At 35.2% G+C, this 115,343-nt stretch carries 114 protein-coding genes (2 of these 114 cut by a window edge); 80 read left to right on the top strand and 34 right to left on the bottom strand.

What is annotated here, in order from left to right; all coding sequences use genetic code 11:
* The 8 genes from hemE to CUN60_RS00805 form a co-directional block, all read left to right on the top strand.
* Positions 1-467 carry the final stretch of a uroporphyrinogen decarboxylase gene (gene hemE / locus CUN60_RS00840; protein WP_102950206.1) on the top strand. It extends 586 nt beyond the left edge of the window, so only the last 467 of its 1,053 coding nucleotides appear in the window; its start codon lies beyond the left edge, outside the window; the stop codon is at positions 465-467.
* Between the two features lie 18 nt (positions 468-485).
* Positions 486-1,085 (top strand): penicillin-binding protein activator LpoB, encoded by a 600-nt coding sequence (locus CUN60_RS00835; RefSeq protein WP_102950205.1) that lies wholly within the window; start codon positions 486-488, stop codon positions 1,083-1,085.
* A 15-nt stretch (positions 1,086-1,100) separates the two neighbouring features.
* Positions 1,101-1,772 carry a hypothetical protein gene (locus tag CUN60_RS00830; protein WP_102950204.1) on the top strand — a complete coding sequence of 224 codons (672 nt, stop codon included), beginning with the start codon at positions 1,101-1,103 and terminating at the stop codon, positions 1,770-1,772.
* The gene (gene ung, locus CUN60_RS00825) at positions 1,769-2,473 is read left to right on the top strand and encodes a uracil-DNA glycosylase (RefSeq protein WP_102950203.1); all 705 of its coding nucleotides are present in this window, start codon (positions 1,769-1,771) and stop codon (positions 2,471-2,473) included. The genes CUN60_RS00830 and ung overlap by 4 nt, the downstream gene beginning before the upstream one ends.
* A gap of 73 nt (positions 2,474-2,546) precedes the next feature.
* Positions 2,547-3,491: a ligand-gated ion channel gene (locus tag CUN60_RS00820; RefSeq protein ID WP_102950202.1), complete on the top strand. Its 945-nt coding sequence runs from the start codon at positions 2,547-2,549 to the stop codon at positions 3,489-3,491.
* 1 nt (position 3,492) lies between these two features.
* Complete coding sequence (locus CUN60_RS00815; protein WP_102950201.1) at positions 3,493-4,974, top strand: hypothetical protein; 1,482 nt, start codon at positions 3,493-3,495, stop codon at positions 4,972-4,974.
* Entirely contained in the window at positions 4,958-5,821 is an 864-nt protein-coding gene (locus CUN60_RS00810; RefSeq protein ID WP_102950200.1) for a hypothetical protein, read from the top strand. The genes CUN60_RS00815 and CUN60_RS00810 overlap by 17 nt, the downstream gene beginning before the upstream one ends.
* On the top strand, positions 5,821-6,711 hold the full coding sequence (locus CUN60_RS00805) for a hypothetical protein (protein ID WP_222593277.1): 891 nt from the start codon (positions 5,821-5,823) through the stop codon (positions 6,709-6,711). Before CUN60_RS00810 ends, CUN60_RS00805 begins: the two co-directional genes overlap by 1 nt.
* A gap of 40 nt (positions 6,712-6,751) precedes the next feature.
* On the opposite strand, the gene CUN60_RS00800 is transcribed toward CUN60_RS00805, so the two are convergent.
* The 6 genes from CUN60_RS00800 to waaC all read right to left on the bottom strand — a co-directional run bounded on the left by CUN60_RS00800 (position 6,752) and on the right by waaC (position 11,443).
* Positions 6,752-7,324 (bottom strand): hypothetical protein, encoded by a 573-nt coding sequence (locus tag CUN60_RS00800; RefSeq protein WP_158649225.1) that lies wholly within the window; start codon positions 7,322-7,324, stop codon positions 6,752-6,754.
* Between the two features lie 60 nt (positions 7,325-7,384).
* The gene (gene parA / locus CUN60_RS00795; protein WP_102950198.1) at positions 7,385-8,032 is read right to left on the bottom strand and encodes a ParA family partition ATPase; all 648 of its coding nucleotides are present in this window, start codon (positions 8,030-8,032) and stop codon (positions 7,385-7,387) included.
* Positions 8,033-8,076: 44 nt separating this feature from the next.
* The gene (locus CUN60_RS00790) at positions 8,077-8,757 is read right to left on the bottom strand and encodes an SDR family oxidoreductase (RefSeq protein ID WP_102950197.1); all 681 of its coding nucleotides are present in this window, start codon (positions 8,755-8,757) and stop codon (positions 8,077-8,079) included.
* 225 nt (positions 8,758-8,982) lie between these two features.
* Complete coding sequence (locus CUN60_RS00785; protein ID WP_102950196.1) at positions 8,983-10,221, bottom strand: 3-deoxy-D-manno-octulosonic acid transferase; 1,239 nt, start codon at positions 10,219-10,221, stop codon at positions 8,983-8,985.
* A complete protein-coding gene (locus CUN60_RS00780) occupies positions 10,218-10,445 on the bottom strand; it encodes a hypothetical protein (RefSeq protein ID WP_102950195.1) in 228 nt (75 codons plus the stop codon). The genes CUN60_RS00785 and CUN60_RS00780 overlap by 4 nt, the downstream gene beginning before the upstream one ends.
* 26 nt (positions 10,446-10,471) lie before the next feature.
* Complete coding sequence (gene waaC, locus CUN60_RS00775; RefSeq protein WP_102950194.1) at positions 10,472-11,443, bottom strand: lipopolysaccharide heptosyltransferase I; 972 nt, start codon at positions 11,441-11,443, stop codon at positions 10,472-10,474.
* Positions 11,444-11,763: 320 nt separating this feature from the next.
* Between waaC and CUN60_RS00770 the strand changes: the two genes are divergently transcribed.
* The 23 genes from CUN60_RS00770 to CUN60_RS00660 all read left to right on the top strand — a co-directional run bounded on the left by CUN60_RS00770 (position 11,764) and on the right by CUN60_RS00660 (position 32,744).
* Positions 11,764-12,540, top strand: coding sequence for a ferredoxin--NADP reductase (locus CUN60_RS00770; RefSeq protein WP_102950193.1), 777 nt, complete (start codon positions 11,764-11,766; stop codon positions 12,538-12,540).
* A 44-nt stretch (positions 12,541-12,584) separates the two neighbouring features.
* Complete coding sequence (locus CUN60_RS00765; protein WP_102950192.1) at positions 12,585-13,820, top strand: transcription antitermination factor NusB; 1,236 nt, start codon at positions 12,585-12,587, stop codon at positions 13,818-13,820.
* A gap of 11 nt (positions 13,821-13,831) precedes the next feature.
* Entirely contained in the window at positions 13,832-15,937 is a 2,106-nt protein-coding gene (locus CUN60_RS00760; protein WP_102950191.1) for a sensor histidine kinase, read from the top strand.
* 27 nt (positions 15,938-15,964) lie between these two features.
* A complete protein-coding gene (locus CUN60_RS13420) occupies positions 15,965-16,546 on the top strand; it encodes a response regulator (RefSeq protein ID WP_102950190.1) in 582 nt (193 codons plus the stop codon).
* A 56-nt stretch (positions 16,547-16,602) separates the two neighbouring features.
* Positions 16,603-17,964 (top strand): cysteine--tRNA ligase, encoded by a 1,362-nt coding sequence (gene cysS, locus CUN60_RS00750; protein ID WP_102950189.1) that lies wholly within the window; start codon positions 16,603-16,605, stop codon positions 17,962-17,964.
* Between the two features lie 40 nt (positions 17,965-18,004).
* Positions 18,005-18,397, top strand: a complete 393-nt coding sequence (locus tag CUN60_RS00745; protein ID WP_158649224.1) for an ATP synthase subunit I — start codon at positions 18,005-18,007, stop codon at positions 18,395-18,397.
* Between the two features lie 17 nt (positions 18,398-18,414).
* Positions 18,415-19,191, top strand: a complete 777-nt coding sequence (atpB, locus tag CUN60_RS00740; RefSeq protein ID WP_102950187.1) for a F0F1 ATP synthase subunit A — start codon at positions 18,415-18,417, stop codon at positions 19,189-19,191.
* A 52-nt stretch (positions 19,192-19,243) separates the two neighbouring features.
* Entirely contained in the window at positions 19,244-19,531 is a 288-nt protein-coding gene (gene atpE / locus CUN60_RS00735; protein ID WP_102950186.1) for a F0F1 ATP synthase subunit C, read from the top strand.
* 30 nt (positions 19,532-19,561) lie between these two features.
* Entirely contained in the window at positions 19,562-20,035 is a 474-nt protein-coding gene (locus CUN60_RS00730) for a F0F1 ATP synthase subunit B (RefSeq protein WP_102950185.1), read from the top strand.
* Position 20,036: 1 nt separating this feature from the next.
* Positions 20,037-20,570: a F0F1 ATP synthase subunit delta gene (locus CUN60_RS00725; protein WP_102950184.1), complete on the top strand. Its 534-nt coding sequence runs from the start codon at positions 20,037-20,039 to the stop codon at positions 20,568-20,570.
* Positions 20,571-20,582: 12 nt separating this feature from the next.
* Positions 20,583-22,121, top strand: a complete 1,539-nt coding sequence (gene atpA / locus CUN60_RS00720; protein ID WP_102950183.1) for a F0F1 ATP synthase subunit alpha — start codon at positions 20,583-20,585, stop codon at positions 22,119-22,121.
* Between the two features lie 18 nt (positions 22,122-22,139).
* The gene (gene atpG / locus CUN60_RS00715) at positions 22,140-23,012 is read left to right on the top strand and encodes a F0F1 ATP synthase subunit gamma (protein ID WP_102950182.1); all 873 of its coding nucleotides are present in this window, start codon (positions 22,140-22,142) and stop codon (positions 23,010-23,012) included.
* Positions 23,013-23,034: 22 nt separating this feature from the next.
* Positions 23,035-24,417, top strand: coding sequence for a F0F1 ATP synthase subunit beta (gene atpD, locus CUN60_RS00710; protein ID WP_102950181.1), 1,383 nt, complete (start codon positions 23,035-23,037; stop codon positions 24,415-24,417).
* A gap of 12 nt (positions 24,418-24,429) precedes the next feature.
* Positions 24,430-24,864, top strand: coding sequence for a F0F1 ATP synthase subunit epsilon (locus tag CUN60_RS00705; protein ID WP_102950180.1), 435 nt, complete (start codon positions 24,430-24,432; stop codon positions 24,862-24,864).
* Between the two features lie 116 nt (positions 24,865-24,980).
* Positions 24,981-25,211 carry a hypothetical protein gene (locus CUN60_RS00700; RefSeq protein ID WP_102950179.1) on the top strand — a complete coding sequence of 77 codons (231 nt, stop codon included), beginning with the start codon at positions 24,981-24,983 and terminating at the stop codon, positions 25,209-25,211.
* A gap of 65 nt (positions 25,212-25,276) precedes the next feature.
* Positions 25,277-26,365 (top strand): pilus assembly protein PilM, encoded by a 1,089-nt coding sequence (pilM, locus tag CUN60_RS00695; protein ID WP_158649223.1) that lies wholly within the window; start codon positions 25,277-25,279, stop codon positions 26,363-26,365.
* Complete coding sequence (locus CUN60_RS00690) at positions 26,352-26,930, top strand: PilN domain-containing protein (RefSeq protein ID WP_102950177.1); 579 nt, start codon at positions 26,352-26,354, stop codon at positions 26,928-26,930. The genes pilM and CUN60_RS00690 overlap by 14 nt, the downstream gene beginning before the upstream one ends.
* Positions 26,902-27,501, top strand: a complete 600-nt coding sequence (locus CUN60_RS00685) for a type IV pilus inner membrane component PilO (RefSeq protein ID WP_102950176.1) — start codon at positions 26,902-26,904, stop codon at positions 27,499-27,501. Before CUN60_RS00690 ends, CUN60_RS00685 begins: the two co-directional genes overlap by 29 nt.
* On the top strand, positions 27,498-27,986 hold the full coding sequence (locus CUN60_RS00680; protein WP_158649222.1) for a hypothetical protein: 489 nt from the start codon (positions 27,498-27,500) through the stop codon (positions 27,984-27,986). The genes CUN60_RS00685 and CUN60_RS00680 overlap by 4 nt, the downstream gene beginning before the upstream one ends.
* Positions 27,983-29,902, top strand: coding sequence for an AMIN domain-containing protein (locus CUN60_RS00675; RefSeq protein ID WP_102950174.1), 1,920 nt, complete (start codon positions 27,983-27,985; stop codon positions 29,900-29,902). Before CUN60_RS00680 ends, CUN60_RS00675 begins: the two co-directional genes overlap by 4 nt.
* Complete coding sequence (locus CUN60_RS00670) at positions 29,791-30,195, top strand: type IV pilus secretin PilQ (protein ID WP_102950173.1); 405 nt, start codon at positions 29,791-29,793, stop codon at positions 30,193-30,195. The genes CUN60_RS00675 and CUN60_RS00670 overlap by 112 nt, the downstream gene beginning before the upstream one ends.
* Positions 30,185-30,700: a shikimate kinase gene (locus CUN60_RS00665; protein ID WP_102950172.1), complete on the top strand. Its 516-nt coding sequence runs from the start codon at positions 30,185-30,187 to the stop codon at positions 30,698-30,700. The genes CUN60_RS00670 and CUN60_RS00665 overlap by 11 nt, the downstream gene beginning before the upstream one ends.
* 91 nt (positions 30,701-30,791) lie before the next feature.
* A complete protein-coding gene (locus CUN60_RS00660; protein WP_102950171.1) occupies positions 30,792-32,744 on the top strand; it encodes an acetoacetate--CoA ligase in 1,953 nt (650 codons plus the stop codon).
* 85 nt (positions 32,745-32,829) lie between these two features.
* On the opposite strand, the gene rsmA is transcribed toward CUN60_RS00660, so the two are convergent.
* A complete protein-coding gene (gene rsmA / locus CUN60_RS00655) occupies positions 32,830-33,585 on the bottom strand; it encodes a 16S rRNA (adenine(1518)-N(6)/adenine(1519)-N(6))-dimethyltransferase RsmA (RefSeq protein ID WP_102950170.1) in 756 nt (251 codons plus the stop codon).
* A gap of 143 nt (positions 33,586-33,728) precedes the next feature.
* Between rsmA and CUN60_RS00650 the strand changes: the two genes are divergently transcribed.
* A complete protein-coding gene (locus tag CUN60_RS00650) occupies positions 33,729-34,640 on the top strand; it encodes a LysR family transcriptional regulator (protein WP_102950169.1) in 912 nt (303 codons plus the stop codon).
* A gap of 58 nt (positions 34,641-34,698) precedes the next feature.
* Here CUN60_RS00650 and rpoH read toward each other — a convergent pair whose 3' ends face one another.
* Entirely contained in the window at positions 34,699-35,559 is an 861-nt protein-coding gene (rpoH, locus tag CUN60_RS00645) for an RNA polymerase sigma factor RpoH (protein ID WP_102950168.1), read from the bottom strand.
* Positions 35,560-35,785: 226 nt separating this feature from the next.
* Here rpoH and guaD point away from each other — a divergent pair, with 226 nt between their 5' ends.
* Together guaD and CUN60_RS00635 are read left to right on the top strand one after the other, a co-directional pair.
* Positions 35,786-37,120, top strand: a complete 1,335-nt coding sequence (gene guaD / locus CUN60_RS00640) for a guanine deaminase (protein ID WP_102950167.1) — start codon at positions 35,786-35,788, stop codon at positions 37,118-37,120.
* Between the two features lie 90 nt (positions 37,121-37,210).
* Positions 37,211-38,482, top strand: a complete 1,272-nt coding sequence (locus CUN60_RS00635; RefSeq protein WP_102950166.1) for an MFS transporter — start codon at positions 37,211-37,213, stop codon at positions 38,480-38,482.
* Here the strand turns inward: CUN60_RS00635 and CUN60_RS00630 are convergent.
* A complete protein-coding gene (locus CUN60_RS00630; RefSeq protein WP_158649221.1) occupies positions 38,479-39,633 on the bottom strand; it encodes an acetate and sugar kinases/Hsc70/actin family protein in 1,155 nt (384 codons plus the stop codon). The two genes, CUN60_RS00635 and CUN60_RS00630, sit on opposite strands and share 4 nt — an antisense overlap.
* 290 nt (positions 39,634-39,923) lie before the next feature.
* Here CUN60_RS00630 and CUN60_RS00625 point away from each other — a divergent pair, with 290 nt between their 5' ends.
* Complete coding sequence (locus tag CUN60_RS00625; protein ID WP_102950164.1) at positions 39,924-41,525, top strand: FMN-binding glutamate synthase family protein; 1,602 nt, start codon at positions 39,924-39,926, stop codon at positions 41,523-41,525.
* Between the two features lie 39 nt (positions 41,526-41,564).
* Here CUN60_RS00625 and CUN60_RS00620 read toward each other — a convergent pair whose 3' ends face one another.
* Together CUN60_RS00620 and CUN60_RS00615 are read right to left on the bottom strand one after the other, a co-directional pair.
* Positions 41,565-42,218 carry a Dph6-related ATP pyrophosphatase gene (locus tag CUN60_RS00620; RefSeq protein ID WP_102950163.1) on the bottom strand — a complete coding sequence of 218 codons (654 nt, stop codon included), beginning with the start codon at positions 42,216-42,218 and terminating at the stop codon, positions 41,565-41,567.
* A 16-nt stretch (positions 42,219-42,234) separates the two neighbouring features.
* Complete coding sequence (locus tag CUN60_RS00615) at positions 42,235-43,791, bottom strand: long-chain-fatty-acid--CoA ligase (protein WP_102950162.1); 1,557 nt, start codon at positions 43,789-43,791, stop codon at positions 42,235-42,237.
* Between the two features lie 272 nt (positions 43,792-44,063).
* On the opposite strand from CUN60_RS00615, the gene CUN60_RS00610 reads away from it, so the two are divergent.
* Entirely contained in the window at positions 44,064-44,330 is a 267-nt protein-coding gene (locus CUN60_RS00610) for a helix-turn-helix domain-containing protein (protein ID WP_102950161.1), read from the top strand.
* A 9-nt stretch (positions 44,331-44,339) separates the two neighbouring features.
* Complete coding sequence (locus CUN60_RS00605; protein ID WP_102950160.1) at positions 44,340-45,266, top strand: LysR family transcriptional regulator; 927 nt, start codon at positions 44,340-44,342, stop codon at positions 45,264-45,266.
* Positions 45,267-45,320: 54 nt separating this feature from the next.
* Here the strand turns inward: CUN60_RS00605 and CUN60_RS00600 are convergent, their stop codons facing one another.
* Entirely contained in the window at positions 45,321-45,749 is a 429-nt protein-coding gene (locus tag CUN60_RS00600) for a ferritin-like domain-containing protein (RefSeq protein WP_102950159.1), read from the bottom strand.
* Between the two features lie 210 nt (positions 45,750-45,959).
* Between CUN60_RS00600 and CUN60_RS00595 the strand changes: the two genes are divergently transcribed.
* Positions 45,960-46,559 carry a BON domain-containing protein gene (locus CUN60_RS00595; protein ID WP_102950158.1) on the top strand — a complete coding sequence of 200 codons (600 nt, stop codon included), beginning with the start codon at positions 45,960-45,962 and terminating at the stop codon, positions 46,557-46,559.
* Positions 46,560-46,760: 201 nt separating this feature from the next.
* On the top strand, positions 46,761-47,552 hold the full coding sequence (locus CUN60_RS00590; RefSeq protein WP_102950157.1) for an HAD family acid phosphatase: 792 nt from the start codon (positions 46,761-46,763) through the stop codon (positions 47,550-47,552).
* Here the strand turns inward: CUN60_RS00590 and CUN60_RS00585 are convergent.
* Complete coding sequence (locus tag CUN60_RS00585) at positions 47,549-48,211, bottom strand: YiiX/YebB-like N1pC/P60 family cysteine hydrolase (protein ID WP_102950156.1); 663 nt, start codon at positions 48,209-48,211, stop codon at positions 47,549-47,551. The genes CUN60_RS00590 and CUN60_RS00585 overlap by 4 nt on opposite strands.
* Positions 48,212-48,215: 4 nt before the next feature.
* Positions 48,216-49,097: a TIGR01777 family oxidoreductase gene (locus tag CUN60_RS00580; protein ID WP_102950155.1), complete on the bottom strand. Its 882-nt coding sequence runs from the start codon at positions 49,095-49,097 to the stop codon at positions 48,216-48,218.
* 636 nt (positions 49,098-49,733) lie between these two features.
* Here CUN60_RS00580 and trpR point away from each other — a divergent pair.
* The 3 genes from trpR (at position 49,734) to CUN60_RS00565 (ending at position 51,685) form a co-directional block, all read left to right on the top strand.
* Entirely contained in the window at positions 49,734-50,012 is a 279-nt protein-coding gene (gene trpR / locus CUN60_RS00575) for a trp operon repressor (RefSeq protein ID WP_102950154.1), read from the top strand.
* A complete protein-coding gene (gene dtd / locus CUN60_RS00570; RefSeq protein WP_102950153.1) occupies positions 50,009-50,446 on the top strand; it encodes a D-aminoacyl-tRNA deacylase in 438 nt (145 codons plus the stop codon). Before trpR ends, dtd begins: the two co-directional genes overlap by 4 nt.
* A 126-nt stretch (positions 50,447-50,572) precedes the next feature.
* Complete coding sequence (locus tag CUN60_RS00565) at positions 50,573-51,685, top strand: glycerophosphodiester phosphodiesterase family protein (RefSeq protein WP_102950152.1); 1,113 nt, start codon at positions 50,573-50,575, stop codon at positions 51,683-51,685.
* 38 nt (positions 51,686-51,723) lie between these two features.
* On the opposite strand, the gene CUN60_RS00560 is transcribed toward CUN60_RS00565, so the two are convergent.
* Positions 51,724-52,428, bottom strand: coding sequence for a helix-turn-helix transcriptional regulator (locus tag CUN60_RS00560; RefSeq protein ID WP_102950151.1), 705 nt, complete (start codon positions 52,426-52,428; stop codon positions 51,724-51,726).
* A 229-nt stretch (positions 52,429-52,657) separates the two neighbouring features.
* On the opposite strand from CUN60_RS00560, the gene CUN60_RS00555 reads away from it, so the two are divergent.
* Both CUN60_RS00555 and CUN60_RS00550 read left to right on the top strand, forming a co-directional pair.
* Positions 52,658-53,227, top strand: coding sequence for an outer membrane beta-barrel protein (locus tag CUN60_RS00555; protein WP_102950150.1), 570 nt, complete (start codon positions 52,658-52,660; stop codon positions 53,225-53,227).
* A 160-nt stretch (positions 53,228-53,387) separates the two neighbouring features.
* Complete coding sequence (locus tag CUN60_RS00550; RefSeq protein WP_102950149.1) at positions 53,388-55,967, top strand: hypothetical protein; 2,580 nt, start codon at positions 53,388-53,390, stop codon at positions 55,965-55,967.
* Between the two features lie 17 nt (positions 55,968-55,984).
* Here CUN60_RS00550 and CUN60_RS00545 read toward each other — a convergent pair whose 3' ends face one another.
* The 6 genes from CUN60_RS00545 to CUN60_RS00520 form a co-directional block, all read right to left on the bottom strand.
* The gene (locus tag CUN60_RS00545) at positions 55,985-56,425 is read right to left on the bottom strand and encodes a GNAT family N-acetyltransferase (RefSeq protein WP_102950148.1); all 441 of its coding nucleotides are present in this window, start codon (positions 56,423-56,425) and stop codon (positions 55,985-55,987) included.
* A gap of 42 nt (positions 56,426-56,467) precedes the next feature.
* A complete protein-coding gene (locus tag CUN60_RS00540; RefSeq protein ID WP_102950147.1) occupies positions 56,468-57,331 on the bottom strand; it encodes an amidohydrolase family protein in 864 nt (287 codons plus the stop codon).
* 12 nt (positions 57,332-57,343) lie between these two features.
* The gene (locus CUN60_RS00535; protein ID WP_102950146.1) at positions 57,344-58,129 is read right to left on the bottom strand and encodes a class II aldolase/adducin family protein; all 786 of its coding nucleotides are present in this window, start codon (positions 58,127-58,129) and stop codon (positions 57,344-57,346) included.
* The gene (locus CUN60_RS00530; protein WP_102950145.1) at positions 58,130-59,308 is read right to left on the bottom strand and encodes a mandelate racemase/muconate lactonizing enzyme family protein; all 1,179 of its coding nucleotides are present in this window, start codon (positions 59,306-59,308) and stop codon (positions 58,130-58,132) included. It abuts the gene before it with no gap.
* Positions 59,309-59,336: 28 nt separating this feature from the next.
* Entirely contained in the window at positions 59,337-60,077 is a 741-nt protein-coding gene (locus CUN60_RS00525) for an SDR family NAD(P)-dependent oxidoreductase (RefSeq protein WP_158649220.1), read from the bottom strand.
* Positions 60,078-60,229: 152 nt separating this feature from the next.
* The gene (locus CUN60_RS00520) at positions 60,230-60,955 is read right to left on the bottom strand and encodes a helix-turn-helix transcriptional regulator (RefSeq protein WP_102950143.1); all 726 of its coding nucleotides are present in this window, start codon (positions 60,953-60,955) and stop codon (positions 60,230-60,232) included.
* A 186-nt stretch (positions 60,956-61,141) separates the two neighbouring features.
* Here CUN60_RS00520 and CUN60_RS00515 point away from each other — a divergent pair, with 186 nt between their 5' ends.
* Complete coding sequence (locus CUN60_RS00515; protein ID WP_102950142.1) at positions 61,142-62,347, top strand: MFS transporter; 1,206 nt, start codon at positions 61,142-61,144, stop codon at positions 62,345-62,347.
* 50 nt (positions 62,348-62,397) lie between these two features.
* Here the strand turns inward: CUN60_RS00515 and CUN60_RS00510 are convergent, their stop codons facing one another.
* The 3 genes from CUN60_RS00510 to acnA all read right to left on the bottom strand — a co-directional run bounded on the left by CUN60_RS00510 (position 62,398) and on the right by acnA (position 66,387).
* A complete protein-coding gene (locus CUN60_RS00510) occupies positions 62,398-63,126 on the bottom strand; it encodes a helix-turn-helix transcriptional regulator (protein WP_102950141.1) in 729 nt (242 codons plus the stop codon).
* A 95-nt stretch (positions 63,127-63,221) separates the two neighbouring features.
* A complete protein-coding gene (locus CUN60_RS00505; RefSeq protein WP_102950140.1) occupies positions 63,222-63,512 on the bottom strand; it encodes a YciI family protein in 291 nt (96 codons plus the stop codon).
* 181 nt (positions 63,513-63,693) lie between these two features.
* On the bottom strand, positions 63,694-66,387 hold the full coding sequence (gene acnA, locus CUN60_RS00500; protein WP_102950139.1) for an aconitate hydratase AcnA: 2,694 nt from the start codon (positions 66,385-66,387) through the stop codon (positions 63,694-63,696).
* A gap of 166 nt (positions 66,388-66,553) precedes the next feature.
* On the opposite strand from acnA, the gene CUN60_RS00495 reads away from it, so the two are divergent.
* Entirely contained in the window at positions 66,554-67,936 is a 1,383-nt protein-coding gene (locus tag CUN60_RS00495; protein WP_158649219.1) for a hypothetical protein, read from the top strand.
* A gap of 20 nt (positions 67,937-67,956) precedes the next feature.
* Here the strand turns inward: CUN60_RS00495 and lepA are convergent, their stop codons facing one another.
* The gene (lepA, locus tag CUN60_RS00490; protein WP_102950137.1) at positions 67,957-69,744 is read right to left on the bottom strand and encodes a translation elongation factor 4; all 1,788 of its coding nucleotides are present in this window, start codon (positions 69,742-69,744) and stop codon (positions 67,957-67,959) included.
* Between the two features lie 469 nt (positions 69,745-70,213).
* Here lepA and CUN60_RS00485 point away from each other — a divergent pair, with 469 nt between their 5' ends.
* The 9 genes from CUN60_RS00485 to CUN60_RS00445 all read left to right on the top strand — a co-directional run bounded on the left by CUN60_RS00485 (position 70,214) and on the right by CUN60_RS00445 (position 78,075).
* The gene (locus tag CUN60_RS00485) at positions 70,214-70,918 is read left to right on the top strand and encodes an SIMPL domain-containing protein (RefSeq protein ID WP_102950136.1); all 705 of its coding nucleotides are present in this window, start codon (positions 70,214-70,216) and stop codon (positions 70,916-70,918) included.
* Between the two features lie 175 nt (positions 70,919-71,093).
* On the top strand, positions 71,094-71,645 hold the full coding sequence (locus CUN60_RS00480) for a VUT family protein (protein WP_102950135.1): 552 nt from the start codon (positions 71,094-71,096) through the stop codon (positions 71,643-71,645).
* A gap of 18 nt (positions 71,646-71,663) precedes the next feature.
* A complete protein-coding gene (folE, locus tag CUN60_RS00475) occupies positions 71,664-72,320 on the top strand; it encodes a GTP cyclohydrolase I FolE (protein ID WP_102950134.1) in 657 nt (218 codons plus the stop codon).
* Positions 72,317-73,138 carry an NADPH-dependent 7-cyano-7-deazaguanine reductase QueF gene (gene queF, locus CUN60_RS00470; RefSeq protein WP_102950133.1) on the top strand — a complete coding sequence of 274 codons (822 nt, stop codon included), beginning with the start codon at positions 72,317-72,319 and terminating at the stop codon, positions 73,136-73,138. Before folE ends, queF begins: the two co-directional genes overlap by 4 nt.
* Before the next feature lie 2 nt (positions 73,139-73,140).
* Positions 73,141-73,818: a 7-cyano-7-deazaguanine synthase QueC gene (gene queC / locus CUN60_RS00465; RefSeq protein ID WP_102950132.1), complete on the top strand. Its 678-nt coding sequence runs from the start codon at positions 73,141-73,143 to the stop codon at positions 73,816-73,818.
* Positions 73,815-74,246, top strand: a complete 432-nt coding sequence (locus CUN60_RS00460) for a 6-pyruvoyl trahydropterin synthase family protein (RefSeq protein WP_222593276.1) — start codon at positions 73,815-73,817, stop codon at positions 74,244-74,246. The genes queC and CUN60_RS00460 overlap by 4 nt, the downstream gene beginning before the upstream one ends.
* Positions 74,230-74,895 (top strand): 7-carboxy-7-deazaguanine synthase QueE, encoded by a 666-nt coding sequence (gene queE, locus CUN60_RS00455; RefSeq protein ID WP_102950130.1) that lies wholly within the window; start codon positions 74,230-74,232, stop codon positions 74,893-74,895. Before CUN60_RS00460 ends, queE begins: the two co-directional genes overlap by 17 nt.
* Positions 74,896-75,196: 301 nt before the next feature.
* Positions 75,197-77,428 carry an Lcl C-terminal domain-containing protein gene (locus CUN60_RS00450; protein ID WP_102950129.1) on the top strand — a complete coding sequence of 744 codons (2,232 nt, stop codon included), beginning with the start codon at positions 75,197-75,199 and terminating at the stop codon, positions 77,426-77,428.
* Between the two features lie 62 nt (positions 77,429-77,490).
* A complete protein-coding gene (locus tag CUN60_RS00445; RefSeq protein ID WP_102950128.1) occupies positions 77,491-78,075 on the top strand; it encodes an Lcl C-terminal domain-containing protein in 585 nt (194 codons plus the stop codon).
* A 16-nt stretch (positions 78,076-78,091) separates the two neighbouring features.
* On the opposite strand, the gene CUN60_RS00440 is transcribed toward CUN60_RS00445, so the two are convergent.
* Positions 78,092-78,884, bottom strand: a protein-coding gene (locus CUN60_RS00440; RefSeq protein ID WP_425266149.1) for an IS5 family transposase whose coding sequence is annotated in 2 segments (ribosomal slippage) — positions 78,092-78,590 and positions 78,589-78,884 — 795 coding nt in all. Because the reading frame shifts where the segments join, the coding sequence is not laid out codon by codon here.
* Positions 78,885-79,139: 255 nt separating this feature from the next.
* On the opposite strand from CUN60_RS00440, the gene CUN60_RS00435 reads away from it, so the two are divergent.
* Positions 79,140-80,321, top strand: a complete 1,182-nt coding sequence (locus tag CUN60_RS00435; RefSeq protein ID WP_102950126.1) for a hypothetical protein — start codon at positions 79,140-79,142, stop codon at positions 80,319-80,321.
* A 185-nt stretch (positions 80,322-80,506) separates the two neighbouring features.
* Positions 80,507-82,045, top strand: a complete 1,539-nt coding sequence (locus tag CUN60_RS00430; protein WP_102950125.1) for an ETX/MTX2 family pore-forming toxin — start codon at positions 80,507-80,509, stop codon at positions 82,043-82,045.
* A gap of 201 nt (positions 82,046-82,246) precedes the next feature.
* Here the strand turns inward: CUN60_RS00430 and katG are convergent, their stop codons facing one another.
* Positions 82,247-84,478, bottom strand: coding sequence for a catalase/peroxidase HPI (gene katG, locus CUN60_RS00425; protein WP_102950124.1), 2,232 nt, complete (start codon positions 84,476-84,478; stop codon positions 82,247-82,249).
* A 389-nt stretch (positions 84,479-84,867) separates the two neighbouring features.
* Between katG and CUN60_RS00420 the strand changes: the two genes are divergently transcribed.
* On the top strand, positions 84,868-86,262 hold the full coding sequence (locus CUN60_RS00420; protein ID WP_102950123.1) for an acetamidase/formamidase family protein: 1,395 nt from the start codon (positions 84,868-84,870) through the stop codon (positions 86,260-86,262).
* Positions 86,263-86,270: 8 nt separating this feature from the next.
* Here the strand turns inward: CUN60_RS00420 and CUN60_RS00415 are convergent, their stop codons facing one another.
* The gene (locus tag CUN60_RS00415) at positions 86,271-86,708 is read right to left on the bottom strand and encodes an EamA family transporter (protein ID WP_102950122.1); all 438 of its coding nucleotides are present in this window, start codon (positions 86,706-86,708) and stop codon (positions 86,271-86,273) included.
* A gap of 460 nt (positions 86,709-87,168) precedes the next feature.
* On the opposite strand from CUN60_RS00415, the gene CUN60_RS00410 reads away from it, so the two are divergent.
* From CUN60_RS00410 to CUN60_RS00395, 4 genes are all read left to right on the top strand, one after another.
* Positions 87,169-88,518: a hypothetical protein gene (locus tag CUN60_RS00410; RefSeq protein WP_102950121.1), complete on the top strand. Its 1,350-nt coding sequence runs from the start codon at positions 87,169-87,171 to the stop codon at positions 88,516-88,518.
* A gap of 222 nt (positions 88,519-88,740) precedes the next feature.
* Complete coding sequence (locus tag CUN60_RS00405) at positions 88,741-89,058, top strand: toxin-antitoxin system TumE family protein (protein WP_102950120.1); 318 nt, start codon at positions 88,741-88,743, stop codon at positions 89,056-89,058.
* The gene (locus CUN60_RS00400) at positions 89,042-89,425 is read left to right on the top strand and encodes an HVO_A0114 family putative DNA-binding protein (RefSeq protein ID WP_102950119.1); all 384 of its coding nucleotides are present in this window, start codon (positions 89,042-89,044) and stop codon (positions 89,423-89,425) included. Before CUN60_RS00405 ends, CUN60_RS00400 begins: the two co-directional genes overlap by 17 nt.
* Before the next feature lie 21 nt (positions 89,426-89,446).
* The gene (locus CUN60_RS00395) at positions 89,447-90,460 is read left to right on the top strand and encodes a DUF2806 domain-containing protein (RefSeq protein ID WP_102950118.1); all 1,014 of its coding nucleotides are present in this window, start codon (positions 89,447-89,449) and stop codon (positions 90,458-90,460) included.
* Positions 90,461-90,490: 30 nt separating this feature from the next.
* Here CUN60_RS00395 and CUN60_RS00390 read toward each other — a convergent pair whose 3' ends face one another.
* Positions 90,491-92,104: a lytic polysaccharide monooxygenase gene (locus CUN60_RS00390; RefSeq protein WP_102950117.1), complete on the bottom strand. Its 1,614-nt coding sequence runs from the start codon at positions 92,102-92,104 to the stop codon at positions 90,491-90,493.
* 206 nt (positions 92,105-92,310) lie between these two features.
* Here CUN60_RS00390 and CUN60_RS00385 point away from each other — a divergent pair, with 206 nt between their 5' ends.
* The 16 genes from CUN60_RS00385 (at position 92,311) to CUN60_RS00310 (ending at position 109,245) form a co-directional block, all read left to right on the top strand.
* Positions 92,311-93,972 carry an alpha-keto acid decarboxylase family protein gene (locus tag CUN60_RS00385; protein WP_102950116.1) on the top strand — a complete coding sequence of 554 codons (1,662 nt, stop codon included), beginning with the start codon at positions 92,311-92,313 and terminating at the stop codon, positions 93,970-93,972.
* Positions 93,969-94,358, top strand: coding sequence for a hypothetical protein (locus CUN60_RS00380; protein ID WP_102950115.1), 390 nt, complete (start codon positions 93,969-93,971; stop codon positions 94,356-94,358). Before CUN60_RS00385 ends, CUN60_RS00380 begins: the two co-directional genes overlap by 4 nt.
* 23 nt (positions 94,359-94,381) lie before the next feature.
* A complete protein-coding gene (pyrF, locus tag CUN60_RS00375; protein WP_102950114.1) occupies positions 94,382-95,068 on the top strand; it encodes an orotidine-5'-phosphate decarboxylase in 687 nt (228 codons plus the stop codon).
* Positions 95,069-95,328: 260 nt separating this feature from the next.
* Positions 95,329-96,189, top strand: a complete 861-nt coding sequence (locus tag CUN60_RS00370) for a phytochelatin synthase family protein (protein WP_102950113.1) — start codon at positions 95,329-95,331, stop codon at positions 96,187-96,189.
* Between the two features lie 289 nt (positions 96,190-96,478).
* Positions 96,479-97,195 carry a UMP kinase gene (pyrH, locus tag CUN60_RS00365; protein ID WP_102950112.1) on the top strand — a complete coding sequence of 239 codons (717 nt, stop codon included), beginning with the start codon at positions 96,479-96,481 and terminating at the stop codon, positions 97,193-97,195.
* 8 nt (positions 97,196-97,203) lie between these two features.
* A complete protein-coding gene (gene guaA, locus CUN60_RS00360) occupies positions 97,204-98,763 on the top strand; it encodes a glutamine-hydrolyzing GMP synthase (protein WP_102950111.1) in 1,560 nt (519 codons plus the stop codon).
* A gap of 97 nt (positions 98,764-98,860) precedes the next feature.
* The gene (locus tag CUN60_RS00355) at positions 98,861-101,290 is read left to right on the top strand and encodes a penicillin-binding protein 1A (RefSeq protein ID WP_102950110.1); all 2,430 of its coding nucleotides are present in this window, start codon (positions 98,861-98,863) and stop codon (positions 101,288-101,290) included.
* A gap of 32 nt (positions 101,291-101,322) precedes the next feature.
* Positions 101,323-101,967, top strand: a complete 645-nt coding sequence (locus tag CUN60_RS00350; protein ID WP_102950109.1) for a phosphatidylserine decarboxylase — start codon at positions 101,323-101,325, stop codon at positions 101,965-101,967.
* A 5-nt stretch (positions 101,968-101,972) separates the two neighbouring features.
* Positions 101,973-102,764 carry a CDP-diacylglycerol--serine O-phosphatidyltransferase gene (gene pssA / locus CUN60_RS00345; protein WP_102950108.1) on the top strand — a complete coding sequence of 264 codons (792 nt, stop codon included), beginning with the start codon at positions 101,973-101,975 and terminating at the stop codon, positions 102,762-102,764.
* Between the two features lie 8 nt (positions 102,765-102,772).
* Complete coding sequence (locus CUN60_RS00340) at positions 102,773-103,927, top strand: MlaE family ABC transporter permease (protein WP_102950107.1); 1,155 nt, start codon at positions 102,773-102,775, stop codon at positions 103,925-103,927.
* Between the two features lies 1 nt (position 103,928).
* Positions 103,929-104,735, top strand: coding sequence for an ABC transporter ATP-binding protein (locus tag CUN60_RS00335; protein WP_102950106.1), 807 nt, complete (start codon positions 103,929-103,931; stop codon positions 104,733-104,735).
* Positions 104,735-105,640, top strand: a complete 906-nt coding sequence (locus CUN60_RS00330) for an MlaD family protein (protein ID WP_102950105.1) — start codon at positions 104,735-104,737, stop codon at positions 105,638-105,640. The genes CUN60_RS00335 and CUN60_RS00330 overlap by 1 nt, the downstream gene beginning before the upstream one ends.
* A 2-nt stretch (positions 105,641-105,642) precedes the next feature.
* Positions 105,643-106,278 (top strand): ABC-type transport auxiliary lipoprotein family protein, encoded by a 636-nt coding sequence (locus CUN60_RS00325; protein WP_102950104.1) that lies wholly within the window; start codon positions 105,643-105,645, stop codon positions 106,276-106,278.
* Between the two features lie 65 nt (positions 106,279-106,343).
* Complete coding sequence (locus tag CUN60_RS00320; protein WP_102950103.1) at positions 106,344-107,345, top strand: lipid-binding SYLF domain-containing protein; 1,002 nt, start codon at positions 106,344-106,346, stop codon at positions 107,343-107,345.
* Between the two features lie 105 nt (positions 107,346-107,450).
* The gene (locus CUN60_RS00315) at positions 107,451-108,365 is read left to right on the top strand and encodes a diguanylate cyclase domain-containing protein (RefSeq protein WP_102950102.1); all 915 of its coding nucleotides are present in this window, start codon (positions 107,451-107,453) and stop codon (positions 108,363-108,365) included.
* A 286-nt stretch (positions 108,366-108,651) separates the two neighbouring features.
* Positions 108,652-109,245: an acyltransferase gene (locus tag CUN60_RS00310; protein ID WP_102950101.1), complete on the top strand. Its 594-nt coding sequence runs from the start codon at positions 108,652-108,654 to the stop codon at positions 109,243-109,245.
* Positions 109,246-109,327: 82 nt separating this feature from the next.
* On the opposite strand, the gene CUN60_RS00305 is transcribed toward CUN60_RS00310, so the two are convergent.
* The 5 genes from CUN60_RS00305 to CUN60_RS00285 form a co-directional block, all read right to left on the bottom strand.
* The gene (locus CUN60_RS00305) at positions 109,328-110,320 is read right to left on the bottom strand and encodes a hypothetical protein (protein WP_102950100.1); all 993 of its coding nucleotides are present in this window, start codon (positions 110,318-110,320) and stop codon (positions 109,328-109,330) included.
* A gap of 66 nt (positions 110,321-110,386) precedes the next feature.
* The gene (locus CUN60_RS00300; RefSeq protein ID WP_102950099.1) at positions 110,387-110,872 is read right to left on the bottom strand and encodes a Dps family protein; all 486 of its coding nucleotides are present in this window, start codon (positions 110,870-110,872) and stop codon (positions 110,387-110,389) included.
* 71 nt (positions 110,873-110,943) lie between these two features.
* A complete protein-coding gene (locus tag CUN60_RS00295; RefSeq protein ID WP_102950098.1) occupies positions 110,944-111,477 on the bottom strand; it encodes a carboxymuconolactone decarboxylase family protein in 534 nt (177 codons plus the stop codon).
* 46 nt (positions 111,478-111,523) lie between these two features.
* Positions 111,524-112,051: a peroxiredoxin gene (locus CUN60_RS00290; protein ID WP_102950097.1), complete on the bottom strand. Its 528-nt coding sequence runs from the start codon at positions 112,049-112,051 to the stop codon at positions 111,524-111,526.
* A gap of 112 nt (positions 112,052-112,163) precedes the next feature.
* Positions 112,164-113,927 carry a phospholipid carrier-dependent glycosyltransferase gene (locus CUN60_RS00285; RefSeq protein WP_102950096.1) on the bottom strand — a complete coding sequence of 588 codons (1,764 nt, stop codon included), beginning with the start codon at positions 113,925-113,927 and terminating at the stop codon, positions 112,164-112,166.
* Between the two features lie 141 nt (positions 113,928-114,068).
* Here CUN60_RS00285 and rsmI point away from each other — a divergent pair, with 141 nt between their 5' ends.
* Both rsmI and CUN60_RS00275 read left to right on the top strand, forming a co-directional pair.
* Positions 114,069-114,905, top strand: a complete 837-nt coding sequence (gene rsmI / locus CUN60_RS00280) for a 16S rRNA (cytidine(1402)-2'-O)-methyltransferase (protein ID WP_102950095.1) — start codon at positions 114,069-114,071, stop codon at positions 114,903-114,905.
* Positions 114,905-115,343: the 5' portion of a YigZ family protein gene (locus CUN60_RS00275; protein ID WP_102950094.1), read on the top strand. It continues 173 nt past the right edge of the window; 439 of the gene's 612 nt are visible here — the first part of the coding sequence; it begins with the start codon at positions 114,905-114,907; its stop codon lies beyond the right edge, outside the window. Before rsmI ends, CUN60_RS00275 begins: the two co-directional genes overlap by 1 nt.

The following is a 115,343-nucleotide window of genomic DNA, read 5'->3' as shown; positions in this document are numbered from 1 at the left end:
GTGTTGATTGTATAATGCTTTTTGATAGTTGGGGTGGTGTACTTAGTGAGGCTGCATTTAAAGAATTCTCATTAAAATATCTGGATATAGTGATTAAGCAGATTCGTTCACTTGGGTTTTCTGATATACCAATTATTTCTTTCACCAAAGGTGGCGGAAACTGGATTGAATTTATTGATCAAATAGGCTGCAATGCGATTGGCGTTGACTGGACAATAAATCTGGCAAAAGCGAGAAAAAGTACACAGAAAATACTACAAGGAAATTTGGATCCAGTACTATTGTCAGTAGCAGATAGTGAGACAATTATAAAAGAAACAAAAAAAATATTGGATAGCTATTACTTAGCAAATAACAATAGTTACGATCGCCTGATTTTTAATCTTGGGCATGGGATACTACCAAGTGCCAAGCCAGACAATGTAGCTACTCTTATTGATACAGTACACAGTTATACCCAGCGTTAATTAAATCAAGGAGTTTTTATGAATACAAACCTGACAAGAATTTTGCCAATTGTAATGCTTTTAAGTTTAAGCTCTTGTGCAGTAAATGCACCTGTAGTTGGCAGTGGAAAGGTGAGTTATGGAGATAGTAATGCAGTAGAAACAGTTAATACAGATTTCGGCTCTACTGATTTGAATATGGTAGCTAGCCAAATGGCAACAGCTTTGATAACTTCGGGCAAAATTAACCAGTGTAAAACATATACTGTGTCTAAAGTTCGTAACAAAACTGATCAATACATTGACACTGAAAACATTACTCAAAGTATTGTTAATAATTTATCTAACTCTGCACAGGTTAAAAGCCAGTACGTCCTATCTTCTCAGGAAATGCAAAGTCAGGTTGATGAATTAGATCGTCAAAATCAATCTGGATTATATGACCAAGGTAGTACGGCTAAATTAGGTAAAATGCAGGGTGCTCAATGCCGTCTTGATGGTTATGTAAGCAACATCACTAAAGATAATGGTCAAGTAAAAGATGTTTTCTATGTTTTCAATATGAAACTGATTGACGTACAACAAGGTACACAATTATGGAGTAATGAAAAACAAATCCGCAAAGATATGACAAAATAAACCATCGGAATTATCATGAAGAAGATACTATTTGCTGTAAGCATTCTCGTTTCGCTAAATTGTCTCGCAGCTACGCTTGCAGTTCCAAATCTCCAGTTATCTTCTTCTGCATATACAAATAACTTTATAAGCCCTGATAAGCCTGACTCAATTGACCCTGTTACCCAAACTGAGCTTAAGCAGCAAATAAGTACTTTTTCAGCGCAAATACGCGGTAAAATTATTCAAAGCAAGCATTTTAATGTTATTGATTTAAATAATAATCTGCTAAAAGTTGAGTCTCCTAGCTCCAATACAATAATAAAACCTGATTATATTCTTACTGGAGTTGTTTCGGCTATTGATACCAATGAAGAAACCAAAGAGTTAAGCAATACCAATATGTATTCAATTATATATTCAATCGATATTGCGGTAGATTATAAACTAGTTAGAACAAAAGATAATCATATAATAGCATCATTTACTGCTGCTGGTCATGGTGGAGATGTTAAGCTAACTTCAAATAAAAATCAAAAAGTTTCACATAATACACCTAAATTAATTCAACAAGCAGGCGAAGATCTAGCTGCAGAAGTTAATAACCAGCTAACTCTTCAGCTGGATAATGGCAAAATTATTCGTGATTATCAGGAAGCAGCTCCAAATACTAATGAAATCAAAGTTTATTCCAATCAGGAATCATGAATTTAACATATCTAGCACAAGACTGGGATTCTCTTGATAATTACTGGAAAGACTTTTTCTACAACAACTGTCATAATACAATTCTGGAAATTGATCGGGAACTAACCTTAATATCAAAAAATTCTATAATCTATCCACCTAAAAGCAAAATCTTTTATGCCCTATCAGGGTTAAACCCGGCAAATATTAAAGTGGTAATTATTGGACAAGACCCCTATCATGGAGAAAATCAGGCCAATGGGCTTGCTTTTGCTGTAAATCATGGCACTACCCTTCCCCCATCTCTAAAAAATATTTTTAAAGAGCTGATATTGGAGTTTAATCCAATTTTAACTGAGCTTAATGCATCTTTACTTGAAAACTGGAAATCTCAAGGAGTGTTATTATTAAATAGCACATTGACAGTTATAAAAGATAAAGCAAACTCGCTGGCAAAAATAGGCTGGCAAACTGTAACTGATAAAATCATACAGGAAATTAGTACCTCTGGTAAAAATTGTGTTTTTATCTTATGGGGAAATTATGCGCGTAATAAGAAATCTCTGATAGACTCTAGCAAACATCTTATCCTTGAAGGTGTACATCCTTCTCCTTTATCTGCAAGTCGTGGTTTTTTTGGTTGTAATCACTTTAAACTTGCCAACGAATATTTTGCAAATCAAAAACAAGCTCCTGTAAACTGGCTTAATAATACCTTATAAATCTACTAAATTATTCTCACCACGCTTTTCTGCTTATGTTACAATAATTTTACATATTTTATCTGGTACTCTTATGAAACTATTAAAATTAGTAATTTTTGTTCTATTTTTATTTCCCATTTTGGCTGAAGCTAAACCAGAAATACCTGAAACAGTTACTTTTGGCGTTTATCCCATGAGCATTTATGAGCTTGATCAATTCAATAACTCTTTTGGAATTAGCTTTTATGCATGGTGGAGAACTAAAGATAAAAACTATAAACCAGATACAAGTATTGAAATAGTAAATGCCCGTACTTATACACATAAATTTGGTGGAACAGGGAAAACCGCCAATGGTGATTATTATACCTTTGTACATTACTACGCAAAAATACACTATGACTGGAACCTGAAGTATTTTCCTTTTGGGCATCAATATTTGCAGGTCAGGTTGGAAGACTTCGAGGATACGGATCATATAGTCTTTGATCCAGACTTTAAAGATTCTCGATTACATTCTGAATTTGAATTACCCGGCTGGAAAATATTAAATATGTCGGTTAAAAAAAGTACAACTACCTATGATACCAACTTTGGTAATGCTGATGCACCTAAGGGTTTGTTTGATAGAATTACTATGACGATAGAAATAAAGCGCGAAGGTATGCGGGTATTTATCAGTTATTTTATTGGCTTTTTTATGGCAGGGTTTTTAGCACATATTCTCTATCTAATGAATACTTTCCCTTTCCCGGCAAGAGCAACTATTTTTGCTGGTGGTATATTTTCATTTATTGGAAATAAATATACCATTGATCAGAAATTACCACTAACTACTGACTTTACTTTAGCAGACTCAATTCAAGCAGCAACCTTTATTGTTCTTTTTTTATCAATTTGTATATCAATACTTACCGAACAATTAAACATACCACCGCAACAAAAACATAAGCTATCCTACACAATTGGAATTATTTCATTTATCTGCTACATTAGTTACATTGTTGTTAATACTTATATAGCGGTTATTTCCTGAAATGCTTGCAATAAACCAAAGCGCAAATTTAAACGCAACCATCGGAGTATTTTTTGATAGCTTTGCTAAAATAGCGGTAAGTATTGCTGTTTTAACTGGTATTATTCATTTACCACAAGATATTATTAACCATAATATTCTTCCTGGACTATGCTTTAGCCTTTTTTTATTAAATTTTGCATACTTTTGGCAAGCAAAAACTCTCGCTAGAAAAACAAATACTAGTGTAACAGCATTACCCAGCGGTTTACAGGCAAGCTGTGTTTTTGTCTGGCTCTTTGCTATCATGCTTCCAATAGCTACTAAAACAGGTAATCCACTACTTGCTTACAAGGTTGCTTTATTGGCAAATTTAATTAATGCTATTATTTTTATAATTGTTGGAATATTATTAATCAAGCTCTTAAAATACATCCCTTCTCCTGCTCTTTTTAGCGGACTAGCTGGATCTGCCTTTACTTGGCTTGCAATTAATAACCTGCCAACTCTTTTTGAACATCCATTATCTGGTTTATTGCCATTATTAGTTATTCTTGCCATCAGCATAGCAAGGATAAAAGTTAATATTCCAATTATAATGCTAGGTGTCTTATTAGGAACTATAATTGCTTTTGTGAGTAAAGAGTTTCAATGGGTTAATCCAGATTTGCATAGCTATCAAATTTATATTCCACAATTTATCTGGCTTGACGTATCTTCAGAAGTATTAGACCATTGTTATTCATATCTACCACTAATAATTGCTTTTGCAATAATTGATGCTGTTAGTGCAATCCAGATTCTTGAAGAATCAAAACTTAGTAATGACCACTTCAATCCATATTCTGCAATTTTAACAAGTGGTTTAATTAGTGGTTTTTCAAGTATAATGGGCAATCCTTTTGCTATGGCTTTATTTTTTGGACATTATTCATGGAAACAACAAGGTGCAGACTACAGGTTTTCTTTATATAATGGAATAATTTATCTAATACTGGGTTCAACCGGACTTAGTATTTTACTTATTAGCCTGATCCCAGAATGGGTAACCCTACCAGTACTGATAGTTATTGGAATTACCACAACAGCTGTGAGCTTTGAAGCATTAAAGAAAAATGAATATATACTGTTGATCATTGGAATCATACCAATCCTTACTGAACTTATATATAATAAACTTGAATTATTATCAACAGAAAACCACATCACTAATTTTATGCAATTAAGAGGTGTAAATGGACTATTCATATTAGCTAAGGGTTCGATTTTATTTAGCCTCCTTTTAACGAGTATTTTTTATTTTATAATGTATAGAAAATGGATTCCGGCAGCTTACGGATTTATTCTTTTAATAATCCTAAGCGGATTTGGTTTGATTCATTCACAGACACCAAAAATTCAATTTCTGAGCCATATAAATTTGACCTATTTAATTTGTGCCATTATCTGCATAATAACAGGATTTTTAGCTGAAAGAATAACTAAAAATGAAGTTGAAATTTAAGCTATTAATTGAAAATAATGTATTAAATTCTGAAAATTATCAAATAATTAAATCGGAATATTTAAACGAAACTCTTGGTACTTATTTGAAATTACCAGAAATAAAAAGCAAATCATTTATTTTTAGCTGTTTTGCTCTTTCTGTAGATGGTAAGCTCTGTTACCCTGATATGAAAACTGGCTACGCGATTGCTGCAAAAAACTCAAGCGCAACACAAGAAGAACGTTATGCAGATTATTGGAATTTATTACTCGGTAGAAGCATAAGTGATGCAGTAATAATTGGGACAAATAGCCTAACAAATGAAAATAATAACTTTATCGCAAATATTGATAATGAAAATCTGCTTAAATTTAGAAAACAGTTAGGCAAACCCAGCGAACTTTTACATATTTTAGTAACTCGGGATATCGATAATTTTAATATTTATGATGAAATAATTTATAAAAATCCGGAGATTCCTCTGCTAATTTATTCAGCAAGAAAGCCTCTTAAATCCTATGATATTCCAGTTTTATCAATTCATGATTTGAATGAAAATAAAATCAAACAGATTATTTATGATAATGACTCTTTTAATTTTAGAATACTTTTTGATAAATTATTTGCACTTGACATAAAAATCATGCTAAATGAATCACCTTTTTTACATCATAAGCTACAAGAAGATAAATTACTTGATGAAGCGTGGTTAAATACTTCAAGCGTTTATATTGGTGGCTCAATAAATAGCCTTGGCATGCAAAATCAATCTTTTAGCAGCCGCAGCCATCCACACTATACAATTCTGACACTTCATAATATTGCCAATAATTTTCTTTATACACGTTATAAAATCAATTATTAATGATGATTCTAAATAACTCTCCAATATCCCAATTCAAATATGGAAATCATACTTTTTTTGTAAAACGTGATGATTTATTGGATAAAAATTTTAATGGGAATAAAGCGAGAAAGCTAGCTTATTACCTAGAGAACGACTTTCCAGCGACAAATACAATTATAAGCTATGGCGGTAATCAGTCAAATCTTATGTATTCTCTTTCCTGTCTGGCACAACTAAAAAATTGGCAATTTATTTATTATACGCGCTCTTTATCCAAAACTGTAAAAGATAGCAAACAGAGTAATCTAGAATTGAGCCTTAAAAATGGTATGCAGCTTATAGAATTAGATAAAGAATACAATCAATTTACTAGTAGCCTATGCACTACCTCAAATCAATTGTTAATTTGTCAAGGAGCGCTTCAAATAGAGGCTGAATACGGTATAAAACAGCTAGCAGAAGAAATAAACAAATGGGCAGTATTAAATTATTTGGAAAGTATAAATATTTTCCTCCCATCTGGAACTGGGACTACTGCCTTTTTTTTACAAAAACACCTTGATAAGCATCAAGTAATTACAACAAATTGTGTAGGCAGTCGTGATTATCTTATAGAGCAAATGAGTTCAATTAATTACGATAACTCAAAGCTTCCATTAGTAATTGATAATAAACAATATCGTTTTGCTACACCATATGAAGAATTGTTGACTACAATCCGAGAAATAAATAAAGTTAGTCAAATTGAATTTGATTTAATTTATGATCCAGTTGGCTGGAAAATTTTACTGGAAAATTTGGAGACTATTAAAGGAAGTATTCTATACCTTCATTGTGGCGGGCTAACTGGCAACTATTCAATGCAACAAAGATATAATTACCTTAAAAATAAATCTGCCACTTCTTAAAAAACTTAAAGTAGCAGATTTTAACTATAGATAAACTATACTATTTCTTCTTATAAAAAGAGAAAAACTCAAGATTTTTACTAAAAATTTCCTGTTGGCTAGCTTTTAGTTTATTCATTAACTTCATATTTAACTCATAGAGGCTTGCCGGATCTTTTAACGAACCAAGCTGCAATAAGTATTCATTTAAATGAGAATTTGTCGAATGCATATTTTCTAAGAAGAGGTTTGCAAGCTTATTACTCATTGAAGTTAGCTGATCAAGAACTTCATTTAATTTAGGAACTGAATTTAATAAATCTTGATTAATTTTAAATTCAGGAAATTTACTTGCTGGAGTAGCAGTCGCCTTTGGTAATTCCTTCTCCACTGTTTTAGTAGCAATTGAAGGTTTAGCTGCATTTGATACCTGATTAACTTTTTTAGGTACACTTGGTTTCTTAGGCGCTGGTTTTGCTTCAGTTACAGTAACTGGTTTATTCACAACAGCTGCTTTTACAGGATTTGGCTTTGCTGACTTTTCGCTAGGTTGCTTAGTATCAGCAACTTTCTGTTTTTCAGCTGTAACTGATTGGCGCAGTGAAGCTCCAATTTTTCTTTTTGTAGCCATCATTTTCTCCAAAATATTATAATGTTACACTAGATTATATAATAATTAAGCAGTTAAATGTAATTAGTTTAATGCATCAATAATTTCACTAACAAGAGCCTTTATTTCTTCGCGAGCTTTCTGATTATCCAGATCAAAAACTGTACCACCCAAAGCAGCAGACTGGCGATAGGCAGTACGTTGATAAATATCAGTAGTCATTTTAGGAAAATCAAATTCTTCAATCAAGCTTAACGCTTCTTTTGAAATACTAGCATTTGTCTGGCACATATTTGCTACAAGCCTAGCTTGTAATTTTTCATTAATTTCACTCACATTTGAAATTAAATTTTGAATACCAATCGCAGCCCAAAGATCAGTTGGGCTAGGAACAATTGGAACTAATGCCAAATCAGCAATTAATAAAGCTGAAGAAGTAAATTTATTATCAATCGCAGGAGGACAATCTACTACTATATATTCATAATCATCAATATATTTTTTTATCTCACGATTTACCTTATCATTTACAGCAGCAAGACTCATAACTGCTGCCGGAAAAGGCTTTTCATCACTACTACTTGCTGCCCATCTACTAGCACTACCTTGTGGATCACCATCAATCAGTAACGTTTTGTTGTTTAAACCTAATACACCAGCCACATTCATAGCCAAGGTTGTTTTACCACAACCACCTTTTTGATTAGTAACAATAATTATTTTTGCACTCATTTTTCCCAATCTCTATTGATAAAAACATTAAGCTTTCTGCTTTATTAACCTTCATAATAAGTAGGCGCAACCACAATATCCCGAATACAAATATTATGTGGTTGCATATAAATAAATTTAACTATATTAACAAAATCACTTACATTAACAGTATCAATATCACCACGTAATTTTGTTAACATTGGTGTATCAACTAGTGCAGGTGAAATATTTACTACTCGAATATTAAATTTAGCATTCTGTACACGTAAAGAATCACTTATACTTTTAACATAAGCTTTAGTTGCTGCGTAAACAGTAGTATTAGGTCGTGGATAACGATCGGCTAGAGAACTAAGATTTAAAATAGTTCCTTTTTTATTCGCGCGCATAATTGGCAATATAGTTTCAATCATATTGGTAAGTCCAATTGTATTTACTTTAATCATCTGTTCGTTTTCATCATGATCTATATCTAAAAAATCACCCGAATACGCAACCCCCGCTCCATTAATTAAACCATCAATTACATACTCAGTAGAAATATTTTCAATTAATAAACTTATATCGTTAGCATTTAATACATCTATCTGCTTAACTATTAATCGATCGCATTCTAAAGGTTTTAAAGAATCAATATTTCTTCCCAATGCAAATATATATAAGTTATCAATAGTTAAAAACTGTCTAACACACTCAAGACCAATACCACTTGTTGCACCAGTTACTACAATTGCTTTTTTCATTATATCCTCTTTAATGTTTCACATGAAACATTAAATTTTCTTAAAATATCTGATTAATTTTCAACAATAAACTCAACACTTATAAATCGTAATTACTTATACTATATAGCTCTGTAACTGCCAGAATATGCTGCAAGAGCAAGATGCAAGGCGACGCAGTATACACAGGAACGTACATAAGGAGCCTTACAACACAGCTATTATACGGGATAGTCCGAGCAGTTACTATAAATCTTTATTTACAATATCGTATATTCTTTGAGAAGCACCCTGATATTTATCCATAAATAACTTGCACTTATTCTTCAATTGACAATATAAATCATCATTAATCAATAAGTCATCTATAATTTTTTTCAAATTCTGAATATTATCAAATTGAATCGCACAACCAGTATCTAGCGAGTCCTTGGCTATTTTACTAAAATTATACATAGATTTACCAAATAGCACCGGTTTATCCATAAAAAATGCTTCTAATGGATTTTGTCCACCAAAATCATTTATGCTTCCACCTATAACAACTATTTCACTGATTGCGTAATAAGCAAGCATTTCGCCCATACTATCACCAATAATGATTTTATCATCTTTTGCTAGCGGTTTATTCTGCGATCTTCTAATATATTTAATCGATCTCTTTTCAAGAGTCTCAGCCAAAAGAGAAAATCTTTCCGGGTGTCTTGGGATTATAAGATAAATAACATCAAGACTCAAATCAATATTATCTAAAATAAGATCTTCTTCACCATCACGTGTTGAAGCAAAACATATTATTTTTCTATTATCAATAATTTTATTAAGAGATTCTTTAACTGATAGAAAATTTTCCGGGAGCTCTAAATCAAATTTGGTATTACCAACAATAGTTAAATCTCCAGTATAACCAAGATTTTTAAAATTATTTAAAGTATTTTCTTCCTGACATAAAATACCTTTAAGTTGATTAATAACTGGCATTAATAAATATTTGAACCTATTATAACCGTTATATGATCTATAAGATAAACGAGCGTTTGCAAGATAAAGAGGTATTTTAAACTTCTTACTTTGCCAAATCAAATTTGGCCAGATCTCGGTTTCCATAATAATACCAATAGCAGGTTTAAACGTTTTATAAAATTTTCTAACCGAGAAATATAAATCATATGGAATATAATGGACAATTGCGTTTGGAAAAAGATTTCTTGCTGTTTTTCTACCAGTTGGAGTCATATTTGTAATCAATATTTGATATTCAGGATAACTATCACTTAATAGTTTTATTAGTTTTATAGTGGCTCTAGTTTCACCAACTGAAACTGCATGAATCCAAATTATTTTTTTTAAGGGTGTTTTGAGATTTATACCAAATCTTTCATTCCAATTAAGAAGATAATCTGGATTTTTTTTTCCACGATATTTTAAATATAAAGGCAATAAAGGTGATATTAGATATAAAAGAAATGAATAAATAAAAATCATTCATCTTCTTTCTTTTTATTCTGGCTATTAATGAAATCCATCATCATATTTAAAGGATTCATCTGCTGCAACGCTTTTGTTGATCCTGCTATTGATTTTATGGACTCAATCTGCTTAACATACTGTTGTAAATAATTTATTATATTATTAGCAAATTCAATCTGCTTATCACATTCTTCTATACATTTATCAGGTGAAGTGAATATTTCATTATTATTAAACATAAATTACTCCAAACAAAATACAGAAATTATAATAATTTATTACTTTGTATATAATTGATTATTTCACTGGCAGATACTTTTAGTTTATTTCCACCAAAATTAGATGAATTATTATATTTAAATATCCCTACATAAGATGGATCGCTATCTTGATATATTGCTAAGGTTGGCTTGCCTAAAAGATTTGCCAAATGAGTGAACCCAGTATCAACACCAATAATAAGTTTAACTTTGTTAATTAAATCTGCTAACAAAGCAAACTCCATTTTATAAACTATTTTAACACGGTTATCGTTTACTAATGATCTAAGCGAATTAGCAAATAATTCTTCTTCACTATTACTAAAAGTCAAATAAATATCATTATCCGAGTTTTCTAAAATGTATTCAGTTAGTACTTTCCAATTATTTATATCCCATTTTTTGGACTCTTTAGAAGTACCATGCAAAAATAAAATACTATTTGCGGATAATTTAATTCCACAATCATTGAAAATAATAGGAAGCTCAATCTGATTGTAATCTATATCAAGATCAAAAATTTTAGCTATCAAACCTCTTAAGCGAATAACCGCTATATTATTTTGATTAACGTTATATTTATAATCATAAAATACACTTGATAAAGGCTCACGTGCAGATTTTTTATCAAGCCCATATAACTTACCATTAAATAAAAATTTAGTAATAAATGCAGATTTAATTAGCCCTTGTGTATCAATTATATAATCATATTTTTTATCACTTAGTCTTTTTTTATAATCTAATAATTTAAAAAACCAAGTTAACTTATTTTTTTTCCATTTTCTTAAAGGAATCGATAATACATTATCAACTAAAGGTGATAATTTAACTATTTTTTCAAATGATTTATCAACACACCAATCAATATTACTATCTGGAAATTTTTTCTTTATATCAGGCAATACAGTTAATGTATGAAATATATCACCAATTGAAGAAAGTCTAATGATAAGAATATTTATTTGTTGCTTCATTAAAGTTATTCACAGTTGATTGTTAATAAAATTTAAAATCTATGTTGATAATTTAAAGTTATTCACAATTTAATTTATTTATATTTTTTTATGCACATTTATATACTTCTTAATACATGAATTATCATCATGTTATTTTTATACTTAATAATCTGATTTATTTATATAAACATAGCTTATTAACATAGAAATAGACTAATATTAATAATAATAAAGTATATAATTAATAAAATTAGTTAATATATTATAACATTAAATCTTTAATATTAGAAGCTCTTAACTAATGATAAAATAACCTCTTATTATTAAATGGAATCATTATGGCTAAAGAAGGTAAATATACAATACAAAAAGTAACATATATTAAACAATGGACAGATCATCTATTTAGCTTCAAAATTACTCGAGATGAATCTTTTAAATTCATTCCTGGACAATTTGCCAGATTAGGAGTAAAAAAAGAAGACGAAACTATTGTATGGAGACCTTACTCTATAGTTTCAGCTGATTATGATGAAGAACTCGAATTTTATTCTATTGTAGTTCCAGATGGTGAATTTACACAAAGATTAAAAAACATTAAAATAAATGATGATATTTATATTGATAAAACGAATTATGGATTATTAACAACAGATAGGTTTGAAAATGGTAAAGATCTATGGTTTTTATCAACTGGTACTGGGTTAGCCCCATTTATATCTATAATGTATGACTTTAGTGTTTGGGAGCAATACGATAAAGTTATCTTAGTACACTGTACTCGATTATCTGAAGAGTTAACTTATCAAGAAACGATTAATGAATTTTTCACACATGAATATTACGGTGAGTTGGTAAAAGATAAATTAAAGTATGTAAAGATTACTACTAGAGAAAAAAATGAAGCTGATTTATATGGTAGAATTACTGATCTTATTGTTAATAAAGAATTAGAAGATTTCGTAGGTATTCCTTTTACTGTTGAAAATAGTAGAGTTATGATTTGTGGTAACCCACAAATGGTTGATGATACACGAAGGTTACTTGCTGAAAGAGGATTAACTATATCCAGACGAGGAAATCCTGGTAATATGGCTGTAGAAAATTATTGGTAAAGATACCGCTTAGGTATCTTTTTTTTGTTTCATATGAAACATTAATGGATAATATGCAAGAATATCATTTAATAATAAAGTGTTTGAAAGAAATCTATAGTGGCAAAAATTTAAAAGAGGTAATTTTAAAAGTTGATGATAACAAATATCGTAATAAAATAAAAAACCACTGTTATCAGATATTAAAAAATTATTATTCAATTAAATTTATATTAACTAGATTACTAAAAAAAATACCTAATCAAGATGTTTATTTGATTCTGCAAATGGGTATATATGAAATTACTTATTCAGTTAAACCACCCTATGCAATAGTTAATGATTTAGTTAATTTAACAAAAAAGTATAACGGAAAATATAAAAATTTAGTTAATGCAGTTCTTCAAAATTATTTACGAAAGAAAGATTTATTAAAGCAAGAGTTAATAGATTATAAAGTTGGTGCAAATCTATCAAATTGGTTAAGTGATAAAATTATAGAATATTATCCTAATAAGTATGAGCAAATATTTAATGCTTTGAATGCAGATGTTAAAATAACATTAAGAGTTAACAAACGGAAAACAAATATCGAAAAATATATTGAAGTTTTAGAAGATAATGAAATCGAATATAAGGTTCTTAATAATGTTATTATTTTAGAAAAAGAAAATAATATTATAAATATACCATTTTTCGCAGATGGTTATGTAAGTATTCAAGATTCAGCGGCACAATATATATCAGATATTTTAGCTAAATATTCAATACAGCCAAAGAGAATATTAGATGCATGTGCTGCACCTGGAGGAAAGACTTGTTTATTACTTGAGAATTATGATCTGGATTTAACTGCACTTGATAATTCGCAAAATCGATTAGATAAAATAAAAGAAAATTTAAACCGATTAGATTTAAATTGTAAATGTATATTAGCTGATGCAGCGAGTAAAGATTGGTGGGATTATAATAAATTTGACTTTATCTTAGCTGATGTTCCATGTTCTGCCATAGGGACAATTAAAAAAAATCCAGATATTAGGGTAAATAGATTGGAAACAGATATTTCAAAGTTTGTTGGATTACAGCGAAAGATAGTAGTAAATTTATTTGATATGCTTGAAACTAATGGTTATATGCTTTATGTTACATGCTCAATTTTAAAAGATGAGAATGAAGATAATATTAAATGGTTTAGTAATAATATAGTTGGATTTGAATTAATTACTGATATACAGATTCTTCCAGATTTATATAATGATGGTTTATATTATGCTTTAATAAGAAAATTATCTAAATAGGTATTTATTTTATGAAAAATATTAATATTGGTTTTTTGTTAGTTTTAGCAATTTTAATAATATTTAGTTATTTTTATGTTACTGTATATTCTAAATATGATGTTATTTTGTATTTAAATGACTATAAAGAGATAATTCAGTTAAATCATATTATAGAGGTATTATTAGTTTTAACTATAAGTTTTTTTGTATATAAGATATTTTTTAGATCAAATGTCTTTGGTTCTAAAATAACAAAGAAAATATTTATATTATTGTCATTAATGGTAATTATCCCTTCATTGATAAATATAAAAATTGCCAACTACTTTATTGATAATACAGTTAATCGTTTATTTAATCCACAAATCGAAGAGTTATTTAATAATAGCTTTAATATTGCCGAAGAAAGTATAAAGTATTTTTCAAAAGAATTAAAGAAAAAAACTACAATTGCAACTGAATACTTAAAAATTATTGATCAAAGTGATAATAACTTTAATCTTGAGAAGATTAAAAATATAATCGATGTGAACAATCTTAGAATTTATGATATAAGTGGCAAGTTATTACTTAATGACAGTTTAAACATAAATGGCTTTTTGCCAGTACATTTATCACAACCGCTAATAGCTAAGATACAAAGTAATGGTTATTATTATGAGATAAATAAAGATTTACAAGGGGATTATGTATTTTATTATTACCAGATTTATGATAAAAATAAAATAATAGTATTATCGCAAAATGCACCGGAATTTATTCGAGTTGATAATACTAAGTTAGTTCAGAATAAAGATTTGTATTTAGGTTTACTAAGTAACAAAGATCATTTAAAAGATGTTTATACTAGCACATTGATTATTAGTGTTTTATTATCTATTTCAATCGCTGTCTTACTGTCAATATTTTTTGCTCAATTTCTTATAAAACGGTTAAGTAGTTTAATTGAAAATATTCAGTCAATAAAACAAGGTTCATTTAATAATAAAAATCTGGTTTACGGTAATGATGAATTATCTGATTTGATAACCGCATTCAATGAAATGAGTCAGAATCTTGATAGAGTTAGAAAACTTGAAAAATTTCAAAAAGAGCAAATTACTTCTTACAAAAACTATCTTGAAAGTTTAATTAATAACCTGAGTTTGAGTGTAATAGTTTATGATGAGAAATATAATATAAAAAATATTAATTTAATAAGCCATGAAATATTAGGTGTTGATCTTGAGAATTTAAAAGGAACTCCATTGAATCTATGGGGTAAAATTTATTCTCATCTTGATAGATTAATTGAAATTATAGAAAATAATTTTTCAAATAAAAATAATGATTGGGAAGAAAATGTTATTATTCGCGATGGTTATAATATAAAAACTTTATTTGTTAAAACAATAAAATTTAATACAAGTGATGAAATACTTTATATAACATTAATTAGCGATGTAACTAATTTAATAAAAGCGAAACAGAATCAAGCTTGGGCGGATATAGCAAAGCGGTTGGCACATGAGATTAAAAATCCTTTGACGCCGATAGTTTTATCCGCTGAGCGAATAGAAATGAAGTTAACACCTAAATTAACTACAGAAGATCAAACATTCTTACAGCGATTGGTTAAACAGATTATCATTCAGGTTGAGGATTTAAAAGAGTTAGTAAATAAATTCAGAGATTTTGCTAACATAAGTAAGCCTTCATTATCTAGAATGGGAGTTATTCAATTTTTTACTCAATTTTATATTTTATATGAAAATATAGACTATATTAAGCTTGATAAAAATTTTAGCGAAGAAGAATTATTTTTTATGGGAGATAGCAGTCTCTTACGTCAGGTTTTCCATAATTTAGTTAAAAATGCTATTGAAAGTGTGGAATTAACTGAAAATAAGCAGGTATTGGTACATATTTCCAAAGAAAATAGCTATATTAAAATTTTAATTAAAGATAATGGTCCAGGATTTGATAAAATCATCATTGAAAACCTATTTGAACCATATCGTACAACTAAAGGTGTTAAGGGAAGTGGTCTGGGGATGGCAATTGTGAAGAAAATTATAGACGAACATAACGGTAAAATTGAAGTATTTAATGACAATGGTGCCAATGTAGTAGTAAAATTACCACTTGTAGAATAAACTATATTGTTTTAAGGGTTGTTTTTAATGGAAAAACAAATATTAATTGTTGATGACGAACTTGGGATACGTGAATTATTACGTGAATGTCTTGAAGATGAAGGATATTTGGTAAAATTAGCAGAAAATGCCCTTGAAGCAGATAAAATGGTTAAAGAATACAGATTTGATCTGATTCTAATGGATGTATGGCTACCTGATATGGATGGGGTTTCTTTATTTAAACGGTTCTTGTCAAATGGGATTGTTACACCTGTAATCATGATGTCCGGGCATGCTTCGATAACTAGTGCTCTTGAAGCAATACGAATAGGAGCTAGGGATTTTCTTGAAAAGCCACTTTCATTAAGCAAGCTATTGCCATTAGTTGATAAACATATTCTTAAAGAAAGAACTAATAGTGAAGGTGTTTTGGAGGATATCTCTGAAATAATTACACTTGATTTAAATAATCAATTAAAAAATATTAAAGAGACACTTGAGCGAAGATATTTTCTTTATCATATGAATAAACAAAAAGGAAATATAACTAAAATAGCTGAAGTTTCGGGTGTTGATCGAGCTCATTTATATAGAAAATTTAAAAATTTGGGTATTAAGATAAAATAAAATTAAAATTAATTCCGTGGTTGATACTACGGAATTAATTTTTTATACACAACAAAATTATGAAAATATTTAATAGTTTAAATAAGCAAAAAGAACAATTTATTCCGATTGAACAAGGCAAAGTAAAAATTTACGTATGCGGTCAAACAGTTTATGATTATTGTCATCTTGGACATGCGCGAAAAGCTGTAGTATTTGACATGATACGTCGCTGGTTCATTAATAGTGGTTATCAGACAACTTTTGTAGAAAATATCACAGATATTGATGATAAGATTATTAATCGGGCAAAAGAAAATGGTGAAAGTATTTATACTCTGACTGAGCGGTTTATTGATTTTATGCATGAAGATTTTGCCCGTTTGGGGATAATGAAACCAGATATTGAGCCACGAGCAACAAAATATATACCTCAAATGTTAAATTTAATTAAAGGGTTAATTAATAAAGGTTTCGCTTATCAGGCTAAAAATGGAGATATTTATTACCGAGTTAGACAATTTGAAAGTTATGGAAAATTATCCGGTAAAAGTATTAATGATTTACGAGCTGGTGAAAGAGTCCAAGTTGATTTAAATAAAGAAGATCCGCTAGATTTTGTTCTTTGGAAAGCTTCGAGTGAAGAGCCTTGCTGGGATTCTGAATTTGGTTATGGAAGACCTGGCTGGCATATAGAGTGCTCTGCAATGTCTGAAGAAATACTTGGTAAAAATTTTGATATTCATGGTGGTGGTCAGGATTTACAATTCCCACATCATGAAAATGAAATAGCGCAAAGTGAAGCTCATAATAGCTGTAAGTTTGCCAATTACTGGCTACATAATGGGTTTTTGAACATAAATGATGAAAAAATGTCGAAGTCATTAGGTAATTTTTTTACGTTAAGGGATGTACTTAATGAATATAACCCTGAAGTAATAAGATTTTTTATGTTAAAAACCCATTATAGAAGTCCGTTAAATTTTTCGCATGATAGTTTGATGGATACTAAGAATAGTCTTAACCGGTTTTATCAAGCTTTAAGAAAATACAATCTAACGGAAGACTATTTGATTGACTGGAATAGTCAATTTGCTAGAAAGTTCAAAGAAGCAATGGATGATGATTTTAACACTCCATTGGCAATAAGCATTTTATTTGAAATAGTAACGGAATTAAACAAGACTGATAATGTTGATCTAGCAAATTTACTAAAAAAATTAGCAGGAACTATTGGATTAATAACTAGCACTTCAGAAAATTTTTTACAGGCTGATTGTGCTCTGGCTGAAAGTGAAATTGAACAATTAATAATTTCTAGAAAAATAGCTAAGCAAAACAAAGATTTCAAATTAGCAGATCAGATAAGAGCAGATCTATTAGCTAATGGAATAATTTTGGAAGATAATAAAGATGGTACAGTCTGGCGTAAAAGCTAGTATTTATTTTAATGTCAGCAAATTTTAGTGTGATATAATTGTGACCTATAATAGTGCTAAAATTGCATTAAAAGATTATTTGCGAGTAATTAAGCTACAGTTTGCTATTGGATTAACAGCAGTTATTGTTGTTACTTTATGTGGTAAATCAATATTAAGTTTCTTATCGGCTTTATGTGGTTTTTTAATGGCTGTAATACCAGCTGTTATCTACATTAAGATTGCTTGGAGTGATAAAATTCTTAATGCTGAGCAAATATTTGCAAAACATAAGAAAGCTGAAATGTTTAAATTTATGCTTACGATCTTTGGTTTTTTAGCAATATTTATTTTCTTTAGAAAAATACAAGCAGGAATACTGTTTGTAACATACGTGGCTACACTTAGTTCGTATTGGGTTTGCCTGTTTTATCAGGTAAAAACTAAAAACTAGGCTTTTGTGGAGTATTTATGGCCTCAGCAACTGAATATATTATTCACCATTTAACTTTTAATAATGTTTCTTTAAATGGTAAAAGTGGTAGTTTTTGGTCGCTCCATATTGATACATTTACTATGTCGCTTGTCTTGGGTTTTCTTTTTTTATTTATCTTTGGCTTTGTTGCAAGGCGAGCAAAAGTAGAAAATCCTGGAAAGTTTCAACTATTTGTTGAACTTATTGTTGATATGGTGGATGGTCAGGTAAAAGATATATTTCATGGCAAGAGTAAGTTAATAGCTCCTCTTTCTTTGACTATCTTTTGCTGGGTATTTTTATTTAATCTAATGGATTTGCTGCCAGTTGACCTAATTAGCTTTATAAATGAAAAAGCAGGTCACCCAGAAGCTCACTGGCGTATGGTTCCTTCTGCAGATGTAAATGCAACCTTTGCGATGTCTTTATCCGTGATGATACTAATTATATGTTATAGTATTGGTGCTAAAGGATTTGGTGGTTGGTTGAAGGAATTATTCTCGGCACCTTTCGGTCCTAAACTTGGTCCTATAAATTTCATTTTTCAATTAATTGAACTTATAGCCAAGCCAATTTCACTAGCACTACGGTTATTTGGTAATATGTATGCGGGTGAATTGATCTTTATCCTTATCGCATTACTACCGTGGGGTGCGCAATGGATACTTGGTGGACCATGGGCTATATTCCATATTTTAATTATTACCCTTCAGGCTTTTGTATTTATGGTCTTAACGATTGTATATTTAAGCTTGGCTGTGGAAGATCATTAATTTTATCTGTGTTTATTTTATTGTAATTTCTTTAACTTTTTAGGAGTTGTTAATGGAAGCTATTATTTCTAACATTTCAGGTTTAACTGCAATTGCTGCTGCAATCATGATCGGCTTGGGTGCGTTTGGTACGGCGCTTGGTTTTGGTCTTTTGGGCGGTAAATTCCTTGAGGCTTCAGCTCGCCAGCCTGAACTAGTTTCGATGCTTCAAACTAAATTATTCATTATTGCTGGTTTATTGGATGCAATTTCAATGATTGGTGTTGGTATCGCATTGTTATTTGTGTTTAATAATCCTATTCTGTCTACAGCTCTGGAATTATTGAAATCTGCACACTAATACACTACTTAATCTTTAAAGGAGACAAGTGTGGATATTAATGCAACGTTGTTGGGTCAAGCAATAACATTTGCTGTCCTGATATGGTTCACAATGAAATTTGTTTGGCCGCCATTAAATGGCATGCTTGAAGAAAGGGCTAAACGGATAGCTGATGGGCTTGCAGCTGCTGAAAAAGGGAAGCAAGAGCTTCTTGATGCAGAATCTAGAGTAGCTGATGAGTTGAAAAAGGTTCAGCAGAGGGCTGGAGAGATAATTGCTAACTCTGAAAAGAGAGCAAATCAGATTGTTGAAACAGCAAAAGAGTCGGCGCACATTGAAGCAGATAAAATTATTGCTGAAGCAAAAGCTCAGATAGACCATGAATTTGCCAGAATGAAAGAAGATCTCCGTCTTCAGGTTTCTGATTTGGTCATAAAAGGAGCAGAGCAGGTGTTGCGTGCTGAAATTGATAAATCAAGACATGAGCAGATTCTTGCTCAGGTAAGAGCGGAGTTGCAATAATATGTTGCATGCAAATGTAGCCAGACCATATGCACAAGCACTTTTTAATCTTGCTAAGCAGGAGAAAAGTGAAAATAAATGGCTTAAAGTGCTGGCTGATCTTAAAGAAATAGTTGAAGCAGAAGGTTTTTCTTTATTAATTAATAATCCAAAAATTGATGGTAAAGAACAATTAAAACTAATTGAAACTATTCTTAAAAATGATGCTACACCTGAAGTTGTTAGTCTTCTAAATTTATTGTCTGAAAATAATCGATTAATTATTTTATCAGATATATATAACATCTTTCGTGAATTGGTACTTGAAGATCAAAAATGTGCTGATGCAATTATTGAGTCGGCATACGATATTAGTCAAACTCAGAAAGATGAATTTGAGAAGCTGCTTTCAGATAAATTTGGCAAAAAAATTACTGCTCAGGTTAAAGTTAATGCTGACCTTATAGCAGGCATAAAAATTACTGTTGATGATAAAGTTATCGATGGTTCAGTTAAAGGCAGGCTGACTAATTTGGCTGCTCAACTTACAAAATAATAGGAGTGATTCATGCAATTAAATCCTTCTGAAATTAGTGATATTATAAAATCAAAGATTGATGGTACACAAAGCGGCAGCGATTATCGCAGCAAAGGAACAGTTGTATCAGTAACCGATGGTATTGTACGTATCTATGGTTTATCGGAAGTTATGCAGGGAGAGATGATTTTATTCCCTGGAAATGTCTACGGTATGGCAATGAACTTAGAAAGGGACTCTGTAGGAGCCGTTGTTCTGGGTGATTACGAACATATTAAAGAAGGCGATGAGGTCTCTTGCACTGGAAAAATTCTTGAAGTTCCAGTGGGAAGAGAGTTAATTGGTCGTGTTGTTGATGCATTAGGTCGTCCAATAGATGGTAAAGGTGTTATCAACTCACAATTAACTTCTCCGGTAGAAAAAGTAGCACCGGGGGTAATTGCGCGTCAATCAGTTAGCCAACCATTACAAACGGGTTTGAAAGCTATCGATTCAATGGTACCAGTTGGTCGTGGTCAACGTGAGTTAATCATTGGTGATCGTCAAACAGGTAAAACGGCTGTAGCGCTTGATACAATTATTAACCAGAAAGGAACTGGAGTAATTTGTATTTATGTTGCAGTTGGTCAAAAAGCCTCTTCGATTGCAAATGTTGTAAGAAAACTTGAAGAGCATGGTGCTTTAGATCACACGATTATTGTATCAGCTTCAGCTTCAGAGTCAGCTGCATTACAGTTTCTTGCTCCTTATTCTGGCTGTACTATGGGTGAATACTTCCGTGATCGCGGTGAAGATGCCTTGATTGTATATGATGATTTATCAAAACAGGCTGTAGCTTATCGTCAGATTTCGTTGTTATTACGTCGTCCTCCTGGTCGTGAAGCTTATCCTGGTGATGTATTCTATTTGCATTCACGTCTACTTGAGCGTGCTGCTCGTGTAAATGCTCATTATGTTGAGCAATTTACTAAGGGTGAAGTAAAAGGTAAAACTGGATCATTAACGGCTCTACCAATTATTGAAACTCAGGCTGGTGATGTATCTGCCTTTGTACCAACAAATGTGATTTCAATTACTGATGGACAAATTTTCTTGGAAACGGATTTATTTAATTCTGGTATTCGTCCTGCGATGAACCCTGGTATTTCTGTTTCTCGTGTAGGTGGTGCTGCTCAGACTAAAGTTATCAAAAAACAAGGTGGTGGTATTCGTTTAGCATTAGCTCAGTACCGTGAGTTGGCAGCTTTTGCCCAATTTGCATCTGATCTTGATGATGCAACTAGAAAACAGCTACGCCATGGACAAATTGTAACCGAATTAATGAAACAAAAACAGTTTTCACCATTAAAAGTATCAGAAATGGCTTTAACGCTTTATGCTATTAATAATGGTTATTATGAAAATGTGGCTGTGGATAAAGCTTTGGCTTTTGAATCAGGGTTTCTTGCTTATGCTAAAGCTAATTGTGCGGAAATGCTTACTAAGCTTGAATCTACTGGTGATTTATCAAAAGATGATGAGCAGACATTAATTAAAGCATTAACCGAATTTAAAGCAACATTTGCATAAGTTTTGTAAGGAATAATTATGGCTGCAGGAAAAGAAATCCGCACCAAAATTAAAAGTGTGCAGAATACACAGAAAATTACGCGCGCAATGCAAATGGTTGCAACGTCTAAAATGAGAAAAACACAGGAACGTATGCGTCAGGCTAGACCTTATGCAGAAAAAGTTCGTGAAGTTATGGCGCATTTGGCTCAAATCAATCCAAGTGCTAGAACTAGTTCTCCGTTTTTGCGTAATCCTTCCGAGCTAAAACGAGTTGGTATAATATTAGTTACAGCTGATAAAGGTTTGTGTGGTGGTCTTAATACCAATTCTGTTAAAATATTCAACGAAAAAATTAAAGAGTTTCGTAACCAGAATGTTGAGATAGATGTTTGTGTTTTAGGGCAAAAAGCCTTTTTGGCAGCAAATCGCGTTAAGGCTAATATTTCTGGTTCAGCTACTGGCTTGGGTGATATTCCAAAAATGGAACAGTTGATTGGTCCACTAACTGGAGTATTTCGTGATTTTTATGAGCAGAAGCTGGATGCGGTATATGTTATATATTCAAAATTTGTTAATACAATGAAGCAGCAGGCTACATTTGAACAGATTTTGCCATTAAGCGATCGGGATTTACGGCTTGATCATAAATATCCATGGGACTATGTTTATGAACCAAGCGCAGAAGAAGTTCTTGATCAATTAGTTAGACGATATATTGAGTCTGTTATATACCAGTGTGTGGCTGATAATATGGCTTCAGAGCAGGCAGCGCGAATGATCGCGATGCGTGCGGCAACTGATAATGCAGGAAATGCAATACATGAGCTGAGTTTAGCTTATAATAAATCGCGTCAGGCAGCAATCACCAAGGAATTGGCTGAAATTTGCGCTGGTGCAGCAGCAGTTTAGTAATCTTTGTAGGATTATCTTTATGGTACAAGGAAAAGTAGTTCAGATTATTGGTGCAGTAGTGGATGTGGAATTTCCACGTACTAGTGTACCGCAAATTTATGATGCATTAAAACTTACTTCAGGTGGGGATTTGGTGCTAGAAGTTCAGCAACAACTTGGTGATGGTATTGTACGTGCTATTGCTATGGGTAGCTCTGATGGTTTAAAACGTGGATTGGAAGTTGTTAATACTGGTGCTCCGATTTCTGTGCCTGTTGGTACTGCGACATTGGGACGCATCATGGATGTGTTGGGGAATCCTATTGATGAAATGGGTCCAGTACAGACAGAGCAACGTCGTGCTATTCATCAGCCAGCTCCGAAATTTGATGAAATTTCACAAACAACCGAATTACTAGAGACTGGTATTAAGGTTATTGATTTACTTTGTCCTTTTGCTAAAGGTGGTAAAGTAGGTCTATTTGGTGGTGCAGGTGTTGGTAAAACAGTTAATATGATGGAATTGATCCGTAATATTGCAATTGAGCATAGTGGATATTCAGTATTTACTGGTGTGGGTGAGCGTACTCGTGAGGGTAACGACTTTTATCATGAGATGAAAGAGTCTAATGTATTGGATAAAGTATCTCTAGTTTATGGACAGATGAATGAGCCTCCAGGAAACCGTTTACGTGTTGCTTTGACTGGCTTAACTATGGCGGAAGAGTTTCGTAATGAAGGTCGTGATGTCTTATTATTTGTAGATAATATTTACCGTTATACATTAGCGGGTACGGAAGTATCGGCTTTGCTTGGGCGTATGCCGTCAGCAGTAGGATATCAGCCTACATTAGCTGAAGAGATGGGTAAATTCCAAGAGCGTGTTGCTTCTACGAAAAAAGGATCAATTACTTCAATTCAAGCAGTATATGTTCCTGCTGATGATTTGACGGATCCATCTCCTGCTACAACTTTTGCCCATTTGGATGCAACGGTTGTATTGAGTCGTGATATTGCTGCGTTAGGTATTTATCCTGCGGTTGATCCACTTGATTCTTCTTCGCGTCAGCTTGATCCTTTAGTGGTTGGTGAAGAGCATTATAATGTGGCACGTGGTGTTCAAATGACTTTACAGAAATATAAAGAATTACGTGATATTATTGCAATTCTTGGTATGGATGAGTTATCTGATGAAGATAAAATTGTTGTTGCTCGTGCACGTAAGATTCAAAGGTTCCTGTCGCAACCATTCTTTGTGGCAGAAGTATTTACTGGTTCACCAGGTAAATATGTTTCGCTAAAAGATACAATTAGTGGATTCAAAGCAATTCTAGATGGTCAATATGATCATTTGCCTGAGCAAGCTTTTTATATGGTTGGTTCAATTGAAGAAGCAGTTGAGCAGGCTAAAAATATTAATTAATAAGGCTTTCCTATGACTACTATGCTAGTGGATATTGTAAGCTCTGAAGAACAAATTTTTTCTGGTGAAGCGGAGTATCTGGTTGCACCGGGGTATGAAGGTGAACTTGGGGTTTACCCTCATCATATTCAGTTAATTAATCGCTTGAAACCGGGTGTTTTAAGAGTTAAATTGCCTAATCATGAGATGCATCTTGTATTTGCAATATCTGGTGGATTTCTTGAGGTTCAGGGTAATAAGGCTACGGTTTTAGCAGATGTAGTTGAACGGAGTGATGATTTGGATGAAGCCAAACTTGTTGAACAGAAAAAGTTGGCGGAAGAAAGAATTAAACAATCTGGTGCTACAATTAATGAAGATGATGCTAAAGCTTATGCTGCGCTTGAATTAATCATTGCCCAACTTAAAGCTGTAGAGTATTCAAACAAACAAGCGCGAAGAAGTTGATAAAATAGATTAAAATTCTAAATTATCATGCATTTAACGAGTGTATGTGATAAAATATTCGCTGAATTATTTTTTGAATAATTAAGTAATAAAAAATTATGAAAGGTCTAAAAACTATGAAAAAATTACTAGCTGTTTTACTTGCTGGTGTTGCTCTTGTAGCATGTTCAAATAATGAAAGCTCATCGTCTGCTAATGCTTCAGCTACAGAAGCATCAGCTCCTGCGGCTGCTCCAGCAGAAGCATCAGCTCCTGCGGCTGCTCCAGCAGAAGCATCAGCTCCTGCAGCTGCTCCAGAGGCTTCAGCTCCTGCAGCATCAGCTCCAGAAGCATCAGCTGCTAAGTAATTTATTACTTGATGTGACAGATTTAGCCAAGCGAAATGCTTGGCTTTTTTATTTGGTGCATTGCTATGCGTTATTTTAGGAAGTTACTACAGCGACTCCAGCGAGTTTTTTTTGGTTACACAACTCCTCGCTGTATAGGGATAGATATATCAACGACAGCTGTTAAAATTGTTCAGTTAAAAGCTGATTCATTGGTGATTGATAAATATAAAATCTTTAATTTAGCCAAGAACCAAGTGTCTGAAGGAGTCATCAATGATATTGAACGTATTGCTGAAGTTATTCAAAATGGCTGGCTGGAGTTTAAGCCTGATTATGAAGATGTAGCTATTACCATTCCCCAAAATGCTGTTATTATGAGGGAATTAAAACTTCCTGAGGTTTCGAATTCATACAAGATGGATGAATTTGTTAGAGAGCAGCTTACTAAAGATCTTGATAATGAAGATATCGATTTTGATTATGTTCTAAAAGATACAAATCCAGATAATCAGATTGCTTCTGTTGTTGTGGCAAAAAAAGAGAAAATTGAAGAATATCAGGCTATAATTCAGATGAGTGGTATAAAAGTTGCTGCTATTGATGTTGAGAATTATGCATTACAATTTTTGTTTGAACATCTTTTAGTAGATAAACCAAGTAATCAGCATATAATTATTCTTGAGCTTGGTGCAACTAGGATTAAAGGGCTCGTTTTCGTAGGGAAGTTATTTATACTATTTAATGAAATTAATGTAAATTATACAACTCTTATGGAAGAGATAGCTACAGAACTTGGAGATCCAAATTACCTGAGAAACTATAAAAGCGTTTATGAATATATTAACGAGTTATTGATAAGTAGAAATCATATTGATCGAAATCTCGTTACAGCTATTGCTTCAGATGTAGCTAAAATGCTACAACAGTTGAAATCAAATGCACTGGTGGAAAAAAAATTAAATTTATCAAAAGATATTGAATGCTATTTGTTTGGTGGTAATGCATTAATTCCTGGTGTTTTAGAAGAAATAAGCCAACATTTTACTAAACGTCCAATGTATGCAACTGATTTTATTTATAAAAATAATGATAGATTTCCAAAAATTGATTTAATGAGATTATTTACTGCAATTTCGCTGGCATCATGGGGGCAGAAAATTGATAAGAATTAATTTATATAATTATCGTTACCAACAGGTACATTATAAGAAATTACGCTTATATTTTTTGATTACTTCAGCAGTTATTCTGGCTTTACTTATAAATATCTTTATTTATGTATTCTATCAAGTTAAAATAATGTACCAGGAGACTAGGAATTCATTTTTGAATGCGCATATAAGTATGCTAAATGAGAGATTAAAGCCAATTAAAGATTTTGAAGCCAGAATAGATATCATTAATAAACATATTGAGTTAATTAATTCGATAGAGAATGAGCGGGATGACATGGTTGCGTTTTTTCAGAAGTTGAATCAAATTACACCCCAGCAAATTTATTTTACAAATATCAGCTGGAATGAATCAAGCGTTACCTTTAATGGTGTAAGCTCAAGTCCGGTATATTTAGCGGATTTTCTAGATAGATTGCGTGCTGAAAGTGGGATTTTTTATGATCCTGTTCTAAAATCAAATAATGCAGCAACTGGTGGGAATTTTAATTTCCTTATATCATCTATGATAAAAGAAAATCTTGTGGCGGAAAGCAATGCTCACGAAGAAAATCAACAAGATTGAATTTTTGCCACTTTATTTGTGGCGTATTCGCTTGCTTATACCTGGCTTGATTGTATTAATGTTTCTGCTATCATTATTGATATATAATAATTTTACAATTAATCAGGTAAATAGATTAGTTGAGTTAGAGCGCATAGAGCAAGAATTAAAAGATAATCTTGTAAAAAATTATGCGCAAGTAAAAAATGTGCCTGCTTATCAGGCAAGATTCAATGAATTAAGAGGTTTGGAGAGCGTTGTAAATGCTAAATTTCCATCCTCAAATGAGATATCCTCTTTATTGATTCAAATCAATCAGGTTGCAGAGGATTCAAATGTAAGTATTGCTAACTTTACCCCAAAAGATACAAAAGAAATAAATTTGACTGCCGGTAATTCTGGGAAAGATAAAATAATGTCTCAAGAGTTTTCAATTATGGCAAATGCAAGATATTTAAATTTTGTTGATTTTATTTTTAGAATAGCCAGATTGCCTCGAGTTATTGCTATTCAGAATATACGGTTATCTAGAATGGATAATAGTACCGTAAATGTATCGTTTGATATAAAAATTTATTTTAGTAGTAAATGATGCTTAAAGTATTGATTGCTTTAATGTTCATCGCTCCTGTTTATGCAGATATAAATGATCTGGAGAGTCTTGTAAAAGAGTTAGAGCAAAAGCGAATTCCTATGCCTACAATTATTTTGCCTAAATTTGGACAGCAGTCTGGAGATTACAAGAACTCTCTACCCAACAATGTATTTGACGCAAGTCGTAATTTTACTAATTATGATTTGAATAGTATGGAATATAATCAGGATTATTCGCTTAATCAGTTACAGATGGTGGGCTATATGAACTATAATGGCATTGATTATGCTTTTTTAAAGACACCATTTGATACGATTAAAGTAAAAGCAGGTGATCAGATTAAAGGTGCCAAAGTAGTTAACATTACGAACTCAGTTACGGAAATTAATCAATTGCAAGTTATTGATGATAAAACTTACAATAAAAAAATCTATATTGAATTGTTACAGCCAACTAATTCTAAAGCAAAATTGAAACAATGAGAAAAATATTAATTATAGTTATTTCCTTTCTTTTTAATAGTGCTTTTGCAGCTTCGATTAGTAATGTTGTTAGTAACGTCTATGAACGAGTGCAATCACTGCAGTTTAATTTTAATTCTACTCCAGTTACTCCGAAGGTTTTTATTGCTGGCAATGACTTAATTTTAGATTTTTATTCAACAGATTATCAGCAGCAGCAAAAAAATATTGAGATTAGTCAGGGATATATTCACCAAATAACCTTGGTATCAGTAAATGATAGAACTCGAGCTGTAGTAGCTGGCGGCGCAAGGTATAAGTATAAGCTTGAATCAAAATCAAATGCTATTGTTGTTCAGCTAAGCGATCAGATCGGTCAATCAGCTATGACTCAGCATCAGGTTGGCGTGATTGACCTAGGTGATAAAAAGGGGGCTACTGATTATTCAATAACTGTTAGTAGTATTAAATTTAGCCGAGATGATAATGGCGGTGGAGTTGTTGAAGTAACTTATACTGGTGATACCAAATTAAACCTTGCTAAAGAACGGCTTGGTAACTCTTTGTTGGTTACCCTCTTAGGTGTGAACTATAATGATTCTTTATTTAAAAAACTAGATGTAACTGATTTTGATAGCCCGATAAAATATGTAAATACTAAAGGTGCAGGTGGAAGATTAAAGATAGAAATAATTAATCGAAACTCTTGGGATTACGCGCTATATCAATTGCAAAATAAGCTAGTTATTAATGTAAGGAATTTAGCAAAAACAACTGGTTCAAGTAGTATCCCAACTTTAAAATCCGGTGGTTCAGATAAGGTCTCCTTTAATTTTCAGAATATAGATGTACGCGCATTATTGCAGCTTCTAGCTGATTTTAGTGGTTATAATATTTTAGTTAGTGATAGTGTTACGGGTACTATCTCAATAAAGCTTAATAATGTGCCTTGGGATCAGGCTTTGCAAACTATTCTCACTGCAAAAGGTCTGGATATGCGTAGGGATGGCAACATAATTCGAATTGCTCCAGCATCGGAATTAGCGGCGATTAATAAACAGCAACAGGATAGTCAAAAATCTTATGAAGCGGTAGAGCCATTAGATACCCTTACTATTCGTTTAAAATATGCTCAGGCAACAACGGTGCAATCAATGATACTAAGACCTGCTACAGCTGGTGGCGGTGTTAATGCTTCGGTTAATACACCAAATCAACCTGCTGGCGGTACATCTTCTTCTCCCGGTGCTTCAATAACAGGTAGTAATCAGCCTAACCAAATTCTATCTTCTCGAGGCTCAATTCTTACTGATAGCAGAACCAATACATTGATTGTTAATGATACACCATCAAGACTTAAAGAGATAAAAGAGCTGGTGGATAAAATTGATATTCCAGTTAAGCAGGTATTGATTGAAGCTCGTATTGTTGAGGCAACAAGTTATTTTGAGAAAGACTTAGGTACTCGATTGTTGCTTGCTGGAGTATCTGGAAATTTAACAATTGCAAATACACTAGAGAATGGAGTAACTATTAATCAACAGGGTATAAATGTTATCAGTTCTGGCGGTGCAGCTGGCGGTACGGCAGGTGCAGGAGCAGCGACAGGTGCTGGTGGTGCAACAGGTGGTGCAAGTACCTTTGTTAATCAAAACTTTGGTGTTAATAATGGGGCATCATTGGCGGCAATATTTAGCCCTAATAGTAATACTTTAATTGGTTTAGAGGTTGATGCTTTGGAGTTACAAAATCAGGGTAGAACAATTTCGAGTCCAAAGGTCATGACCGCAAATTATCAACCAGCTAATATCCAGCAGGGGTACAGATTCCATATCAACAAGCTTCAAGTGCGGGAAATACCAACGTTGCTTTTGTCAATGCAACTTTATCGTTGCAGGTTACTCCGCAAATTACCGATGATGGTTTTATTTTGCTAAATATCAATATACAAAAAAATACACCTAGTCCAACTTTGCAGGTGCAAGGAACTCCAGCGATTAATACCAATAGTGTTACTACTCAAGTACGAGTTAAAGATGGTTCAACCATTTTGGTTGGTGGTATTTATGTTGATGATCAACAGAAGGTTCAAGAACAAATCCCATATTTGGGAGACATACCATACTTGGGATGGTTGTTTAAAGCTCAGCAAACGACTAACTCTAAACGTGAATTATTGATTTTTATCACTCCACGTGTAATTGCGAATAGTTTAGAAAATGACAGCTAAAAATATAATAATTGTCGGCATAACAGGAGTCGGCAAAACAACGATTGGTAAAGTATTATCTGAGAAGCTGGATAAACAATTTATTGATCTTGATAAATACATTGAAGTAAGTTGCGGTGTAGATATACCAACAATTTTTGAATTGGAGGGAGAGCAAGGATTTAGAGATCGAGAATCCCTTGCCTTAAAACAGGTTATCAGTCAAAATGATAATTACGTACTTTCTCTTGGTGGTGGTTGCGTAATTCGGGCTGAAAATCGCCAGATTATTACTCGTAGTAATAATCTTGTCTTGCAGCTGATTGCAGACTTAAAAGTCATAGTTGAGAGATTAGTTAAATCACCAAACAAGAGACCTCTTCTTGCAAATCAGGATATTCAGCAGAAAATAGAAAATCTTTTTAATGAAAGAAAAGAGTTCTATGATGCAGTCAGTGATCTTACTGTTAATACGACTAACTTAAAACCTGCCCAGGTTGTAAGCAAGGTTGAACAATACCTCTAAACACCTCTTCCAAAGTGTGCGCTGCAACTGGAATAGTTGGCAGCAACTTAGTATAATCAGTGCATTGTATAAGTATAATGGAGACATAAAAATGTCTGATATAGTATGGATGCCAACTGACAATCAAATACAAAACAGTCAAATATATAAATTCATTGATTTTTTGAGAAAAAATCAACTTGCTGAGATTGCTGATTCTGATGCACTATATGAGTGGTCTATAAGTAATTCTGAATTATTTTGGAGTAGTTTTGCTAAATTTAGTCAGATAAAATTTACTAAATCTGCCGATATAATACTGGCTGATAGCCATGACATGTTAAATGCGAAATGGTTTGTTGGTAGTAAACTTAATTACGCAGAAAATTTGCTACGGCGAAATGATAACGAATTAGCAATCGTTTTTCGTGGTGAAGATAAAGTTGAATGGAAATATACCTTTGCAGAAGTAAGTAGTATTGTAGCTAAATTGGCTCAGGCTCTACGAGATATTGGAGTTACTAAAGGTGATCGTGTCGCAGGTGATTTACCTAATTTACCGCATACGGTGATGGCAATGCTGGCAACTACCAGCATTGGTGCTATCTGGTCATCATGTTCACCTGATTTTGGTGTGCAGGGTGTATTAGACAGGTTTGGACAAATTGAGCCAAAAGTTGTATTTGCTGTTGATGGTTATTATTATAATGGTAAGCAGGTGGAATGCATAGCTAAAGTAGCTGAAATTATAGATAAATTACCGAGTGTAGAAAAAACAGTTATAGTTAATTATGCAGGATCAACAGTAGGGGTAACGGTTAAGAATAGCATTTCATGGGATGCTCTTCTTGCAGAAACTCCTGTAACTAGCCATAATTTTGAGCAGGTTGATTTCGACCATCCGTTATTCATTATGTATTCTTCTGGAACTACTGGGGTTCCAAAATGTATTGTTCATTCAACTGGCGGCACGTTATTACAGCATTTAAAAGAGCATCAGCTTCATACAAATCTAAAGCGTGATAGTCGGATATTTTATTATACAACTTGTGGTTGGATGATGTGGAATTGGCTGGTTTCTGCATTAGCATCAGAAGCAACACTTATGTTATATGATGGATCACCAACAGCTCCAGATCCTAAGGTGCTTTGGGATTATGTTGCTGACTATCATATAAACGTTTTTGGTACTAGTGCTAAGTATCTTGCATCTCTTGAAAAAACTGGATACAAGCCAAATCAACATGCAGGACTAGAATCTCTAGAAGCTATTTTATCTACTGGCTCTCCATTATTACCTGAAAGCTATGATTTTGTTTATCGGGATATTAAAACTGATGTTCGTTTATGCTCAATCTCAGGTGGAACAGATATAGTTTCCTGCTTTGTCCTAGGGAATCCTGCTAAAGCAATTCATCGTGGAGAGATCCAACAGCGTGGTTTTGGGCTTAGTGTTGAGGTGTTTAACGATAATGGTGAGCCAGCGGGAATAAATGAAAAAGGTGAGCTGGTTTGTACCAAACCATTTCCATGCCAGCCAATTTATTTTTGGAATGACCTTGATAAAGTAAAATATAAGAAAGCATATTTTGAGCGGTTCAATAATATTTGGTGTCATGGTGATTATGCTTCATTAACTGAATATGGTGGGATTGTTATTTATGGACGATCTGATACAACGCTTAATCCTGGTGGAGTCAGGATCGGTACGGCAGAGATTTACCGCCAAGTAGAAACAATTGAGGATATAGTTGAGAGTGTTGTGATTGGTCAGGAAACTGGAGACGATGTAAGGGTTATTTTGTTTATCAAGATGAAAGATGGCAAGGTCTTGTCTGAAGAGTTAAAAGCAACTTTGAAACAGAGAATCAAGATCGGTGCTTCACCGCGTCATGTGCCAGCTAAAATAATTCAGGTAGCTGATATTCCTAAAACGATCAGTGGTAAGGTTGTTGAAATGGCAGTAAAAAATGTAGTTCATGGGGAAGAAGTGAAAAATAAAGAGTCCTTAGCTAATCCTGAAGCTTTGGATTTGTTTGCGAACCATCCTGAACTAAAATTGTAGAAATAAAGGCAGATCATAATTGATCTGCCTTTATTTTACTTTGATTTGAAAGCAAATGTGGTTAATTATCTATTTTATATGGTAATTATTCTACTTGACTAAGCCTTAGATAATCTTCAACTGTCAGATTCTCTGCCCTTGAGCTTGGATTAATGCCAAACTGTATTAATTGCTCTTGAGAGAAGAGAGTTTTGAGACTATTGGCAACCGTTTTTCTTCTTTGGTTAAATGCCTGAGTTGTGATATGATTCAGCTGTTTGACATTAATTAAAGACCAGTCATAGTCAGTTCTTGGCTTAATTGAGACTATTGCAGAATCAACTTTTGGTGCTGGGTAAAATGCTTCTGGTGGTACATCAAGAAGTTTGCGACATTTGTACTTATACTGAAGCATGATTGATAAACGCCCATAATTTCCATTCCCTGGGTTGGCACAGATTCTATCTACAACTTCTTTTTGCAGCATAAAAGTCATATCTTTAATGTTATCAAATTTCTGTAGGTGAAATAGGATAGGTGTTGAAATATTGTAAGGTAGATTTCCCACTACACGTAAGTTGTTAACGCCTCCAAAATCAAAAGCAAGAGCGTCTCCGGCATGTATTTTAATCTCTTCTTTAGAAAAATTCCCTTCAAGAAACTTAATTATATCTCGATCTAATTCGAGTACCTGAATGTGTCCTGCGATTTCAATTAATGGCTTTGTTAATGCAGCTAGACCTGGACCTATTTCAAGAATATTTTCCTCGGGTTTCGGGTCAATACACTGGATAATTTTATTTATTATATACTGATCCTGAAGAAAATTTTGCCCAAATCGCTTGCGTGGTATATGTTGCATTAAAAAACCTTTGTAAATTTTGGAGGTAGGCAATGATTTTACCAATTTAGTCAAAGATTGTAAATGCAAGATAGTGATTTGGGTATAATATAGTCATCATTACTGGATTTTTATTATTTAGTAGTTCGCTGGGGTACGGATTTATGTATTCATATGATGATTTATTTTTATTTACAAAAGTTGTTGAGATAGGCAGTTTTATTCATACTGCAAAAATGCTCAAAATTAGTCACACTACAATTAGCCGGAGGATAAAAAATCTTGAGGAGCAATTAGGGGTTGCTTTATTAAGAGTAAATACCAAGAACTTTGAACCAACACAGATTGGATTGAGAATTTATGAGTCTCTCAAAACTCAGGCTAATACAGTGGATGATATAATTGAAGAAGTTATTGATCATCAGAAAGAGCCTCAGGGTACATTAAATGTCATTTTTCCAAGTGCGATGGCTCTTGATTCTATAACACCATATATTCCAAAATTCTTACGCAAGTATCCTAAAATAAATTTAAATATTAACTATAATAATAAGGAAGTTGATTTAATCCGGGAGGGAATTGACGTTGCAATAATCAATCATATGCCTAAGCAGCAAAATCAAAAAATAAAGCATATTTATAGCATAATGGCATTATTGTACTGTACGAAAGACTATGCTGAGAAATATGGAGTTCCTAAGCATCCAGATGAATTAGCAAATCATTTAGTAACTGGGTATATTTCTGATGATTATAGTATCTCTTCAAATCTTAGTCTCACTAATACCGATACTGATGAGGTGGTTATTATACCAATGCCAAAAAGGATAACAAGTAATAATGCTTTACATAATATTAGATTAATGGAGTCAGGAGAAGTTATCGCTGCTTTACTTGATAATATTGATTTGTCTCATTATCGCTTTGGTGACCTAGTGCCTGTATTGCCGGAGTATCACGTAATGCAGTTAAGGTATTATTTAATTCGTCACCCTAATCATAATGAATTAAAAGTACAGGTATTCTGTAAATTTCTTGAAGAGCAGTTAAAGGCGGAAGATAAAAAATTGAGGTAAAAGCGAGAAATGTATTTGATAGCGGTTAATGATATTTAACTTCTATCAAATACATTATTTAAGCAGCAAACTCTTCAAGATAACTTTTCATTTTTTGTAACGCTTTAACTTCAATTTGTCTTACGCGTTCTGCAGATATATTAAATTCAGCGGCAAGATCATGTAATGTTAACTGATCTTCTGCATCAGTAAGCCATCTGCTTTCAATGATTCTACGGCTTCTCGCATCAAGATGATCCAAAGCATAAGAAATACCATCAGTCTGGATTCTGTCTTGTGATTTACGCTCTAACATTAATTCGGGAGTATGATCATTATCTGCAAGCCAGTCAATTGGTGCTGACTCCTCGCCATTTTCAGCAATTAATGCAACATCAGTACCAGTTAGACGCATATTCATTTCTATAACATCTTCTTTGCTGACATCTAGCGTTTTAGCTATTCTGCTTGCTTCACTATCAGACAGGTTACCAATATCCTCACGTTGTGAACGTAAATTAAAGAACAGTTTTCTTTGTGCTTTGGTAGTTACTGTTTTAACAATTCGCCAATTTTTTATAATAAAGTCATTAATTTCTGCTTTAATCCAGTGAATTGCAAAAGTTACTAGTCGAACCTTTCTACGAGCATCGAAACGCTTAACTGCTTTCATTAAGCCGATAGTTCCTTCTTGAACAATGTCTGCAAAGGCAAGACCATAGCCAAGGTAATTGCGCGAAATGGATACAACCAATCTCAAATGAGATAATACCAAATTACGTGCGGCATCAACGTCTTCTTCTTGACGCCATTTTTCAGCAAATTCGTATTCCTCTTTTTCCGTTAACATTGGAATGCTGTTAACATAAGAAATATAGGCATCCATACTACCATTACTGGCAACTGGGAAATTATTATTTAGAGCTATAATATTAGTCATTGCTCCTCCTTTAAAGGTACTTTTAGCGCACAAATTATAGCAAAAAACTGCTGATTTGTCAAATTACGATATTTAATATGCGAAATCATTTAATGTGAATAAATTCGTATTTGCTAACTGCTTGATTTTAGAGTCCTTTTGCTACTATCCGTGTAAAAACGCGGATGTTTTTTAACTGATGCTAACCGTATAATCCGTTCTGTAGTTTTTAGAAGGGATTACAAAAATGAAAACATTATACAGAGGGAAAATATTTACTTTTACAACTAAGGCAACCTTGTCAAATCTGCAAGGTGTAGTGCCAGATAGTTTATTTGTAAATGATGAGAAATTTATATTTCTAAGAGATGGGGCAATTATTGTTGAATCCGGTAAAATAGTTGCAATTGGTGATTATCTAGATATTAAGAGTCAGCTTCAAGCAGAAGATAAAGAGGTTGATTATAGTGGGAAATTGATAACTCCGGGTTTTATTGATTCACACATGCATGCAACTCAGACTTCGGCAGTCAGTGCTTATGGCGAAAAATTATTAACGTGGCTCGATAATTATATCTTCCCAGGTGAAGTCGCATTTAATAGCGAACAATCCGCGCGGCGTGAGTATGAGATACTATTAAAGCAGCTATTTAAAAATGGAACCACGACAATTTGTGCATATTTACCAAGTTCTTATGATGGTGCTGATCTGCTATTTGAAATTACTGATAAATATAAAATGCGCGCTGTAATGGGGAATACTATTATGACAGATGGTAATCCTAAATTAATTACTGATGGCGAAACCAGTATGTTAATCAGTGAGAAGCTTTATAACAAATGGCATAAAACCAACCGCCTGTCATATGCATTGACACCACGCTTTGCATTAAGTTGCACAGATGAAAGCATGGGCTTATGCAAAGAATTTGTGGAGTCACATTCTGATGCTTATATGCAGACACATTTATGTGAAAATGTAAACGAGATTCAGGATACATTAGCTAAATTCCCTTGGGCAAAGGATTATCTTGAAGTTTATGAGAAATATGGGCTAGTTCATGACAAATCAATCTTTGGGCATTGTATCCATCTATCTGATAGTGAATGGAAGCGGATGACGGAAGCTGAGGTTATATTTGCCAATTGCCCAATTAGTAATAATTATTTGGGTAGCGGGTTATTTCGTTATGATGAAGCAGTTAAAAGAAATGCGAAACTAACATTGGGAACTGATTGGGCAGCAGGTAATACCTTGTCTATGCTAAGAGTAATGGATGATGCCTATAAAGTGGCAATGTTAAATTCGTTTAAACTAGAAACACTAACACGTTGGTATTCAGCAACACTTGGTTCGGCAAAAGCATTGGCATTGGATGATTATATTGGCAGTTTGGAAGTAGGTAAAGAAGCAGATTTCATCGTATTGGATCCTGAAGCAAATGAACTATTAAATTATCGTCTGGAAAGCAGTTATGATTTACTAGACTATCTATTCTCGGTGAGTTCACTCGGAGATGATCGGATAGTCGCTGCGACATATGTTTATGGCGATAATGTTTATACAAATAGTTCCAATTAACAGGATTAAAAGGCTCCCTTCTAAGGCTGTAGCATGAAAATGTTGCGGCCTTGGAGTTTTATTTGGAGTTTGAGTTGAAGGGGTAAAAAGATGAGATATGCCAATAAATGGTTACAATGGTCAAGTGCCGAGTTATTTTTTATTTTTAGTGTGATTTCTGGGGTGATGTTTGGGGTTTTTAGTGGTCCAATTGCCAAATCAATGCATTTAAGTGATACGGCATTAGGTTGGTTATCCGGTATTTTCTTTATAGTGTATGCGATAACCCAGTTTTTTTCTGGTCAATTATTTGTAATCTTTTCAGCAAGAAATGTCTTGCTTATAAGTACGCTGGTTTCTGCTGCTGGAGCACTTTTATTTAGTATGACAAATAGCATTTTTATGTTATTTGCGGCACGGATAATGCTGGGGGTAGGGCTTGCTGCTACTTTTGTTGGGGTACTATTTGTTGCGCAAAATAGTTTTGAAACAAGAATCTTTCCAGTTATTTCTTCGTTAAGTCAAAGTCTTGCCAATTTATGTGCTGGGATATTTGGTTTTATAGCTTTCATGTTAATCAAAAGCGGATTTAGAACCCCCTATATTGCTTTATCAATAGTCTTTTTAATTTGTGCAGTATTAGTATTTTTATTCTTTGATAAAAATCAGAGTAATAATAAATCTGCGAATCAGCAGGTTCCATTTATTGCTAGTTTGAAGAAAATTCTGAAAAATTCTCAAGTTTGGTATGCATCATTATATTTTTCTGGTTTATTTGGTGCTGTACTAACTTTTGTTGATTTATTTGATGTTTCATTCCAAATGAATGCCTTTCACGAAAGTTTCAGCAATGCTACCATTCTTAATTCAATGATTCCCTTTGGTCTGACAGTTGGTGGGTTAACTCTTGGAACACTGGCTCAGAGATTAAATAACTATGTTATTCCAGCTCGGTTTGCTGGACTACTTGCAGTAATAACTTTTGCAGTAATTTTATTCGTAAGGTTTGATTCAGCCAATGCAAACTTTATTGTTGGCAGTATCTGTGTATTATTTGGAGTTGGTTGCAGTGGGTCTATTCTTGCCTTCCAATGTGTTCAGAAAAATATTGCTGAAGCTGAACTAAGACCACTTGCAACATCATTTGTACTTACTTTCTCATATATATTTTCGGGCTTAATTGAGCAACCTGTAGTTGGTGATTTTATTGCCAATACTGAACTTGGCATTATCAATCCGGGTAAGAAAATATTTGTTTACCATTGGATATTTAGTTCAACAGTACATGATGGCTGGTATAAGTATAATATGGGTTTATACTTTATTTTTGCCACACTAATTATTAGTTTTATTGCTAGCTGTTTCTTTAAACAGAGAAATTAGTCTTGAACCAATACGTATCCTAATGTCCATGTCAGAGGTGTACCATTTATTGTTTCTACAGCAGTTAGTTGACTAGATTCCATAGCAAGGTTATTGAACATCATAGTGTTAATCAAAGTGGAGTTTGCACATTGATTTTCTGGTTTAAAGGCAGTTGGGTGTTGTGCCACAATTTGAGCATAATTTTCAACGCAGGTAGAGTTAATGTTCTGTGTGAGTAAGCCCGGTTGACTTTCTATGTTCCAAAAACTTAGGGCATAATAGACACTGGCTATACCAATAAAGGATTCTGAAGAATAACCAGCTACATCTTTTACCTGATTTATTTCTGGATATGGTGCTATAACTGAATCGTAGTTTGATACACAGTTACTAAAATCAAAATTACCATTAATGTCAAGCAAGGTACTGCTGTAGCCTAATGGATAACAGGCATTATGATTTGCTAGCGTATTCATCGTGTTCCTTGCTACATCTTGTCCTAGACCTAAAAAGCTTATTGCGTAGACATTGTAAAATTTATTATTAACTGAAATTTTGATAATACTCTCACTGCTTGCCTGCGGAGTAGCAAATGCTACTTGGGTAGATGCCCCGCCAACTTCAAATATACCATTTGTAATATTATTGCCAAAATTATTTTGTAAATAATTGACGTCCGCCCATGAGTAGATACCTTCATATTGTCCGCTGATTGTTTTTGTCTGATCTAATTCTAGATTATTTTCAATTATTGTTGCAGCAACACTTTGATAAATTGCATTCTGCTGTGATTCCGGCACTAAACGCATTCCAGCAGTACCAAGAACACTGGTTGGAATAATTGCTAAATTGACCGTTGATTCTCTAGTTTGGATAAAGTTAATTGCACTGGTTAATAATGGTTGGATTCCATAACTACCAGCATCTTGAGGATTATTAGCAAAACTTGCCAAAGGAATATTAATTTTTGATTCATATAGGTCGTTTATAACTAGCCCTGATTCTGTTGTCAATTTGTTATAGACATAAATTCGTGAACCACTACTGCCAGCATCAACAACGAATTGATATGGGGATGGCTGTGTTGTGCCATTACTACTTCCCGAACTACATCCGCTAATGACCATCTCTGATGCCAAAAGTAGCATGATTCCATTTACTCGTTTCATCTTTATTCCTTCTGTAGCTATTACTAAGATAATCATATGCGTTTATATGGTTTGTGAGAATAATATTATCATATTTAAAAAATAAATTGATACAAAAATATGTTTCTTAGTTGTATTTTGAAAGTATCCCTTGCTTATATCATAACCATCATTTTTTATTTAAGCTCTTAGAAAATTTGATCCTAGAAAAGTTTGTGATATTTTTAGTCAAATTTATAGCTTTATTGTTCTTGATCAAACTCCTTATAATGATAAAATAACGCAACGTGGTTTTTTGTGAGTAGATTATTATGCTGGTAACTGAACGCCGTAAGTGGTATGTAGGATTTGGAATTGTCCTGATTTTTTTTGTCGCATTACTGATTATTGTACAAGCTAATTGGTATTGGATTTTTGGTTTAATTGGGATCCTTGCTGCAGTTGGAGTTTATGATAGGATTCAGCGCAAACATACATTATTAAGAAATTTTCCAGTTCTTGGTCATATGCGCTATATTCTTGAATTTTTTCGTCCAGAAATTCAACAATACTTTGTTGCAAGTGATGATAGCGAACGACCGTTTGACCGCAAAACTAGAACTATAGTCTATGAACGTGCCAAAGGAATACCGGATACCATTTCATTTGGTAATGATAAAGATATTATGAAAGCTGGGTATGAATGGGCACTACACTCTCTTTCACCTAAACATCATACCGATGTAGATCCGCGTATAATTATTGGTAATGAGCAATGCAAACAGCCGTATTCAGCTTCTCGTCTGAATATATCTGCACTAAGCTTTGGGGCACTATCCAAAAACGCCATAATGGCACTAAATCTTGGAGCTAAAAAAGGAAATTTCCTGCATAATACTGGTGAAGGTGGATTAACTGAATATCATTTACTTGGCGGCGATGTAGGAATGCAAGTAGCAACTGCATATTTTGGATTTAGAACTGCTGATGGCAATTTTGATCCAGAAAAGTTTCGCCAACAAGCAACTCTGCCAAATGTTAAACTAATTGAGATTAAGCTATCTCAGGGGGCAAAACCAGCTCATGGCGGAATGTTACCCAAAGAAAAAATCACGCCAGAAATTGCCCGCATTCGTGGCGTAAGTATGGATAAGGATGTAATCTCCCCGCCGACACATAAAGCCTTTTCAACGCCACTAGGTTTATGCCATTTTATTGCTCAGTTACGAGAGTTATCTGATGGTAAGCCAGTTGGCTTCAAGCTTTGTATTGGTAAAAAAACTGAATTTTTTGCAATCTGTAAGGCAATGTTGCAAACGGGTATTTATCCTGACTTTATTGTGATTGATGGGATGGAAGGTGGTACTGGTGCTGCACCTTCGGAGTTTGTAAATTCAATTGGTATGCCACTTCAGGAAGCTTTGGTTTTTGTTAATAATGCTTTAGTTGGTTGTGGCTTACGTAAACATATCCGCATTATTGCCAGCGGAAAAAATGCGACAGGTTTTGACATGGTGCGGATGATGGCATTAGGTGCTGATATTATCAATTCTGCACGCGCCATGATGTTAGCTTTGGGTTGCATCCAATCTAAACAATGTGGTAATAATACTTGTCCCGTTGGTGTTGCCACGCAGAATCCGCGCCTATTTAAGCAGCTCGATATTGATGATAAGTCTGAGCGGGTGTATAATTACCATAAATCAACGGTTAAAAATTTTACAGAGCTAGTTGGAGCAATGGGACTTGAAAATCCGAGTGATATTTTGCCATCAAGTGTGATGCGTCGAATAAGTGATCACGAAGTGCGCTATTTTGATGAAATTTATGAATTTGTGAAGTCGGGCTGTTTACTTGAGGCTTCGACAGTTCCTAAGCAATATCAACGCTTTTGGGAAGCTGCGACCCCTGACTCCTTTACGTTTGTTCATTAATATGCGAAAGCCCGGGTTAATTTAATCCGGGCTTTTCTTTTACCGTAAGTTATATTTTATCATTGTTACCGAATCAAGTTTATAAACATCACTTTCACAAATAGGTATTGACTGTTTAAATTCCTTACAATCATAAACCAAGGTATGAAACTCTCCCTGTTCACCGCAAATATCAAGTGGTCGTGAGACTAATTCATATAGATTAAGATTATGATAATCAGCACCCAAAATATCATCAAGATTAAAAGAATTATTTATAACATTAATTTTAGCTTTGATCTGGTATTTGTGGAGTAAGGTATAAACTTCAAATCTAGATTTCCCCCATATTGGCATAAGTGCTTTAATCCCAGCTTCATGACATAATTCATCATTAAATTTCTTATGTGCCAAGTTATCCATATCTCCAAAGATGCAGCCATCAATTTGATATTTTTCAATTAAGATTTTTAATCCAGATAACAGAGTTTGACGATAATTTTCCCAGCTGGTATCTAAATAAAGAATTGGTATTCCCAATAAGTTTGCTTGTAACTCAAGAATTTCTCTGTCAACTCCATTTGATCGAGAACAGTTATGTTTACCATCGAGCATAGTTAATAATGCAACTACTTCTATTCCTTGTACCTTTGCTAAATGGTAAACTAGACAACTATCTTTGCCACCACTCCAGGCAACAACTGCTTTTTTCATTCATATTTCCAAAATTTTAATTATTGTTTATAAGACGCAATTCCCGTTTCAAGATCTTTCCGGTGGCATTTCTTGGTAATTTTTCCATAAAGAAGATTTTTCTGGGTTGTTTAAAAGGTGCAAGAAGCGGCTTTAGGTAATCCTTAACTTCTTTTTCTGAAATTTCAACGCCTTCTTTTGCTTCAATGTAGGCAACAGGGGTTTCATTTTCTTCAATATCTTTAATTCCAATTACTGCACAAGCCTGAATCTTTTCATGTGTATAGAGAAATTCTTCAATCTCTCGGGGATAAATATTCATTCCCTTATGGATGATTAAATCTTTTTTACGATCAATTATAAATACATAACCATCTTGGTCAACATAACCAATATCCCCAGTTTTAAACCAGCCATCCGTAATAACCTCTGCCGTTTCTTCTGGGCGGTTATAGTATCCAAGCATTACACAATCACCCTTAATACATAACTCACCAACTTCTCCACGTGGCTCAAGGCGAAAATCTTCGCTAAAAGCCTCGATCTCAAAGCTTGGTAATGGAGTTCCCACAGAACCAAACTTATTTGCCCAAGGTTTATTTAATGAAACACCTGATGCGCACTCACTAAGTCCATAACCTTGAACCAATTTTCCCCGTTTGAAGGTTTTGCTAAAACGTGTAATTACGTCTTCGGATAATGGAGAAGCTCCTGAGACCCAGCCTTTTACATTATGAAACCAATGAAAATACCAAGGTAATTTTGCTCTTGCCATAGCACTAAATATGTCCGGAACACCAACAAAGTATTGGCAGCGGTGAAGAAGAACCAGTTTTAGGAGTTGGGCAAAATCTTTTTTGGTCGCAATTGAGCGGACAATGATGACACCGCTATTGGTGGCTATCGGTAACAGAACTGTTACTGCAAGCGTGAAAGCATGAAACATCGGAAGGTAACAGATAAATTTTGCTTGTCCTTCTTTGATATTATAATGCTCAATTGCGCCATAAATAATTGATAGTAAATTTTGATAACTAAGCATAGCTCCTTTGGGCTTACCGGTAGTACCACTTGTATATATGATTACTGCAAGATCATTTAAGTCTTTATCTACGAATGAGGTAGTATCTCTAAATTTATCTGTAATTTTAGTATAGTCTATATTTTTTTCATTTTCAAGCGGAACGCCATCAACCCAAATGACTTTCTCTATTTTGGTAGCAATAGTAAGTCCTTTTATTTCAGAAGCAAACTTAGCTGAGGCAAATAACAACTTAGCCTCAGAGTCATTCAGAATATAAGCATATTCATCATGTTTGAGGAAATTATTAACAGGAACTGCCACTGCTCCAATTTTTGAGATTGCAAACAGGTTTACAATAAACATGTATGAATTTGCCATAATCATGGCAATTTTATCACCCGGTTTTATCCCCGATTCAACCAAATAACTGGCAACTGTATCTATATGTTTTTTTAAATCAAGATTAGATATTTTAATGTCACCATCAATAATTGCTGTTTTATTTTGTTTTTTACGTAAGTTATTACCTATAATCTGATAGAAATTATTGACGGGATATTCTCGATTCATTAGTGTACTTTCCAGTAAATATCATTCTAATTATTTTACCAGATTGGTTTAATAAAGGTGAGAACATAATTAAGATGAAATCAGTTCTGCTTGGTTAAAGTAGATTAAATCATTTATAATCAGTATATTATATGGGTTTGCATATTTGGGAATAGATTTTGCAAAAGTGGGAAACCGTGATAAATTTGGCTATAGTATTATACGTGGTTAGGAAGGTATCAGTCATTTATAATGGATTGATAAATAGAGGTTTTATGTAAAAGGGGCTTATCATGTATAGTGAAATCTGCTTTTTTGTTAAAATTGTTCAGGCTGGTAAGATTGCAACTGCAGCTAGTACTTTGGGTATTGCTCAATCAACTATCTCCAGAAAAATTTCTAGTCTTGAGAAGAAGCTAAATCATGCGCTTATTCGTAGAGGTTACGGAGAAATTTCTCTAACTGATTATGGAATGAAGCTTTACAATTCATTTAAAGGAATTGAAGCTGAAATTGAAAAACAAATGGAAAAAAGTAGGCTTTGTAATCCTGGTTTATGAGGACTAGATATGATTGATGATATTCTACTTTTTTTAAAAGTGGTAGATGCAGGTAGTATTCTTGCAGCAGAAAAAAAACTTTCTATTCCTCATTCTACAGCGGCACGGAGAATTGATGGATTGGAAGCTAAAGTAGGCAAGACTCTCTTAAATAGAAGCCCGCAAGGTGTATCTTTGACTGAAGATGGAAGGTTTTTCTATGACTGTTTCAAGAGCTATGAACGTAAGCTTAATGACTTATTTGAAGAAAATGAGATAAGTATTGAGGGTAAATTAAACGTTGTTTTACCTTTTACGTTTGCAAATAACCTTTTAATCCCAGAAATAAGTAACTTGCTACTTAAATATCCAGATTTGGAGTTAAACATTGTTCATAACTTTAATAAATTTAATATGAAAAAGGAATTGTATGATTTAGCGATCACAGATTACGAGCCATTACAGCAGTCACAGAAAATAAAAAAGATTGGTAGAACCAAGCTGCTACTGCTTTGTACTCCTGAATATGCAATTAATTATGGCTTATTAAATAAGGTTGAGGATGCTTATAAACATTTTATTGTTTGTCGATCGGATTTGGAGGGATTAGAGAGTAATACAATTAAGCTATTTTCCGAAGATGATGCAAAAATGGTTGAGCTTGAGGTTAAGCGGAAAATTACGCTAAGTAGTTTTGTTGAGGCAAAGTCTTTTATCATGGGTCATCAGGGGATTGCTGAGTTGCCAGAGTATCTGGTTCAGGAAGAGTTAGCCTCTAATCAACTGATTCGATTATTTCCCGAGTTTCATGCCGGGTATATTGATTATTATCTTTTACGAAATATTAACGAGAATGATCCAAAGTTCAAAGCTTTTATGACGTATATTAATAAAATTTTTGATAATCTTTCGGTTAGTACTTCAGAGCGTAGTTTTGTAGATAAGGTATATGGCTAGAAAAATAGGGATAGAAAAATCTACCCCTATAAGCAAATCTTTTAGCGTGAAAAATTATTTTTTAACAATTTTACGCATATCAAGAACGTGTTGCTCTTCAGAACCGATCATACCACGTGCATAGTCTTCAAGATAAACAGATTTATCTTTAACTTCATCTAATAATTCATGATAAAGCTTAGCTGCTTTAGTTTCATGTTCAATGGATTCTTTGATGATAGTTTGTAAATCATGCTTATTTGACTCTTTGATTGACTCTGTCTCTAAAGTTGGATGTCCACCCAAACCAGTCATCAATTCACCTGCTTTTAATGCATGATCAAGAGATTCAGTAGCATGACCTTTAAAATAACCAACCAAAGAAAGGCGCTCTAAACCATAAACCATTAAGCTGTAATGAGTATAGCGGCTAACACCAGCTAATTCGTGAGCAATAATTTTATCAAGAATGGCACAGACTTTTTTTTCATTGATGTCTAACATTTTTTTCTCCAAAAATTTAAAAAGTGCATAATTATAGCTTATTATTTACCCTAAATGTGTATTTTTCGCAAAAATGCAACACTTAATCTTATCTGATGCTTGTGTCAATAATAATCCTAGAGAGTAAATTTTATTCTTATTTGTGGGTTTATGATAGAATATGTCCGATATAATATTTATAATAGATTCTTTCAAAGGTAATCATTCAATATGCGGGTAACATCTTCTTTAATTACAATATTAATCTCAATGCTGGCAATAACCTCATGTTCTACACAGGCTGCGTATAAAGTATCATCTGAATTAACGGCACCATACTATACAGATGCTGATAATCAAGCAAAAGATGATAAAGATCTACAAAATAAATTGAAAAGCTTATACAAAACACAAATCCCAGGCAACGCAATTGATATAACAGCCTATTCTGGAGAAGTATTGTTGGTGGGACAAGTTCCTAGTAGTAGTGATAAAACTCGTGCTGCGGCTATTGCAAAACAGATTCCATATGTTAAGCAGGTTGATAACTACCTGACAATAAATGCTAATAAGCCAGTACTTAATTCAAACTCTTCATTGGCGGATAAGGCTATGGCAAGAATTAAATCACAAAGTGATATTGACGCTCAATACGTAAGGGTAAATGCTGTTGATGGTGTAGTTTATATTATGGGAAGCAACCTTGGTAATTTAACTGCACTAAATAAAGCCATTAATGGTATTTATGCGATGGAAGGTGTTACTCAAGTAGTTAATTTAGTTAAGCCAGGTGACAAAGATTATACTGAATCAGATACCTATGTTGACTAAGCTAGTTTTAAGTTACAAGCAGGCTTCCTAGCCTGCTTAATTTTTTGCCTAAATAACCCCCGGTGTAGATTAATACTCTTACATATCTATCTGTAATTTAATAATAATTTATCAAATATTTGGTTTTATTAAATTCGCTTTGATTTAATAAACCTTGCAAACTATAATAGCTTCTTGAAATTAACCTCAAAGGAAGCGCTAATGAAAAAAATATTAACCTCGTTATTTATCTTGAGTAGTATCAATTGTTATGCCGATAATATTTGTTCGCCAGAAGCTAAGCAGCAAGATATAAAACAGGCTGTTAAATGGTACCGTGATTCGGCAGAGAAAAAAGCTCTTTATAATCAGACTTTTTTGATCGGGACAAATTATGTCAGTGAATGGGTTAAATCAAACCATCCAAAAGCGAAAAGCTGGGGTGTAGTACTTGATATTGATGAAACAACACTGGATAATTCATGGTATTTCCGTGAGTGCGGCGAACTGGCTAGTAATGAATCTGATTTTAGTCACTATGTAGCAAATCCGATGAAATCTACTGCATTGCCCGGCGTAGCCAAATTTACCCAACTAGTTCATGATCTTGGTGGTTATGTTTCATTTGTTTCAAATCGTGATGGATCATTTAAAGATGAAACTGGTAGCGTACTGGATACTACTACCCAAAATCTAAAACATGAGAAAATTTATTTTGATCAAGTGGTTTTGGCAAATCGCCGTGACTCTAAAACGCCAAGTAATAAAAACCCACGCTTTAATGCTATAAATACTGGTAATTATGATGCCACACAGATGGTTTGGTCAAATAAATTACCAGCGCATAAAGTAATCGCCTATTTTGGTGATAATATTCAAGATTTCCCTAAGTTTAAACAGGGCAGTGCAAATTCTCTTGATGAAAATAGCAGCGAGTTTAGTATTTTTGGTAAAGGCTACTTTATCCTACCTAACCCTATGTATGGCAGTTGGGAAGCTAATCAGTATAATTAATGCTGGCGCGGCTTTCCATAAAAATAAATTATCTCTATCATACTTTCCCTGGACATTGCTCCGGGGTTAGTACCTAATACTCCTTGGGGTGCTTTGATATGTAAGGGCTTGTAATAATCTTGCCAAAGTGGAAGAATTTTGCTCGATTTACCATCAGTGAAATTCATCGGTGCTGGATGGAAAAATGGCTGATTATTATTTGCTGCTTTAAACGAGTAATCAAATAATTCTGAGCAGTAGAAAGCTTCTCCCCGTGCTGGAATAAAACTACTATTATAAGGCTTACCAATTTGCTCTCTGGCAATAGATATAGCATCTGGTATCAGTTTCTTGTAGGCTGGTTTTAGTCTGCCAACCATGACTCGTGGCTTACTTTCTGAATCAAGACTGCGCTGGAGAAATTTTGTCAATGGTGTAATCTCTACTCCATTTGATACTGCCTCAATCACCTCTGGCGGATCAGTATTAATAATCATTCCTACATGAGAAACATAGGTGTTATCATACCCTCTGGTAACACTATCAATACTATCACACATTGAACCACAATTCAGATCCTGAAAAAGAAAGTCTCCAGATTCTGGTATATAAGTTGCGGCATATGAATAGTGAATAGAAACTAAAAAAAGTATAGAAAAACACTTAATTATCTTTTGCATGATATTAAAATTCCTGTTTTTTTATTGCAGTTAGACATTCAGCAATACTCGGATAATTAAATTTGAATCGACTAGCAATCAACTTATCTGGAGAAATCTTAATACTATTTAAAAATAATTCCTGCCCCATTTGACCAAAAATTAATCTAATTACTGATTGTGGAAGATTAAACCAAGCTGGGCGCTTCCATGTCTGTGCTATGTGTTTGGTTAATTCTGCATTTGTAATTAATTCTGGCGCAACCAGAGTATAGATACCAGTCAGCTTATTATCAATTATATGCTTTAAGGCATTGAGTAAGTCTGTTAGTGCAATCCATGGGAAATACTGCTGTCCATTACCTAGTTTTCCTCCAGCCCCAAATAAAAAAGGACGTAACATTTGTGGAAAAGCTCCGCCATTACTAGCCAAAACTACCCCCAAGCGGGTAATAGTTAAGTTGCCTTTAAATTTTAAAGCTTCAGTTTCCCATTTTTTGGTGATTTCCTGTGAGAAATTTTCATAATTGCTATAGTCAATACTTTCAGTTTCTTTATTCTCTTGGTTAGGATGATAGATTCCGATGGCACTGGCTGAGATAAAATGTATTTCCGAATTATATTCATTGAATAAGCTTACTAGATTTTTAGTCGTAGAGATTCTACTTTCAAGTAGTTCCTGCTTTCTTTGTGTTGTCCAGCGCTTGGCTCCAATATTTGCTCCAGCAAGATTAATGACTATATCAATAGATCTAATTAGTTCGGGGTTATTTTCGAGTTCATTTAAAGTGATACTGGAAGCATTTTTTGTATGGCTTAATAGTATAAATCTATATTCATTGTGAAATTGCTTTCTGAAATTAGATGCGATAAAACCAGAAGCGCCACTTAAAAGAATTGTTTTCATTTTTCTCTACTTGTAATATTTAGTACTAAACTTACTAATAATGTAACGTTGAGCCGATTGCCTGCTTTTTACAAAAAATTGAACTTTACTAAAGAGTTATTTTACAGCCAATACCCATGATTGACACTATCATTCGGTCTTGTTGCACAAAAATCACTAATTTTTATAAATTAGATTGACTAAATATCCTAAATAGTGCTAAGTTTGTCCTGTGGTTAATATGTTGATATTATTAAATATAACAAATGACAAACTAATTATTTCGCAAATAATTTAAAAAAATAATATTTTTTTGGTGTTAAATGTTGCAATATGCAATGAAGGTGGGTTATCATATCGTACTTGCATTATTAGAGCAAGGCAGTTTTCCAAGGTAACGAAAAGCGCTGAAACTAAAAATAGTATAGGTGAATGACGATAGCTTGGATATGTAGACCTTCCCTTGAAAACAGGCTGCTAGCTCTTTTAATGCAAGTTTACCCCTTTGCAGCTCATTTAATGAGCTGCTTTTTCTTTTTGTAGCTTCAATTTCTTTCTCATAATTAAAATCAATCGCATAATATAGTGAATTTGTGTATCATTATGACTGTGATAATATTCATTAGGATCTATAATACTTATCCTAGAAAGTAATAAATGAAAGAAAATCCTGCTTGGAGTAGTTTTATCTCTAATTGTCAACAAATTGAGTCTGTAGCTGAGTTACAGGAACTGTTTGAACTTACTTTGACACCTGCCGAATGTGAAAAAATAGCTGCCCGTTATATGATATTAAAAGAACTCATTCATGGTAATCTCACTCACCGTGAAATAGCAGCTAAATTAAAGGTAAGTATTTTTAATGTTACCCGCGGCGCTAATCAGCTAAAAAAGACTCCTGAAACTACAAAGCAATTAATAAGAGAAACTAAATGAAGGCTGTAATTCAGCGCGTAAAATTATCTTCAGTTAGTGTTGCAGGTGAAATAGTTGGCAAAATAAATCAGGGATTATTGATTTTACTCGGGATTACCCATGATGATACTAGAAATCAATGCGATTGGCTTGCCAATAAAATCATTAATATGCGAATCTTCTCTGATTCTGACGATAAACTTAATCTTTCAGTAAAAGATATTGCCGGAGGTATTCTGGTTATATCTCAATTTACCTTATATGCAGAAGCAGAAAAGGGTAATCGCCCCTCGTTTACTAACGCAGCCCGTCCAGAAATAGCAAAACCCCTTTATGAGTATTTTATTGATAAATTAAGAGCAAATGATATTTCGGTTGAATCAGGAATATTTGGTGCTGATATGCAGGTTGAATTAATTAATGATGGGCCAATTACCATTATGCTTGAGAAGTAGTCTTATTATCTGTCTGAAATGTATTTATATTATTTATAATTGCTATGGGTTGTTAATTTAATTGTTTCTAATAAGACAAGTTCATTTATAATTATTTCTGAACTACGTTAGGGGAGGGAACGATTTATGCTAAAAACTATATTATCTATCTATTTGGGAGTTATCGCTACGATGTCCTTTGCTGATTCTAGTTATCCAATTATTGCTGGTAAACCACATACAGATTCAAAAAAGCCATTTGTTGAAGTGTACGCACATCGTGGTGCGCGTAGCTTTTCCCCAGAAAATACCATGCCAGCCTATAAAACTGGCCTTGCGGTTGGAACAAACTGGGTTGATATGGATATCGGGGTTACCAAGGATGGGATAATTTTAATTGATCATGATATTTGGTTAAATCCAGATATCCTTCGTAAAGATGGTAAATTCTGGGCAAATAGCAAACAGGAATTTTATAAAAGTCTAGAAAGTGCTCCGGGAGGAATTGATAAAAATATCCAACCATATTTGGTGAAAAATCTTACTCTGACACAATTGCAAAAATACGATGCAGGAAAACTAAATCCGGCAAGTCCATACGCCAAATATTTCTCTGAGCAATATCCAGTTGATGGTACTCGGATGCCAACATTGCAAGAAGTAGCTGATTATGTGAATAAAGTTACCGATAATCAGGTTGATTTCCAGATTGAAATTAAGAATGACCCAGAACATCCAAACTGGACTGTTTCACCAAAAGAATTTGCAATTAAGGTAAATCAGTTTCTTGTTAAAAATAATCTAGTTGAAAGAGCTGAAATACAGTCTTTTGATTGGGTTCCATTATATGAGCTACATAAATTAAATCCGAAAGTTAAATTAGCTTTTCTGGTTGGTGGGGACGATATAGAGCGTATGCATTCTTCTGACCCTAAACAGGCTGGGTTGTGGAGTGGTGGAAAATTATTAAAAGACTATGGAAACTCTCTACCTAAGATGATTAAAGCTTTGGGTGGTTCATGTTATGAACCTCAAGATACAGCATTAACCAAAGAAGATCTTGATGAAGCACATAAGTTGGGATTAAAAGTTGTAGTTTGGACTTGGCCTGAAAATTCAGGATCTGTTTTTGATCCGATTCTTGTAGATAAGCTGATCAAATGGGGTGTAGATGGGATAATTACTGATGATCCCGCGCAATTAAATTCTATGTTAGCTGCTCGTGGGCTTCCAGTTCCTAAAAATTATCCATCATATTAATAATAGTTAACCTAAGTGTAATTTAAGAAAAATTATTACTATTTCCCAAATAAAAATTTACGCAAATGGTAATTGCTTAAATGTGATGTAGGTAATTGGAATATGCCAATTTTCAGTAAGTGGAATGGAGGGATTCCATAGCCTACATCGTAAGCCAGCTCAACTAATGTTCTTACATTGGCACCTTGCAAATTAAATTTGTCACAAATAATGCCAATATTTTTGATAATAGTTCCCCTACTTATATTATAAAGCCCTGCGATTTCTTTTTGTGCAAAACCTATGGCAAGTAAAAATATAATTTCCTGTTGGCGAACACTTAGACTTACTATTTGGGGGGGAGTTAAACTCTGACCAGATAATTTGAATTGCTCAGGAATTAATAAACAACCAACAGGTTGATTTTTAAAATCAAATATAGTTTGATTTAACGTAATATGTAATTCATGTTTACTAACAAAATGATTGGAGACCAGTAGCCACATTTTATCTAAACAACCATTAAACATTTGCCTCTTAATTTCTTCCTTATCTTTCAGAAAAATATCGTTTGGTTTTGTAATTATCTCTGGTAGTCTTTTCCCTAATAATGACTCTGAATTTTCTGCATTAAATTCTTGATAGCGGTTCTCCCCTAAAGATATTATCCTATCTTCTTTATCCAAAACCAGATGATTTGGATTATTAATGATCATTTGTTGTACATCGTCGCTCATTTTTAACTTATTTATGTTGAATATCATTTATATCTATCCATAGACTGTTTTGGTATTTGATGTTAGGGGGTAGGTAGGAGCTGTTATTAGATTCAATTATAACATATTGTTATTTAGTCAACTTCAGATGTTATTTAGATTATAGAAAAATTTCACTTGTATATTTAGCCATCATTTTGATGGTTGTTGTTTCATAGGGGGTATTGCTAAAATCAAGAATATTTTTGAGTTTAATCTGTATTTTGAGAGCGGGAGTATGTTACTACCAAATTTAGAAATTAAAAAGGCATATTTATGGGTTACTTTACTTATCTTTTTGCAGATGGTAAATGCTAATGATTTTGCTACATCTGGAGCATACATTAATGCCAATGCTGGTTTTGGGACAATGCAGTATTTACCAACAGGTTCATTTGCCGCGACCTTAAATGCAGGCTATGCTTTTAACCGCTCATTTGGTTTAGAGGGTGGCTATGCATGGTTACCAAGCAGTCAGTATGGAGCATCACAATATAATAATATTTTTGATGTGGCAGCAAAAGGAACTTTGCCATTAAGTCGTGTTTTTGCTTTATATGGGCGTTTGGGGGCTGGTCTTAACTATCAAAGCTTTAGTGGCACAACTAATCCGGGCACTCCATCATCTTATTGTCAGAATAGTACGATGTCAAATTTTGTAGGTTTAGCAGGAGTGGGAGGATCATTTGCGATTAGTAATCATTTTGATTTACGAGTAGAAGATACAATTTATGTACCATTTGGTGGCGGAAATCAGAGTGCTGGAGCAACGAATTTGGTACTGGGTGGTGTACAGTACAATTTCTAAATAGCAACATTATAAAAGATTCCTTCATGAGAGCAGGGTGATAGACAAGAAATATCATCCTGTTTATTTTGAGAGATGACCATATTTACTAAAGCAAAACTAAGTATACATGGTAGATAAGAAATAAAAAATATAGAAATAATTGGTATAAGAGGCATGCATGAAAAATCTGACAACAAAGACATTCGTACATGGAAGAAGTCGTAGGATTCAGAATCTGGCATTAGCAGGGATAACCGCAGCGGTATTAAGTGCGTGTGGAGGCGGAAGCGGTGGCTGCTGCACAGTTCCACCTAATGGAAATAGTCAATTAATCTTTGTAGCCCCAAGTATCTTACCTTCATTAGCGAACAAGACAGGTATCAACTACATGGGAGTATATAACCCATCAGATGTAGCGATAAGTGGAATCAAGTATAGTGTTGGGCAGCAGGTAGGCTCAGGAAATAGCATAACCATGGATCAGGCAAGTGCATTAGCCTGTGCAAATATAGCAGCAAAAAGTAGCTGTTACCTGAAATTCTCAGTACCAGAATCAACAATAGCAGGAGGTACGGTAGTAAGTGCAATAGATAGTAATGGAGCCGAAGCAGCAACACCGTTAGCAATTGGAGTGCAACAAGTACCATATAGCGAATCAGCCAATGCAAATGGAGTAGGCTTATATTTCTATCCCAAAGCGCAATATAGCGAAAGCGGAGTACCATTTATCTTGGTAACCGCAGTAGTGCAGTCACCAAATGTAGGGACAATCAATACGATAGAGTTGGTAGATGAAAGTGGGAATGTAATTCCGAACCAGATGGTAACAAGTAATAACGCAGGACCAGGTAGTTCACCGCTGCAAATTGGAGATGTAGTAGAGATAGAGTTACCGATTCCGCAGGGAGTGAACCTGACGCAGAATATCAAAGTACAGACATCGTACCAGACATTAGCTACATCAGCGGTAAGTAGCTTAGCCGAGAGACTAAACCTGAAGAGTGAAGCATTAAAAGCTACGACAAATAGCAGTACGAGTACGGCAACGTATACACTGACTACGCAGGGTAATAATATCAATCTGCAATTAACCCCCAATCAGGTATATCTGACACAGAAAGATTCAATCCAGTATGGTTACTTATACAATATAGGAGATTTGACAGCATCGCAGATAACGGTAACGAGCAGCAGTCCGAATGTAAGGGTTACTATAGCAGAACAAAGTTTGGGCAGGCAAAAAGCAACTAAAATAACCTATGAGTTATTGAATGGTAGTACAATTCCAGCAACCAATCCAGTGACCATAACTGCACAGAATCCAAGTGGACAGATAGAAATAACTACCGGAACAACTAATCAAAATGTAAATCCTGATATAGTGCCACCTCCAACCCCAACCCCAACGCCTGCACCTACTCCGAGTCCATCTCCAATACCTCCCCCAGTACCTGGAAATTTAGCATTAACTAGCGTAAGTAATTTTATTCAATTAGGAAATACAACTCAAGCAACCATTACACTTGAAAACAGTTTTGGAGTAACTACACCAATTCCAATCTCAATCAGCTGTAATAGCTCGAATATTAATTGTAATTTAAGCACATCATCATGTAATTTAACTACTACAAATAATAGTTGTTTTGTAAATATACAAGGTGATCATATTGGCAATGGGGCATTAATTGCAACAACTACAACCTCTGGTTACGATGCAGTTGGAGATTTTTACACCGTTGGGTCATCATCTGATGGTAGTCAAAATTTATATGCACCATTTAAAACTGGCACTTTCCCAAATCTTACTACCACCTTGAATCGTTGTCTAATTAATAATAATGGTAGTATTTCTGGGTGCAGCGATCAAAACGCAGCTACTGGGTTATCTGGCTATTCATATGTATATAACATGACTGTATTTAATCCAGAGCTTACCAGTAAATATCTATATGTTCCCTCAAGGTCAGCGACAGCTAGTTATGTTTATAAATGTGCAGTAGCAAATGATGGAACATTAGGTACAGCATGTAGTGATGCTTCTAACGGTAATTTTTCCCTGAGTGGTCTTATTGAAGCTGGAATGTTGGCTCAAAATATAAACGGTCAAAATTATTTATTTCTGGGTGCTGGAGTGGCAGCTCAGGTTTACCGCTGCAGTATGTCTAATAATGGAGATTTAAGTGGCTGTTCCTTAGGCTTCGACTTTAATACAATTGGTAATTCAGCAATCAGTGGTATCCGGCTCTGGAATACCAATGGTAATTTATATTTATATGCTCAAGGAATAATAGGTAAGGTTTATCGTTGTAATATTTCTCAAGTAGATGCTTCTATTTCATCCTGCACCGAGATCCATCAATTTAATACACCATCTCCACTTACATCAATGGCGTTTCTACAGCTAAATAATCATTCCTATGTATATGTGTCATACCAAGATTCATTATTAGATCCCGCACCAGTGATAGTAGAAGAGTGTACAATCGATAATCTTGGCGGGTTTACTGACTGTAACCTTGCTAATGCCAATTTCACTGCTCCAGTAGATTCTGGTACTTATGGGTCGTTAAATTCTTTGACTTCAGTTGCCAAAAATAATCAGGTTTATCTTTATGGGCAATATCAAATACTTGATGGTTATGGCATCCCAACTGGGGATACTTCTTTTGAAGAATGCCTGATAACTAGTCTAAGCAATCTTAGTTGTTCCGTTAATCATAGTTATTCTAGTGGCGTTTTTTCGTTTAGTTTGTTTTGATAATTAATTGGGTGAGGTTATATATTTAAGTGTATTTTCTCCATATTCCGTTCAGGATCAGGTGCGATACCAAAACCAAGCTGACGGTATAAAGATTGAGCATCGTTAGTTCGTAACATTATTTTTTTGATATTTACAGTCTTTGGGTCTTCGAGTAATTCACTAACTAGCCATTTTGCCAACCCATTGCCACGATGACTTTCATCAATAAACACATCTGCCAGATAGCCAAAGATGGCATAGTCAGTGACTAATCTGGCAAAACCAACCAATTTATCATGATGTAATACCAGCTTGACAAAAGAATTTTCAAATGCAGTCTTTGTTGCTTCAAAGGAGCGCTTCTTTGCCCAATAAGTAGTGGAAAGCTTGGCATGGATATAATCATAATCAAGTTGAGTTTGATTCCCAATAATTATATATCCTTTTTGCAAGAGCGTATCTTTATCATATAACATAATATTTCAATCTTTAATAGATGACATAGGGTAATGGACGAATTATCTGAAGCAGAAATCGAGAGCATTTTTGACAAAAATCTTTTCAGTTTGCTGACTAGTTAAACCAATATTTTTTAACAAATTTAATAACTCATTCAACCAATTTTTTTTAATCAGTGGAAAATTGGAGCCATAGCAAAGCCGATCAATTGAGATTTTATCAATGATGGTTTTTATTATTCTGCTTCGGTTATCCCAATTATCATTCATCTCAAGACCAGATAATTTGAAAAATACACTACTTTGTGCATATTTATCAAGCATGGATTGCCAGCCTATAAACTCTTTATCTTTAGCTGATAATGGTAGCCCGCAATGATCAATAATTGTTTTGACCTCACTCTCGATAATCAATGGATAGATACGTAATAACTGATCAGGATACATTTGACAATCATAAATATAGCCATTATTTGCAAGTAGCTTCAGATTCTCAAGAAGATTCAGCATTTTCTTCTCATCTAGCGTGATATCATTAGCACATGGCGAATAGTTGCTATTTTTTGAAAATGAGCAGATGTCACGAAATCCTTTGACGATCTCAAAAGGCTTAAATTTCTCAAGCTCCTCATTAAACTCTTTTGGGTTCTGCGTGGTATCGATATAGGCTATATGTCGGTAGCGAATATTTGGCGGCAATGATTGACTAAGTTGACTAAGCCATTTAACTTCGTCGAGCGTTTTATCACTGTCTGCTGCTTCAATAGTAATAAATCCGGCTAAAGTATGCTCTTTAGTGTGGGAATTGAGAAATTCATTTAAGGTGAAATTCTGCATTAAATATGGATCATTACTTTTAACAACCCAGGAGTTTATTTCTTGGTTTAAATCCCATAAATGAAGGTGACTATCAATAAACTCCATTGTTATCCTTATTTAGCCGAAAATATAGCCGATTTTACGTTTGGCAGCATCAAAAAGTAGCTCACTATCACTAACTTCTAGGTGATCATTATGATTACGCCATAATTCATACTTGGCAGCGGTATTAATAACAGTTTCTTGGCTTGGGTATTTGATTTTTTCACCAGTTGAGCGAGTTAAAACATGTAATTTACAGCTAGTTTCAAGATAATAATGAAACCAGAAAGCTTCGGTTATTGAAGCACCAACGCTGATAAGACCGTGATTCTTCAGTATCATCGAATATTTGCCCTGCATATCATGCAATAAGTGATCTTGCTCATTATCATTGATAAAAAGTGTCTCAAAATCATGATAACCAATTTTGCCATGAAACATCATTGCAATCTGATCGAGAAGTAGTAAATCTTCTTCTAGATTAGAAACGGCTACACCATAAGTTGAATGGGTATGCAAGATACAGTTTACTTCTGGGAAATTACGATATACTGCCCGGTGAACGGTTGTGCCATTTTTATTGATTTGAAAGCCAAATTTACTGTCAATAACGTTCCCATCAAAATCAACTTTTACCAGATTTTCCGGAGTAATTTCATCAAATGCCAAACCAAATGGCAGAATCAATAATGCTTCTTGGTTAGGAATCCGAGCTGATAGATGAGTTACAATCAGATCACACCAACCATAATAATCAAAAACTCGGTAGAGGTAGGCAAGCTGTTTGCGCAGATTCTGTTCATCCGTAGCGCGTGCATTAATAATATTATTTTTTATGTTTTGATAGTTTAATTCATTCATTTATTTAACCTCGAAAGCTTTTGACTTCATTACAATTGTATCATTTAATTCAATGCCAAGCCCGGGCAGCTCTGGTACTGTCATATAGCCATTTTGCGGCTGATAATCCTGAATACATAATTCGCGATTCCACTCTTTGGTCGCATAAGTATGATGTTCATGAATATAGAAATTAGGAATTGCAGTTTCAAGATGTAATGAAGCCGCAGTTGCTACAGGTCCACCACAAACATGAGCCTGAACCTGAATATCATACATATCGGCATAATCACAGATTTTCTTAGCTTCGGTAAAGCCACCACATAAACCAATATCTGGTTGTAGGATATCAATAGTCTGATTCTCAAAATATGGACGCATCCCATGACGCAGATAAATTCGCTCTCCTGCGGCTAGTGGTACGGTTAATTTTGCTGCAACTTTGTCATGCAGTGCGCTATTAACATAATTTACTGGTTCTTCCATGAAGGCACAGTTAAATTCTTCGGCAATTTCTTTGCCAATCTGGATCGCTGAGGTAGCTCCAAGAAGACTATGGCACTCTAGGAATATATCTACTTTCGCCCCAACCGTGTCACGAATTGCCTGCATTCTGGCTTTTACTAACTCTAATAAATCAGCTTTGAATAATTTAGTTAAATCATATAAGGTATTACCATCTTTATCATAAAACATTGGATTAACCTTAACTGCATCATAACCCTCATCCAGTGCTTTTTGAGCAGCTTTGGCATATTCTTCGGGCTGAATCAATTTCTTAGCTTCCGGATCCCAGTCAAACTGTAGCTGACTAGCATAAGTACGTAGTTTTGGATTTACCTTACCACCAAGTAACTGATAAACTGGAACGCCAAGAGCTTTACCTTTAATATCCCATAGCGCAGTATCAATTGCACTCATTGCGGCATAAAATACCGCGTTACTGCCTTGTGCCCAGAAACCTTCACGAAACATTTTTGACCACAGTAATTCAGTCTGAAACGGATCAAATCCAATTACGCGAGCTTTAACTATTTCATTGATCATATTAGCCGCAGCACTATGCCCCCAATCATAAGCCAATCCGGCTTCACCAACTCCAGAGATACCTTCATCAGTATGAATCCGGACAAAGACTGGATGCCATTGCGGACGTTTCGGGCATTCCATATCAAAAATTTCAACGCGAGTAATTTTCATTGTTTAATTTCCATAAAATAATTCTAGTCTAGCGAGCGATATAACCACCATCAATCGGGATCAACGCACCGGTAACATAAGCAAGGTTATCTAAGCTTAATGCAAAAGCTAATTCTGCTACTTCTTGGGGTAAACCGATTCTGCCTAATGGTTGGCAACTTGCTTCTTCTTTTTCGATTTGATCAAGGCTTATTCCTGATTTTTGCGAATAGTTTTCAATTGCTTTACGATATAATGGTGTATCTATCGTTCCTACGCCAAGGCAATTGGCACGAATATTATACTTGGCATAATCAATCGCAATACTTTTAGTAAGCTGTGCTAAAGCTGCCTTAGTCATACCATAAGCGGCAGAATTAGGCTTGCCTACTGTTGATTGATCTGAACCAATGGTTATTATATTGCCACCCTTTTTTTTCATGAATGGTAATATTTGTTTGATCAATCGCCATGCTCCAAGCAAATTTAGATTTACTATATCCAGTAAGGCATCCTCATCGGTAGTTTCAATTGACCCAGATAGATGTTTCCCTGCTGATACGATTACTGTATTTATTATAGCTTCACGATTTCTTATATCTTCTAATGCGAGACTAATTTCACCATTATTACAAATATTTGTTTTTAAATAACGATATGCAGGATATTTTTGTAAGCTCGGGTTGTCATTTATATCTAGGTTATAGACCCGATAATTATTCTGCAAAAATTTTTCGCAACAGGCTGCACCTATTCCGGAAGAACCTCCTGAGATTAGCAGTGTTTTCACAGTAACAAATTTCCTATTCTGGATTGATCATTAAATAAAGGTAACTGCTCGGACTATTTTGTAATAGCTGTGTTGCAAAATTCCTTAGCTACACCAATCGGCAATTATACCGCAAAAAGGATTGATTTGCAGATAGCTTAAAATGAGAATAATTAATAAGCTTCGATATGTTGTAGAGGAATCTTTACATTAAATAATAAATCTTTGGAGACTAGGCGATCAAATCCAAGTTGAAGAAGCTTATTGTATAATGCCTCTCGGCTAAATGTATCAAATTTAACCCGGAGCTGATTTGAAAAAATATTATCAATAGTATTTTTAGAAACAGGTTTATTTTCTAATTTAGATAAAACCATAGCAATTTCTTTGCTACTTAAACCATTTAGAAATAGAAAAATTAGTTCCTTTTCTCTTTTTGTCAAGTTATACTGATTAAAATCAACAAATTGCGGCTCTTCATAAATTTCTAGAGCCCTTAGCAGTTGGTGCTGGATATTGCTATAAAGAACTTTATGTAGTACGACCACAACTCCAAGCACCTCGTCAGTATCCGGATTTATCAATGGATATTTGCTAGTCATATATGGCTGAATCGTACCTTCAAAATAATTCATATTAATCGAATGTTTGACTGTTCGTGTTTGTTGTACTTCCAACTCTTCATTAATAGATTGATTCTGGTTATACTTATAAACAGTTGGTGGCAATCCATATTCGCCAATTTGACTTGAGTCCTCGCCACGAGTAAATTTATACTTCTGCGTGGCATAGAGGATTCGAGTTTTGCTATCCTTAATAGCGATTCTGAAAAAAGGCATTAATTCATCCAGCCGCTTATATTTAGCAATTACCTTGGCTAGAAAGTCTTCATTATTCATCTAATGGTTCCAATATAAATGACAATCAGATATTTCGTTGATTTTAGCACAATCAGTATCTGCCAGCTGATAATTTTCCATAATGAATCATGGAAAGCAAATGACTTAATCATGGTGTAAAAGTACTATTTTCAAAATAAATTGAACTGTTTAAAATAGTGCTATCAGATTAAGAAGGAATCAGTCATGAACAAAAATTTAGTATTTATTATTGGGCTATTTATCTTACCATTGCCGGGAATGGGAGTAGATGCATATGCGCCATCATTGCCTGCGGTAACTGCTTATTTTCATACTACTAGCTTCTTGACTCAATTAAGTATTCCTTTTTATACTGCGGGTTACGCCATCAGTATGCTTTTTTCTGGTACTATTGTTGATATCTATGGTACCAAGAAATTAACCATTGCTTCATTGATTATTTTTGCTTTATTAGCAATTTTAATAGTTTTTGTACCAAATATACATATGTTGATTGTTCTTCGTGTAGCACAGGGGCTTAGTGTTGGTTTCTTTGCTGTGTCGGTGCGTGTAGCAACGATGTCCTTATATGCCCATGATAAAGAACTATTGAAATCAAAAGTAAACATTATGCAGATAGCGTGGTCTATGGGACCAATTTTGGCTCCAGCAATTGGTGGCTATCTTGGGCATCATTTTGGCTGGAAAAGTAGCTTTCTTTTAATGGCGGGCTATGCGCTTACTTTGGCAATAGTTACGGCAATATTTACTAAAGAAACGATAAAAAAGAGAAAAACAGTTAACTTTATTGAAATTAAAAATAGTTATACCACGATTCTGGGTGATAAATTCTTCCTGTTAGGTGTAGCTACAATGGGTACTTTATATGCTGTAGCAGTATCTTTTAATACGGTTGGATCATATATTATCCAAAACACCTTGCATTTATCGCAAATTTCTTTTGGTTATTGTGCTTTGGTATTAGGGATTGCATGGTTATTTGGTAGTTTGGTTAATAAAGCGATAAAATCATACTCTTTTGAAGAAAAAGCTATTGGTGCAGCAGTTGCGATTGTGATTATTTCAGCTGTGATGTTTGGTATAACCAGATTTGTAATTAACATTTGGGTACTTATGGGAACTACTGTTTTATTAAATATCTTTGCAGGTGTCTTGTATTCAGGATTATACTGTTTGACTATAGCAAGATTCAGTCATATTCCAGGTAACTCATCCGGGCTTATGTCCAGTGGAATATTATTTGTCTGTGCAATAATTACTACTACCATGTCAAAAGTAGTCTCACATAACGGGGTATTACCTTTTTTAGATGCGGATATGCTTCTTAATATAGCAGGTGTTATTATAGCCGCTGTATTGTTTTACTTGCAGGCAAAGACACTACAGCGAAAATATTTTGCGAGAGGATAATAATCTAATGTGGGTACTACTCATGATTGAAAACTTAACTCAAATCAAACCTAGTAGGTCTCAACATCTAATAGTGGAATTTTAAAGCTCATTAATAGATCTTGTGGAATCAATTGATCAAATCCGAGTTGTAATAGTTTTTCTGTTAAAGCTTCCCGGCTATAGGCATTAAATTTAACCCGGATTTGATTAGCAAAGATATTATCTATAGTGTTTTTTGAAATTTCCTTATCCTCAATTTTGGATAAGATCATGGCAATTTCTTTGCTACTAAGACCACTTAGAAAGAGAAAAATTAATTGCTTTTCGCGTTTAGTTAGTTCGTATTCGCTAATTGCTGCTTTATCCGATATTTTATAAATGTCCAATGCACGCATTAGCTGGTGCTGGATACTATTATATAATACCTGATGACGAATGTTGAAAATACCAACGACGTTATTTGTATCTGGATTAATGATCGGAAACTTACTTGTCATGTAAGGCTGTATTTTTCCATCTATCATATTGACATTAATTGAATGTTTTGGAGTTCGCTTTGCAACAACCTCCTGCCATTCATTAAGCGTATCTTGTGCTAGATATTTACCTGTTTGCTCCTGTTGCGTATACTTCATGCCAATAGGAATATCCTCAACGCCACAGCTCATTTTGTACAATTTACTTGCAAAAAGAGTGGCACCATTAGGATCAGTAATAAGTACCTTGAAGTGAGCAAGCAGACTATCTAGTTCTTTATAGGCATTAACTAATTCATCAATGTAATCGGTATCTGTCATACTTCCTCCCGTTAATGCTCAAAGTTATCAAAGTTTATTGTAAATAATTTTTCCTGATACTTAGCAAACCGGCTCTTATATGCCTAATTTTGTAGTTATTTCTCGACAAATTTTTGTAATTCACCATGAGTTTTCATGGCTATAAATTCAGTTATATGATATTCAGCCACTTGATTTTTGGCAAATGGGTCATTGGCAAGTAGTGTTTGTAACTCTTCGCGACTATCCATTTTTGCAATAATTATACCACCAGTTCTTGGCTTTTTTGGTCCAGAAAACATGAAATGTCCAGCCTTATACTGTTCATCAAGCCATGCCCGGTGCTCTGGTGTAAATTTTTCGACTATACTTATATCTGCTTTGTATACTAGATCTACCAAAAACATTTTAACTCCAATTAGCTTGTCTATTTAAGATAAGCATTATTATATTACGGGTATCTGAGTCTAATGTTATAAATTGTATTAATAGGACTAATTTGTATGGTACGGAAGTGAAACGAAGAGGTCTAATGAAAAGAGCCTCTATTAAAATTAGAGGCTCTAAAAATTATAATTTGTATTACTTTTATTTACTCAATATCTCACGTAATACATACGGAAGAATTCCACCATGTTTGTAGTATTCAACTTCAATTGGGGTATCAATCCGGCATAAAACAGAAACATCTTTCGATTTTCCATCAGCATAGGTAATACGTAGCGTCAAATCCTGTTGTGCTTTGAGATCATTAGTGACTCCTAGTACCGAATAGGTTTCAGCTCCAGTTAATCCAAGACTATCAGCAGATTCTCCTGCTTTAAACTGTAGTGGTAACACACCCATACCAACCAGATTTGAACGATGAATACGTTCAAAACTCTTGGCAACCACCGCTTTAACACCAAGTAATTGAGTTCCTTTTGCCGCCCAGTCACGTGAAGAACCAGTACCGTATTCTTCTCCTGCAATAACAACAGTTGGCGTATTACTATTCACATATTTCATTGCGGCTTCATAAACAGTTGTCTGCTCACCATTATATAATGTATAGCCACCCTCAACCCGTGAACCATCAGCTTTAGCTGGAATCATTAAGTTTTTGATCCGCACATTGGCAAAAGTCCCACGCATCATAACTTCATGATGTCCACGCCGTGAACCATAAGAGTTAAAGTCTTTAGGTTCTACTCCACGCTCCTGTAAGTATTTTCCAGCCGGAGTTGTTGGTTTGAATGAGCCAGCTGGTGAAATATGGTCAGTAGTAACTGAATCACCAACAATTAATAACGGCTTCGCATTATTAATATCACCAATATCTGAATAAGTCATGCCAAAATCAGTAAAGAATGGTGGCTCAGCAATATAAGTTGATTCAGGCCAAGTATAGACATTACCAGTAGAAGATTTAACATTATTCCATAGATCATGACCTGACGTGAAATCAGAATAAAGTTTTTTAAATGTATCTGGGTTTTGTGCCAAATGCATCAGACTAGCAATTTCTTCACTAGTCGGCCAGATGTCTTTAAGATATACATCTTTACCATCACTACCTTTACCAATTGGTTCACTAGTCATGTCAATATTAACGCGTCCAGCAATCGCAAATGCTACAACCAGTGGAGGAGATGCCAAGAAATTACCTTTGATATTTGGATGAATCCGCGCTTCAAAATTACGATTTCCAGACAATACCGCACAACCGATAATATCATTAGCACTGATAACTTCATTTACTTCCGGTTTTAAATCACCAGCATTACCAATACAAGTAGTACAACCATAACCAACAATATTAAAACCAAGCTGGTCAAGATATGGCTGTAAACCAGACTTAGCTAGATATTCGGTAACAACGCGAGAACCGGGTGCGAGAGATGTTTTCACTCGTTTATGAACATGTAAACCTTTTTCAACTGCTTTTTTAGCCAGCAAACCAGCACCCAATAATACGGTCGGGTTTGAAGTATTAGTACATGAAGTAATTGCAGCGATTAACACATCACCGTTACCAATATCTACACCATCAAGTTTCGTTGGATAACGGGCAGCTAAATCTTCAGCTTTTTTATTAAAGCCATTTTCAGCAATTGGTTTTACAAATAGCGAGTTGAAAGTTGATTTCATACTGCCTAGTTCAATTCTATCCTGTGGACGTTTTGGACCAGCTAGTGAAGGCTTGATAGATGATAAATCAAGGCTCAAAGATTTGGTATATTCGATCTCGCCAGTTTGTGGCATACCGAATAATTCTTGAGCTTTGAAATATTTTTCAAATAATTCGCAATCTTCTTCTTTACGCCCGGTTGCACGCATAAAACGTACAGTTTCGCTATCAACTGGGAAGAAGCCCATTGTTGCACCATATTCAGGTGCCATATTCGCAATTGTTGCCCTATCAGTAACTGACAAGCTAGCTGCACCTTCACCATAAAATTCAACAAATTTACCAACTACTTTCTCTTTACGTAACATTTCGGTAATAGTCAAAACCAGATCAGTTGCCAATACACCTTCGTTTAGTTTACCTTTAAGTTCAACTCCAACTACATCTGGAGTCAAGAAATAGACTGGTTGCCCAAGCATACCAGCTTCCGCCTCAATACCACCGACACCCCAACCAACAACACCAACACCATTAATCATGGTTGTATGCGAATCAGTACCAACTAGGGTATCAGGATACACAACATCACCTTTATGCTGCACGCCACGGAATAAATATTCTAAATTAACTTGGTGTACAATACCAATGCCCGGAGGAACTACACCAAAGGTATCAAAAGCCTGCATTCCCCATTTCATAAACTGGTAACGCTCATTATTGCGCTCAAATTCAAGCTCCATATTTTGACGTAATGCATTTGGATTACCATAATAATCAACTTGTACCGAATGATCAACGACCAAATCCACAGGCACTAGTGGTTCAACGATTTTTGAATCCTTACCAAGTTTATCAGCAACGGTACGCATTGCTGCCAAATCACATAATAGAGGAACCCCGGTAAAATCCTGTAATACTACACGAGCAACTACAAAAGGAATCTCATCAACGCGTTCACCTTTTGCCTGCCAGTTGGCTAATTGTTTAACATGCTCTTCATTAACTTTGATGTTGTCGTAATTGCGCAACACTGCTTCTAGAACAATTCTTATTGATACAGGGAGTTTTTTGAGATTAAAACCTGCCTCGGCTAATTTAGGTAAGGAGTAATATTTATAAGACTTTCCGCTTGAGGTACTAATTTCAGACTGAGTATTAAACAGATTATGCATCTTCGTCACCATTAAATTATTAAATTTGCATTATTTTATCACAATTTGATTGGTAATGGCATTGCAGGGCAGCATTTGAGGATAGATGTGATAAAATGGGGATAATTACAAAAATTTGATGTTTATTATAGAACATAAATTAGCAGTTATATTGAATCGATTACAAATGAATAAAAAAAATTACCAGAGATTACTTCTGGGGGCTTTGCTTGCAGCAGCTACTTTACCTAGTTGTGTTCCCATTGGCGGCAATGCAGGTAGTTCACCCTTTACTCCAATTCCTACGCCGACTCCGCCACCGATTCCATTGGTAGGTTGGCAAAACACTTCAAACTCTTTACCGATTGTTACTGGACGAGCGAATAATATTGGGCTTGCCAGTGATCAGTTAGGCAATTTGTATGTAGCTTATCAGGGTAGTGAAAGTTTAGCAGTTTATCGTTATGTATTTGGTCAATCGACTACAGGCTGGCAGCAGATTGCTAGCAATCAGAATATGTCTCTTGGGTCGGCTAGTACTTCCATTGCAGTGGATGGACGGTTTGAAGTTAATATGGCTTATTTGAGTCAGTCATCTACTGATGCTAAAAGGCAGGTCTTTTGGCTAAAAGCATTGCCAGATAAAATTGACTTCAGTCAGTCTGCAGTTGCTCAGTATGTAGAAGCATATTCCTATAGTGGCGTTGGCACTGCTAGTTGCCCTGCTCCTGAGATTTATGATGTTACTACTGATGAAATGAGTATGGCACTTGCCCCAGGTAGTGGCTATCAAATTCTTGCTTATAGTGACACAACCAAGTATGAAACTAAAACTGTGCAAATGGAAAGTGGTGTTTGTACCGCTGATGGATATAGTGGCGGTGGACGACTAAGCGTCTTTAATACTAATCTGAATACCTATCGTAGTATTACTACTGGAACGGCAACTCAGGTAAAAGTGGCATCAACTCCAACTAGAATTGGTACTGCCTATCCTGTATATATAGCCTATGCAGATGGTGTATATGGTGGTGGAGTTAGTGTTTTGAAGTTAAGTAGCGAAGGCGGTAGTTGGGATCCGGTTGGTCCAGAAAATTTCAGTAATGGACCTGTAAATTTTATAAGTTTAGCAGTAGATACAACTGGTGTTCCATACGTTGCTTATGAGAGTTCCAATCAATTGCTTGCAGTTAGAAAATATAGTGGCAATAGTTGGGTCGCAGTAGGAGGTTCAACCATTTCTACCCATATTGCAACTTGGATCAGTATTGCAATCAATCAGGCTGATAATAGCCCATATGTTGCTTATCAGGAAAGTGGTTTAATTAAAGTTCGTCGTTTTGATGGGGAAAGTTGGGTTAAAGTTGGCAGTGACCTGAGTAATACTCCAAATAATTATGGTGCGTATAATACGATAGTCATGCGTCAAACTGGATATTCTACTTGGCAACCAGCGGTTGCTTTCCAATCATCGTCGCCAACTGCAATTAGTAGTAATATTAGTACGTTATACTATGTACCATCATCATATAGCTCTAATAGCGAAATCTATCCGATGACAAAAAAATAAAATGAGGCGATTGCCTCATTTTATTCAACCTGTAAAATTGCCAGAAAGGCAGTTTGTGGAATCTCCACATTACCAACCTGTTTCATCCGTTTCTTACCAGCTTTTTGTTTCTCAAGCAGCTTTTTCTTACGTGTAATATCACCACCATAACATTTGGCAAGCACATTTTTCCGCATTGCTTTAACCGTTTCACGCGCGATAATATGTGAGCCAATTGCAGCCTGAATCGCAATATCAAACATTTGGCGCGGGATTAGTTCACGTAATTTGGCAACCAACTCACGCCCACGATACTGGGAATTAGCTCGATGGACAATTAGCGATAACGCATCTACCCGCTCACCGTTGACCAGCACATCCAGTTTTACCAAATCAGATACACGAAATTCCTTAAACTCATAATCAAATGAAGCGTAACCACGAGAAACTGATTTAAGTTTATCAAAAAAATCAAGAACGACTTCATTTAGCGGCATTTCGTAGGTAAGCATTACTTGCCGTCCCATGTATTGCATATTTAACTGAACGCCACGTTTTTGCGTACATAGGGTAATCACGGCACCGACATAATCGTTAGGAACAAGAATATTAGAGGTAATAATTGGTTCACGAACTTCTTGTATCCGGCTTGGGTCAGGTAATTTTGCTGGATTTTCAACAGAAATAACTTCACCAGTTTTTTCAACAACTTGATAAACAACCGTTGGCGCAGTTGTAATCAAATCCATATCAAATTCACGCTCTAAACGCTCTTGGACGATTTCCAGATGGAGTAAGCCCAAAAATCCACAACGGAAACCAAAACCAAGTGCCTGCGATACTTCTGGTTCAAAATTTAGTGAAGCATCATTTAGTTTCAGTTTTTCAAGTGAATCACGCAGAGCTTCATAATCATGCGATTCAACCGGATAAAGCCCAGCAAAAACTTTTGGCTGGATCTGTTTAAAGCCTGGTAAAGCTTCAGTTGCTGGCTTGGAATCTAATGTGATCGTATCCCCGACCTTGGCATATTGCAGCTCTTTAATCCCTGCAATAACAAACCCTACTTCTCCAGCAGACAATGCAGTTTTTTGTACTGATTTGGGTGTAAATACTCCCACCTGCTCACACAGGAAAACGGCTTTATTACTCATAAATTTGATTTTATCTTTTGGTTTTAATTGTCCATCAACAACTCGAACCAGCATAACCACACCAACATAATTATCAAACCATGAATCAATAATTAAGGCTTTTAAAGGTTGATCTGGACTACCTTTAGGCGCAGGGATCTTAGCAACTACTAATTCTAATACTTCCTGTAAGCCAACGCCAGTCTTTGCCGAACAATGAACTGCATCAGTAGCATCAAGTCCAATAATATCTTCAATTTCCTGAGCTACCCGCTCTGGCTCAGCAGACGGTAAATCAATTTTATTTAAAACCGGTAAAACTTCGACACCAAGATCGATTGCGGTGTAGCAGTTGGCTACCGTTTGGGCTTCAACGCCCTGTGAGGCATCTACAACCAGTAGCGCACCTTCACAGGCAGATAAAGAGCGTGAAACTTCATATGAAAAATCGACATGCCCGGGAGTATCAATCAGATTAAGATTATAAATATTACCATCGAGAGCTTTATACTGCAGCGCTGCTGTCTGGGCTTTAATAGTAATACCACGTTCCTTTTCAATATCCATTGAATCAAGAACCTGACTATCCATCTCACGCTTATCTAATCCACCACAAAACTCAATGAAGCGGTCGGCTAAGGTTGATTTACCATGGTCAATATGCGCAATAATGGAGAAATTTCGAATATGTTTCATAAATACCTAAAATAAATTTGCAGAAAAATATAAAGATTATAACATAATACGATACCGGGCAAAGAAATAGCAGGCAGCTATAATAATGCTGGTTTATTTAATTGCTATTATTATTAAATTCAATGGTGTTACAATACATCTCTAGGTAGTATATTTGTAGATAATTAAATCTGTGCAGAGTTTTGTTGAGGATTAGTTGTAGTAATTAATTTTTAAATAGGTTATAATGGGTTAGCATTGCAATAAACGCAGTCATAAAGCCAATAAGACCAAGGATGCCTATTCCGAATAATATTTTTATAATTATTTTTACAGTTTTTGTTTCGTTTTCAGGCGATTTATTTGTTACTTTATCCATGATTACTTTTAATACTTGCAAGTTTGTATAACAGATGTTGTTGATTATGAACTAGTGCATATTTCTGGCACTAGTGTTCCAATTGAATATTAGCATAAAAAGGACTACATAATGAAAAAAATTGGTTTGGCACTTATGTTTGCTGGTTGTATTGGTATAGCAAATGCAGTTGCCGTAGATAATAATAGAACAATTACTAGTACTGGGCATGGTGAGGTGGAAATTCCACAAAAAATTGCTCTGATTTCATTAACAATTAATGAAGTGGCTAAAAAGCCTCAAGAGGCACAGGAACAAGCCCGCCAAAAGTTTGAGCAGATATTATCAGCGATCAAACAGGTACAAACTCAGGCAATTTACTCCTCAATGGTAAGCGTTACTCCTAACTGGTCTTATGCCGATAATCAGTCTAAGATAACTGGCTACACAGCTAATTATAGTATTCAGGTAAAAACAGGAATTATGAATAGTGGTGCAGTAATTGATAAAGCTGTGGCAAATGGCGCATCAATTGTTGGTAATCCACAATTATCAGCAACCGATAAAGACAGACTTGAGGCTCAATTACAGGCAATTAAGCTAGCTACAGCAGATGCTCGCACAAAAACAGAAGCATCTTTGTCTGCATTAGGATTAAAACCTAAAACAACTAAACAGATTACCATTCAAAATGAAAATCAGCCTCGCCCACCACTTATGATGCCAAGAATGGCAGCCATGAAGGCAAGTGCAGATAGTGGCAGCATCCCAGCAACAGAAGTAATTGCTGGAATGGATACAGTAAGTGCTGATGTTACAATTGTTAGTGAGTATTGATAGCATCGCGTCATGGAGATTTGAATAATGATCACCAGCCAGACTTGTTCTGGCTATTTTTTATGGGTGGAAAATTTGCTATTTTTAACATTGATAGGTACAATAACTCCCTATTTTGTATTTATTAATAATTAATTTGATAAAGTCATCAGAAAATCATTTCTAACATTAAACTATGAAACTAACAAATAAGCAGATAGCAACGGTAGTATTTTTTACATTATTTCTAAGTATGATCCCAGCGGCAAATTATACCTTGCTACATTTCGGTACTAGTTGCCCAATCAATCAACCATGCATAATACCTGTTTGGTTTAGTCCAATTATTTATGCCCCTTCTGGGGTTTTATTTGCGGGCTTGGCATTAGTCTTACGTGATATACTCCAGCGGCTTGCTGGACTTTATCTGGCAGTGATTGCGGTAATAATCGGTACTATTCTAAGTTATCTATATGTTAATCCAGCACTGGCTCTAGCTGGGTGTAGCGCATACTTTTTATCCGAAATGACTGATACCGTTATTTATAGCCTTTTACAAAAATATAATCTGATTTTGGCAGTTCTGGTTTCTGCCAGTTTTGGCGTAATTATTGATTCAACCGTTTTTCTTCATCTGGCTTTTCATAGCTATGAATTTATTGGTGGGCAAATAATTGGTAAATTCTGGATGGTGCTTTTGAGCATTCCATTGATTAAATTTGCCCGCAGCAGATTAAACTATATTTAAAATGATAAAAAGATTGAAATGAAAACTTACGAGAAAGACCCTGCGCTTGGGAATAAAGTTGCACAACATCTAAAAATTCTTGGTATTGATAATCCGGTAAATGGCAATATTGATAATAATCTGGTACAACAAAGTATTGCTACACTTCTAAGCGGACTGGGTATTCCATTAGACGATGAGTCGATTGCTAAAACACCAGAACGAGTGGCGCGTTTCTTTGTTAATGAGTTATTTTACGGACTTAATTATGCCAACTTCCCGAAAATGACCTTTAATCATAATAAATATGGTTATTCTGAGCCAGTAATTGCTAAAAACATTTCGTTTAAATCAACTTGTGAACATCATCTGGTAACAATTAGTGGGGAGGCTTTTGTTGCTTATATCCCCGGTAATCAGGTGGTTGGACTAAGTAAATTAAATCGGGTGGTAGATTTTTTTGCCAGACGTCCACAGGTACAAGAGCGGGCAACGCTACAGATATTTCGCGCATTACAGTTTTTACTTGAAACCGAAGACGTTGCGGTTCTAATCAAGGCAACGCATCATTGTATTACCATGCGTGGGGTTAGCGATCATAATGTTGAGAATATCACATATCAATTTGGCGGGCAATTTTCTAATCCGGAAATGAAACGCAATTTTCTAGAATTAATCAAGGATAATCAGGCATGAACCCAGAACTTTCACAGTTAGGCAGAAAATCAGAATATAGAGCGCATTATGCTCCAGAATTATTATTTCCGATTCCAAGGAAAATCAAGCGTGATGAAATTGGCATTGATGAAGCAAATTTGCCATTTCATGGGATTGATATTTGGAATCACTACGAGGTTTCATGGCTTAATCTGAAAGGCAAACCAGAAGTAGCAATAGCGACAATTATTGTCCCGGCAGCTAGCCCAAATATAATTGAATCGAAGTCAATGAAGCTTTATTTTAATAGCTTTAATAATGATAAGTTTGTTAGTAGCAAAGATGTTGAAGATATAATGAGCCGAGATTTAACTTTAGCCGCAGGTGCAGAGGTAACGGTAGATCTTCACCCTCTGGAGTCTGGATTATTTACTATTCATCAGCCAAGTGGGCTATTGATTGATACGCTTGATGTTGCGATAGATGAATATATAGTTAATCCATCATTACTAAAAGTAAAAAATGATGAAATCGTAACCGAGAAGTTATATTCAAATTTGCTTAAATCAAACTGTCTAGTAACCAATCAGCCGGACTGGGCAACGGTAGTTATCGAATATACTGGCAAGGCAATTGATCATGCTTCATTACTCAAATATATCATTTCATTCCGCAATCATAATGAATTTCACGAGCAATGCGTGGAACGGATTTTTAGCGATATAATGAAGCATTGTCTAGTAAATGAATTGACGGTAAGTGCACGATTTACCCGGCGCGGTGGGCTTGATATTAACCCATTAAGGACAACTAAAGCCGATTTTACAACCGATAATTTGCGTTTGATAAGGCAATAAGTATGACTAAAAAAGCAGTAGTAATTTTATCTGGTGGTCTTGATAGTTCAACACTTGCCTATTATCTAGCGGATAAAGGTTATCAGTTAATTTGTGTTTCCTATAATTATGGACAGAAGCATATTAAAGAGCTGGAAAGCGCAGCTAAAATCGCCGCCAATCTTGGTGCCAAGCATCATGTTATTGATATTAGATTTATGAACGGGTTTTTACAAAGTTCAAGTCTGGTTAATCAGGACCTTGATAATCCTAAAGAAGATTATGCTCGTGAAAATATGCTAGTGACAGTAGTACCGAATCGCAATACCATGATGCTATCATTGGCATGGACTATTGCCTGTGCCGAAAATGCCGAGTTATTGGCGTTTGGCCCGCATAAAGGGGACAACTATGTTTATGCTGATTGTCGTCCGGATTATTTCAATGCCTTAAATCTGGCATTGCGTCTGGGAACTATCGATAGTCGCCATGAAGATTTAGAATTATCTGCACCATTTATCAATTTCACTAAAACTGATATAGTTAAAACTGGTGCCAAACTTGACGTACCATTTGCCGATACTTGGAGCTGTTATGATGGTAGGGAACAACATTGTGGTTTATGTGGTACCTGTCGTCAGCGTCGGCAGTCATTTATTGACGCGGGGATTAGTGATCCAACTAGCTACGAGGTATCATGATGGGTAAATTTCAGGTAGTGCGTAAGCATGAAATCCATTGCGGTCATCGGGTAGTTCAACATGAGGGTAAATGTAAAAACCTACATGGACATTCTTATATTTTTCATCTAAAATGTGAAAGTACCGAACTTGATAATTTGGGGCGGGTCATTGATTTTTCAGTTATCAAGGATTTACTTTGCCGTTGGCTTGATGATAATTGGGATCATAAACTTATCTTATGGGAAAATGATCCGTGGTTATTGAGTTTACGTGAAATTGATGCAACTATTGTTACTGTACCATACAATCCAACAGCAGAAAATCTAGCTCGTTATCTAGTAGAAGTGATTGGTCCAGAGTTATTTAAAGATCTGCCGATTAGTTTATCTGAAGTAACTCTTGAAGAAACCTCCAAATGTAGGGCAAGCTATGCAATATCCGATTAATGAGATTTTTTATACTTTACAGGGCGAAGCCAGTTTTGTTGGGCAACCCTCGGTTTTCATTCGTTTGCAGGGATGCAATGTTGGCTGTGCCTTTTGTGATACTAAGCATACGTGGGAACTAGATACAGCAAATCAAGTTAAGACTATTCAGGTAATTGAGAAAACTGGTGATCGGCTTGGCTGGGCGTATTTTAGTCTTGAAGAAATTTTAGCGGAAATTGCGCGTTATCCAGCTTGTCGCCATATCGTTTTTACTGGTGGTGAACCAGCAATGTATGATTTACGTGAATTAATCTCTATTCTAGAAGATAAGGGCTATTCAACCCAGATTGAAACCAGTGGTACTGAGATACTGAGAGTTAGCGAAAAAACTTGGGTTACCTTATCACCAAAAATTGATATGCCGGGAAATAAAACAATATTGGCAGAAAATGTAGCGCGGGCAAATGAAATCAAGATGCCTGTTGGTAAAATACAAGACATTGAAAAACTCAAGCGACTACTGCAACAACATGCCGTGACTAACAAGCTAATCTGGCTACAGCCATTATCCTGTAAAGAAAACCCAACTAAATTATGTATTGAAGCAGCATTAGCCAATAATTGGCGATTGAGTGCTCAGGTACATAAATATATCAATATCCGCTGATTTGTACTATAGGTAATATCGACGAATCAGATAAGATCTTAAATAAAGACAACTTTATCCCGAAAGGCTACTACATCTCCTTGAATATAGTTGATGATGTGTAATAAACTACCAATAAATTCTCTATAACTATTGTTATGATTAACAGTGTTGTAAATTGTTGCAGCAATTGGTACGTTAAATTAAGGTATTGCTTAACAATATGAAGTGTTTTTATGATTTATCCATTTCGGATAAAGTATGAATTTTTCAAAAATGTTAGAATACTAACGAGATAAATATTAACAATATCAGGTAAGTAATGAAAAGAAAAAATATAAATAGCTTATATTTACTACTCTTGGCTAGTTCAATCGCAGCTTGTAGTAGTGGCGGGAGCAGTGGCAGTGGGAATAGTCCAACCCCATCGGGAAGTGTATCTTCTTTGGTATTTACACAACCTTATGAGTTATCGAGCTTTCAGAATACATCAGGAAATGGTTATATAGTAGTAAGTAATAGTGATGAAAGTAGAAGTGTAGGAAATATAAGCTATACTCTTAATTCAGTAGTAGATGGAGCTACAAAAGTAAGTATAGACAGTACTAGTGCAGAAAGCTGTGCAGTAATTGAATCACTGGGGAGCTGTATCCTGAAACTAAATCTGGAATCAGGCGCATTTGGTGGCAGCTTTGTAGTGGGAGCAAGTAATAATAGCAACTTACTAAGCCGAATAAAACAGAGTTTGTCCACAAATCCTGAGACAGCGGCAAAAGCACCAATTGGGATAAATACTGTAGCAACAACGACCACTAGTGGGATAAATGGAATCCAGCTTAGTTATTATCCTGTAGTAAGTAATGATACAGTATTGGTAGTAATAGTAGGGACAGTATTGTCAAATAATACCGGAGCATTCAATAATGCTGTCCTAGTAGATGAAAATAACCAGCCATTAGCTCTTCAGAATGTGATAAGTAATAATCTAGGAGTCGGGGCTGCTAATCTTAAACAAGGCGATAGCTTTAGTATAACCGTTCCTGCAGCTTTAGAGGATAAGCCATTGTCTTTTAAACTCCAGATATCAGAAGTAGCAGCAAATGGAACAACAAGTAATATAGCTACCTCAGCAGCATTAAATACACTAACTACAGTCAGCAATCAAGCGATATTATATAATTATCCATCAACTATAGGACTAAATTCAATAAATGCAAACCAGACGGTGGCGGTAGCAAATATCGGTAGCGTAGCAGCAACAGCTTTTACAGTAAGTAGCAGCAATTCTTCAGTAGCAACAGTGACAGAACCAACTGCGACATTATCAATGAGTAGCAGAAGTAGTAGTGGAACATTGAAAGCAGATGTACCAACAGGAAGCACAAGCAGCTATACGGTATCATTGACAAATCCATCATCACCAGCAAATGAGCCATTTAGTATAAATCAAAGCTACAACAATGGTAAGACAATAATAACAGGCAGTATCAGCGCTACTAGTTCAAGTAGTCCATGGCCAACGCCGAGCCCAACGCCAACGCCAACGCCGAGCCCAACGCCAACGCCGAGCCCAACGCCAACGCCAGTAGGCCCTGGGGTGACTATTACTCCAGTAGCTAATTGGCAAACAATGATGGGTAGTGCTTATGCGTTTACAGCAACAATATCTGGAGGTAGTAGTACGATAACACCAACAGTAACTGGGTTAACTGGAAATACAGTATCACCAGCATCATGTAATCTTAATAGCGAAGTATCTGGCGCAGAAAGTTGTATATTTATCATTACACCATATACAGGGAGTAATAATTATTCTTACTGGAATCCTGCAAGTATTAATAATAGCATGAACGTAGATACACCAAGCACAGCTTATACACAATCAGGAATCAGTTTACAAATATTGGCAAATAATAATGCTATTATTAATGGTAATTCATCGCCTCAGACATTTAATAGCATATCTGGAATAGTAATATCACCATATACTTATTTACCAGCACCACAAGTCGGTGCATCGTCTGAAACTAATCCTGGGATTACTTGGGGTAGTGGTGGTACAGTAGCTACACGTTTTAGTGCTGGAACGCAAAATGGTGGTGGAACGTGTAATGATTCGCAAAAAGATAATCTAACAGGGCTTGAGTGGTTAAAAGATGCTAGCGAGATTTGTTCAAGTAAATGTACTTGGAGCGATAGCAATGCTAGCGGTAGTGCACAAAAAGCCGTAGCAGACTTTAATAGTGCAGGTGGTAAATGTGGATATACTGACTGGCGATTACCTACGCAAAAAGAATTATTAAGCTTATTTAATTATTCTGCGGTAGATGGTAATCAGGGAAGTTGGCTAAATCAACAAGGCTTTATTGGTGTAAAGAATGATGCTTCTACTGCAAATGCTGCTAAATATTGGTCATCGACAGTTGGTGGGTTTCCGGGAGATTTTATTCCATATGATCCTGCATGGTATGTAAACATGGCTAATGGCGATAGTGGATCAGCTGATCAATCACTAAGTTTTTATGCTTGGCCAGTACGTGGAGGGATACAATGAGTACTTTAATATTTGATAATATATTGGACATGATTCTATAAGTGCTAAGGGAGTTGATTTTAATGAAATACAATAAAAATGAATGGTTTGTAAATCACGCTAGAAACTATATAACGATAGTACTAGTAGCTTTGATAGGGAATATAAATGCGGATAATATTGCTTATGTATCAAAAACTGGACCATCTGCAGCCGGAGCTGGGAAAGAATGGCCTAATAATCGCTTTGTAGTAAATGGTGATTGTATAACCGATAAGCTTACAGGTTTGATGTGGGTAAAAAATGGTAGTTTACTTGGAGATGGAACTTGGGGTGATAGCGCTACTAGTGGCACTGCTCAGTATAAGGTAGCACAAATGAATACTAATCCTAGTGCCACTGGCTATCGCTTATGTGGTTATAGTGACTGGCGTTTGCCTGCACAAACTGAACTATTAAGTTTATTTAACTTTGCTGCTACAAATGGGAATCAAGCAGATTGGTTAAATTCTGCTGGGTTCTCAGGTGTAAACCCATCGAATTATTGGTCATCTACTCCTGGTGGAAATGGAGCATGGTATGTTAGCTTTGAGAAGGGTAACACTTCTTCATTGCCCTCAAATGATGGGAGTATAGCTTATATTTGGGCTGTACGCGGGGGTAAATAGTTATTTAAGAACCTGTTTAGAATCTTTTCAAAATTAAGCCTACAAAAGCAAGAGATACCATTTGTAGGCTAGTACCTAAGTATCTCTCACAATTTTTCCATAATCTACGGCATTTCTCAAGCCAGCTAAAGGAACGCTCAACAATCCATCTCTTGGGTAAAACCACAAACTGATGCAGCTCATTTCTTTTAACAACTTCAACTCTAGCATTTAATATTCGATGGACTTCGGTTGCAAAGCTATCGCCTCTATAACCTCCATCTACCAATATATTCTGTACCCCAGCCAGATTACGTTTGGCTCCTTCAAACATTAATATTGCTCCTGCGCGGTCAGTTACATTTGCAGTTGTAACATGAATAGCATGTGGTAGTCCCTGCGTGTCTACTGCAATGTGACGCTTTATTCCTGATACTTTTTTACCCGCATCATAGCCCTTATTCTCGGCTGTATTAGTATTCTTCACGCTTTGTGCGTCTACTATGCAGAAACTCGTCATTGCGTTCCTGCCATTTTCGGTACGTACTAAGCCTACCAATTTTTTTTAAGACTATCTCTATAATACTGTCTTCATTGCTTTCTGGCTTTTTTGCCCACATGTTAAAGTAAAAATAAACTGTTTCCCATTTTGGAAAATCACTTGGTAACATTCGCCATTGGCAACCACTTTTGAGAACATAGTAGACTGCGCAAAATACATCGTACAGATCTATTTTGCGAGGTTTTGTCTTTTTACGTGCTAATTCTAATTCTGGCAATATTAACTCAAATTGTTCTCTGCTTACGTCGCTTGGATATGATTTTCTCATTGTACTCGCTCTTTATTACTAACAGCCAGTAGTTTAATCCTTTTGGCAATTTAATTCCAAACAGGTTCTAAGAATGCAGGAATATACTACACTTAAATTTTTCACCTTAAATATTGAAAATAAAGGCTTCTGCCTCCTATGTTTGCAATCAATGTCAATAGTAAGCTAGTTTGTTTACCTAGTAACAACCTCTTTCAATAGTCTAAACTTATCCTGAATGTTAAAATTTGGTTAGATTAATTGGAGAGGTGGAAAATGTTTAAACGGCAGATTTCGATAATAATTAGCTCACTAGTCCTAATTAGTGGATGCGCTTCAATCGGACCTAAGCAGATAGATATTGATCGGGAAGCATATAATGATATAGTTCGTGAGACTGACTACGAACAGATCTTGAAAAATATTGTCCGTTTGCGTTATGCCGAGCCAACTTCATACCTAAAAGTAACTAGTGTAACCGCATCTTACCAATTTACCCGTAGTATTAGTGCGACTGTATCCGGGCAGGCAATGGGTTCGGGGAATAATGCCGTTAATCCATCAGTCAATACTGGAACATTAGGGGTTACCCCGTCAACCAGTTATTCTGATGCTCCAACTATTTCTTATGTGCCAATTAATGATGCAACTTTTGTTGCAGCCTTACAGCAGCCAGTTGATTTTCATGATTTGGCGCTTCTTGTAAATGGTGGTATTAGTGATGATGAGTTAATCATGCGTCTAGTATTTGATTGGGTGGGTGGACTTGATAATGCTTCTAGCGCGGCGAATGCTCGAGTTAAGCAGATTCCTCAGTATCAAGAGTATTATACTTATGTTCAATTAATGTTAAAAATGATTAAAGCCCGCCAGCTATATATTGATCCGGTTGAAATTAGTCATAGCAAGGCTGGAGTTATCATTGATTTTACCAAAGATAATTATCAATCTGCGGATGCGCTACAGATCAAGAAAATGCTTGATATTTCAGCCTCTAGCAAAGATATTATCATGACAAACCAGAATATTTATAATCTACGGATGGGTAAGACTGGCTTTATGGAAGAAGAAAATTCGCAGGATCTGGCAAAGAATCTCGTTTTTGTTCAGATGCGCTCGCTAAATGCGATGATGGCATTTTTATCCCATGCAGTTCAAGTACCAGAGGCAGATGTAAAAGCGGGCTATGTGCCAGAACTTAAAGATAGCAATGGCAATAATTATGACTGGAGTCCACTTATGAAGGGGCTAATGGAGATTAAGACTAGTGAAAGTGAGCCTGTAGGTGCATTTGTAAAAACCAAAGTTAATGGGCATTGGTTTTATATCAGTAAGTCAGATATTGATTCAAAAGCAACTTTTGCTCTACTTGTACGACTTATGAATATGAAAGCTGGACTTGGCGTAAATAACTCTCAGACATCCCCAGTCATAACCGTTCCAGTTGGTGCACGTTAATATACTCAAAGCATTTGGAGTGGATCGCTTCTTTCTCTGCTTTTCATCTTGATAAATAAGGCTATACGTTTTTGCATGCTTGTTATACATAAACGTATATTTACTTGCTCATGATCGTTTTATATAATACCGTTATCAGAAGATAAAACCAATTGTGGTAAAAATAAATTTTCAAGGGAATCATTATGAAACTAAATAAACTTTATCTGGTTGTTGCAGCTGGTGCTACTTTATTATCAACAAATGCTTATGCATGGCATAATGAAATTACTAAAAACTTTAGGGTATGTAATGAAACAGGTGTGCCAGTTAAAGTTGGATTGGCGCAGCCACATAATATTCAAGTTGAGGTTCCTGGTGGTGCGGGTATTAATACTAAATGGGAGTTTCCTTTGTCGGTTGGAGCTTGTGGAGTAATAAAAGTACAACCAGATTGGGGGGGATATGGCGAATTGACTAAATTCAGACTATCTGTATATCGTCAGGATGATAAAGCTGATGGTTCATCAAATTTTGCAGTAGATATCCGGAGTGCAACAACAGGGAAGCATGAAGATAGAACTACAGATGGCGGGCATACTAAGATGAATGTATTTAATGTGCATAGTGTCTGGCAAAAAGATGGCTGGAATATCCTAGCTCCAATCAAACAGTCTTATGTTTATGAGAGGAAAACTAAACAAAGATGTACTGGTGGCAGAGATCCATACTGTTGGACTGAAGAATACTTCACTGGTTGGAAAAATCATGACGAAGGAATAATTGGCCTCAAACAATTTGCAGATGGGGCAGGGCTTGCCCTACTTTTTTCCAAGAGTGATACTCAAGATCTATATTTAGTATCCGATTCTGGCAAAGATAATGATGAGTTGTCTCAGGTTCTTAACCATGAAGTATATGACAATTTTAATAAGTTGAATAATCAAGAAAAACAGCAAGCAATAAGAACAATTGACGATAAAGAAATTAATCTTAATGAGTTCTCAAAGTTAAAATTGTGTCAGGTATTTCAACCTAGCTTTAAGTTAAATAATAATCCAAACATTGAGATAAAAAGGAATAAGCCAATTGAATTAGATCCAATACAAACAGAAACACAAGAGGCTATTAATAATACATCCACAGCACAGGAAGGAAAAACATTAAAAACAATAATTAAAAACACAAATACAATTTCCACTCAAACTACAACAGGCTGGAAAGCTGGAACAAGCATCAAGTTTGCTGGTAGTTTTGGAGTTAAGGATATATCTAGTAAGAGTTTTGAAATAAATGCGAATTATGAATTTAACTCTTCTAATACTGAAACTAAGACTGAGGCTAAAGAGACTAGCCAAGAGTTACAACAGACGGTGAAGATTAATCCACGTACTAAAGTTAGTTACTATGGCAAAACATCAAGAGCCAAACAAACTGGTAGTTATAAAGCTGAATATGAATTGAAAGATTTGAAGCTACGTGCCAAAATAGCTTTAGATGGTAATTGTAGTAGTACGACCCATGCAAAAATTGATCCTTATGTGGTACTTTTTTCTCCAAATGCTGTCCTTGATAAAGGGCTTAGCGTAAATCATGTAAGTAAAAGTATTAACATAATTACAGCGGGAAATTACACAGGAGAAATTGGCTATCATCAAGAACTTGTTTGGGTTGAGAGTTCGATTGCTTTAGGATTAAAAAATCAATCAAGTAATCCAAAGGATTTTATCAAACCGCTTAATTAATCTAGCAATATTTAATGGTTGATTTAAAAAGTAATAACTCATCATATATGATGGGTTATTACTTTGATGGTTTTTTCTAATCTCTTGTATGCTTTATAAAGATTTATGTGATAGAGCCTATACTCTGTTTCTTAATGCATCTTTATTTCCCTGGTCTAAAAGCAGGATTATGAGAATAGTCTAATCTTGTAATCAGAGATTTTATTTATTAAGCAAGTCAAATCTGCCTAACATCATAACCTTATTCCAAGCTTTGACAAAGTCATTGACAAATTTCTGCTCATTACCATTTTCAGCATAAACTTGTGCCACCGCTTTTAACTCGGAATTAGAACCAAAAATCAAATCAACAGATGACCCTGTCCACTTCTGTTTACCTGTTTGTCTATCATAACCGATATATTCACCATTTTTGGTTGCTTTTTTCCATGCGGTTGACATATCAAGCAGGTTCACAAAATAAGCATTATTAAGTTTACCCGGTGTAGTTGTAAATACTCCATCACTAGAGCCTTGATAATTAGTATTTAATACACGCAGACCACCAATAAGCGCAGTCATCTCGGGCACATTTAAATTAAGCATACTAGCTTTTTCTACCAATGCCTGTGGTAGTTTATTTGGATTTTCACTACCATCAGTATAGTTTATGAAACCATCTGACTTGGTTTTTAGGTAATTTGTAGCTGCAATATCAGTTTGCTCTTGGGTAGCATCAGTTCTACCCGGAGTAAATGGAACTTGAATATTATAGCCAGCATTTTTAGCTGCTTGCTCAATAGCGGTATTACCACCTAAGACTATCAAATCCGCCAATGATACTTTAGTACCATCTTGTTTGCTATTATTAAAGTTTGTCTGGATAGCCTTCAGTTTTGCTAATACTTTAGCTAACTGAGCTGGTTCATTCATCGCCCAATCTTTTTCTGGAGCAAGGGCTATTCTGCCTCCATTTGAACCACCGCGATAATCAGTCTTACGATAAGTTGATGCCGAATCCCACGCGGTTCTCACTAACTGACTATTCGTAAGTCCAGAATTCAAGATATCTTTTTTCAGTTGAGCTATGTCTTGCGGTGAGACTTGTTTATAATTAGCTTTAGGTAAAGGATCTTGCCAGATGAAATCTTGCTGTGGAATCCATGGACCCATATATCTTGATTTTGGTCCCATATCGCGATGTGTCAGTTTAAACCACGCATTAGCAAAAGCTTTCTGGAATTCCTGTGGATTTTTGTAAAATTCCTCTGCATATTTGTTAAATACCGGATCTTCTTTTAATGCCAGATCAGTCGTAAACATCATCGGTTTATGGGTTACATCTGATTTATATGCATCAGGAACCATATTTTGTTGAGTAGCATTTGTAGGTACCCATTGATGAGCTCCACCCGGACTTTTTGTCAATTGCCAGTTTAGTGTGTATAAATTTCTTAGATAGTCGTAATTCCACATGGTTGGGCTTGATGTCCATGCACCTTCAAGTCCACTACCAATTGCATCTGCACCTTTACCGCTTTTATAGCTACTTTGCCAACCAAATCCTTGTTGTTCAATTGGAGCTTTGTCTGGTGCTGGACCAACGTATTTATTCGCAGGAGCTGCACCATGCGCTTTACCAAAAGCATGTCCACCGGCAATAAGTGCAACCGTTTCTTCATCATTCATCCCCATACCACCGAAGGCTTGGCGAATACCACTAGCAGCTCCGGCACGATCAGGTTTGCCATCTGGGCCTTCAGGATTTACATAAATCAATCCCATTTGCGTAGCAGAGAATGGTTTTAATAATTTACCATTTTTTACATTCGATGATAATACTTCTGGGCTAGCTCCCCAATTCGTATCATCACCCTGCCAATCATCTTCACGCCCAAAAGCAAAGCCAATTGGTTTCATCCCCATTGATTCCAGCGAAACTGTCCCTGCTAAAACAATCAGATCAGACCATGAAACGGCATTGCCATATTTCTGTTTTAATGGCCAGAGTAATTGACGGGCTTTATCTAAGTTAACATTATCTGGCCAGCTATTAAGTGGTGAAAAACGTTGTTGTCCACGATTTGCTCCACCACGACCATCAGAAATTCGATACGTCCCAGCATCATGCCATGATAAACGAATAAAGAATGGACCATAATTACCATAGTCAGCTGGCCACCAGTCTTGTGATTGGGTTAATAATGCTTGCATATCTTTTTTTAGCTGATTTACATCAAGCTTTTTAAATGCTTGGTGATAGTTATAATCTTTATCCATAGGGTTATCTACAGTATTTAAATTACGTAAAGGGGATAGATCCAGACTTGGTGAAGAGGCTATTGAGCTATTATTGTTATTTTTGTTTTTTGGGGAGTTACCTTCTGCCATTACATTAGTTATGGCTAGAAATACACCTGAGGCGATCAAGACTGAGATTATTTTCTTCTGCATGTTAAATCTTCCTTATAATAAAGTGAAAAAAAGCTACAACAAAGATGAATCCATCGATTGTAGCAGATTCAAATTTCCTTCAGGTCTTTTATGCCTGCTATGTGATTATTATAATTTACTTCATCTAGTCACCCTATTAAATTATTGCTATTATCTCGATAGTCTTTGTCTATAGATATTGATATTTGGATGACTTATAAAGGATTCTAGTTTCTTCCGCTAATTAAAGTTGTTGTAGCATCTTTACTGCACTTATAATAGTTTTATCAACTCCCAAAATTATATTCATCAATATCAACTAATATAAAAGATTTTTCCACTGAATTTATAAATATTATCTTATCAATTTGTGCCATAATTATGAATAACCTTTTATTGGATGGGTAGAAATGAAAAAAATTCAGATTAAAACAGTTTTAGGTGTATTACTTATTTTAAACATGCCATTATCTTCATATGCGGTAGAACAGGCGTCTTCAGCTATTGCTGCAAAGCCGCAGAATTTTGAAAACTGTCTTGATTTCTTACCCGGTAGATTAGATCAAAATTTGATGCTTGCACCAGCAAAAACTAGTAAACAAACAGCGAAAACATATATTCTACCAGCAACGCCGGCAACTACCCAATGGGGTTATTTTGACAATAAACAACCACCGGTACTTAAAATAAAACCAGGGGATTCAGTAGTTATAGAAACTGATGCTGCCTCTAATAATCAGGTAGTTCCTGGTGTAAGTGTCGATCAAGTTAAAAAAATGAATGATGCAGTTCCTGGTCGTGGACCACATACTGTAACTGGTCCAATCTACGTAGATGGCGCAGAACCGGGTGATGTTTTACAGATTCATATTAATAAAATCGTCCCACGCCCCTATGGCTCAAATAATAGCCTGCCAGGTAAAGGTCTTTTACCAGAAAAATTTCCAAAGGGTCAAATCAAATACTTCTATCTTGATACCAAAAATATGGTTGCTCAATTTGCTCCAGGCATTGAAATACCATTAAAACCATTTCCTGGCGTGCTTGCCGTAGCAAGTTCTACTAATGGAAAGCTGGATACAGCACCTCCAGGTAAATTTGGTGGAAATCTCGATCTGAATCAGTTGCAGGAAGGAACTACTCTCTATCTACCAGTATTTATCAAGGGTGGACTAGTTTGGACAGGAGACTCACATGCAGTACAGGGTAATGGAGAAGTAAACCTTACCGCACTTGAAACTGCGTTTGAAGAATTAAATCTTACGATTAATGTAATTAAAAATAAGAAACTTGATTGGCCAATTGCAGAAACACCTGATTCATGGATTACCGTTGGTTATGATACTAATCTTGATAAAGCAATAAATCTATTGAAGGCTAATACCATTCAATTTATTGCCGGGCAAAGAAAAGTCTCGAAAGCTGAAGCAGAGAAAATCATGTATGCAAATTGGAATTGTCCTGTTGCAGAAGTAGTTGATGGGGTCTTGGGCATGTATTGCATTGTGCCTAAAAAAGCAGATGCTCCCAAACCTGCTCCACTTTTATCTCAGGATAATAATGATTTTTATGTGACTACGGCGCAAAATAAAGATGCATTACAAGCAATGAAGGATGCTACTTGGGCGATGATAACCAAAATTGAAAAAGATAAAAAAATGACTCAACTTGACATTTATTCTCTGTTAAGTATGACCATGGATTGCCGTCTGTCAACCTATGTTAGTGGCGCCAAAGATTTTCATTGTGTAGTTCCCAAAAGTTTATGGGTAGATAGCAAATCTTCGGCACAAACTAGCAACTAAGCTAGGCTCTAGAAGATAGCAATAACTAATGATCCAGCGATTATTAATGCCCCACCCAAAATAATTGACCAGCTGAATTGTTCTTTCAGGATTAGGATACTAAGTGCAATGGTAATAGCTACACTCAGCTTGTCAATTGGTGCAACTTTACTCGCTGGTCCACATTGTAATGCTCGATAATAACATAACCATGAAAGCCCGGTAGTTATTCCCGATAATACCAAAAATAACATGTCTGAGTTTGATTCAAAACTTATTTTCTGCCATTCATTACGCGAAGTAATAATTAACCCACTGACAATCAGAATAACTATTGTGCGGATAAAAGTTGCAAGATTTGAGTTAATATGAGAAACGCCGATTTTTCCAAAAATTGCCGTTAATGCAGCAAAAGAAGCTGATGCAACTGAAAAAATTAACCATTTTGGTAAGGTGTTTATTGACATGAGATTACTCCTTAAAATACACTTAATTTCAGGAGCCATTGGTCAAATTGACAGTTATTAGGTGAGCACCACCACCTTGCAAGAACAAATTTTATCACATAATATCAAGCCCAATAGCGCATATATTCTGACCCGCATAATCTTTTGGTAATGTATTATTTTGACTATCCTTTGATCGATTTAAAAAATATTGACTGCAAAAATGGGAATAAAGTTTGCAAAAGTGGGAAACCAAAAACCATCTCATTTTGATATTATATTTGATGTAAGAAATTTTGTCAGAAGCTGTTTTTAATTATAGAGAAATACTATCACTATAATAGTAACAATTAATCATATGAAAGAAGAGCTCTAAACTATAATAACTACGTAGCATACATCAAAAAACTATTTTGGCTTTTTATTGTATTAGAGCTATTTAATCAATCATTTATAATTAACTTAAAAAGGACAAGGCTATATGAAAAATACTTTAAAATTAATTACTATTACGGCTTTAACTGCCGCAGTAGTAGCTTGTAATTCAGGTGGAGGAAGTAGCAGCAGCTCTCCTACGCTATCGATTACTTCTGTCACTGCACCAACAGGTTCAGCACCGGCGCAAAATTTGGGTGCTGGAATGGGTACTGGTTCGGTATTTGTCAATACTACAACAGGGAATCCATTATACTTATTGGGTAATGCTAATGGCTCTGTATATGCTCCATTAACCGCAGATACGGCTATGACTACTGGTACTAGCATTATCGGTGCATGGCTAACTTCGAGTAATATTCTGTTTGGACCAGCGCCAGCACCTAGTGATGTAGCTGTTTATTTTACTGCTAGTCTAATGTTGCCTTTAAATACTACTGGGAATACGGCAACATGGGAATCTGCTACACTAACCAATGTTAATCGTACCATTTGTTTTGGTAACCCACAAGCAGGGGCTAATGGTTGTGCGGGAAGCAATGCACCTACTGGAGCAAGACTAGTTAATAGTAATAGTGGTAATAGTCAATTCATGTTTGTTGGTTATGGACTACCGGGTGTTTCTGGTGCAGAATCCATCGGCTATAATATGCTTTCAAATAACTCCGGGCTAGGCACTCCAGTTGAGTCTGAATCATATGTTTCATTAGCCTCTTGTGTTGCAAGTGGAAGCGGTAAGGTTAGTGGTCAGGAAGCAACAACAGTTTCAGCGGTTGCGGCTTCAAGCTTCCAGAATAATCCATTATTCCTAGCTGGTACTAATTCTGGCGATGTTTGTGTAGGTATAATCCCAGCAAATGCTGAAGCAGATGCATTTACTAATGCTTCAATTGTTAACCTGACTGCAATAGTCAAAGCAGCTGGAGCGAGCTATACTTTCGAGTCATCACCAGTTGCAGCAAATTTATATCAGGCTACTGGTGGCTATAATACTCTTGGTGCGGTTAATGCGATTGCAGCAACTCCTCAAGGTAGCAATAATACTAATACGATAATTGCTTGGACTCAGGGTAGCAGTGCCGTTTATGAAGCTACATTAACTAGTAGTGCTAGCGGATCTTACGGGTTTGCTAATCTGACTGATAGTACAAAATATGCCAATGTTCCATCTAATGTATCGGTGATTTATGTGGATTATAGCAATAACATTTATGTAGGAACATTTAATAATCAAGTCTATGTATTACCAAATGGTTCTACTACATGGCTAAGTATTGCAGTTCCTAATCTTGCTGCTGGCTCACAGATTTATAATTTCTCTGCAGGTTATAATGGCAATGTATATGCTTATACGGCGAATGGGACAACTTCAGCAGTGTATTCACTAAGCTTCTAGTTCTTTCCCACCTTTCTCATTGAAGCAACATGGATTTTAAATCCGTGTTGCTTTTTATATCATATGGCTTCCCATTTACACCTTCTCATTTTCTAAATTTCTATAATAGACCTTATGGTCTGATGGTAGCTTCATTTATGGTCAGTTATTATCAAACCTGAAGTTAATGTATTGACAATTTCAGTTGTATATTCTAATGTTACGGCTGTATAATAACCATATATGAGAAACAAAATTAAAAATGACACGATTGTCATAATGGATGAGCAACATACATTACCTAAGAAAGCAGGTAATGGAATTTTACGATATTTCCTGACAGTTGATAATACTGGCAAGCTTTTACGCTATAGCTTAGCTTATATTAACTATCAGCCATATTCATTGGATAATGGTAGAGTAATCGGCTATGATAATGACCATAGCTATCACCATCGGCACTGTATGGGTGTCGTTGAACCAGTTAAATTTAGTAGTTATGAACAGATCTTAGATCAGTTTGAACAGGAATGGAGGGATTATCATGAAAGACTTAAATAATGTAATAATCAGAACTGGTACTACTCAAGAGTTCTTTGATAATGTGCGTAAGACTATGCGAAAATTAGATGAAGGTAAGCCTGTTGAACCGTCGGCTCATACTATTACCTTTGAAGACCCAACAGATATGTTACATTTTCTTAATCAGGCAAAACTGAACCTTATCAATGTAATTAGAGATCACCCAGATTCAATTACAAACATTGCTAAAAGAGCAAATCGCAGTAGAGAGTCTGTTTCTCGAGACATCAAAGAAATGGCTAAATATGGCTTAGTTAAGATAATAAATTCTGTTAATCCTGGGCATGGACGTCAGAAGATTATTGAATTTGTCGCAAATCAAGTAAAGTTAGAAGCTATAATTTAATGCTATTTTAGGGTATACAACATGGATTATCCTGGTGAAAAATTATTAATAAAAATGTGGGAGTCTCTTGTAGATAAAGGGGTTGGTAGTCTTTTAAAACCTTGGCAAATGAGGCGAGAAGGCGAAACTTTGCGCGAATGCCAACGCAAAGACAAATTGATGATTGCAAAAACAGAAGAGGATATTGAAAAGCTAAAGGATGGTAAATTAATCATAGATTCTAATTATAACCTATTGCCAGTAACATCAGGGGCAACTATTTTAAATGATGATAATTGTATAGATTTAAGCCGTCTAGTAAAGCAATCAATTATAGATGAAATACCAAAAGTAATTTCCCAAAAGGTAAATGTTAGTAAAGCGATACTACATGCAGAGGAAGTTCTCATGGATGATCATGATGAACCTTCTGCAGATCCTATTGACCTAGATTGGCTAAATCAATGGGCTGAATATGTAGGTAACATTTCTTCTGAGCAATTACAGTTTTTGTGGGGCAAAATCTTAGCAGGAGAAGTAAAATCTCCGGGGAAATACTCCCGAAGGACGTTATCCTTTATAAAGGATTTAAGTCAAAAAGAAGCAGAACTAATAGCAAAGATAGCTCCATTTGTTACCCAGAATTACATAGTAAAAAATGTTGGTAGCACTAAAACAAATATTTCTATTGATAATTTATTAAGTTTAGAAGCAATGGGGATTCTCAATGCGTCAAGTTCGGGAATTGGGGGAGTAAGTATGGTTTTTAGTTCAGATCGTCCTGATAAATATGAGAAAGCTTTGGTATATGGAAATACACTTCTTATAATTAATGCTAGTGATGCTGCTAAAAAGCTTGAGTTACCAGTCTACTCAATAACATCACTTGGTACTGAAGTTATTGGTATTGGAAATTTCTCAATTAATGAAGAGCACTTACTAAATATTGAAAAGTTTATAATAAGCAAGGGTTTTGAGGTGAAGACAACCAAACAATTTTATTATAATTCGGATGGAGCGATTGTTGCGAGGAACCTAACTAATATTACTATCTAGATTAAAAAAAGGACGCTAAGCGTCCTTTCTTTATTTACATTGCGGTAAACTATTTCCCACTAGCGGTGCATAATTATCCGCATTAAATCCTATATAGCCAGCGGTAGTGGCATTAACCCATGCTGGTTTAGTTAGTCTTAGAATAGAACCAGTGACTGTAACCGTAAATGCACCTTTATCAATCCGGACTTTTGCTAAATCAATCCCCGTATTCGCAAAATCCAGATCAATATTTGGCTTATCGGTTGCAATATCAAATCCCGCCCACCATGGGTTGGCACCACTCTGTTTTTTTACCGTACAGTTGCTAAGCGGAGTTGCTTCTACAAACCAGAGATAGGCGTTCTGAATATTTGAATTGGTTTTTACATAAATCCGGTTACTATTAGCATCTTTTACCGGAGTTATTTTGCCATTTGTATCGACTCCTATTGCCAGATCGCCATTTAGTGCATTAATCTGGTTTGCTAATGCATATGTCCATTCATTTGCTGATTGAAGGGATGAATTAATCAGCATGCCATTTGTTGGATAGTAAATGTCCTGTCCATTTTTAAATACTGCACGAATTGATATTTTATCGCCGACCTGTAGGGCTTTTGCTTCGTGAGTAAGTAAACCCAAATCACGCCAGACTGAGGTTACAGCTGGTTCGTGAATAATAACTTTAGAGGTACTTGAGTTACCATTTTTATTACTAACTAGAAGAGAGACTGTCAAGTCATTTCGTTCTTTTGGGTTAGCATAAAATAAAGTTGTTTTGGCAAGCTTTGCATTCTGGATGCTATATAAAGAGGTATTAGCAGCACTAATACTCCATGAGTAGCTAAGACTCTCACCTTGTGACGAACTTCCATTTAATGTTAATGAGCCAGCACCAGTAATTTTGTCACTGGATGGTTCAATATTAATCTTCGCGACAACTGGGGTTACTATAGTTGATTCGCCACCTGAAAATACCACATCCATGCAAGAATGGAACCGCTCATAAGTTGAAGGAGTTCGCCCCCATTCACCATAGATAACATGCCGTCCTTCTCTCTTGGGTACATTACAGAGCATTTTGAATTTGTTGGCTGCATAATCAGCTTGTAACGTTGATGTTGATTGACCTGTCCATTTTATCTCACAAAATGGTGTAGATTCAAAATCATTCCAGCTTAGTGGCTTACCTACCTGATATTTGAAATCAGGTTTAGTTATCCAGTAACGAAACTGATCCGTATCACTAAAGTGTGGACCAAAAGAAATATTCCAGACAAACTGGTTGGAGCCGGATTTCATATTACTAGTTGGCCAGTTAATTGGCTCATCCCAAAGAGTTTTACCATGTCCAAATGCTTCACTATCAAACCCGCAAACATTTTTTGGCAAAGGTCTGACTTCTTTTGCTCCTTTAGTATGACTTAAAATACTCATATAGTTATAGCCATCATTATTAATACTACCATCAGGCATGATAAATACTGCCGCACACTCCTTATATTGTGGCGTACCATATAAAATTTGATCTGGCTTGGTAACTGCACCGCAAAAATAATTCCGTGATGGTGGCTGTTCAATATAACCGTGGGCAAATACATTGCTACTAATTATGCTTGATGCTATTGCTAACATTATCAAATATGTTTTCTGGGTATGCATGAGATACTCCTTCCCTTGAGAGTAATTTAAAACCTATAGGCAGAAACTTTCAAACTATCTCCCTCATACATCTGAAAGTTTCTGATTTTGCCGGCAAAATGGATATAGGGTTATTGTAATGTAAAATCATGACAAATTTAAATAGCTAAAAATGTATAAGTCTTATACGTTTTTTTGGTATATCATAATGGATAGGAGGAATTATTATGCAATTAATCAGTGTTTGCGAGTATTTACTAGTTAGGCTAGCTGAGCTAGGTATTTCTGATATCATCGGTGTTCCGGGAGATTTTAATCTGGGGATTGTCGAGAAAATAGAACATGATGACAGATTTAGATTTATCAGTGAATGTAATGAGTTAAATGCTTCATATGCCGCAGATGGTTATGCCAGAACTCATGGGATTAGTACGCTGATTACTACTTATGGTCCCGGTGAATTAAGTGCGGTAAATGGTATTGCTGGTGCTTATGCCGAACGAGTTCCGGTACTGAAAATTACAGGTGGTATCGCGCTTAGTAAGATAGCAAAGAAATTACCGCTACATCATACACTTTTAAATGGTAAATATGATCAATCATTGAAAATCTATGAGCAGATAACTTGTGCCCAAGGATTAATTACTTTTGATAACCCCGGTGAACAGATAGATCGTTTGATTAACGCCTGTATCAGACATAAACAGCCTGTCTATATGCAAATTCCCCAAGATTTGGCATTACACATGATTCCTGCTCCTACGGCTAAAATTAAGCTTAATGTAAATGAACCACTAACTGATTCTGAAGCGAAGATTGTTGATCTAATTCATCAGAAGCTCCTCAATGCAAAAAATCCAATAATTATCGTTGGTGATTTGATTGATCGTTATAATCTAGGGCAAGAAATTGAGACTTTTCTTGCAATTAGAGGAATACCTTTTGTCCTTAGTTGGGCGGTCAAAGGGCTAATTCGTGAAGAGCTTGCCAATTATGGTGGGGTTTATGCTGGCGAATTTTCTGTGCATCAGGTACGGGAATTTGTTGAAAGTAGCGATTGCATTATTTCGCTCGGTATGTTTAACTGTGAGATTAATCTTGGTGAATTTAGCGCCAATCTCCCGCAAGATAAACTCATTGACATTCAGCTAGATAGTGCGGCCTATAATAATGAGTCATTTACAATTACTAATTTTACTAGCGTAATTACTGCTATTACTGAGCTTCAGATTAATCGTAGGTTTAATGAAATTACGCATAATCCTAATTATCAGACTAGCGCAAATCTGCCAGCAAATACTATTCTCCACGACCACATTATTGATGAGGCTGGCAAATTCCTTGCCGAAAATGATACCCTAATTCTTGAAACCGGGACGATCTCTTTTACTGCTGGTTATTACAAAGTACCAGCTAAGGTAAAGGTTATTAGCAGTGTCAATTGGTATTCAATCGGGTATGCACTAGCTGCAACTAGTGGGGTAGCCCTTGCCAAAAAAACTGGGCGGACACTATTGATTACCGGAGATGGTTCGCTACAAATGAGTGTCCAGGCAATTTCTACCATGTTACGCTACGACTTAAAGCCGGTAATTCTGATTCTAAATAATGAGGGTTACACGATTGAACGGGCATTTCTTGGCGAAAATTCCTCCTATAATGATGTTCAGATCTGGAACTATACTTCATTAGCAGATTCATTCGGTGGTAATGCTTATACTAGGATAGTAACTAATGCTACGGAATTGGAGCAGGTTTTAAATCAGGCAAAACAGCAAACTGATAAAATGTGGCTGATTGAGGTGAAAATGGGCAAATACGAATATCCGTCAGCGTTATTAAAACTTGCCGAATTAGTAGTCAAACAAAGAGAGAGTCAGGGAAAATGAAAAAATTTAATTCGGAAATGGCTTTATTGCTTTTATTTTTGGCGGGTGGGGCAAATGCGCTGACAGTTCAGTTGATTAACTGTTCAGAATCACAAGCCCAATATCAAATAACTACTGGGAAAGAAAAGTTACAAAATAGCGTCCTTAATATAAATGAGAGTAAAATACTTACTTTGCAAGTAGATTATACGCATCCTAAATCAAAGGCTAACCAGATGTTAACGGTTAGTTATATTGATAATCATAAGAGCATTACTTCTACTATAATTCCAGCGTTTAGTAAAATGTGTAGTCATCTACATGGGGTTAGCAAAAAATGTTATGCATTTGATTATACTCCTTACGAGAGTGAGCCGTTAGCACTACATTTATGTTCAAGAAAATAATATAATTTTAGCTAGGTTAATTTATGAATCCGAAGACAATAGTAGCATTAGATTTCAACGATATTAGCGAAATAAGAAAATTTATTTCTGGGATTAGCCCTGATGAGTGTAGGTTAAAAATTGGCAAAGAGCTTTTTACCTGTTATGGTCCAGAGGTTGTGAGAGAAGTACAAAATGCTGGGTTTGAAGTTTTTCTGGATTTAAAATTCCATGATATTCCGAATACTGTTTATAAAGCGATAAAGGCAGCAGCCAATCTTGGTGTTTGGATGGTAAATGTTCATGCTAGTGGTGGACGTGAAATGCTCCTTGCTGCAAGAAGGGCAATTGAAGAAAGTGATAATAAGCCATTATTAATCGCGGTGACAATTCTTACTAGCCTTGGCGAAGAAGATGTTAAAGAAATCGGCTTTAGCCGCGACTTGACTGAACAAACCTTATATCTGGCAAAACTTGCTTATGACTGTGGTATTGATGGGGTGGTATGTTCAGCGTGGGAGGCTCAAGCTATCAAAGACAAAACTAGTCGCGAATTTTTGACGGTTACGCCTGGGATTCGGTTGAGTGATAGCAAAACTGATGATCAAACTAGGATTATGACTCCACAAATGGCAATTAAGAATGGCGCTGACTATCTGGTGATCGGTCGTCCAATAACCCAATCACAAAATCCACTTCAAACACTGCGTGATATTAATCTAAATCTTTAAATTACGATTAAACTAAGAAGGGTTCTGCCCTTCTTTCCTATTTTCACCGCATAATAGGTCTAAATACTACACCTCGCCTAAATAACATTGACACGGTGTTTACCTTACCATTCATTTCTGCATGCATGTTATACGTAAATGTATATTTACATTAGTAAATCAATTGAAGTAAAATCTATACTAAGATTAATTTAAATGCAATATAAAAGTGTTCTGATCAGAAGCCATTATTTATGCAAAAATAAAAATTAGGGGTAAAAATGAATAAAAAAAGATTCTTGTCAGTATTGTTGATGGTTGTACTTACTGGTTGTTCATCTGGCGGAGCTTCAACAACTTCTGCTACACCAAGCCCGACAGTCTATGACTATGGCTATGCAAAATACACTGTTAGTCCATATTCAAACACTATGGCGGTACTTTCATATAATACGCCAGAAGGAATTGCAAGATTTAATTCTTCACAATATAAAGCGCCATTTTATAACCTGTCAACGCATTATTCCCCACAAAGCAATATCCTTAGTTGTGGTATTGCCTCAGGCGTAATTATGTTAAATACTATTTATGCAACACTAGGTAAACAGCCACCTTTATCTAAAACTGGCTCTTTTTATAATCTTGAAGATGGCTATATTGATGGCAATTTTACTTGGACAGAAGAAAATTTCTTTAATGATAAAGTCAATGGTTATTTGGATAAAGAAGTCATCTATGGACGTAAAAAGGTTGATGGTAAATACGTTGTCGGGGTTACGCTTGATCAACTAACTGAAGCGTTAAATTTACAGGGATTAACAGCAGAAGCTAAACATGTTGATACTTCAAGTGATGCTGATATTGCTGCATTTCGCGTACTACTTAAACAAATCATGACCAACCCAACTCAGTATATGATCGTGAACTATAATCTAAATGTAATGTCAGAACTAAATGGTGGACATTTTTCTCCTATCGGTGCATACGATGAAGCCAGTGACTCTGTATTGATTATTGAAACTTGGAATGCTTTTGCACCATGGGAATGGTTAAAAGTTTATGACCTTTATAAAAGCATGAATACTAAGGATGGTAATAATTATCGTGGCTATATCTTGGTTAATGCAAATAAAGCTTCCTAAACTACGGCATTAGAAACACTTTCTTTGATAGGTAAATCTAGGTAATAAGCCATGAATTTACCTATCTTATGATTGCCTAAATACGTACAAATATCAGTTGCCCAAATGTAAGTTTGTACTAAATCTAATCTCTTTTTTTATCTCAATTATCTAGTCTTTATCCAGCCGGATTAGATACAAATTGAGATCCTTCCACGTTCCTATAGTAATCATAGAATCAATAATCACAAAGGATTCACCCTGAATTTGTGCTATAATTCAGCTGATTTTTTCCAAGAGGAACAGTTGCATGCTCAAATATCCACGCATAATGTTAAAACTATCTGGTGAAGCCTTAATGGGAGATTCTACTGAATCAGTCGATCCGGGTACAGTTGAATTTATCATTAACCAAGTAAAAGAAATTCTGGCACAAGGTGTTCGAGTTGGGGTTGTAATTGGTGGTGGTAACTTTTTTCGTGGTTTAAGTGGAAGTGATCGTCTAGGAATCCAGCGGGCTAATGCTGATTTTATGGGGATGCTTGCAACAGCAATGAATGGGATACTGTTACGCGATGCTTTTAATGCTCGTGGTATTCCGTCTAAAGTTTATTCTGCATTTCCAATTGGCAATATTATTAAAGGATATAATAGAGACAGTGCAGTAAAGCGGATTTCTGATGGTGATGTGGTTATCTTTGTTGGTGGCGTGGGTAGTCCTTATTTTACGACGGATAGTGGCGCAGCCTTACGTGCAATTGAAATGAATTGTGATCTACTGATAAAAGCAACCAAGGTTGATGGAGTTTATGATAAAGATCCAAAGAAATATGCTGATGCAGTTAGATATGACAGGTTAACATTTGATGATGCGATTTCGCAAAATTTGGGTGTAATGGATATGGCAGCTTTTGCTTTATGCCGTGAAAATGATATGAATATTAATGTCTGTAGTATTTTTAAACCTGGTAGCCTCTTACGTGTTGTATCAGGTGAAGATGAAGGTACGTTGGTTTACTGCAAATAGGAAAAATGATGCAATTAGATAAAATTTTGATTCTAGATTTTGGTTCACAGGTAACTCAACTAATCGCACGGAGAATACGTGAATTAAACGTATATTGCGAGATACACCCTTACGATGTTGATGAAAAACTGATTTGTGAGTTTGCCCCTAAGGGAATAATTCTTTCTGGTGGGCCAAATTCGGTATATGAGACTGATACCCCAAGTGCTCCCGATGTAGTCTTTAATCTTGGTATTCCAGTATTTGGCATTTGTTATGGAATGCAAACTATTGCCAAGCAATTAGGTGGTGAGGTAGTTAATTCTGGCAAACGTGAATTTGGTTATGCGGAGATTAATAAACTCAAATCAACTTTGTTTGATAATTTAAGTGATGGTGCAAATGAAGAGGGTAACTACCTTCAGGTGTGGATGAGCCATGGTGATAAGGTTACTCGATTACCCGAAGGGTTTGAGGTTATTGCTGAAACTGATAGCTGTCCGATTGCAGCGATGGCGGATACTAAGCGCCAAATTTATGCGGTACAGTTTCATCCTGAAGTGACTCATACCAAGCAGGGTGACAAAATGCTTGGTCATTTCGTCTTAGATATTTGTAAGTGTGCACCATCTTGGACTATGCCAAATTATGTCGATGAGGCTATCGCCAAAATCCGCCAACAGGTTGGTGGTGATAAAGTGGTTTTGGGTTTATCTGGCGGTGTCGATAGTACGGTTGCTGGAGTCCTGATACATAAGGCAATCGGTGAACAGCTGATTTGTATTTTTGTCGATACTGGTTTATTAAGACATAATGAAGGTGATCAGGTAATGCAAAATTACCATGATAACCTTGGACTTAATATAATTCGTATCAATGCACAAGAGCAATTTTATACCGCTTTAGCTGGTGTAACTGATCCAGAACAAAAGCGTAAAATAATTGGTAAGCTGTTTGTTGACATTTTTCAGCATGAGGCTACTAAACTAGATGGTGTAAAGTGGTTGGCACAGGGGACGATTTATCCAGATGTGATTGAATCTGCGGGTAGTAAAAATAATAAGGCACATAATATCAAATCCCATCATAATGTCGGTGGATTGCCAGAAACCCTTAATTTAAAATTGCTAGAGCCGCTACGAGAGTTATTCAAGGACGAGGTGCGTAGTCTTGGAGTTGCAATGGGAATTGCACCAAAATTAATTTATCGCCATCCGTTTCCTGGTCCTGGGCTTGGGGTTAGAATACTTGGTGAAGTTAAGCCTGAATATGTACAACTATTACAGCTTGCTGATAATATCTTCATTGAAGAGCTTTATAAAAGTGAGCTATATCAAAAAGTAGCGCAGGCATTTGTAGTTTTCATGCCAGTTCGTTCAGTTGGCGTTATGGGTGATGGACGTACTTATGATTATGTGGTTTCATTACGCGCTGTAGAAACAACTGATTTTATGACCGCAAATGTTGCAAACTTGCCATTTGAATTTATTACCCGTGTCGCAAACCGGATTATTAATGAAGTCAAGGGTATTAATCGGGTAGTTTATGATATTTCTGGTAAGCCACCTGCCACAATTGAGTGGGAATAGCTACTGTGGCTTATGCTTTAGTTAAGTTTATAGTATAATTTTCAAAGTTAAACCGTAGGTTAGTTTTTAACCTGTCCATAATTAGAAGAGTAACCATATGGAATTCAAACCAAAAAGAAAAACTTCAATAATTGCCAGATTATTTTTACTAATTATTGGTTTGATTATTGCAGGGGTTGGTGTTGTTGGTGTAATGGTTATGGTGACTTATCCAAAGTTACCAAGCATGGATGAATTACGTAACTATCAGCCAAAACTACCATTACAAGTATTTTCGGCTGATGGGGTATTACTCGGACAATTTGGTCAGGAGCACCGGATTTATATCGATTATCAAGATACCCCAAAACTACTGGTTGAAGCTATTTTGTCGGCGGAAGATGAGCGTTTTTTTGAGCATGGTGGTATTGATTTTCTTGGTATTTTACGGGCTGCAATCGGTAATATTACCAGTGGACATTTACAGTCTGGCGCAAGTACAATTACCATGCAGGTAGCCAGAAATTTCTTTCTTACAACTCAAAAAACTTTTACTCGAAAATTCAACGAAATTTTGCTTGCTTATAAAATTGAGCATTCACTGACTAAAGAGCAAATTCTAACTCTTTATATCAATCAGATTTACCTTGGGCAGCGTGCATACGGTTTTGCTGAAGCCGCAGAAACCTATTTTGGCAAAACAGTCGATAAACTTACTATTGCTGAATATGCTGTTTTAGCTGGATTGCCAAAAGCACCATCCGCGTATAATCCAGTGGTTAATCCTAAACGCTCGCATGAACGCGAAATTTATGTTCTTGGCAGAATGTTAAAGCATAACTACATCACTCAGGAACAATATGATACAGCAGTTGCACAGAAGATTACCGTTATCAAAGGAACAGTCAAAGACTCAACTGATGCTGGTGGTTATGTAGCTGAAATGGCTAGGCAGTATTTATACCCGACTTATGGTGATGATGTTTATACCAAAGGCTTTAAGGTTTATACAACTGTAAATAGCAAACTTCAGCAGGCAGCTTATGCCGCATTACGTAAAGGTATTCTTAATTACGATATGTCGCGAGGCTATGCCGGACCAGAAAAGCGAGTTGATTTAACTACTCCTGATGACAGTACTATTGATCAGACTGCCTTAGGCGAGTTTGATAGTTTTAATGATTATGGAGATTTGCTTGCTGCCATAGTATTACACGTTGATGGGAATGAAATTGATGCCATTATCAGAAACGGAACGCATGTCAAGATAACTGGTAAACAGCTTGATCCGGTACGTAAATATCTTGGTGGTGGTGAAGCTAAGCAAATTCTTCCTGGTTCAGTTATTCGTGTCATACAAGGCACAAATGGTTGGCAAGTAGGGCAATTGCCACAAACGCAAGGTGCTTTGGTTGCTATGAATCCAAATACAGGTGCAATTTTGGCTCTGATGGGGGGCTATGATTTTACTGCCAATAGTTTTAATCATGTAATGCAAGCAAACCGCCAGCCCGGTTCAAGCTTCAAGCCATTTATCTATTCAGCTGCATTGGATAAAGGGTTTACTACCGAAACAGTAATTGATGATAGTCAGGTTTGTTTTCCGGGTGGTAATGATGGTGGTGCATGGTGTCCAAAAAATGATGATGGGCAGTTCCTTGGTCCGATTACTTTACGTCAAGCGCTGACTCTTTCGCGGAATTTGGTAACAGTTAAGATTCTTAATCAGATTACACCCAAAGCAGCAATTAGTTATGTCAGTAAATTTGGGTTTCCCGAGTCTCAGTTCCAGCCTTATCTAACGATGGCGCTAGGAGCAAATGAAGTAACTCCAATCCAGATGGCGCAAGCCTATGCTGTATTTGCCAATGGTGGATATCTGACGCAGCCTTATTTTATTAGTAAGATTACCGATGCCAATGGCAATGTTTTAGCCCAAACGCAAGTGGTTAATGCCAATACTACGCCACCAGTGATAGATAAACGGAATGCTTTTATTATGAATAGTATTCTGAAGGATGTTGCCAAATATGGTACTGGGGCACGGGCATGGCGTGAGCTTCACCGTAGTGATGTCGGTGGGAAAACTGGTACTACCAACGACTCAAAAGATGTATGGTTTGATGGTTATACTCCAGATATTGTTACGATTACTTGGGTAGGTTATGATCAGCCAAAAACCTTGGGACGCCAATTTGGTGCTACGCTAGCTTTGCCGATTTGGATTGATTTTATGCGCGTTGCCCTAGCGAATCTGCCAGAAAGGCAATTACCGATGCCAGATGGAATAGTCAGTGAGCCTGAAGGTACTTGGAAAGGTGATACTGAATATTACTACGTAGGAAGTCCGATTGGTAAACACGATGCATCAGGTATGGATTCTGAAGATTCCGTTGATGGTGAAATCGCTATTTCAGATAATGATAATGCTAGTGGAGTAAAAGCAAATAGTAGTAGTCCAGAGAAGTCCAATAATAGTGCGGATAAGGCGACTAATTCTGGCAAGCAGTCCTCTATTGATGATATAATAGAAAGCATTCAAGACTAAATTTTGTATATTTAATAAGATAGGAGTATAGGTTGAAGCATTACCCACATCCAATACTGGCTAAAGAAGGTTGGCCGTTTATAATAATCAGTGTTGGATTATCATTGTTAATCTGGTACTTAGGTAACTTTTGGGCAGCACTGCCTTTTATTTTAGTGGCAATTTTTGTTATTCAGTTTTTTAGAGATCCGCCACGGGTAATTCCGGATGAACCTAATCTGGTGCTTTCTCCTGCAGATGGCAAGGTAATAAGTGTTGAAAAAGCCTACGATGATTATCAGGGAGTTGATGCTTTAAGAATTAGTGTCTTTATGAATGTTTTTAATGTGCATTCTAATCGCTCTCCCGTTGATGGTGAAGTTGTAAAAGTTAATTATATTCCGGGCAAATTCATTAATGCTGATTTTGATAAAGCATCAAGTGAAAATGAGCGCAATGCAATTATTGTACGTATGAATAATGGGCATAAAATTACCTTTGTACAAGTAGCAGGTTTAGTTGCAAGGCGTATCTTATGTTATACTAAAGCTGGTGAGTGGTTAACTCGTGGTGAACGTTATGGCTTCATTCGCTTTGGTTCCAGGGTTGATGTGTATTTGCCATTATCAGCAACACCTTTGGTTAGCATTGGACAAAAAGTAAAAGCAACTGAAACAATCCTAGCAAGAATGGATTAATAAATATGCAAGAACCAGTTCAACAGCAGCGGGCTAAAGGCTCACCTATATACTTGCTGCCAAGCATGATTACTTTAAGTGCAATGTTCTGTGGCTTTTATGCTATGATAAGATCAATTGGTGGTGATTTCTATCATGCAGGAATTGCTATCGCTGTTGCAATGGTTCTTGATAGTCTTGATGGTCGGGTTGCAAGGCTTACTCATACCTCATCACCATTTGGTGCCGAGTTGGATAGTCTGGCTGATATGGTTTCTTTTGGAGCCGCACCAGCCATGCTTGTATTTAATTGGGGGCTTCATCATTTAGGGCGAATTGGTTGGCTTGTTTCTTTTGTCTATTGTGCTTGTGCCGCTTTGCGTTTAGCCCGCTTCAATGTTATGCTTGGTGTAACTGATAAAAAATATTTCCAAGGATTGCCATCTCCTTCTGCAGCAGCACTTGTTGCTGGTTATGTTTATTTATGTGCAGAATATCAGTTTAACTCGAAATTTATGATTATTCTTGGGTTGTTTGTTACTCTTATTGCTGGCTTATCAATGGTTAGTAATATAAAGTTTTATAGCTTTAAAGAGTTTCATTTTCACCAGACGGCCCCATTTAGAGCTGTTTTGGCAATTTTAGCGTTGATGATATTATTTTTCTATTATCCTGAAGAAGTTTTCTATGCTTTCTTTGTAATTTATACAGTAGTGAGCTATTTATTCTGGATATTACGTATAGGCTATTCTAAAAAAACATCTTCAATAGAAGCTCCTGAGCAGGAAGCTGCTGCTGATGTTGAAAAATCACATTGAGGCTCATCATGTATAAGAATGCGCTTGAAGAAAATAAAAAGAAATACGATACAGTTCAAATAGAGTTTGATAATAAAACAGATACGTATAAATTATCTGGTGAATGGAGCTGGGTCGTACTTGAAAAATCTACTGATAAAATTCTTGATAAGCTTATTGTTTCAGGAAAAAAAGTTATCATTGATGGCAGCAAAGTGTCATATATGGATACTACAGGTGCATTTTTTATTCATCGCTTGATTAGCAAGTTACAGAATGCTTCAAGTGTGGTATCTTCGGTAGAAATGCTAGATGAAGATTTGGCATTGCTCAAAATGACTACAGGATTTGAGTTAAAACACGATAATCCAATTAATTTTGAATATAAAGCCGGGGTTTTTGAAAAAATAGGAAAATCAGTGGTTGATCTATGGCATACCACTGTTGAACTTATTGAGTTTTTTGGTCATATTTGTGTAGCCTTTGCAACTCTGTTTAAGCGTTCTCAGTCCTTATATTATCCTGGTATTGTTGAGACTATTTCCAGTGCGGGAATTGGCGGAATACTTATTAGTTCATTATTATGTTTCTTGATTGGTGTAAATCTAGCTTACCAGATGTCACCGCAATTTATCACTTATGGGGCAAATGTTTATATAGTTAATTTCTTAGGTATAGCACTTTTACGTGAAGTTACACCACTTTTAACGGCTATTATTGTTGCTGGACGAACTGGATCAGCAATTACTGCTTCAATTGGTACAATGAAAGTTCTTGAGGAAATCGATGCTTTGCAGACCATGGGGATTTCTCCGGTTCGTAGGCTAGTAATTCCCCGTCTAATTGGCTTACTTATCTCACTACCAATTCTAACGATGATAGCTGATGTTGCCAGTATGCTTGGTGGTGCAATAGTTTCAGCGACTTCGCTATCGGTAGGTTATAGCCTTTTTTTAAATAAATTGCAGACTGCAGTTTCCATAAATAACTATACTATTGGTATTTTTAAAACCTTTACTTTTGCTACCATTATTGCGATGGTTGGTTGTTTTTGTGGGTTTCGCGTAAAAGGCAATGCAGACAGTATTGGTGTGCAAACAACGAGAAGCGTGGTGATGTCTATTTGTTTGATTGTATTATTCGATGCAATCTATGCAATTATATTCAAGATTTTAGGAATGTGATATGCGAGTTGCCAGTTCAAAACCTATTATAGAAGTAAAAGAATTAGGTACTTGCTTTAATGGTGATTGGGTTCATAAAAATCTTAATCTAACCATAATGCCAGATCGGATAGTCACGATTATTGGTGCCAGTGGATGCGGAAAGACGACGCTAGTCAGAGAAATATTAATGCTACAACCCATCACTGAGGGTGAAATTTATCTGATGGGCGAGAAGATTTCAAGTTATGATTTAGAAAATCCATATACAAAACGGGTGCTTAGCCAGATGGGGATGATGTTTCAGCAAGGTGCGCTTTTTTCATCCTATACGGTGCTAGAAAATGTGATGTTCCCGTTACTTGAGTATACTGATTTTAGTTATGAAGATGTTCGTGAGCTTGCATTCATGAAGCTAAAACTTACCGGACTTAAAGAAGTTGCATACAATAAATATCCTAAAGAAATTAGTCCGGGTATGCTAAAACGGGTTGCTTTGGCTAGGACATTAGCACTTGACCCTAAGGTTGTTTTTCTGGATGAGCCGACAGCTGGGCTTGATCCTAACAGTGCCGCAAGTTTTGATGAACTAATTCTGAATCTTCAGCAACAGTTAAAATTAACTGTAATCATGATCACCCATGATTTAGATTCTATCTGGCATACTAGTAATGAGATAATTTATCTTGGTGAAAAAAGGGTATTACTGCATGATACAGTGTTAAACGCAGCAAATCAAACCGCAATAAAGGACTTGCATGAATATTTTAATGGAACACGTGGCAAAATTACTAAGGCATATTATTCTGCACAAATGGGGAGTCAATAATGAAAAATAATCGACTATATTTGACCGTAGGGTCATTTGTGGTTGTTGGATTTGCTATAATTATAGGTATATGGTTATGGTTTTCCACTTCTAAGCGACAGGCATATGATACTTATCAGGTAGTTTTTCATGAGCCAGTTGATGGTGTAACTACCAATTCTGTTGTCAAGTATAATGGTGTCGAGGTAGGTAAGGTTTTCTCTATTGATCTAGACAGAAATGACCCACATAATATCATGGTTCGAATTAATGTTAATCAAGGGTTACCAATTACTACCACTACCTATGCTACGATTAAGGGGCAAGGTATAACCGGGATGTCATTTATTAATTTGGGACTTAATAAAAATGAGTCATTTACTGTGATAAAGCCACATGATTCTGAGCCCTATCCTACCATTCCTTCGAAGCCTTCTTTATTATATAGTTTATCAGAGCAGGCGCAAAGTGTTACCGGAAATATTAAAGACATCTCAGTTGATATTAAACAGATGCTGAATGAAAGTAATTTGGTACATATTAATAGAATTGTAAAAAATCTTGATGTGCTAACTGCAGCATTAGCTGGGCAGGCAGGCAATATAGATAAAACAATGAATCAAATAAATGAGGTTTTGATTAACTTCAATACCAATGCAAAAAATATGAATGGTGCTATTTTAGAATTAACGGATCTTTCTAAATCATTAAAGAAAAATAGTGATTCTTTGGATAACGTTCTTGATACTTTTCAAAATAATACATTGAGAAGTATTAATACGGTATTATTGCCAAACCTTAATCAAACGGTAACAAATATGAGCCGTACAAGTTCTCAGGTTGATGAACTAATGCGTACAATAAATCAGAATCCAACTGTGTTAATCCGTGGTAAGGCACCAGCCCAACCTGGTCCGGGAGAGTAGTCATGTTAAAAAAAATCATTAAAAGTAGTGGATTGTTATTAAGCCTAATGTTAGGTTCTTGTGGAGTTCTTTCTCCGGTAGAGCAAAGACATACCGTTGATTATGAAATTACTGATCCATCATTTGTTTCTGATATAACCAAGATTGACAATGGTGGTTGTACCTCAAGTAACAGAAATGATATTCTTTATGTGGCAACGATGCATGCAAATGCACCTTATAATTCTACTAAAATGTTTTATTCAAGTTCCAAGTATGAACTAGAAAAATATAGTTATAGTCAGTGGGCAGCGTTACCTACAGACATGTTGACCCAAACAATGGTTAAGAAAATTGTATTATCTTGTGATTTTAAAAATCTGGTAACAAATAATGCAATTGCCAATGCCAATTATAGTTTGGTAACCCAGCTTATTTTGCTGCGCCAGGATGTGAACCCAGATAATAAGTCTTCTATGGCAATAATGGTTATATATGCTCAGTTGATTGATCTCGATCGAAATACAGTAAAAGCGAGTCGTGTATTTGAGCTACACAGTGATGCTCCTGCTGGTCCAACAGGATTTACTGATACCATTAATAATCTGGTTACCCAATTTGATAACCAGTTAGTAGCATGGTTAAGAAATACCAAATAAATTGATTTTAACTATGCAGCCTTATCTTAATGATAAGGCTTTCTTGTTTTAAAGGTAGTAGTCTTGTGAATCAATTTTTTACAAGTATTTTATTTGTTTGTATCTTGGTGCTTGCTGGCTGTAGTTCTTTTAGTTCAAATAAATCAAAATCTCATATAAAAGAAAGCGATATTCTTCCTGCTTATGCAAACGCATATAATCTTCCGGAATCGATAACTAGCACTTCGCTATTCAATGGTTATTACGAAGAAAGTAACTTAACTCTTTTAGCTGATACAGAAGAAATTTATTCCAATCTTGACGATGGAGATCTTAATAATAGTAAGCTTAATTTACCGATATTATTTGGACAGTTAGACTATAGCAAAGACAAAAATATTTATCCATTGATTTACACTGAGCTAGCACTAATAATTCCCAATAGCTATGAGAATAGAAACCAAAAATTGCCGGATATAAATAACGAAGTAATTAGCTTTACCCCTTCGAGTTATAACCTACAAACATTACAGGCCGATAATCTTGAAAGTGCTTTACGAAATTCAGCATTATTGGTAAACCGGGCGCAATTTCTTAATCATAATTTGAGTAGTTCAGACAAGATAAAAACACGCCAACAGTACTTGTCCATGTCAAAAGCTGCATTAAAAGTGGTTTATACTAAAAATCCTGATCTAAAAGCTAATTTCGAGTCTGCGGTAGCATTTGGCGTTTTTGAAATAAATAATTACAATGTACTTTTATATGTTGGTGCTTATGGTAAGGGCGTTATTTTTGATAATAAAAATAAAAAAGTTATTTATATGTATACTTCCCGTGCTGGTACAGGTCCAGGAATTGGTTATGAGTCTTTATATATAATTTTTGTTTTTAGAAATCAGTTTGCATTACAACAATTTATTGGGGCTAAAGGTTCTGGAGCAGACATTGGTGCCTCTGCGACACTGGGCGTTGTGGGCGGACAGTTCTCATTTAATCCTGAAGTATCAGTCTATCAGGTTTACAAAAATGGGTTTGATTTACAAGCAAATTGGGGGGGACTGTGTATTTTCCTGCATATGGGCTGAATGATTAGATAGTCAAAATGTAAAATGGTTAGATGAAATATTTGGAGTTATTGAGATAATAATTTTGCTTATTGGTGATGCTATAGATTTTAAAGGAAAGCTCACATGCGTGATAATTTATCAAAAAAACAAGTTTATCATATGCCAATAATTTATGGGTTTGACTCATCAATATTTGATTTGTTGCCAATTGGAGTTTGTCTTTCTGATGCTTGCAGTGAAGATTTTCCTCTTATATATGTTAATGATAAATTCTGTTTAATGAGTGGTTATGACAAGAGTGAAATGATTGGTAAAAACTGTAGATTTTTGCAAGGAAGTGATAGGGACCAAGCTGATATTTCAAAAGTTCGCATTGGATTAGCTCGGCAAGAGGAAATAAATGTAACTCTTCGTAATTATAAAAAAGATGGAACCATGTTCTGGAATCAAATACACATCTCCCCAGTTTTTGATAATGGTAAATTAAAATATTTTATAGCTGCTCAAATTGATGTTACAGATAAAGTTAATATGATAAAGCAGCTTGAATTTCAGGCGACTCATGATCCACTTACTGGATTATATAATCGAATCTTTATTGAGAGTAAACTTGATGAGTTAATTGCCAAAAGTCAGGATTTTGGATTGATCTTTCTTGATTTTGATAAATTCAAGCCGATTAATGATGAGTATGGACATTTAGTTGGTGATGAAATATTGAAAATAATTGGTTCACGGCTAAGTGGCTTTGCCTTTGCTAATTGTTATGTAGGTCGCATGGGCGGTGATGAATTTATTATCATAGCTTCAGAGCTTATACAAGCTCAACAGCTTCATGATATAGCTTCAAAGTTAAAAATAATTATTAATCAGCCAATTACTGTTAATCAATCACTTGAATTTAAAATATCTGTTAGTATGGGAATTGCAATCTATCCATTGCATGGGGATAATATCAGGATATTACTCAGTAAAGCTGATGAGGCAATGTATGCAGTTAAAAATAAAAAATCACAGGATATCTTTATTATATCTTAGTGTGTCAATAACTCCATTTCACCAAACTGTTATCTATGTTAAATGTTTAGATGAAATATTTAGTATTGAAGTTGGCTAATGATAAAATTATGTGTGATGCATATCAGGTGCTCGCAAAGAATTATATTTTTGTGTTTGAGGAGTAAATAGCTATAAAGATGGCTTGATTTCTTCAGATTGAATTAAAAATATTGCATTAGATGCAACTTTCTTATTGAAATTAATCGAAGTACAATAGATAATTCGCCTAGTTTAATATAAAAATAGTTAATACAGAGGTAATGATATGTCCTTAGGATTTGTAAAGAGCCAATATGCTATTATTGATGATGGAGTTGAAATTGGCAATAATACCAAGATCGGATCTTTTAGCCAAATATGCAGAGATGCGATAATTGGTCAGAATTGTAATATAAGAAATGGGGTCTATATTGCTTCAAATGCTAGAATTGGTAATAATGTAACTATTGGCAATAATGTGTCAATTTATGGTGGCGTATCTCTTCAGGATTATGTTTATTGCGGATCAAATGTTGTTTTTATAAACACAGCTAATCCCCGGATTAAAGCATATGATGAGTGCAAAGTCTTAGTTAAACACGGTGCAGTTTTAGGTGCGAATAGTACAATTCTAAATAACTTAACCATCGGTGAATTTGCCTTTATTGGTGCGGGAACAGTTGTCCGAAATGATGTCCTTCCTTATGCAATTATGGTTGGTGTTCCAGCCCGTAGAGTGGGTTGGATGTGTGTATGCGGAACTAAATTGAAATTTACCATAAATTTTAATATTAGTGAACGACATGTTGCCAATTGTAAATGCGGGCTAAAATTTATGATAAAAGACGATAAATGTATATTGATAAATAGTTTTGACTAGAAGTATTTATATTTGATTAGCTTAACTTAGATTTATTATTTATTCATATTTAATAGTATATTGGAGTTTAGCAAGCAGCTTCTTACAATGGGTGATCAAGTTTTGCACCTTGAGCTAGAAGTTCTGCATATAAATCCTCAGAGGCTTTGTAAAAAATATGATTTTGACTATAGCAATTACCAGCATAACAGCTTAAGCGCACATATTCATTATATTCTGTGCCTTTTTGGCTAATTACGGGTTGGATATTTTTCTTGACTAGAAGCACAAAGTCATAAGCAAAGCTATAACGGATAGTATTACCGTATATATAACATCCTTGGTTATTCGGTAGTTCAAGATAGTATTTTTTATTGTTAAAAATGCTATTATCATCACTTATTCTATCATTTCCATCCAGATTTCTTAATAATGCACAATTTCCTGCAGGCAGGTATGTTTGAGAATTAATGGATGTGAAATTAATCGCTTCTGACATATGTAGGTAAATAAGCATAAGTGGGCGCGACATCGTAATTGCTACAACCGCCAGAAATATAATTTTAATTTTGGATAATTTAAAAATACTATTATGGGTAAGGTGGGTAAGGTAAAGGCTGGATAATACAAAATAAAGAGCGATCCAGATGATAACTATCTGGATTTTTTGACTCCAGCTTACATTCTGATTAGTAAATACTATAATTCCGGCTATAAAGCTTGCTACTAACATGGTTATTTTTATTGTAAATTTTAAGCTGCTCGTACCTTTGATATAGCTACCAATAAAATTAACAATAAATATAATTGTTACTGGATAAATTATGAGGGTTATCAGACTTACAATTAACGTGAAAATAAAGAAAGATGCGTAGGCAGCAATACTGGTTTGCGGAATAAAAATAAATCTGGAAGCCTGCGCAATTACGCTAAAGCCAATAACACAGGCAGCAATGATAAATGGAAGAATAGTTTCTGTTTTAAATAAATGTAGAATTAAATGATTAAAAATAAATTTATTAAAATCAAGGAGGTTCATTTCTTTTAACTGTGAAAGAAAAGAACGATGTTGACGTTTGTTTTGCAATTCTGTCATACTTGATTTTTCCGCTATTATCGCTCCCAACGCTAATATTTATTTGATTGGGAGCAGTATTTAAATTTAACGCAAAAGGCTTCTTAACATCCAGACTGTTTTTTCATGAACTTGCAAACGCTGAGTTAATAGATCTAATGTTACCTGATCATTTGCTTCATCTGCTATAGCAATGATTTCTCTAGCAGTTTTAATAACTACCTCATGTGCTTCAATCAGATATTTAACCATATCGGTCGCATCTGTATCGCCTGAATGTTCCGTAACCTTGCTTAATTTTGCAAATTCACTATAGCTACCTGGGGCAATAAAACCAAGCGCCCGAATCCGTTCAGCAATTAAATCAACTGCCAAAGCTAACTCACTATAATGAGTTTCAAACATCAAATGTAAGGTATTAAACATTGGACCAGTCACATTCCAATGGAAATTATGGGTTTTCAGATACAATGAATAGCTATCGGCTAGTAATGCTGCCAGACCATTCGCAATTGTTACTCGATGCTCTTGAGTAATCCCATCATTTATCTCGAAAAATTGTTGCTTTAACATGATTGACTCCTTCTATTCTTGCTTAAATTGAACTTAATCATTACTATAAGCTTCTATTCATGATTATAACATTATTTGCTTAATTCGACTATTTGCACTGTAGCAAGGCTATGAATTACAGCAGCTATTTTTGCTAATAGTTGGATTGTTTCCTTAGCAACTTCATGTTGTTTCACTAGCACCTGTTCATGAGCGGTAACGCATTTGTGACAGCCATTAATAATTGATACCACTAATGACCACATTTCAAAAGTTATTTTATCAATCCCGTGGTTTGCTAGAATATTCATTCTTAAACCAGCAGGCATTGTTGCATAACTAGGGTCATTCACCAAATCAGTAAAGCGATAGTAAATATTCGTCATTGCCATAATCGATACAGCAGAATGAGCAGCGTTTATTTCAATCTCATTAAGAGTACTCGCAATTGACTGACGGATATGTTTTGATAGTGCACCATTCTTACTGGCTATCGCTGCGACTAGAACACTTCCAGCAAATTGTGCATCAGTAATTCCTGAATGATTATTTGCTAAACTACTTAAATTTAGTTTGATATCCTTTGCATAATCGGGCAAGGCATTTAGTATATTTTCAAAATTCATGATTACGTCCTTATCATAAGGGGAGAGTTCCTCCCCTTTCTAGATGTTATAAAGTTGCTTCACCTTTATGCCAGTTACATGGGCATAGCTCATCAGTTTGTAATGCATCCAAAATACGTAGTGTTTCATTTGGATTACGCCCTACGCTTAAATCAGTCATTTCCGCATAACGAATGATATTCTCAGGATCAACAATGAATGTTGCACGGTTCGCAACACCAGCTTCTTCATTAAGAATACCTAGTTTGCTAGCTAGATCTTTTTTAATGTCGGCAAGCCAAGGGAAAGTCAATGGTTTTAAATCATTATGACTACCGCGCCATGCCGCATGAACAAAATCACTGTCAGTTGAAGCACCAATTAATACCGCATCTCGGTCTTTAAAATCCCCTTCAAGCTTTCCAAAACCAGCAATTTCTGTTGGACATACAAAAGTGAAATCTTTTGGCCAGAAGAAAACAATTTTCCATTGTTTCCCATATGTTTCAAGACTTGCTTCGCTAAAGCTTTCTGGGCTTGTACCACTAACTGCAGTTAATTTAAACTCAGGGAATTTATTGCCTACTGATAACATAATAACACTCCTAAAAATTATTTATTAATCTGTTTCAGACAGGAGTTATTATAAGTCAGCAATCATAATTAATCCAATTAATGATTCTAATTGAAACAATAGGCATAAACTATTAAAAGTTCCAACTACTAAACCAAAGTAAATACTTAATAACATATGAGCGATAAAAAGGAACTCCAGAGATTACCGGATAAAACATAATAAACAACAATCCACATATAAGCAAGTATCCATAGACATATTTCTTATTCCCAACCTGCAATTGTTCATTTAAAACGTAGGTAATAGCTAAAATCCAGAAAGGAGTTACACTATAAAAATAATAGATAAAGCTAAGACGCCCAATAAAAATCCATGGAAGATACAATGATAAAATCATTAGTAGTAGTTGAGTTGTGAGTAATCTCTTGTCTTTGATTATACTTTTTAGAATAATAGCTACAGCCAGAATCCCACTCCACCAAATCGCAGGATTACCCATAAGAACAATAGAACTTGCCAATCCCGAATCATTTTGCCAATAGTATAGCGATAATGGCTTTACTAATAACGGCCAGCTCCACCAATTTGAGGAATATGGATGTGTGACATTTAAAGCGTAACTATGATGATAATTAAGCATAGCCTCTTGCATATTTATAACAAACGATAAGATATTTGTTTGCTGGTTTGTCATGAATGAGCTACTATAAGCCAGTAGATACAAGCCGATTGGTAATAATATAAGCATCACCGCATATAAACAAAATTTATTTATGAGTGTTTTAAACGCTAATTTATTTTTAAATAGCTCGGCATAAATCAGGCAAACAAATACTAATGGAGCCGTATATAATCCTTGCCATTTACTAGCCATGGCTAAGCCAAAAAATAAACCACAAAAGAGCAGCGAACGTACTGCATTATTTAGCTGCTGATTCATCCGAAAGCTAAAATATTTGTACAGAAAATAGTACTCACAAAGTATAAATAAAGTTGCACTCGAATCAATTGATGCCATCCGACCCATGGTAAAATGCATAAAATCAAACATCAATAGAAAACTACTGATAATAGCAGCTTTTCTTGACTTAAATAACTCTTTGGCGAATATATATATCACAGCAATCATGATAATCCCGGTAATATCCGGGATAAATCGCCAACCAACTGGATTCATACCAAAGATAATAATTCCAATCGCGATTAATAGTATGCCAAGCGGAGGATGAACCCACGAATATGGCGGCAAGCCCTGCAAATATTCATATGCCGTTCTAGCATAATAAACCTCATCAAAAAAGGTACTTGATAAATAAGAATTATCATAATGATTTATAAACTTTTTGCCAACTACCGCATTTAATTCTGCCGCTGTTTCCGCAGAAGCAACTATTTTAAAATCAGTAATCTGCTGATTAGCATTAAAGAATGTCAATCGCTTTAATTCAATGCCTGGCGTTTCAGGTTTAATAGTGAGTTGACGGATACTTTGTGTGATTGGAAAATTAATCGATTGCCATTTATAAAAAGACCATTCACTTCTAAATGGGAATGTACCTGTCTCACCACGATCAGTAGTATATTCAAGCTTCAAGTTACCATCACCAACACCATAATAGTAATAAATCTTCTCAATTTGTTGTGGTTTGTTAAAAACAATATCAAATGATTGATCAGGATTACCAACATGCCATGAGCCAAAAGCATTAAAAGCTCCAAAGTAACAGAAACTGATAACACCGTAAATCAAAGTTAATAAACCAATAATTTTTTTATCTTTGGCATCCAAAACTGCGGTGGTTTTTGCTGTTGGGTAGCGTTTTAGTACAAAAATAAAAATAAGCACTAATAGGCTAAAAATAACTATTGGCTGCAATAATTTGATGTAATCCATTTTTATTCCAGAGAGAGTTTCCAATTAAGATCAAGGATACTATATATATTATGACGTAATTGTACTCTTTCATGAATAATCCAGCCAGCTAAAAGTAATATACTCTATAATTAGGTTTTATTTCTAATAAAAGTAATAGTTATGCTGTATATTTGTGCCACGCCTATCGGAAATCTAGAAGATATTACATTTCGAGCAATTGAAATTCTAAAAAAATCTGACATAATTTTGTGTGAAGATACCCGCAATAGCCAAAAATTACTTGGATATTATGGAATAAATAATAAGAAACTTGTTGCTTTTCATGAACATAATGAAAATGAGGTTAGTGAGAAAGTAATTTCTTGGCTAGAAGAAAATTTACTTATTGTTCAGATTAGTGATGCTGGTACTCCCGGAATATCTGACCCGGGGGCACGTTTATGTAATAAGGCTTTACAACTTGGTCACAAGATTAGTCCATTACCGGGGGCATGTGCCTTCATAAGTCTGATTTCAGTTGCTGGCTTGATTGATACACCATTCTTGTTTCATGGTTTCCTAGCGAATAAGAGTTCACAACGGCAAAAACAGCTCCAACAATGGAAGAATGTAAATTATGCTGTTGGAATTTATGAATCTCCGCATCGAATAGTTGATTGTTTACAGGACATCTTTGATATATTGGGCGAGTCAACCACTATTGTAATGGGACGAGAATTGACTAAACAGTTTGAAACCATCAAAAAAGATACGATTAATAATATACTGGATTTTGTAAAGAATGATTCGTATCAACAAAAAGGTGAATTTGTCATAATTATAACGCCACACATAGATACCGATCAAAAAGAGCTTATAACTCCCGAACAAATAAAAATACTTGAACTACTTGCTGAAGAGCTTCCTGCCAAAAAGGCAGTTAACCTAACGAATAAAATCATTGGTGGCGATAAAGATGCACTATATAATTTTCTATTGGCTAAGAAAAATATTTAATGAAGATTTACTCTATCAGCGAACATGTTACTACAGAAATCATTATTGATAAATCAAGATTTATTGCTGATTTATTTCCGGTAAATGATAGTAGTGAGGCGATCAAAAAACTTGATTTAATTAAAGAGTTACATCCAAAAGCAAATCATCATTGCTATGCTTATATAATTGGCTATAGCTCAGAACAGCAGAAATTTAGCGATGATGGAGAACCAGGTGGTACTGCTGGGATGCCAATCTTAAATGTTCTCAAACATGAGAAAATCACCAATATAATTGCCATCATTACCCGCTATTTTGGTGGTATTAAACTTGGTGCGGGTGGACTTGTACGCGCATACACAGCCGCAGTTAAATCAGGTCTGGAGAGTGCTAAAATCGTTGAAAAGACAGCCAAAGACTTATATCGGATTCATGTTAGCTATACTCTTGCCGATA

Source organism: Aquella oligotrophica (genome assembly GCF_002892535.1).
Lineage (GTDB): Bacteria > Pseudomonadota > Gammaproteobacteria > Burkholderiales > UBA11063 > Aquella > Aquella oligotrophica.
The sequence above is the reverse complement of the archived record's forward strand: the minus strand, read 5'-3'. Positions and strand labels throughout refer to the sequence as shown.

Excerpts from the sequence above, each read along its gene's own strand:
- CUN60_RS00335 (WP_102950106.1), top strand. The coding sequence starts at position 103,929 with ATGCGAGTTGCCAGTTCAAAACCTATTATAGAAGTAAAAGAATTAGGT.
- CUN60_RS00595 (WP_102950158.1), top strand. The coding sequence starts at position 45,960 with ATGCGGGTAACATCTTCTTTAATTACAATATTAATCTCAATGCTGGCA.
- CUN60_RS00505 (WP_102950140.1), bottom strand. The coding sequence starts at position 63,512 with ATGTTTTTGGTAGATCTAGTATACAAAGCAGATATAAGTATAGTCGAA.
- ung (WP_102950203.1), top strand. The coding sequence starts at position 1,769 with ATGAATTTAACATATCTAGCACAAGACTGGGATTCTCTTGATAATTAC.
- CUN60_RS00760 (WP_102950191.1), top strand. The coding sequence starts at position 13,832 with ATGAAAAATATTAATATTGGTTTTTTGTTAGTTTTAGCAATTTTAATA.
- CUN60_RS00790 (WP_102950197.1), bottom strand. The coding sequence starts at position 8,757 with ATGAAAAAAGCAATTGTAGTAACTGGTGCAACAAGTGGTATTGGTCTT.
- CUN60_RS00805 (WP_222593277.1), top strand. The coding sequence starts at position 5,821 with ATGATGATTCTAAATAACTCTCCAATATCCCAATTCAAATATGGAAAT.
- CUN60_RS00770 (WP_102950193.1), top strand. The coding sequence starts at position 11,764 with ATGGCTAAAGAAGGTAAATATACAATACAAAAAGTAACATATATTAAA.
- CUN60_RS00445 (WP_102950128.1), top strand. The coding sequence starts at position 77,491 with ATGAAATACAATAAAAATGAATGGTTTGTAAATCACGCTAGAAACTAT.
- CUN60_RS00515 (WP_102950142.1), top strand. The coding sequence starts at position 61,142 with ATGAACAAAAATTTAGTATTTATTATTGGGCTATTTATCTTACCATTG.
- CUN60_RS00380 (WP_102950115.1), top strand. The coding sequence starts at position 93,969 with ATGAAAAAATTTAATTCGGAAATGGCTTTATTGCTTTTATTTTTGGCG.
- CUN60_RS00835 (WP_102950205.1), top strand. The coding sequence starts at position 486 with ATGAATACAAACCTGACAAGAATTTTGCCAATTGTAATGCTTTTAAGT.
- rsmI (WP_102950095.1), top strand. The coding sequence starts at position 114,069 with ATGCTGTATATTTGTGCCACGCCTATCGGAAATCTAGAAGATATTACA.
- CUN60_RS00305 (WP_102950100.1), bottom strand. The coding sequence starts at position 110,320 with ATGACAGAATTGCAAAACAAACGTCAACATCGTTCTTTTCTTTCACAG.
- CUN60_RS00390 (WP_102950117.1), bottom strand. The coding sequence starts at position 92,104 with ATGCATACCCAGAAAACATATTTGATAATGTTAGCAATAGCATCAAGC.
- guaD (WP_102950167.1), top strand. The coding sequence starts at position 35,786 with ATGAAAACATTATACAGAGGGAAAATATTTACTTTTACAACTAAGGCA.
- rpoH (WP_102950168.1), bottom strand. The coding sequence starts at position 35,559 with ATGACTAATATTATAGCTCTAAATAATAATTTCCCAGTTGCCAGTAAT.
- CUN60_RS00665 (WP_102950172.1), top strand. The coding sequence starts at position 30,185 with ATGACAGCTAAAAATATAATAATTGTCGGCATAACAGGAGTCGGCAAA.
- CUN60_RS00290 (WP_102950097.1), bottom strand. The coding sequence starts at position 112,051 with ATGTTATCAGTAGGCAATAAATTCCCTGAGTTTAAATTAACTGCAGTT.
- CUN60_RS00395 (WP_102950118.1), top strand. The coding sequence starts at position 89,447 with ATGGATTATCCTGGTGAAAAATTATTAATAAAAATGTGGGAGTCTCTT.
- CUN60_RS00405 (WP_102950120.1), top strand. The coding sequence starts at position 88,741 with ATGAGAAACAAAATTAAAAATGACACGATTGTCATAATGGATGAGCAA.
- CUN60_RS00530 (WP_102950145.1), bottom strand. The coding sequence starts at position 59,308 with ATGAAAATTACTCGCGTTGAAATTTTTGATATGGAATGCCCGAAACGT.
- atpB (WP_102950187.1), top strand. The coding sequence starts at position 18,415 with ATGGCCTCAGCAACTGAATATATTATTCACCATTTAACTTTTAATAAT.
- CUN60_RS00605 (WP_102950160.1), top strand. The coding sequence starts at position 44,340 with ATGATTGATGATATTCTACTTTTTTTAAAAGTGGTAGATGCAGGTAGT.
- acnA (WP_102950139.1), bottom strand. The coding sequence starts at position 66,387 with ATGCATAATCTGTTTAATACTCAGTCTGAAATTAGTACCTCAAGCGGA.
- CUN60_RS00620 (WP_102950163.1), bottom strand. The coding sequence starts at position 42,218 with ATGAAAAAAGCAGTTGTTGCCTGGAGTGGTGGCAAAGATAGTTGTCTA.
- CUN60_RS00535 (WP_102950146.1), bottom strand. The coding sequence starts at position 58,129 with ATGAATGAATTAAACTATCAAAACATAAAAAATAATATTATTAATGCA.
- CUN60_RS00555 (WP_102950150.1), top strand. The coding sequence starts at position 52,658 with ATGTTACTACCAAATTTAGAAATTAAAAAGGCATATTTATGGGTTACT.
- CUN60_RS00355 (WP_102950110.1), top strand. The coding sequence starts at position 98,861 with ATGGAATTCAAACCAAAAAGAAAAACTTCAATAATTGCCAGATTATTT.
- pyrF (WP_102950114.1), top strand. The coding sequence starts at position 94,382 with ATGAATCCGAAGACAATAGTAGCATTAGATTTCAACGATATTAGCGAA.
- CUN60_RS00615 (WP_102950162.1), bottom strand. The coding sequence starts at position 43,791 with ATGAATCGAGAATATCCCGTCAATAATTTCTATCAGATTATAGGTAAT.
- CUN60_RS00585 (WP_102950156.1), bottom strand. The coding sequence starts at position 48,211 with ATGCAAAAGATAATTAAGTGTTTTTCTATACTTTTTTTAGTTTCTATT.
- CUN60_RS00545 (WP_102950148.1), bottom strand. The coding sequence starts at position 56,425 with ATGTTATATGATAAAGATACGCTCTTGCAAAAAGGATATATAATTATT.
- CUN60_RS00625 (WP_102950164.1), top strand. The coding sequence starts at position 39,924 with ATGCTGGTAACTGAACGCCGTAAGTGGTATGTAGGATTTGGAATTGTC.
- CUN60_RS00765 (WP_102950192.1), top strand. The coding sequence starts at position 12,585 with ATGGATAATATGCAAGAATATCATTTAATAATAAAGTGTTTGAAAGAA.
- CUN60_RS00700 (WP_102950179.1), top strand. The coding sequence starts at position 24,981 with ATGAAAAAATTACTAGCTGTTTTACTTGCTGGTGTTGCTCTTGTAGCA.
- CUN60_RS00565 (WP_102950152.1), top strand. The coding sequence starts at position 50,573 with ATGCTAAAAACTATATTATCTATCTATTTGGGAGTTATCGCTACGATG.
- waaC (WP_102950194.1), bottom strand. The coding sequence starts at position 11,443 with ATGAAGCAACAAATAAATATTCTTATCATTAGACTTTCTTCAATTGGT.
- CUN60_RS00630 (WP_158649221.1), bottom strand. The coding sequence starts at position 39,633 with ATGAAACGAGTAAATGGAATCATGCTACTTTTGGCATCAGAGATGGTC.
- CUN60_RS00675 (WP_102950174.1), top strand. The coding sequence starts at position 27,983 with ATGAGAAAAATATTAATTATAGTTATTTCCTTTCTTTTTAATAGTGCT.
- queE (WP_102950130.1), top strand. The coding sequence starts at position 74,230 with ATGCAATATCCGATTAATGAGATTTTTTATACTTTACAGGGCGAAGCC.
- CUN60_RS00610 (WP_102950161.1), top strand. The coding sequence starts at position 44,064 with ATGTATAGTGAAATCTGCTTTTTTGTTAAAATTGTTCAGGCTGGTAAG.
- CUN60_RS00635 (WP_102950166.1), top strand. The coding sequence starts at position 37,211 with ATGAGATATGCCAATAAATGGTTACAATGGTCAAGTGCCGAGTTATTT.
- pilM (WP_158649223.1), top strand. The coding sequence starts at position 25,277 with ATGCGTTATTTTAGGAAGTTACTACAGCGACTCCAGCGAGTTTTTTTT.
- rsmA (WP_102950170.1), bottom strand. The coding sequence starts at position 33,585 with ATGCAACATATACCACGCAAGCGATTTGGGCAAAATTTTCTTCAGGAT.
- CUN60_RS00725 (WP_102950184.1), top strand. The coding sequence starts at position 20,037 with ATGTTGCATGCAAATGTAGCCAGACCATATGCACAAGCACTTTTTAAT.
- CUN60_RS00685 (WP_102950176.1), top strand. The coding sequence starts at position 26,902 with ATGCTCACGAAGAAAATCAACAAGATTGAATTTTTGCCACTTTATTTG.
- queC (WP_102950132.1), top strand. The coding sequence starts at position 73,141 with ATGACTAAAAAAGCAGTAGTAATTTTATCTGGTGGTCTTGATAGTTCA.
- dtd (WP_102950153.1), top strand. The coding sequence starts at position 50,009 with ATGAAGGCTGTAATTCAGCGCGTAAAATTATCTTCAGTTAGTGTTGCA.
- guaA (WP_102950111.1), top strand. The coding sequence starts at position 97,204 with ATGCAATTAGATAAAATTTTGATTCTAGATTTTGGTTCACAGGTAACT.
- CUN60_RS00810 (WP_102950200.1), top strand. The coding sequence starts at position 4,958 with ATGAAGTTGAAATTTAAGCTATTAATTGAAAATAATGTATTAAATTCT.
- CUN60_RS13420 (WP_102950190.1), top strand. The coding sequence starts at position 15,965 with ATGGAAAAACAAATATTAATTGTTGATGACGAACTTGGGATACGTGAA.
- CUN60_RS00285 (WP_102950096.1), bottom strand. The coding sequence starts at position 113,927 with ATGGATTACATCAAATTATTGCAGCCAATAGTTATTTTTAGCCTATTA.
- CUN60_RS00295 (WP_102950098.1), bottom strand. The coding sequence starts at position 111,477 with ATGAATTTTGAAAATATACTAAATGCCTTGCCCGATTATGCAAAGGAT.
- CUN60_RS00435 (WP_102950126.1), top strand. The coding sequence starts at position 79,140 with ATGTTTAAACGGCAGATTTCGATAATAATTAGCTCACTAGTCCTAATT.
- pyrH (WP_102950112.1), top strand. The coding sequence starts at position 96,479 with ATGCTCAAATATCCACGCATAATGTTAAAACTATCTGGTGAAGCCTTA.
- CUN60_RS00550 (WP_102950149.1), top strand. The coding sequence starts at position 53,388 with ATGAAAAATCTGACAACAAAGACATTCGTACATGGAAGAAGTCGTAGG.
- CUN60_RS00660 (WP_102950171.1), top strand. The coding sequence starts at position 30,792 with ATGTCTGATATAGTATGGATGCCAACTGACAATCAAATACAAAACAGT.
- CUN60_RS00450 (WP_102950129.1), top strand. The coding sequence starts at position 75,197 with ATGAAAAGAAAAAATATAAATAGCTTATATTTACTACTCTTGGCTAGT.
- CUN60_RS00590 (WP_102950157.1), top strand. The coding sequence starts at position 46,761 with ATGAAAAAAATATTAACCTCGTTATTTATCTTGAGTAGTATCAATTGT.
- CUN60_RS00385 (WP_102950116.1), top strand. The coding sequence starts at position 92,311 with ATGCAATTAATCAGTGTTTGCGAGTATTTACTAGTTAGGCTAGCTGAG.
- CUN60_RS00410 (WP_102950121.1), top strand. The coding sequence starts at position 87,169 with ATGAAAAATACTTTAAAATTAATTACTATTACGGCTTTAACTGCCGCA.
- CUN60_RS00420 (WP_102950123.1), top strand. The coding sequence starts at position 84,868 with ATGAAAAAAATTCAGATTAAAACAGTTTTAGGTGTATTACTTATTTTA.
- atpG (WP_102950182.1), top strand. The coding sequence starts at position 22,140 with ATGGCTGCAGGAAAAGAAATCCGCACCAAAATTAAAAGTGTGCAGAAT.
- parA (WP_102950198.1), bottom strand. The coding sequence starts at position 8,032 with ATGAGTGCAAAAATAATTATTGTTACTAATCAAAAAGGTGGTTGTGGT.
- CUN60_RS00340 (WP_102950107.1), top strand. The coding sequence starts at position 102,773 with ATGTATAAGAATGCGCTTGAAGAAAATAAAAAGAAATACGATACAGTT.
- CUN60_RS00820 (WP_102950202.1), top strand. The coding sequence starts at position 2,547 with ATGAAACTATTAAAATTAGTAATTTTTGTTCTATTTTTATTTCCCATT.
- CUN60_RS00400 (WP_102950119.1), top strand. The coding sequence starts at position 89,042 with ATGAAAGACTTAAATAATGTAATAATCAGAACTGGTACTACTCAAGAG.
- CUN60_RS00815 (WP_102950201.1), top strand. The coding sequence starts at position 3,493 with ATGCTTGCAATAAACCAAAGCGCAAATTTAAACGCAACCATCGGAGTA.
- CUN60_RS00310 (WP_102950101.1), top strand. The coding sequence starts at position 108,652 with ATGTCCTTAGGATTTGTAAAGAGCCAATATGCTATTATTGATGATGGA.
- queF (WP_102950133.1), top strand. The coding sequence starts at position 72,317 with ATGAACCCAGAACTTTCACAGTTAGGCAGAAAATCAGAATATAGAGCG.
- atpA (WP_102950183.1), top strand. The coding sequence starts at position 20,583 with ATGCAATTAAATCCTTCTGAAATTAGTGATATTATAAAATCAAAGATT.
- CUN60_RS00330 (WP_102950105.1), top strand. The coding sequence starts at position 104,735 with ATGAAAAATAATCGACTATATTTGACCGTAGGGTCATTTGTGGTTGTT.
- CUN60_RS00415 (WP_102950122.1), bottom strand. The coding sequence starts at position 86,708 with ATGTCAATAAACACCTTACCAAAATGGTTAATTTTTTCAGTTGCATCA.
- CUN60_RS00680 (WP_158649222.1), top strand. The coding sequence starts at position 27,498 with ATGATGCTTAAAGTATTGATTGCTTTAATGTTCATCGCTCCTGTTTAT.
- CUN60_RS00460 (WP_222593276.1), top strand. The coding sequence starts at position 73,815 with ATGATGGGTAAATTTCAGGTAGTGCGTAAGCATGAAATCCATTGCGGT.
- CUN60_RS00315 (WP_102950102.1), top strand. The coding sequence starts at position 107,451 with ATGCGTGATAATTTATCAAAAAAACAAGTTTATCATATGCCAATAATT.
- CUN60_RS00800 (WP_158649225.1), bottom strand. The coding sequence starts at position 7,324 with ATGATGGCTACAAAAAGAAAAATTGGAGCTTCACTGCGCCAATCAGTT.
- pssA (WP_102950108.1), top strand. The coding sequence starts at position 101,973 with ATGCAAGAACCAGTTCAACAGCAGCGGGCTAAAGGCTCACCTATATAC.
- atpD (WP_102950181.1), top strand. The coding sequence starts at position 23,035 with ATGGTACAAGGAAAAGTAGTTCAGATTATTGGTGCAGTAGTGGATGTG.
- CUN60_RS00510 (WP_102950141.1), bottom strand. The coding sequence starts at position 63,126 with ATGACAGATACCGATTACATTGATGAATTAGTTAATGCCTATAAAGAA.
- CUN60_RS00560 (WP_102950151.1), bottom strand. The coding sequence starts at position 52,428 with ATGATATTCAACATAAATAAGTTAAAAATGAGCGACGATGTACAACAA.
- CUN60_RS00300 (WP_102950099.1), bottom strand. The coding sequence starts at position 110,872 with ATGTTAAAGCAACAATTTTTCGAGATAAATGATGGGATTACTCAAGAG.
- CUN60_RS00780 (WP_102950195.1), bottom strand. The coding sequence starts at position 10,445 with ATGTTTAATAATAATGAAATATTCACTTCACCTGATAAATGTATAGAA.
- CUN60_RS00830 (WP_102950204.1), top strand. The coding sequence starts at position 1,101 with ATGAAGAAGATACTATTTGCTGTAAGCATTCTCGTTTCGCTAAATTGT.
- CUN60_RS00480 (WP_102950135.1), top strand. The coding sequence starts at position 71,094 with ATGAAACTAACAAATAAGCAGATAGCAACGGTAGTATTTTTTACATTA.
- atpE (WP_102950186.1), top strand. The coding sequence starts at position 19,244 with ATGGAAGCTATTATTTCTAACATTTCAGGTTTAACTGCAATTGCTGCT.
- CUN60_RS00580 (WP_102950155.1), bottom strand. The coding sequence starts at position 49,097 with ATGAAAACAATTCTTTTAAGTGGCGCTTCTGGTTTTATCGCATCTAAT.
- CUN60_RS00325 (WP_102950104.1), top strand. The coding sequence starts at position 105,643 with ATGTTAAAAAAAATCATTAAAAGTAGTGGATTGTTATTAAGCCTAATG.
- CUN60_RS00430 (WP_102950125.1), top strand. The coding sequence starts at position 80,507 with ATGAAACTAAATAAACTTTATCTGGTTGTTGCAGCTGGTGCTACTTTA.
- katG (WP_102950124.1), bottom strand. The coding sequence starts at position 84,478 with ATGCAGAAGAAAATAATCTCAGTCTTGATCGCCTCAGGTGTATTTCTA.
- trpR (WP_102950154.1), top strand. The coding sequence starts at position 49,734 with ATGAAAGAAAATCCTGCTTGGAGTAGTTTTATCTCTAATTGTCAACAA.
- folE (WP_102950134.1), top strand. The coding sequence starts at position 71,664 with ATGAAAACTTACGAGAAAGACCCTGCGCTTGGGAATAAAGTTGCACAA.
- CUN60_RS00600 (WP_102950159.1), bottom strand. The coding sequence starts at position 45,749 with ATGTTAGACATCAATGAAAAAAAAGTCTGTGCCATTCTTGATAAAATT.
- lepA (WP_102950137.1), bottom strand. The coding sequence starts at position 69,744 with ATGAAACATATTCGAAATTTCTCCATTATTGCGCATATTGACCATGGT.
- CUN60_RS00705 (WP_102950180.1), top strand. The coding sequence starts at position 24,430 with ATGACTACTATGCTAGTGGATATTGTAAGCTCTGAAGAACAAATTTTT.
- CUN60_RS00485 (WP_102950136.1), top strand. The coding sequence starts at position 70,214 with ATGAAAAAAATTGGTTTGGCACTTATGTTTGCTGGTTGTATTGGTATA.
- CUN60_RS00650 (WP_102950169.1), top strand. The coding sequence starts at position 33,729 with ATGTATTCATATGATGATTTATTTTTATTTACAAAAGTTGTTGAGATA.
- CUN60_RS00540 (WP_102950147.1), bottom strand. The coding sequence starts at position 57,331 with ATGGAGTTTATTGATAGTCACCTTCATTTATGGGATTTAAACCAAGAA.
- CUN60_RS00370 (WP_102950113.1), top strand. The coding sequence starts at position 95,329 with ATGAATAAAAAAAGATTCTTGTCAGTATTGTTGATGGTTGTACTTACT.
- CUN60_RS00785 (WP_102950196.1), bottom strand. The coding sequence starts at position 10,221 with ATGATTTTTATTTATTCATTTCTTTTATATCTAATATCACCTTTATTG.
- CUN60_RS00520 (WP_102950143.1), bottom strand. The coding sequence starts at position 60,955 with ATGAATAATGAAGACTTTCTAGCCAAGGTAATTGCTAAATATAAGCGG.
- CUN60_RS00495 (WP_158649219.1), top strand. The coding sequence starts at position 66,554 with ATGAATAAAAAAAATTACCAGAGATTACTTCTGGGGGCTTTGCTTGCA.